Source organism: Bacillus cereus group sp. MYBK79-1 (assembly GCF_051915365.1).
Classification (GTDB): domain Bacteria; phylum Bacillota; class Bacilli; order Bacillales; family Bacillaceae_G; genus Bacillus_A.
This window is the reverse complement of sequence record NZ_JBQAEO010000016.1, coordinates 1-93,252: the sequence shown is the minus strand read 5'-3', so window position 1 is coordinate 93,252 and position 93,252 is coordinate 1. Positions and strand designations below refer to the sequence as shown.

Below are 93,252 nucleotides of genomic sequence, written 5' to 3'. Positions count from 1 at the left end.
TTTGGATTAAATCCTTGAACGAGCGTTAACTTTGAATCCTTCGTAAATTTTGTCATAAAAAAACTGCACCCCCAATTGTTAGACTGTGTCTAACAATTGGGGTGCAGTTCAAAAGGTTGGCTTTTTCTATTGTAACAAGTTGTCTTGACATGTGTACATAACCATGAGTTAATGGGAGTATAGAAAGATAAAATGAAACTTTAGTCAGTGGGATGTTATTACCTGCTGAATATCAGCCCTCACCAATCGGGGTGAAAAATTAGATAAAGGGGTTGCTCATATGTACTTGAATCCAAAGCTTTCGTATATGCAGTTCTTTATGGGATTTCTATTTGTTGTTACATTCATGTTGGCAACTTTTAATATATGTTCTTATCTTGTAGCACTTGTATGTATGGCATTACTCAATCTTACTTTTGTTATTGGGGCATTTCAGCAGAAACAATATACAAGCTTTATAATAGCACTTGTAATGTCATTTTCCTTTAGTATTGTAGCGGTTATGCTTTATATAAAATAAACCATCTCGATATCGAGATGGTTTATTTTGTTATATTATGTGTAAAACGTAAAAAAAGGACGAATACATCGTCCTTTTTACCAAAACATACTCGCGCCAGCAAGTAATGTTGTTACAAGCATAGAAATTAGCATTACATAAATCATAACTTTTTGAGCTTTTTTATGCATAGTTATACCTCCTTGCAAATCAGTACAATATCATTGTAACGAGAAATGATATTATGGACAAGGGGAGAGAAATGACAAAATTCGAGAAGTGTGTGTAAAGTATAACAGGAAATTCATATGTATGTAGAGAATATATAATAATGATAGATTATAAGTTTTTTGTTATGCAAGCTGAAGAATGGAGATACGATGATGAAAATATATGAAACAAATCGTTTACATTTAAGGGAAATCGATGAGTCGTATGCTGAAAAAGTTCTTCAATATTACGACAGAAATCGTGAATTTTTAAAAGCTTGGGAAGAGTATAGACCGGATGATTTTTTTACGTTAGATTATCAAAAGAAAAAGTTACAAAAGGATAGAAAAGAGTTTGCAGAAGGTAAAATCATCAGGCTTTGGATTTTTAAAAAGGGTGATGATACGAAAATAATTGGATGTATTTCATTTAATTTAATCGTTCGCGGCATTTATCAATCTTGTGTACTCGGTTATAAATTAGATAAGGCAGAGTTAAACAAAGGTTATACGACAGAAGCGCTTAGAAAAGCGATTCAAGTTGCTTTTGAGGAATTTCAATTACATCGTATAGAAGCACCGATTATGCCGCGAAATTTAGCATCTATACAAGTAGTGACGAAGATAGGCTTTCAATATGAGGGCGTGTCTAGGAAGATGTTAATGGTAAATGGAGTATGGGAAGATCATATGCGCTGGGTATTGTTAAATGAGTAATAGAAAGCAGATGGTTATCTAGACATATAAACCGTCTGTTTTTTGTCTTGTATTTCGAAACTTTTGCGAAATTCTGTTATAATTAATAGTGTTACATACATAATGGTAGTGCAGGAGGCGCAGTCTTATGATTAATCAAGAACGTTTAGTAAATGAATTTATGGAATTAGTACAAGTAGATTCTGAAACGAAATTTGAAGCAGAAATTTGCAAAGTATTAACAAAGAAATTTACAGATTTAGGTGTAGAAGTATTTGAAGATGACACAATGGCTGTTACTGGGCATGGTGCAGGTAACTTAATTTGTACATTACCAGCAACAAAAGATGGTGTTGATACAATTTACTTTACTTCTCATATGGATACAGTAGTTCCTGGTAATGGAATTAAGCCTTCTATTAAAGATGGATATATCGTATCAGATGGTACTACGATTTTAGGTGCGGATGATAAAGCAGGATTAGCATCAATGTTTGAAGCAATTCGTGTTTTAAAAGAAAAAAACATCCCTCATGGTACAATTGAATTTATTATTACAGTTGGAGAAGAATCTGGTCTTGTTGGTGCAAAAGCATTAGATCGTGAGCGCATTACAGCGAAATACGGTTACGCATTAGATAGCGATGGAAAAGTTGGTGAAATCGTTGTTGCAGCTCCAACACAAGCGAAAGTGAATGCAATTATTCGCGGGAAAACAGCTCACGCTGGTGTAGCACCAGAAAAAGGTGTATCCGCAATTACTATCGCAGCGAAAGCAATTGCGAAGATGCCACTTGGTCGTATTGATTCTGAAACTACTGCAAATATTGGACGTTTTGAAGGTGGTACACAAACGAATATCGTTTGCGATCATGTACAAATTTTTGCAGAAGCGCGTTCATTAATCAATGAAAAAATGGAAGTACAAGTTGCGAAAATGAAAGAAGCATTTGAAACAACTGCAAAAGAAATGGGCGGTCACGCAGACGTTGAAGTAAACGTTATGTACCCAGGATTTAAATTTGCTGATGGCGACCACGTTGTAGAGGTTGCAAAACGTGCAGCTGAAAAAATTGGTCGTACACCTTCTCTTCACCAAAGTGGTGGCGGAAGTGATGCAAACGTAATTGCAGGACACGGTATTCCAACAGTTAACTTAGCGGTTGGTTATGAAGAAATTCATACAACAAATGAAAAGATTCCTGTTGAAGAATTAGCGAAAACAGCAGAATTAGTTGTTTCAATTATTGAAGAAGTAGCGAAGTAATATAATAGAAAAAGCGTGTAAATCCATTGTGATTTACACGCTTTTTATTTTGATTCAATTGCTTTTACAAGACGGATAAGCCAATACAAGAAAATCCATGGCAGTATGTAAGTTGTTACTACATGGACTAGCCGAGGGAGGAAACCAGCTATGTTAATATCAAAAATAGGAAGAAGTAAATAATTGATTGCGACAATTAATATAATTACGAGAAACGTATAATTGAGTTTATCAGTTGAATTCATAATAATCACCCCTAATTACAAATATATCCACTTTATTTAAATTATAGCAATGAATATGATAGAAAAGAACAAGTAATTATTATAATTATTGTGCAAAATTTGATATAATAAAAGAACGAACGTTCTGATTAGGGAGTGAGTACTATGCGAGAAATGTATCCGAAAAATGGTCGTGTTATTTTACATGTAGATATGAATTGTTTCTTCGCATCTGTTGAAATTGCTCATGACCCATCATTACAAGGAAAGCCGTTAGCGGTTGCTGGAAATGAAAAAGAAAGAAAAGGAATCATCATAACATGTAGTTATGAGGCGAGGGAATTTGGAATACATACAACGATGCCTCTTTGGGAAGCAAAAAGGTTATGCCCGCAATTAGTTGTAAGGCGTCCTAATTTTACATTATATCGTGAAGCTTCATTTCAAATGTTTCAAATCCTTTCCCGTTTTACGGAAAAAATACAACCAGTCTCTATAGATGAGGGATATTTAGATATTACAGATTGCTACGCACTCGGTTCGCCTCTTGAAATAGCAAAGATGATTCAGCAGGCGTTATTAACAGAGTTACAGCTACCCTGTAGCATTGGAATTGCTCCAAACCTTTTCCTAGCAAAAACAGCTTCTGATATGAAAAAGCCCCTCGGGATTACTGTGCTTCGAAAACGAGATATTCCAGAAATGATTTGGCCACTTCCGGTTGGAGCGATGCATGGAATTGGAGAAAAAACAGCTGAAAAATTAAATGATATTCATATACAAACAATTGAGCAGTTAGCAAAAGGGAACGAACATATCATTCGCGCTAAAATTGGAAAGCATGGTGTTGATTTACAAAGGCGGGCAAAAGGTGTGGATGATAGGGAAGTTGATCCGAGTCAAATGGGACAACATAAAAGTGTCGGTAATTCGATGACTTTTTCAAAGGATATGGATGAAGAGAAAGAATTACTTGATATGTTAGAAAGGCTATCCAAGTCAGTGAGTAAAAGATTACAAAAGCGAACCCTTGTCAGCTATAATATTCAAATTATGATTAAATATCATGATAGGCGGACAGTAACGCGGAGTAAGCAATTGAAAAATGCCATTTGGGAAGAACGAGATATTTTTCAGGCAGCATCTCGTTTATGGAAGCAACATTGGGACGGTGATTCCGTCCGTTTACTAGGTGTTACAGCTACTGAAATAGAGTGGAAGACAGAATCGGTGAAACAATTAGATTTGTTTTCATTTGAAGAAGATGCGAAAGAAGAGCCGCTACTTGCTGTCATTGATCAAATTAATGATAAGTATGGAATGCCGATTTTACAACGAGGTAGTCAATTATTACGTAAGCAAGAAAAGTCTTTTCAGCAAAAATTAGAAAATAAGTTTATGTAGAAGGTGTCATGTAGCTATAAATATGATGACACCTTTTATTTTTAACTTGCTTCTAAATTGAATGAAGTTTTCCACCCAGCTGCAGTAACGCCAGATTCTAATAGCATTCTACTCACTATTTTTTCAATTAAGACTGCTGCATTTGTACTGCAATGTAATGTAGCTTGTATACACACTTTTTGCTTAGAATCTACGTCTTCACTATATAATTCTTTTAAACCGATCCCTTCAGAACTTACCATATGCATAAGTAAAAAACGAATGTGGGCTTCATTTTCTTCTGAGCAAGTAAGAGACAGTAAGTAGTTCGTTTGTTCAGGTGATTCTTCTTTTGATTTCTGATTCATAAAGAGAGCGATTGGGCGAAGTAGTATATTTGCTAGTAAAACGCCAGTTGCACCTAATATAGCTGCAATGAGGAAACCAGCGCCTGTAAGAGTACCAACGGCAGCTGCGCACCATAGAGTAGCTGCCGTATTAAGCCCTCTAATACTAAAACCATCGCGGATAATAACGCCGCCTCCTAAAAAACCAATCCCACTAACGACTTGAGCGGCAATACGTGAGGGGCTAGCATCGTGATCAAGCATGACGGATAATAAAACAAATATACAGGCACCAAGTGATACGAGAGCATTTGTCCGTAGTCCAGCCATCCTGTGTCTCCATTGCCGTTCCATTCCGATGCAAGCACCTACAATAATGGCGATAAATAATCTTAATACAATGTCATACCATACCATCATGGTCACCTCCATACATATAAGTCCATGTTATGTTTTTGAGAATGAGTGGGGACCCGCTCATTCTCATTTTTATCCCCCTATTTGCGGGCTGATGAAAGCTTCACTTTATAACCAGCTATGATATTTTTTAATATAAACTTTTTTTAGGGACTGTGTTAAGAAAGCATAGCCTAATAGTATTCCTATTAACCAAGGGAAGTAGCTAAGTGGTAATGCTTGTAATCCAACGGCTGCTCCGAGTGGTGAGAATGGAATATAAATTCCGATTGCCATAATACAAGCGGTTAATAAAAGAACCGGTATTGACGCAGTACTTTGAATGAACGGAATCTTCTGTGTTCTTATCATGTGAACAATTAAAGTTTGTGTTAGTAATCCAACGACAAACCAACCAGATTGGAATAATGATTGATTGCTAGTTGTATTCGCACCGAAGACGTTCCACATGACTACATATGTGATGATATCAAATATGGAACTAATAGGACCGATACAAATAATGAAGTTCCGTAAGTTCGCAGTATCCCATTTTCTTGGTTTTTCTAAAAACTCTTTATCCATTTTGTCCCATGGAATAGACAGTTGTGAAATATCATAAAGTAAGTTTTGAATTAAAAGGTGAATGGCAAGCATCGGCAAGAAGGGGATGAAAGCACTTGCTACTAACACACTAAATACATTTCCGAAGTTAGAGCTAGCTGTCATTTTAATATATTTTAAAATATTACCAAATGTAGTGCGTCCTTCTAAAATACCTGCTTCTAAAATCGTTAAACTTTTTTCAAGTAAAATAATGTCGGAAGACTCTTTTGCAATATCAGTTGCAGTATCAACACATATGCCAACGTCAGCTTCACGTAACGCTACCGCATCGTTAATGCCATCTCCCATATAACCTACAGTGTGTCCGTTTCCTTGTAATACTTGTATAATGCGAGATTTTTGCATTGGATTTAGTTTAGCAAATACAGTCGTTTCTTCGGCTAATTTTGCTAATGCTTTATCAGGTAAAGAATCAATTTCGTAACCAAGGACAGGCTCACCGATATTTAATCCAACTTCTTTGCAAACTTTTCTTGTCACGATTTCGTTATCACCAGTTAAAATTTTTACTTGTACACCATGTTTCTGTAATGCTTGAATGGCAGTAGCTGCAGATGGTTTCGGTGGATCTAAAAAGCCAATATATCCAGTGAGAATCATATCATTTTCATCTTGTACCGCGTACTCTGTATCATTTATTGGTCTATCTTTTTTATAAGCTACAGCAATAACACGCATACCTTCACTATTTAATGTTTCACTTAGTTGTTTTACATTTGAGCGCATGTCATCGGTAAGAGAAACAACTTTTCCATCTATTTCAGTGTAGTTACAAATAGATAAAATTTCTTCTACTGCCCCTTTACAAACCATTGTATATTCACCTGAAATATCTTTCACGATGACAGACATACGCCGGCGAGCAAAATCAAATGGAATTTCATCTAGTTTTTGAAAAATGGATGGATTAAACTTTTGGTTTTCTTCTGTATGTTTCATAACGGCTTTATCTATTAAATTTTTCAATCCTGTTTGATAGAAGCTATTTAAATAGGCGAAGTGTAATACACGATTACATGTATTACCGTTTGGATCTAAATGCCGGACAAGTACAACTTTATCTTCTGTTAAAGTACCCGTTTTATCGGTACAAAGAATGTTCATAGCACCTAAGTTTTGAATAGAATTCAGTTGTTTTACAATTACTTTCTGTTTAGACATGTTAACGGCACCTTTTGCTAAATTAGCAGTTACAATCATTGGTAACATTTCAGGTGTGAGACCAACAGCAATAGCGATAGCGAAGAAGAAAGCCTCTTGCCAATCCCCTTTTGTAAATCCGTTAATGAGAAGTACGATAGGTGCCATAATAAGCATGAATGTAATTAAGAGCCAGCTTACTTTGTTTACTCCTTTATCAAAACTTGTTTCTACGCGCTTACCAATTACCTTCTTTGCTAAAGAACCGAAATACGTATCGGTACTTGTGGAGATGACAACAGCTTTTGCGCTACCACTTACAATATTTGTACCCATAAAACAAAGGTTTTCCATATCGAGTGGATTGTAATTTTTTTTCGTGTTTTTCGGTAAGATATGTTGATTCTCTGTATGGTAACAGTTTTCGTACTTTTCTACAGGAAGTGCTTCCCCAGTTAAAGAAGACTGATTCACAAATAAATCTTTAGCTGATAAAATACGCACATCAGCCGGAACGATATCACCGGCTGAAAGTGAAATAATATCGCCAGGTACAAGTTCCTCAATTGGAATTTCCGTTGTATTATTTTGCTTTAAATTCATTACGTTTTTTATTTCGTGTACAAATCCATCTATTCTAAAGACGCTCGCCGTTGTTCGAACCATAGCTTTTAACTGATCCGCAGCTTTTTGAGAACGAAATTCTTGTAAAAAGCGAATCGTTGCACTAAGTATTACCATGACAGATACAACGAGGGTTCCTTGTATGTCATTTGTGAAAAAAGAGAGTGCGCCGAGAGCTAATAAAACAAAAATAAACGGATTTTTAAATGCTAATAGAAATTGAACGTACCACGGCAATATTTTATTATGAGCGATTTCATTGGGGCCATATAAAGTAAGTCTACGAGCCGCTTCTTGTTTAGAGAGTCCATCTTCTGTTGTTTCTAAAAGTTGTAACGCCTTTTTTGCACCTTGTGTTGCGACTTCCAGCAATAATTCGTTATTTGTGTTCATACGATCTTGATTGTAAGAATGTTTTGTTTCTTGTCTTTGTAAATTTAACATCGGTAGTTCCTCCTTTTTCATGAAGGAGGAAACAATCTGTTACTCGACTATTTAAAATTAGGAGGAACAGCTTCTTTCCTACCTACATGATGAAATATTAACGTAAAACATATGGGTATCTGGGCCGAATCATCAATTGCCAACTGTTCCTCACCTCCGTACAATTTAGTAGTTTCTGAATATGCTATGTTTGTTTCATAGTAAGGTGCATATAAAAAGACCTTTACTCAAAACGAGTAAAGGTCTGAATTCGCAGTTAAAAGAGTCCACAACAAATACTGTTAGTAAACATAGATAAAAACAGTTTTTGTTTATGACAAAATATACGCACCTCTCCCTCGTTGAGTTTTAGCACTGTATAGCATAGGTACTGAAACCAGCTACGTTAAAAAAGGCCTTCATTCCGACCTTTCCTGTTGACCCATTGGCGTCTCTCGACATTTTTGGGCAGCAGCGTTTCTCTATACAGGAGCCTCACCTAACAGAGACCATATTCTATTACAATTTGAATGTTAGCACTGTGAATTTATAGTGTCAATATCTTTTTTGTCTGTGTTTTTAAAATATTATATAGATTTATAATAGATATTCGAGATGACATACATTATGTCGTTTATAAATAATATGGAGAATAAATCTTTTTATAAGAGGGGAATTTTGTAATGGTACCACAAAAATTTATTATAAATATTGAGAATCAAAAGTGGTTGTTTAATGAGCAGGAAGATTTATGTTCTCACGGAGAAATTTATTTAAATGTGGATGGAACGATTATTACACAAACAGGTATGGATGAGGAATGGGGAATAAGTGAATCAGCTTTGGCTCTGTTACGAACTTTAGATAAAGAATATACTTGTGATATTGAAAATGAAGAGGGGCTTATTTTGCATGGATGTGGCACTATGTTAATGTTAGGATGCCCAATTTCAATTCACTGGACTGTAAATTATATAGGCGAAAACGTGCTTTTAAAAGATTTTGTTAAAGTGATTTCTACTTGTCAAAAAGCTACATACTATGAAGGAATTCATATAGAAGTGAAGGAAAGTGAATATAGAACACAAATTGTTTCTTTTGCACTACAAGCAAAAGAATTATTTAATCACTCAAGTGAAAAGATAATTTTAGATGAGTTCGATCAAAGTATGTATACAGATTTTTGGACGGAATATGATGATTTGCTAAATAAGTATAAATAAAAAAGCACTGATTACAGTGCTTTTTTATTATAGATTATGAGATTGTAGCATTTTCAAAAATAACAATTTCTGAACTGTTTGTTGTTGAAACGCGTTGTGCGTAATAGGTTAAAGCTGAAGAAATATATGTTGGTAACGAATCATTTGTATGTGTTGTTGTATATTCATGGATTAATTCTTTCAAAGTCGTCCATTCTAATTGTGCTGGGTGATCTGACACGAAAGAACTTACCCAGCGATCAAATGAAGATGAAAAATCAGTTTGTAAACGAAATGCTTCTTTCATAATAAAACGCTCCCTTAACATGTAGTATAATTATTTTAACACAAAATACGAACGATATCTAAGTTTTTTGAGTATAACGTTCGTGTTATATAGTTGTCTAGATGATTGGTTATGTAAATTCGATTTGCCATTTGAAATAACATTCCGTAAGATGAAAGGTAGATTATATAAAGAGCTGGAGGAAAGAAAGTGGAATTTGTATTTTTAGGAACTGGTGCAGGTGTTCCTTCGAAAGGAAGGAATGTTTCAGCAATTGCTTTGCAATTGTTAGAAGAACGAGGACAGACTTGGTTATTTGATTGTGGCGAGGCGACGCAACATCAAATATTACATACATCAGTACGCCCACGCCGCATTGAAAAAATATTTATTACGCATTTACATGGTGATCATATTTTTGGTTTGCCTGGTTTATTAGGAAGCCGTTCATTTCAAGGAGGGACTACACCTTTAACAGTGTATGGACCAAAAGGAATTAAACAATTTATTGAAGTGGCATTATCAGTAAGTACGACACATGTAAAATATCCACTTGAAATTGTTGAGATAACAGAAGAAGGTACTGTGTTTGAAGATAATGAATTTCATGTGGAAACGAAAAGATTGTCACATGGTATTGAATGTTTTGGGTATCGTATTATAGAAAAAGATATACAAGGTGCCCTTTTAGTCGATAAATTACTGGAGATGGATGTGAAACCAGGTCCACTCTTTAAACGTTTAAAAGATGGAGAAGTAGTTGAATTAGAAAATGGTACGATACTAAACGGAAAAGATTTTATCGGCCCACCTCAAAAGGGAAGAGTTATTACCATTTTAGGAGATACAAGATATTGTGAAGCGAGTAGAGAGCTAGCACAAGACGCTGACGTACTTGTTCATGAAGCAACTTTCGCGGCAGAAGATGAACAACAAGCGTATGATTATTTCCATTCCACATCTAAGCAAGCTGCGAGTATTGCACTTCAGGCAAATGCAAAACGTTTAATATTGACTCATATTAGTTCTCGTTATCAAGGAGATACATATAAGGAATTATTGAAAGAAGCAAGAGAGTTATTTTCTAATACAGAAATAGCTACGGATTTGAAATCATTTTCAGTTTAAAGGTAATAATGGTATAAAAAAATGGCGACAAGAGGTTGCCATTTTTTTATTTCTAAAAAAAAGGCGACAAGAGGTTGCCATTTTTTTATTTCTAAAAAAAAGGCGACAAGAGGTTGCCATTTTTTTATTTCTAAAAAAAATAAAAATAAAACTGTTATCATTTTATACTTATAGGGGATGAAACAGAAAGTTTTAATGATGTGAAGATATAGGGTGAAAATACATAGTAGCGATTATTTAGAAAAACTGTTATATAAGTCAGACGACATATGAGTGGTACAAATGGTAAAAACAGAGTGTTATTCAGAACTTTTAAAATTCAATAAAAGTAAGCGTTTTATTAAAAACAAGCTATAATGAGGGCAGATTATAATTTATCCCGCGTTAACGGACAGTAAAACTCCCACCTCAAAATTCAGTTGGAGCAAAGAAGTTAGGTGGGAGATCAACTGTCCGTAAACGTCCGATTGGTTCAACTAATAATCAGTGGGGGATGAACAAAACCCCCACTGATTAAAGTTTCACTTTATCCGCTATTTGCGGGCTAATAATCAGTGGGATGGACAAAATCTCTACTAATTAAAGTTTCACTTGTTTATGCTATCCTTGTAAGTGGTTCTGTGTTAAACTTTGGGTTGCTACCGGACTTTATTGTGGATTAGCTTATATTATTTTTAAATGAAGGTAATGCTAAGTTTCTTATTTATTATGGTCACTAGTATTATTTCAGGATATATTGTTTCACTGTTATTCAAAAACGATCCAATTCGTACAGCGGAATAAATTCGTAGTACAACTAGAAAAGCAACCGATTTGGTAGCTTAATAGAATAGTAAAAAATTTTTTCATAGAGGTTTAGGGGGAGTTATGATGAAGTATCGCTCAGTATTTGATATTATTGGTCCAGTTATGATTGGCCCATCAAGTTCACATACAGCAGGCGCAGCAAGAATGGGGCAAGTTGCTCGCCAGCTGTTTCGTCATGAACCAGAAAGAGTAAGCATTTCATTATATGGATCATTTGCAAAGACGTATCGTGGGCATGGTACAGATGTAGCACTGATCGGTGGGATATTAGGGTTTGAAACAGATGACTTACGTATTCCAGAGGCGCTAGACATAGCAAAAGAGCGCGAAATTGAAGTGGAATTCATTGAAGAAGATGCAAATGCACCCCACCCAAATACAGCGAGAATTCGTTTGTATAAAGGTGAAGAAGAAATTGAAGTTGTTGCTTGCTCAATTGGTGGCGGTAAAATTGAAGTTGTAGAATTAAACGGATTCGATCTTCAATTAACAGGCACGAGTCCAGCACTACTTATTGTAAATAACGATCGCTTCGGTGCTATTGCAGCAGTAGCTTCAATCCTTGCGAAACATGAAATTAACATTAGTACAATGAGTGTTTCTCGTAAAGAAAAAGGTAGAAGAGCGCTGATGGTTATTGAAACAGATGAATTATTAGCAGATGAAGTGATTGAAGAAATAAACGCGCAACAAAATATTTGTCAAGTAACTATTATGGAATAATTGCAGGGGGGACACACCATGTTTCGGAACGCAGCGGAACTAGTGGCGCAAGCTAAAGAACAAAATGTAAAAATCGCAGAAATTATGATTCAATGTGAAATGGAAACAAGAAGTATTTCACGTGAAGAAGTAATTGCTGGTATGGAAAAGAACTTAGTTGTGATGGAGCAAGCAGTAGAACGTGGTATTCGCGGTGTGAAATCACCAACTGGTTTAACTGGCGGAGATGCTGTAAAAGTTCAGACGTATATGAATAGCGGAAAAGGCTTATCTGGAGATACGATTTTGGACGCAGTGAGTAAAGCTGTTGCAACAAATGAAGTAAACGCAGCGATGGGAATTATTTGTGCAACACCAACAGCAGGTTCTGCTGGAACAGTGCCAGGTGTACTGTTTGCACTGCAAGAGAAATTACAGCCTACACGTGAAGAAATGATTGAATTCTTATTTACAGCAGGAGCTTTCGGTATGGTTGTTGCGAATAACGCTTGTATTTCTGGCGCGGCAGGAGGTTGCCAAGCTGAAGTAGGTTCAGCAAGTGGAATGGCAGCAGCAGCAGCAGTTGAGATGGCTGGTGGAACACAAGATCAAGCAGCTACAGCGATGGCAATTTCATTAAAGAATATGCTTGGTTTAGTATGTGATCCTGTTGCAGGGCTTGTAGAAGTACCTTGTGTAAAACGTAATGCAGCAGGAGCTGCGAATGCGATGATTTCAGCTGATTTAGCATTAGCTGGCGTAACGAGTACAATTCCATGTGATGAAGTAATTGAGGCGATGTTTAGAATCGGACAAACGATGCCAGTAGCACTTCGTGAAACAGCTGAAGGTGGACTTGCAGCAACACCGACTGGTCGCCGTCTGCAAGAAGAGATTTTTGGGAAGACTAATAACTAAACAATATATGTTTATAAAAAAACGGAGCTCAAGTAAGATTGAGCTCCGTTTTTTATTTTTCTTTTGTTAGTTGTTCTAATGTTTTCCCAAGATTATGTGATCGTTGTGTAGCCTGTGTAATACAAGAAATAAGCGCTTGTTGAAATTTATGTTCTTGTAATACTTCAATACCTGCTTCGGTCGTTCCACCAGGAGAAGTAATTTCCTTTCGCAAAATAGAAGGGTGTTTTTCACTTGCTTTTAGCATCTCAGCAGCACCAATCATCGTTTGAAGAATAAGTGACTTTGCAACATCTTCTTTTAAACCGATTTTTTTTGCAGCTTCTTCCATCGCTTCTACTACGTAATAAATATAAGCAGGCCCACTTCCAGATAATGCAGTGACAGCATGCATATCTTCTTCCTCTACAACAGAGACGAGACCGATCGTTTCAAATAAAGCTATGGCAGTTTGAATATGTTCCGCTGTTGCATGTTTTGAAGGTGAGATAGCAGTAGCTGATTTTAAAATAGCTGCAGATGTATTTGGCATTGCACGAATAATCGGAACGTCTTTTTGAAGTAGGTTTCTAATCGAGTGAGTAGAAACACCTGCTAATAACGAAATAATAAGCAGGTTATTATGTATGTCTTCTTTAAAAGGGGTAAGCGCTTCTGCAACATCCTTCGGTTTCATTGCTAGAAAAAGAATATTTGTATCAGTAAGTAGCTCTTTTTTATTATGCGTACCTTTGACACCGTATTTGTTATGTAGCTCCTGCAACCTTGTCTCGTTAGACCGATTACTTACAGTAATTTGTTCGCCTTTTACAACATTTGCATGTAACAAGCCACCAATAATAGCTTCAGCAATAGAGCCTGCACCGAGAAAGGAAATATTTTGAGTAGACATGATGTTCCTCCTTTAAATTTGGTTAGAAATGCTTATAAATGTACATACATTCGTTTTTTTATAGGAAACACCTCTTTTTATCTGAAAATAATGACAAATATATATAGAAGTTGTAAACTGAAGAAGTATTCATTTTTGAACCGGAAAGAGACAGGGGGGCTAAGCATGACGGCGATTCACCGAATGGAGATTCCTGTGCCATTTGCAGTTGAAACTGTGAATGTGTTTTTAGTTGAGGGGGAGACGTTAACATTAATTGATACAGGGACGAATACAGAAGAGGCAAGAGGTTCGTTAGAAAGGCAATTAGGTGCATTAGGATATGTGATAGAAGATATTGAAACAGTAGTCATTACGCATCATCATGCGGATCATTGTGGGCTTTTAAATATATTTTCTGAGAAAACGAACATTATTGGACACCCTTGGAATGAGCCTTGGATCACGCAAAATCCAGAATTTTTAAAGTGGTATCATGAGTTTTTTAGAGAGACAGCTTTGCAATTTGGTGTTCCAGCAGCATTTTTGAAAGACGAGGCGTTATTGACGACAAAGACACTGAAATATTCTTGTAATAGATCGTTAACGCATACTGTGAGAGAGGGAGATCGTATTGATTCAATGCCTGGATTTACAGTAATTGAAACACCAGGTCATGCTTCTACTCATATTTCATTATATAGAGAATCGGATGGAATACTAATTGGAGGGGATGCTCTCATTAGTCATATTTCTTCGAATCCCATATTAGAACCACCATATGAAGGGCAAACAGAAAGGGCACGCCCGTTATTACAATATAATCAAACGTTAAAGCGTTTAAGTGAAATGAATATTTCACGCATTTTATCAGGACATGGAGAAGACGTTCAAAATGTGAAACAACTTATTGAAACGAGATTACAAAAGCAAGAAACACGTGCGTTTAAAGTGCTTGAGTTATTGAAGGAAAAACCAATGACAGCATTTGAAGTATGTGTAAAACTATTTCCGGTATTATATAAGGAGCAATTGCCACTTACTATTTCAGAAACTGTTGGACAATTAGACTTTTTAGCATATAATCAACAAGTGATGATTGATGAATCTTCGCAACAATTGATTTATTATGCAAAGTAGGTGACAGCAATGACGGGACGTTTACAAAATAAAGTAATCGTCATTACAGGTGCTTCTAGTGGAATTGGAGAGCAAGTTGCAATGCAAGTTGCAGAGCAGGGGGCGACTCCAGTATTAATGGCTAGAACAGAAAAGAAATTAAAAGCGTTAGCAGACAAAATTAAAGAAACTTATAATACGCCTTGCTATTATTATGTATTAGATGTAAGTGAAGAGACGGAAGTACAATCTGTTTTTTCAAAGGTATTACAAGAAGTGGGACGTATTGATATATTAGTAAACAATGCGGGATTTGGTATTTTTAAAACATTTGAAGATGCTTCAATGGATGAAGTGAAAGATATGTTCCAAGTAAATGTATTTGGATTAGTAGCTTGTACGAAAGCGGTACTACCCTATATGGTGAAAAGGAACGAAGGACATATTATTAATATTGCTTCACTTGCTGGAAAAATTGCAACTCCGAAATCGAGTGCGTATGCAGCGACGAAACATGCAGTATTAGGATTTACGAATAGTTTACGCATGGAGTTGTCTAGTACAAATATTTTCGTAACAGCGATTAATCCAGGTCCGATAGATACGAACTTTTTTGAAATAGCTGATCAATCCGGTACATATGTGAAAAATATGGGACGGTATATGTTAAAACCAACATATGTAGCAGAGCAAATCGTAAAATCGATGCAAACGAAAAAGCGTGAAGTAAACTTACCGAAGTGGATGGGCATGGGTCCAAAACTTTATGCACTATTCCCAGGTTTATTTGAGCGTGTTGCAGGCAAATCATTAAGTAAAAAATAGGAGATTTCCATATGGAAATCTCCTATTTTTTTATTTTCCAGTCACATAATCGTAAACGATATCCTCAACTGCCTCGTATACATCAATTTCAGTATTTGAATGAATTATCGTTTGAATATGTTTAACAAGCATTTCCTGATCCTCATTTGACATAGGATTACATTGATATTGTTGAAAACTTTTTATAATCATTTTCTCAATTAATTTCTCATTCATGTTTTCCCCGCCTGTATGTATACATGTATTGTTTCATTGTACTTGAAGTGAAATAAAAAAACTACTATACACTATTTGTGTATAAAAATCCGGTTGTGAATATTGTTTTTCTAATAAAATTAAGTTTTTCAAGTTTAAAAAATTTATAAATATTTAATTGACTCTATAAATATACAATATTATAATCATACTTAATTTAAAGAATCGATATGAGGAGGGGCATATGAAAGTCGCGATTATTGGAGCAACTGGATATGGAGGTATTGAGTTAATTCGGTTATTAGAGCAACATCCATATTTTTCGATAGCATCTCTTCATTCTTTTTCGCAAGTTGGCGAGTGTATAACAAATGTATATCCGCATTTTCAACATGTTCTTGTTCATACGTTACAAGAAATTGATGCGGAGGAAATAGTGAAGGAAGCTGAAATTGTATTTTTGGCAACCCCGGCAGGAGTGTCGGCAGAGTTAACTCCAAAATTATTAGCAGTAGGTTTGAAAGTAATTGACCTATCTGGAGACTTTCGTATGAAAGATCCTTCGACATATGAACAGTGGTATAAAAGGACAGCTGCAAAAGAAGAAGTTCTTAGTGAAGCTGTGTATGGGTTAAGTGAGTGGAAAAGGTCTGAGATTCAAAATGCAAATGTAATTGCAAACCCAGGATGTTTTGCTACAGCCGCATTATTAGCGATATTGCCGTTAGTACGTAGCGGCATGATTGAAGAAGATTCCATTATTATTGATGCGAAATCAGGAGTATCTGGAGCGGGCAAAACGCCAACAACAATGACTCACTTTCCTGAGTTATACGATAACTTGCACATTTATAAAGTAAATGAGCATCAACACGTTCCTGAGATTGAGCAAATGCTTGCAGCGTGGAATAGGGAAACGAAGCCAATCACGTTTAGTACACATTTAATACCGATATCACGGGGGATTATGGTTACACTTTATGCAAAAGTAAAACGAAAAATGGAAATAGAACAACTTCAAAAATTATATGAAGAAACGTATGAACAATCGGCTTTTATTCGAATTCGCACGCAAGGAGAATTTCCAAGTCCGAAAGAAGTAAGGGGCTCAAATTATTGTGATATGGGGATAGCTTACGATGATAGAACAGGAAGGATAACAGTCGTTTCCGTTATTGACAATATGATGAAAGGTGCGGCTGGGCAAGCGATTCAAAATGCAAATATAGTAGCGGGACTAGAAGAAACAACAGGCTTACAACATATGCCGCTTTATCTATAAGGGGGACATGATGATTAAAGTAGATTCTATTACAAAATTAGAAAATGGTTCCATTGTAACGCCAAAAGGCTTTTCGGCAATCGGTACTGTAAATGGTTTGAAAAAAGAAAAAAAGGATTTAGGTGTAATCATTTGTGAAGTGCCAGCGTCATGTGCCGCCGTTTATACAACGAATCAAATACAAGCAGCCCCGTTGCAAGTAACGAAAGAAAGTATAGCGGCTGAGGGGAAATTACAAGCGATTCTCGTCAATAGTGGAAATGCAAATGCTTGTACAGGAATGAAAGGCTTACAAGATGCATACGAGATGCGTGCATTGGGGGCGGAACATTTTGGAGTAAAAGAACATTATGTTGCAGTAGCTTCAACAGGTGTAATTGGTGTTCCTTTACCGATGGATATAATCCGAAAAGGAATTGCAACTCTTATCCCGGCAAAGGAAGTAAGTGAAGCTCATTCTTTTTCTGAAGCGATTTTAACGACGGATCTTCTAACGAAAGAAACGTGCTATGAGATGATGATTGATGGGAAGAAAGTGACGCTTGCTGGTGTTGCGAAAGGTTCAGGGATGATTCATCCGAATATGGCAACGATGCTGAGTTTTATTACAACAGATGCTCATATAGAGCATGACGTATTGCAAACAGCATTATCACAAATAACGAATCATACATTTAATCAAATTACGGTGGATGGAGATACTTCTACGAATGATATGGTCATCGTTATGGCAAGTGGATTATCAGAAACGAAACCAATCAATATGGAACATGCAGATTGGGAAACCTTCGAATTTGCTTTACAGAAGGTATGTGAAGATTTAGCAAAAAAAATTGCACAAGATGGTGAAGGCGCTACGAAGTTAATAGAAGTAAATGTGTTAGGAGCTCGTACGAATGAAGAGGCAAAGAAAATTGCAAAGCAAATAGTCGGTTCGAGTCTTGTGAAAACAGCAATACATGGTGAAGACCCAAATTGGGGGCGAATTATTAGCAGTATGGGACAAAGTGAAGTAACGATTCATCCGAATAAAATTGACATTACTCTTCAATCTATCGCTGTGTTAAAAAATAGTGAACCCCAAATGTTTTCTGAAGAGGAAATGAAAAAGAAATTAAAAGAACATGAAATTATGATTGATGTGTATTTACATTTAGGAGAAGAGACGGGATCGGCTTGGGGCTGTGACTTAAGTTATGAATATGTGAAAATAAACGCTTGTTATCGTACATAAGGAGAGAGAAGATGAGCGATTATATTGTAGTGAAATGCGGCGGTAGTATGTTGGATCAATTAAATAATGTGTTTTTTGATTGTATAAAGAAATTGCAACAGAAGTATAAAGTAGTGATTGTCCATGGTGGCGGTCCAGAAATTGATGCGCAATTAAAAGATTGTAACATCAAAGTAGAAAAAAGAGATGGGTTACGAGTAACACCGAAAGAAGTTATGGATATTGTTCAAATGGTGCTATGTGGAAGTACGAATAAAAGATTTGTAATGAAGTTGCAAAGGCATAATTTACTTGCGGTAGGTTGTTCAGGGTGTGACGGCAATTTACTTCAAGTTCAACCTGTTAGCGAAGAAATAGGATATGTGGGAGAAGTAAGTTATGTCGAAACGGCCTTACTAAAAGGATTGATAAATTTGAATTATATTCCTGTTATTGCTCCAATCGGGATGAATGATAATGAGATTTATAACATAAATGCGGATACCGCTGCAGCTGGAATTGCGGCCGCGTTATCCGCAAAAGAACTCATTTTTATTACGGATGTAGATGGGATATTACATGAAGGAAAGTTAGTAAAGAAAACGGATGAATTTGAAATTGTTAATTTAATAGAAAAAGGAGTTATTACAGGCGGGATGATTCCGAAAGTACAGGCGGCACTAGCGTCATTAAAAATGGGAGTGCAAAAGATAAGTATTGTGAACGGTACAAAAGATTTTACTGAAGTTACGGGAGAGTGTATCGGAACGACGGTAACGAAAGGAGTAAGTATCGTATGACAAGTCATCTTTTTCAAACGTATGGGAGAAGAAATATTGAGCTTGTAAAGGGGAGTGGAACGAAAGTTATTGATAAAAATGGTAAGCAATATTTAGATTTTACATCAGGAATTGGCGTATGTAATTTAGGACATTGTCACCCTACGGTTATGAAAGCTGTCCAAGAGCAACTTCATCATATATGGCATATATCTAACTTGTTTACAAACAGCTTACAAGAAGAAGTAGCGTCATTATTAACAGAAAATACAGCGTTAGATTCTGTTTTTTTCTGTAATAGCGGGGCAGAGGCGAATGAAGCTGCTTTGAAGCTAGCTCGTAAGCATACTGGAAAATCTCTCGTCATAACATGTCAGCAGTCTTTTCACGGTAGAACATTCGGAACGATGAGTGCGACGGGGCAAAACAAAGTGAAAGAAGGATTTGGTCCGCTCCTTCCGTCTTTTTTACATACCCCGTTTAACGATATAAAGGCGTTAGAGGAAGTAATGAATGAAGAAGTAGCGGCGGTAATGGTAGAAGTTGTTCAAGGAGAGGGAGGAGTCATTCCTGCTGATCTATCTTTTTTGAAAGCAATTGAAACATTATGTAATAAGTTCGGTTCCTTATTTATTATAGACGAAGTACAAACAGGGATTGGAAGAACAGGGACATTATTTGCTTACGAACAAATGGGAATAGATCCTCATATCATTACTGCCGCTAAGGCGCTTGGAAATGGCATACCCATTGGAGCGATGATTGGCCGGAAAGAACTTGGAACATCGTTTACTGCAGGATCACACGGTTCAACGTTTGGTGGGAATTATATTGCAATGGCTGCAGCGAAAGAAGTATTGCAAGTAAGTAAGAAACCATCGTTTTTAAAAGAAGTAAAGGAAAAGGGCGAGTACGTATTAGAGAAGTTGCGAGAGGAATTACGACATGTCGACTGTATTCAAAATATACGTGGTAAGGGGCTTATGATTGGGATTGAGTGTAAGCATGAAGTTGCAAGTTTTATAGAACAACTAGAGAAAGAAGGACTTCTCATATTACAAGCAGGACCTAATGTGATAAGACTATTACCACCACTCATTGTAATGAATGAAGAGTTAGAACAGGCAGTATATATGATAAAAAAAGTAGTTTGTTTAAAAAACGTATCAATCATATAAGGGGGAAGTTTCATGTCAACTGTACAAGTACCAAAATTAAATACGAAAGATCTTTTAACACTAGAAGAACTGACGCAAGAAGAAATCATTTCTTTAATTGAGTTCGCTGTATATTTAAAAAAGAATAAGCAGGAGCCTTTATTACAGGGGAAAATATTAGGGCTTATCTTTGATAAACATTCAACTCGTACTCGCGTATCTTTTGAAGCAGGAATGGTACAGCTCGGGGGACATGGCATGTTTTTAAGTGGGAAAGAGATGCAAATTGGAAGAGGAGAAACCGTTTCAGATACTGCGAAAGTATTATCTCATTATATTGACGGGATCATGATACGTACATTCTCACATGCGGATGTAGAAGAGCTTGCAAAAGAATCGAGCATTCCTGTAATTAATGGATTAACGGATGATCATCATCCTTGTCAAGCGTTGGCAGATTTAATGACAATATATGAAGAAGTAAATACATTTAAAGGAATAAAATTGGCTTATGTAGGTGACGGAAATAACGTATGTCATTCATTGTTGTTAGCAAGTGCGAAAGTCGGAATGAATATGACTGTTGCAACGCCTGTAGGGTATGAACCAAATGAGGGAATTGTAAAAAAAGCGTTAGCGATTGCTGAAGAAACAGGAGCTGAAATTGAAATTTTGCATAACCCTGAATTAGCGGTGAGTGAAGCAGATTTCATTTATACTGACGTTTGGATGAGTATGGGGCAAGAGGGGGAAGAAGAGAAATATACTTTATTTCAACCTTACCAAATTAATAAAGAGCTTGTTATGCATGCGAAGAAAACATATCGTTTCTTACACTGTTTACCTGCACATCGTGAAGAAGAAGTGACAGGAGAAATTATAGATGGACCACAGTCTATCGTTTTTGAGCAAGCTGGTAATCGATTGCATGCGCAAAAAGCATTATTAGTAAGTTTATTTAAAAATGTAGAAGAGCTTTCTTAAATGATGTGCACCTCCAATTGTTACGTACAAATAACAATTGGAGGTGCACTTTTTTACATTGAAATGTCATATGTATATTTAGTTAACCATTTTGATATCATCTATAATAAAAGAAAATGAAATTTGTTTTTCGGAGTGTGTAAGGGCATACTAGGTATAAAAATATAGTTAAAGAGATGATGAGAGTGAAAAAAACTAAGAACGCATATTCGTTTTTTCAGCGGATGTGGAGAATATTAAAGTTTCAATATTATAAGTTGCTTCGATCACCAGAAGGAGCAAAGAAAGTATCATTAGGTTTTGCAATTGGTTTTGGTTTAGAGATGCTGGTCATATATACGGCATCGCTCGTATATGTAATATTTTATCCGGTTGTTCGATTAGCAAAAGGATCTTTTCCTGCTGCGGTTATTGGTAATATTATCGGGAAAATATCGTTTCTACCGGTATTGTTATTTCCGTTTGCTTATGCGCTAGGAAAAATGATTTATCCATTTCATGTGCAAAAAATACATCATGAACCATTTACGATATCTGATTTGTTTTCAAGTCATATTTTTACGATATTGAAGGGTTTATTACAGAGTGAAGTGTATGTATTAATCGGAATGACGATTTTAGGAGTTGTGTTTGGTGTAGTTTCATATTTCGTTGTGCATTATTTATATGAAAAAAATCGTAAGTTACGTTTGAAGAACAGAAAAAAACGAGTGACAGAACCGCTCGTGCAAATATAAAGAGTGTCACACTCATTTTCTCCTTTGAATATGTTTAAGAAAAAGGGGGAGAGAATGAATGTATTATTATTATGTACCTCAAGTATATCCATATGTAAATTATTATCCGGCTTATGATATGAATAGACAATACGAATTATATCGACAACAACAATTACAGCAAATACCGCAAATACCACAGCAACAGCCTGCGCAAGAACAAAAACCATATTTAACGACATGGCCGTATTCAAATGTATACTATGGTAATTATTACGAATCATAAAGCTGCTTCTATTTAGAAGCAGCTTTATGCGTTTGTTTTCAAAATTAAATTTTGAATGGTTTGAAGAGAGTGAATGAGTTTTTCACGTTCTTCCTCAGATAATGTTTGAAAATTTTCTTTTAATTTGTCTAAAATGAATTGTTGATACTGATTTACTAACAATTTCCCTTCAGCTGTTAGGGAAATTAAAATGACCCGTCGATCTTTTTCGCTATAATGACGCTCTATTAGTTCTTCTTGAATCAGTTTGTTTAATAGAGGTGTCATGTTAGGCCGTGAAATCGCTAGCCGCTTGCCGATTTCGGAAACTGCTAATGTGCCATTTTCATGCAGAAGTAGCAATACTTGTGTATGTGATGGCGGCATATGTCTTTGAGAAGAAAATTCTCCAGGAAGCATAAATTTGCGATAAAAAAGAGGCACTAGCGAAAGAAGATGATCAACAATACGTTCCCACTCGCGTGATTCCATATAAAGGCCCCCTTCCACTCTCATTGTAACAAAAAAGACATGTTATAAAAATAGAATTGTTTCATGGAAACTTTAATATTTGTAGGCCAACACTTTTTTTGTAAATGAATCGGCAATAATCGTATAGCCTTTATCATTAGGGTGTACCTGGTCAAATAATAAATCTTTTTTATCATTCGATATTAATTTACGAATTGGTAAAACGATAGATGGTTGATTTGCTTTTGCAATGGAATAAACGGATTCATTCCAGCCATCTAAAAACATATCTGCATAACTGGCGATGGAGTCATCGAGTTGTAACGGGTTATAGAGTTCAGAAAGAATGAGTAAAGCATCCGGATTTTGATCTCGAACTGTCTTTACAATATTTTTTACATCCGCTTCAAAATGAGCCTTTTCTTTATTTAACATTTTAATACCATCTATAACACCGACATCACGATTTAAACGAAATAAATTATTTCCCCCAATATTAATTGTAATGATATTTGCCGCTCTAATTTTTTGCTTTACATCTTCTGATTGAACTTTTTTAGCGAGACGATCAGTTGTAAGGCCGTTTATCCCAAGGTTTTCTACTGTAATTGGTTTATGAATTTGTGTTTCTATTTGTCTAGAAGCTAATTCAGCAAATCCCCCTTGCGTTGATCCATATCCTTTGGCGAGTGAATCACCTAATACGAGATGATAAAAGGAATCGTTTGTTTGCTTATCAATCCAACTTGGAGTAGATGTTTTTTCTCCGGGTTCATTTTGTTTTGTCTCATCGTTCTTTTCAAAGTAAGAATAAGAAATGATTAGAAGGAGGAGACAAACAATTGTTAAGATGACTTTTTTCATATATTCATCCTCCTTGTAATTGGTAATTGTATCATATTCAGCAGTATTAACAATGTAAGGGCATATTATATGTTTATGAAAAGTTTACAATAACTTTACAGAAAATTTGTAGAAGTATGTCAAAAAATATTGACGATATGAAAGTACATTATATATGATAATGTCAGATAAGGTGAAACTTTAATGAGTAGGGCTATATTTCCAGCTAATTAAAGTCTCACTAATCAAGCGTTTAAGGGGACTACTCATTAGCGCAGGATGAAATGAAAATCTTATCTCTAATAGAAGAAAAAAGGTATGTGGTTAGAGACAAAGAGAGATTCATCTCATTATTTTTGGTAATTGTATAAGGGGGATTTTTTGTGAAAAAGTCAAAAAAAATGCTAGCTGGAGCAACGCTTGCTATTGGTGTAATAGCACCGCAAGTATTGCCAACAACAGCTTATGCGGATGAGAAAACAGGGGAGAGTACAGTTAACTTACGAATTCTAGAAACATCAGATATTCACGTTAACTTAATGAATTACGATTATTATCAAACGAAAACCGATAATAAAGTAGGTCTCGTACAAACGGCAACACTTGTTAATAAAGCACGTGAAGAAGCGAAGAACTCTGTCCTATTTGATGATGGGGATGCATTACAAGGGACACCGCTTGGAGATTATGTAGCGAATAAAATAAATGATCCGAAGAAGCCTGTGGATCCTAGTTATACACATCCATTATATCGTTTAATGAATTTAATGAAGTATGACGTCATCTCTCTTGGGAATCATGAATTTAACTACGGTTTAGACTATTTAAACAAAGTAATTAGTAAAACAGAGTTCCCGGTTATTAACTCGAACGTCTATAAAGATGATAAAGATAATAATGAAGAGAACGACCAAAACTACTTTAAACCATATCATGTTTTTGAAAAAGAAGTAGAAGATGAATCAGGGCAAAAACAAAAAGTGAAAATTGGCGTAATGGGATTTGTTCCACCTCAAGTTATGAACTGGGATAAAGCAAATTTAGAAGGAAAAGTGAAAGCAAAAGATATAGTTGAAACAGCGAAGAAAATGGTGCCGAAAATGAAAGCTGAAGGTGCAGATGTTATCGTTGCACTAGCGCACTCTGGTGTTGATAAGAGTGGATACAACGTTGGCATGGAAAACGCGTCGTATTATTTAACAGAAGTTCCTGGTGTAGATGCAGTATTAATGGGACATTCACATACTGAAGTGAAGGATATATTTAATGGTGTTCCAGTTGTAATGCCTGGTGTCTTTGGAAGTAATTTAGGTATTATTGATATGCAATTGAAAAAGGTAAACGGAAAATGGGAAGTACAAAAAGAGCAATCGAAGCCGCAACTTCGTCCGATTGCTGATAGTAAAGGGAACCCATTAGTACAATCTGATGAAAAATTAGTTAATGAAATTAAAGATGATCATCAAGCGACAATCGATTATGTGAATACAGCTGTAGGGAAAACGACAGCGCCAATTAATAGTTATTTCTCATTAGTACAAGATGATCCTTCTGTACAACTTGTGACAAATGCACAAAAATGGTATGTAGAAAAGTTATTTGCTGAAAATGGACAGTATAGCAAATATAAAGGAATTCCAGTTTTATCTGCGGGCGCACCATTTAAAGCGGGTGGCCGAAACGGTGCTACATATTATACAGATATTCCAGCTGGAACGTTAGCAATTAAAAACGTTGCAGATTTATATGTATATCCAAATACGTTATATGCTGTAAAAGTAAATGGGGCACAAGTGAAAGAATGGCTTGAAATGTCTGCAGGTCAGTTTAATCAAATCGATCCAAAGAAAACAGAAGAACAGCCGTTAGTAAATATAGGCTATCCTACATATAACTTCGATATTTTAGATGGCTTAAAATACGAAATTGATGTAACACAACCGGCGAAATACGATAAAGATGGAAAAGTTGTAAATGCAAATACGAATCGTATTATAAATATGACGTATGAAGGTAAACCAGTAGCTGACAATCAAGAGTTCATCGTCGCTACAAATAACTATCGTGGAAGTAGCCAAACGTTCCCAGGTGTAAGTAAAGGGGAAGTTGTATACCAATCACAAGATGAAACACGTCAAATCATTGTGAAGTATATGCAAGAAACACCAGTGATTGATCCAGCAGCAGATAAAAATTGGACGTTTAAACCAATTGTTGCAGATAAATTAAATACAACATTCGATTCTTCACCAAATGCACAAAAGTATATAAAGAAAGATGGGAAAATATCATATGTTGGACCATCTGAAAATGAATTTGCTAAATATGCAATTGATATAACGAAGAAGAACGATGAGGGTAAAGAAACTGGTGGAGAGAATCCAACAACACCGCCAACAGGTGAAGGAAATAATGGAGAGAATCCAACAACACCGCCAACAGGTGAAGGAAATAATGGAGAAAATCCAACGACACCACCAACAGGTGAAGGTAGTAATGGAGAAAATCCAACGACACCACCAACAAATGAAGGTAATAATGGAAATAATGCAGGATCTGGACAAACTACAACGGATAATGAAAACTCAAAAGAAACAACAACTGCGAGTGGGAATAAAGAAGAACGAGATTTACCGAAAACAGGTACAAGTGTTGCTTCTACAATTGGAGCAGGCTTGGCGTTTGTTGGAGCGGGACTCCTTCTGTTATTCAGAAGAAAGAAAGCAAATAGATAGTCGAGAAATATAAAAAAGGATTACTGATTAAGGTAATCCTTTTTTATTATTATGAAATTGTTACTGTTTTTTCTTTCTTCCATGAAAGACCAAATCCAGTGAAACCAACGATAATTGTTAAGACTGGACACGCTAAACAGAAAATTGCGAATGGAAGGTAATCAAATGTCGGAACGCCAAGGACGTTCGATAAGAATACACCACTTACTCCCCATGGTACGAGCGGGTTAATAACTGTACCTGCATCTTCTAGTACGCGTGATAAATTTCTACGTTCTAAACCGACTTCATCGTATTTATTAGCAAATGCTTGTCCTGTTAAAACGATGGATAAGTATTGCTCCCCAAGTAAGAAATTTACACCAATTGCAGTTGAAGCAGTAGAAATAATTAAGCGTGTGCTATTTTTTACGAAGCTAGAGATGATATTCATCAGCTGCGTAATAATACCCATTCCTTGTAATAATCCTCCCATACAAAGAGCTAGGAAAATAAGGGCAATCGACATCATCATACTTTGTAGACCACCGCGAGATAGTAAGCTATCAATGTCTTTTATACCAGTTTTAGAAACGTAGCCGTCCTGCATAATTTTCATTAAATCAGCTAAAGAAGTGCTAGGTTTAAAAATAAAGAGAATAATAATTCCTACTACAATTCCAGCAAGCAATGTTGGAACTGCTGGAACTTTTTTAAATGCGAATAGGAACAGTAATAAAATTGGAATAAGTGTAACGATAGAAATTGTTGCATTTTTCTCTAATGTGCTAATAAAGTTTGTGAAGTCAACGTCTCCACTAGTACCGCTTCCTAAAATGAAAAATGCGATAAAAGCAATAATGAAAGCCGGAACTGTTGTCCAAAGCATGTTACGAATATGCTCAAATAAATCTACACCCGTTACAGCAGGAGCTAAGTTTGTTGTATCAGATAAAGGAGACATTTTATCTCCAAAGAATGCACCAGAAATAATTGCACCAGCGATTAGAGCTGGATCGTATCCGAGAGCACTACCCATACCCATAAAGGCAAGTCCTACAGTTGCGGCAGTTGTAAAGGCACTACCGATACTTGTTCCAACGATTGCACAGACAACAAAAACAGTTGGAACGAAAATTTTAGGAGATACAAGCTGGAAGCCGTATACCATTAAAGTTGGAATTGTTCCAGCAGCGATCCAAACACTAATTAATACGCCTACAAGTAAGAAAATAAAGATAGATGGAATACCAGCTGAAATACTACTAATCATCCCTTTTTCCATAGTAGACCAAGAGATTTTCTTCATAAATCCAAATGCTAATAAAAGCACGATACCAAATAAAATTGGGATGTGTGGTGAAACTTCTAATCGAATAACACTAAAGCCAATACAGAAAAAGATAAATAATGTTAAAAGAACAGATTCAATTTTTGAAACCATTGTTTTTCCCTCCTAGAGTAATCTAAAATAGCTCTTTTTTATATAAAATTCGCCAATATTGTTTATTTCCTTCTAAATTTTAGAATTTTGTGACAAATTACCGGTAATTGTTGATCTTTCAATATGATACGGAAATGATTGGATAAAAAAACGTCCCTGCATATAATTATGCAGGGACGAAGAAATCGCGGTACCACCCTAGCTTGTGAAATGAATGTATCACAAAATAAAGGGTCGTATGATATGCGCTAATAAAATAAAAAACGCCCCTGCAATATATGCAGGGACGAAAAATTCGCGGTACCACCCTAAATTGTGAAACAGTTTCATTTCACCACTCTTTAGATATAACGGTCTATAACCGTCTTTCACTACTCCTTACGTTTCGCAAAAGAAGCTCCAGGGGGTAATTCATAATTCGCTCTGTACTGGTTCGCACCGACCACCAGCTCTCTGAAATCAGAAATCGAAATACTACTAAATCCTATCAATGCCGATTCATATGATGTTAGTTAAATTTTTATCATATATTCATTATACATGTCAATAAAAATGTGTAATATTTTTTTAGGGAAATAAAGGAGATAGGTTTTAACGCCGAAAAATGTGCGTTATAATGAATTTGAAAGGGGAGGAAAGAGTGAAGAAAAAAATAATTCTTTTTACCACCTTACTAGTAATTGGCGGAAGTGCTGGAATTTACACGACTTTTGCAGCTGAATCAGAGCAGGCGAAGCAAAAGCAAATGCAGCAGTCAGAAGTGAAGAAAGCGAAAGAAACTGAAGAGAAGAAGTCGATGGAAAAAGCAGCTGAGAAACTAGGGGTTTCTACGGAAGGAAAAACAAAAGAAGAGGTTACGAAAGAAGTAAATACCGCGAGATTTGAGAAGCGCCATGATTTATTGATTGAACATGCAAAACAACTTGGAATTGATACAGAAGGAAAAAAAGATGAAGAGATTATTTTAGAAATTGGAAAGATACAACATGGAAAGTAGAACAACTTATCGTATGATAAGTTGTTCTTTTTTAAGAACTACTTGATTTAAAAATAATTGACAGTCATTTAGATTTAATGTTAACTATATTTATAAACTAGTTAACATTAGGGGTGACAATTGTGACTTTTAGTAAGAGTACGACTGACAAACCATCTTATACATATGAAGAATTATCGGAGAAAAACAAAGCCTATGTATGGCACCCATTTACACAAATGAAGGATTATTTAGAAGAAGATCCTGTCATTATTGAACGTGGAGAGGGCAGAAAGCTATACGATGTAAATGGAAATGAATATTGGGACGGTGTTTCGTCTATTTGGTTAAATGTTCATGGGCATCAAGTACCGGAACTAGATGAGGCAATTCGTAAACAATTAAATAAAATTGCCCATTCTACTATGCTAGGACTTGCTAACGTTCCATCTATTTTGTTAGCAGAAAAAATAATTGAAGTTGTACCAGAAGGATTGAAGAAAGTATTTTATTCAGACTCTGGTTCTAGCGCTGTTGAAATTGCAATTAAGATGGCCTTTCAATATTGGCAGCATAAAGGAAAACCGAAGAAACAAAGGTTTGTTACATTAAAAGAAGCGTATCACGGTGATACAATTGGAGCTGTTTCAGTAGGAGCAATAGACTTGTTTCACCAAGTGTATAGTTCACTTTTATTTGAAGCTATTAAAATGCCTTATCCATATACATATCGTTCTCCTTATGGAAATAATAAGGAGGAAATTGTAAAAAAACATTTAGAAGAAATGGAAGAGTTACTGAAAGACAAACATGAAGAAATTTCGGCGATTATTGTAGAGCCTTTAATGCAAGGTGCTGGCGGTATGATTACAATGCCAAAAGGATACTTAAAAGGGCTACGTAATTTATGTACAAAATATAACGTTTTATTTATTACAGATGAGGTAGCGACTGGATTTGGGCGTACCGGGAAAATGTTTGCATGTGAACATGAAAATGTAACGCCGGACATTTTAACAGCCGGAAAAGGTTTAACGGGCGGATATTTACCTGTTGCAATCACTGTAACGACAGATGAAATTTATAATGCCTTTTTAGGAGGCTATGAAGAACAAAAAACGTTTTTCCACGGTCATAGTTATACAGGGAATCCGTTAGGGTGTGCGGTAGCAATTGCGAATTTAGAACTATACGAGAAAACAAATTTAATAGAAGAAGTGGCACGTAAAACAGAATATGTGGCGACGCAATTAGAAGAACTTTTTGCATATAAACATGTAGGGGATATTCGTCAGTGCGGGTTAATGGTTGGAATTGAACTTGTGAAGAATAAGGAAACGAAAGAAGCGTTTGAATGGACAGAGAGAGTCGGTGTTCAAGTATGTAAACGCTCAAGAGAGCTAGGCATGATATTGCGACCGCTCGGTAATACGATTGTCTTTATGCCACCTCTTGCTTCTACAATTGATGAGATTGATGATATGTTACGTATTTTGTATAAAGCAATCTCGGATGTTACGGAGGGAGAATAATGAGCGGTTTTTTTATAACAGCAACGGATACTGAAGTGGGGAAAACTGTCGTTGCCGGTGCATTAGCAGGTGTATTTAGAGAATTGGGATATAACATCGGGGTATATAAACCGTTGCAAAGTGGACATGTTGCATCAAATCCAGAGGGAGATGCAGCAAGGTTAAAGGCATTATCAGGTGTACCGACAAAAGAAGATGAAATTTGCCCGTATTCTATTGAAGAGCCGCTTGCTCCGAGACTTGCCATGAAAAGAGCTGGAAGGACAGTAACGTTAAAAGACATTATTCATCATTATAATGAACGATTGACAGAGTTTAATAGTTTGCTTGTAGAAGGAGCAGGTGGATTAGCTGTTCCGTATACAGAGGACGCTTTAGTAATTGATTTCGCAAAAGAATTACAGCTTCCTCTTATTGTAGTAGCGCGTCCTACATTAGGAACAGTAAATCATACCGTTTTAACGGTTGCTTATGCAAAGGCACATGGTTTAACAGTAGCAGGTGTCATTTTATCTGGCTGCAAAGATTGTGAAATGGAAAGAGTACAAGAAAATAAAGAAATGATTGAAGAGTTAAGTGGGGTACCGGTTTTAGGTTTATTACCATTCTTTGAAGGTGAGTTTACAAAAGAAGAAGTCTTGGAATCTGCTAAAGAATATATAATGATTTCAAAATTAGAGGAGCTTATCCGAAATGAATCAAACGTGGCGCACACATCTTCAATCTAAATTGCAACAATTAAATAAGCAAGGGCAGTATCGTAATTTACATGTAACAGAACAAGCAGAAGAGACATGGCTTGTTCGAGATGAGAAAAGGATGTTAAATTTAGCATCAAATAATTATTTAGGGTTAGCTGGAGATGAAAGGTTAAAAGAAGCTGCTATTGCATGCACAAGAAAATATGGAACTGGGGCGACAGCATCAAGGCTCGTTGTAGGAAATTATTCACTGTATGAAGAGGCTGAGAGAAGTATATGCGATTGGAAAGGAACTGAAAAATCCTTAGTTGTAAATAGTGGATATACCGCAAATGTTGGAGTGATTTCTTCATTAGCCAGTCGTCACGATATTGTGTTTAGTGACAAATTAAATCATGCAAGCATCGTTGATGGAATTATATTAAGCGGGGCAGAACATAAAAGATATCGTCATAATGATTTAGATCATTTAGAGAAGTTGTTGCAAGTAGCGCCGCCGAAAAAGAAGAAATTAATCGTAACGGATACTGTTTTTAGTATGGACGGTGATACTGCACATTTAAGAGAACTAGTGCAAATGAAAGAGAAATACGGAGCGATGATTATAGTTGATGAAGCACATGCGAGTGGAATATATGGAATGGATGGAGCAGGATTGTCCCATATAGAAAAAGATATTGCTCAAAAAATTGATATACATATGGGGACGTTTAGCAAGGCTTTAGGGTGTTATGGTGCGTATTTGACAGGCGATGCAATTTATATAGAGTATTTACAAAATATGATGAGAAGCTTTATTTTTACTACTGCATTACCGCCAGGAACATTAGGGGCGGTACAAAAAGCAATTGAAATTGTGAAAGAAGATAATGAAAGAAGAGAGAGACTTGTAGAGAATGGAGCATATTTCAGAAACCATTTACGAGAAGCTGGTTTTGATATTGGGAATAGCTCAACTCATATTGTACCGATTGTAGTCGGTTTAAATGAAACAGCTTTACGGTTTAGTAAAAGGTTGCAAGAGGTAGGTATTGCAGCAATTGCAATTCGTCCACCAACGGTTCCAGTTAATAGTTCAAGGATCCGTTTTGCAGTTACGTCCGAACATACAATAGCTGATTTGAATTGGGCTATTCAGCATATTATACGCATTGGTAAAGAAGAGGGGTTTTTAGTATGAAAGAGCTAAAGATTATTTTTATTCCTGGGTGGGGAATGGAAGAAGATGTTTGGACTTTAGTTCTGCCGTATTTTAAAGGGTATTCTGTTCAATGTATCAATTGGCGTAATGTGAAAGAACAAAGTGAATTCGCGGGGCGAATAATAGAGGTAGCAAAGGATGAAAATGTAATTTTAGTTGGATGGTCACTAGGGGCGTTAGCGGCAGTTCAAGCTCATAAAAAGATTAAGGCAAAAGGTATCGTATTAATTGGTGGTACTGCCAAATTTACAAATACGAGCGACTATACGAGTGGATGGAATGCTTTGCATGTAGAACGGCTGAAAAAGAATTTGGCGAGAAAGAAAGAAGATACGCTCAAGCGTTTTTATGAAAATATGTTTACGAAAGATGAGCTGAAAGAGAATAAAAGGTTTGAAGATATAATAAAACACTTTAAAGGTGATTGTATTCAGTCTTTACAATTAGGTTTAGATTATTTAATAGAAACAGATATGAGAGAAGAACTGAAAGAAGTTAAAGTACCTATACTACTTATTCACGGAGAGCAGGATGTAATATGTCCATTGTCTGCAGCGCATAGTATGGCTGAGACTGCAACTGCAACGCTCAAGGTAGTAAAGGAGGCTGGACACGCATTATGCGTAACGAATTTTGAATATTGTGGAAGTGAGATAACTCAATTTGTAGAGGGGATACGACATGATCAACAAAACGTTACTACAAAAACGGTTTAACGTGGCAGCTGTATCCTACGATCAATATGCAAATGTACAAAAAAAGATGGCACAGTCATTACTTTCTACATTGAATCGGCGATATAGTGCAAATGCATCGATACGTATTTTAGAACTTGGATGCGGGACAGGATATGTTACAGAGCAATTATCAAACTTATTTCCGAAAGCACATATTACAGCTATTGATTTTGCTGAAAGTATGATTGCAGTTGCAAAAGCTAGAAAAAATGTGAACAATGTAACATTTTACTGTGAGGATATCGAACGATTACGATTAGAAAAAACGTATGATGTCATTATTTCAAATGCCACATTTCAATGGCTAAATGATTTAAAACAAGTGATAAGAAATTTATTTCATCATTTGTCTATAGATGGGATATTACTCTTTTCAACGTTTGGACAGGAAACATTTCAAGAGTTGCATGCTTCGTTCCAGCGGGCGAAAGAAGAAAAAAATATACAAAATGAAACATCGATTGGGCAACGGTTTTATTCGAAAAATCAGTTGCGCCATATTTGTGAAATAGAAACAGGGGATGTACATGTTTCTGAAACATGTTACATAGAAAGATTTACAGAAGTTAGGGAGTTTCTACATTCTATTCGAAAAGTAGGAGCAACCAATAGTAATGAAGAAACATATTGTCAAAGTCCCTCACTCTTTCGTGCGATGCTTCGCATATACGAAAGAGACTTCACGGAAAATGAAGGGATAATGGCAACGTATCACGCTTTATTTATGCATATAACAAAAGAGGGGAAGAGATGAAATGAAACAAGTACAAACAAAAAGGGATTGGAAAAAACTTGCATATGACGTAGTAGAAGAGAAAATGATTACGAAAGAGGATGCAATAGCTATATTAGAAGCTGATGATACAGAAGTGTTAGAAATTATGAATGCTGCTTACATCATTCGCCATCATCACTTTGGTAAGAAAGTAAAATTGAATATGATTATTAATACGAAATCTGGCTTATGTCCTGAAGATTGCGGATATTGTTCACAGTCTATTATTTCAGAAGCACCGATCGATAAATATGCATGGCTAACGCAGGAAAAGATTGTAGAAGGAGCGCATGAAGCAATTCGCCGTAAAGCGGGTACGTATTGTATTGTGGCATCTGGTCGTCGTCCGACGGATAAAGAGGTGAATCACGTAATTGGAGCAGTTAAGGAGATTCGTGAAACGACAGATTTAAAGATTTGTTGTTGTTTAGGTTTCTTAAACGAAGATCAAGCAGGACGTTTAGCAGAAGCAGGTGTACATCGTTATAACCACAACTTAAATACACATGCGAATAATTACGAAAGCATTTGCTCCACTCATACGTATGACGATCGTGTTGATACAGTTCAAAAAGCGAAACAAGCGGGTATTTCACCATGCTCTGGTGCAATTTTTGGAATGGGAGAAACAATAGAAGAGCGTGCTGAAATTGCATTCGAATTACAACGTATAGATGCAGATTCAATTCCATGTAATTTCCTTGTTGCTGTAAAGGGTACGCCGCTTGAAGGACAAAAAGTATTAACGCCGGTAGAATGTTTAAAAGTACTGGCGATGATGCGTTTTGTAAACCCAACGAAAGAAATTCGCATTTCAGGAGGACGTGAAATCAATTTACGTTCTGTACAGCCAATCGGTTTATTTGCAGCAAACTCTATCTTTGTCGGGGATTATTTAACAACAGCTGGGCAAGAGCCGACTGCAGACTGGGGTATGATTGAAGATTTAGGATTTGAGATTGAAGAATGTGCATTATAAGATAGATAAAAGCAAACTTGTAAAAGAGTTTGCTTTTTTTTGTAAATAAAATGTAATAAATAGTTGTAAACACTTGATACTATTGGTTTTTGAGCGAAAAAAAGAATTTTGGTGGACGAATTTTCCAAGCCCCAATTGTACATAGTAAATATGTAATTTATATTGGGTTGGAGGATTTTACATGCACAAATATATATTAGCGATAATGATTTGTCTCATTTTACTAAAAGCAATAAGTGCTGATCCAGTTAAGGCCGCCGAAAATCCTGAACAAAAAGAGATGCAACAACGAATTGAACAACATTTTCGAACGAAAGCTGAACATTTTGGATTGAAAACAGAAGGGAAAGATTTAAAGGAAGTACGAAAAGAAATTACTATTATAGAAGAAGCGAAGAAAAGAGAGAATGTATGGAGAACAGCACAAACGCTTCGTATACAAACAGAAGGAAAAACAATGGATGAATTAATAAAAGATGTACGGAAAAAAGTAAAGAAATAAAAAAAGAGGCCGCAGCCTCTTTTTTTATGCCCATTGTTTTGATAAGTGAGCCATTTCAATTGCAGCAACGGCGGATTCATAGCCTTTATTACCAGCTTTCGTGCCCGCGCGTTCAATCGCTTGCTCGATCGTTTCTGTCGTTAATACACCGAAAATAATTGGGATGTCTGTTTGTAGTGATAAAGATGCAACGCCTTTTGCCACTTCATTACAAACGTAATCGTAATGTGTTGTAGCACCGCGAATTACAGTGCCTAACGTAATAACAGCATCATACTTCCCGCTATTAGCCATCTTTTTAGCGATTAAAGGAATTTCGAATGCGCCAGGAACCCAAGCGACATCGATATCAGTTTCTTCTACACCGTGACGCTTTAATCCGTCTAAAGCTCCGCCGAGTAACTTACTTGTAATAAATTCATTAAAACGTCCAACAACAACCCCAACTTTTAATCCTGTACCAACTAAATGACCTTCGAATACCATAATGAATCTCTCCCTTTATTATAAGTTTAGTAAATGTCCTAATTTGTTTACTTTCGTTTGTAAATACGTTTTATTCTCTTCTTTTGTTGGCATTTGCAATGGGACACGCTCGGTTACTTCTAAATCATAACCTTGTAAGCCAGCAATTTTTCGCGGATTATTCGTTAATAATCGTAAATGTTGTAAACCTAAATCTTTTAAAATTTGAGCGCCGATACCATAATCACGCAAATCCGCTGGGAACCCAAGCTTTTCATTTGCTTCTACAGTATCGAAGCCTTCTTCTTGTAACTTATAAGCGCGAAGCTTATTCAGAAGGCCAATGCCTCGACCTTCTTGTCTCATATAAAGAAGAACGCCTTTTCCTTCACGCTCAATTTGAGCAAGTGCAGCATGGAGTTGTGGTCCGCAATCACAACGGTACGAGCCAAATACATCACCTGTTAAGCACTCTGAATGAACGCGTACAAGTACAGGATCTCCCGTTGAAATATCACCTTTTACGAGTGCGATATGCTCTTTCGAGTCTAATGAATTAGAATAGCCAATTGCATGGAAAGTACCGAAATCTGTAGGTAATGTAATTTCCACTTCTCGCATCACTAATGTTTCATGGTGGCGGCGATAAGCAATTAAATCTTCTATTGTAATCATTTTTATATCAAATTGTTTTGCACACTGCAGTAAATCAGGTACGCGAGCCATCGTACCGTCCTCATTAATAATTTCGCAAATGACGCCAGCTGGTTCTGCTCCGCAAAGCTGTGCTAAATCGACAGCAGCTTCTGTATGACCAGCACGGCGCAGAACACCGCCTTCTTTCGCAATTAATGGAAAGATATGTCCAGGACGATTGAAATCAGCACCTTTTGATGCAGGATTTAACAACTCTCGTATCGTAGTTGCACGTTCGTGAGCGCTAATCCCTGTTGTTGTAGAAACGTGATCAATGCTCACTGTAAATGCAGTATGATGCGAATCTGTATTATGAGCTACCATTGGTTCTAATTGTAGACGTTCTGCGTACTCTTCCGTAATTGGTACACAAACGAGGCCGCGCCCATGTGTAATCATAAAGTTAATTGTTTCTGGCGTAATATACTCTGCTAAAGCGATAAAATCGCCTTCATTTTCACGGTTTTCATCATCACATACGATTACGACTTTCCCTTGTTTTAAATCTTCTAGAGCTTCTTCAATACGATGAAACATCATGCTTCCCCCTTATAAAAATCCGTTTTCTTGTAAAAAGCTTTCGGTCATTGAACCTGTTCGTTTTACAGGTTTAGAAATAAAGCGTTCGATATATTTACCAATCATGTCACACTCAATATTTACGATGTCACCGGCATTTTTTTCTCCGATAACAGATTCACTTACTGTGTGCGGGATGAGTGAGATTGTAATGGAAGATTCGTCTATATCAAATATTGTTAAACTCGTTCCATCAACAGCAACGGATCCTTTATGCAAACAATAGCGCAATAACTCATCAGCAATAGCTATTTTGTAATAGACGGCATTATAGTGTTGTTTTTTGCTTACTATCGTTCCGATGCCATCAATATGTCCTGAAACGAAATGTCCACCGAATCGTCCGTTTGCAGCCATTGCACGTTCTAAATTTATTTTACAGTGCGGTTTAAGCATGCGAAGTGATGTTGATTGCATCGTTTCAGGCATTGCATCCACCGTGAATGAAGTTGTTGTGAAACTCGTTACAGTTAAGCAAATACCGTTAACTGCGATACTATCACCTAAGTGGATATCGGATAAAATTTTATTTGCATGGATCGTTAACTTCATTGCTTCTCCGCTTTGTTGCATGTTTGCAATCGTTCCTAATTCTTCTACAATTCCTGTAAACATTCCGTCACCTCACTTCGGGTATTCGCAACAATTTTTATATCATCGCCAATTTGTTTCATCTCTTGAATTTCCAAGGAAAGTGCATCTTGTAATGTTGAAAAACCATTTCCGCCAAATAAAGTAGGGGCATCTCTCCCACCAATTAATTTTGGACTTATATAAGTTACAATTTCATTGAAATACTTTGTTTGTAAGAAACTTGCATGAATCGATTGTCCTCCTTCAACGAATAGAGAAAGAATTTGCTTCTCTCCAAGCAAGAAAAGGAGGTCCTTAATTTCAATTTGCTTCGTTTTCATTTGGAATATCACTATATTTTCAGATTCATAAGAAGCTATATTCTCTTTATTTACATCCTTACCGACAAAAATCCAAGTCGGTGCTAAACCATCTGTTATGACATGAGAAGATGGTGGTGTTCGTAAATGGGTATCTAAAATAACGCGTATAGGATGTTTACCCCCGTTAGGAATTCTTGTTGTTAAATGTGGATTATCAGCTATAACTGTATTCACTCCAACGAGAATTGCATCATGTGTATGGCGATATTGGTGAACATCAGCTCGTGCTTCTTCTTCTGTAATCCACTTACTGTCACCAGTGACAGTCGCTGTTTTTCCGTCTAAGCTCATTGCTGTTTTTATTGTTACAAATGGACGTTTCGTTTTCATGTAATGAAAAAAGTAGCGATTTAATAAAACTGCTTCCGCTTCAAGAACACCAGTTGTTACGTCGATGCCAGCCTCTTCTAATCTCCTTTTTCCATTACCAGAAACGAGCGGATTACAATCAAGGGTAGCAATTACAACGCGCTTAACTTCCTTTTCGATGAGCAATTCACAGCAAGGTGGTGTTTTTCCAAAATGGTTACACGGTTCAAGTGTTACATACACGGTAGCTCCTTTTGCTTTTTCACCAGCCATATGAAGAGCATGAACTTCTGCGTGTTCTTCACCAGCACGTAAATGAGCTCCCATACCGACGATGTTTCCGTCTTTTACAACAACAGCACCAACCATAGGATTTGGACTTGTTTGTCCAGATGTTCCTTCTGCTAACTGCAGAGCAATCCTCATATATTCTTGATCTGTCATTCTCTTCACCTCTCCTGAAAAAATCAAAAAACCCCAAGGATTTTATATCCTTGGGGTTTGGGAGACGTGATTTCTAGAAATATAGTTCGAATACGAAAGTACAGGAAAGAAACCTAACGATGATTGATATTTTTGCATAAGGAAAAAACCTAGCAAAATATCGAATTTTTCAAACGCTAGTTGTCTCTTTTTATTTCAGTATAAAAAATAAGTATAGAAAACTAAACATATATAAAGAATCAAAATGAATCTTTAAAAATATGCATACTGAAATAAAAGTGTATTCACTATATAAAAAACTAGAAACATATCCTTCTCCCATCCAGACTATACTGTCGGCCCTAGAGTTTCACTAGATCCACCGTTTTCGAGTTGAAAACGGGTCACGGACTTAGAAGTTTGCACTTCATCACCGCCGGTTGGGAATTTCACCCGACCCCGAAGGATGTTGTTTGCTCAAATTATAGCACAAAAAAAATAAAAGGCTAGAAAAAAATGTTCGAATGTGAAGAATTATGTGAAAATATATGTAGGCTGGAATGGAGACAGAAGTATTAGAAATGTTGTAAGGAGAAGGGATATAACGGAGTTGATAAAAAGAAAAAACATGCACAAAAAATGTGCATGTCACATGTGAAATTATTCTGTCTCTGGTGCTCTAACAACAGATTCGAATTTCCCTTTATGCGAAGCATCGCAATAAGGCATATTTTTTGATAAACCACAACGGCATAAAGAAAATGCCGGTTTTGCTGGGAATACATTCCCTTGTGAATCGACTAATTCCACGTCCCCTGTAACGCGAAAAGAGCCATTATCATTTACTTTAATTTGTACTTTCGCCAACGTTATCCCTCCTTCCCAAACGCTTAATTTCATCATATAATCAAGGGAAGTGCTTGACAATATAAAAAGAGCACTTTGTTTGAGAAAGAAGAGAGTGTTATAATAGTTTTCATAACTGACTAGAGTAAGGTGACGAGAGATGGACAAACAATTACATACATTACGAAACATTGCAAATGAGCGCACGTGGGTATCATTTTTGAATGATAATCATCCATATAGTTTATTACATTGGTCCATTGCAGGTGTAGGACAAGAGGCAAAAGATGTTTGGTTACTTCAAGATGAAGTAACATTTCAAACGACAGAATTTCCAACGTTAGATGATGCAGTGCAATGGATTTCTGAAAATATGGAACAAGTTACAGACGTTTTAGCGCAATAAAAAAACAGGCTTATGCAAGCCTGTTTTTTGTTTCTTTTACATATGAATTTAAAAATTGATCAACGGCTGCTTCATATTCTTCTTTATTTTCGTTATAAGAGCAAGCGTGTGTGCCGTGTTCTGCAATATAAAGTTGTTTATTGTTTTCTTTTGCTTCATATAGTGCTTTCGTCATATCAGCTAAAATATAATCATCATCTTTACTATGAATAAAGAGGACGGGATTGTTAATATTTTTTATACAATCGATTGGTGAAACTTCGCGAATCGTATAACCGTCACGCACTTTTAAAAAAGCATTTGCTAAAGGTAATAAAGGCCATTTAGGTAAATGGAATTCAACCTTTAAACGGTGTTGTAATTGCCCGTAAAAATCAGAAAAAGGACAATCTGCAATATAGAAATCAGCACCATCTTCTACAAGTCCTGCGTATTGAAGAAGTGTTGCAGCTCCCATAGATTCACCGTGAATACCGAGTGTTATATTTGTTCCAAAACGAATTTTTAGCCAGTCAACGACAGATTTTAAATCATGTTTTTCATAGTATCCATAGCTTGTTGTTTTTCCGCCAGTTTTACCATGACGACGATGATCATAAATAACGACATTATACCCTCTGTTTAAAAATAACCTTGCATATTTTACAGAGTTCATTTTATTTACAGTTACGCCGTGACAAAAAATCATAAACTTATTGGAATGACCAGCAGGAATGTAATATCCGTGAAGATCATATCCGAATTGCGAAGGAATATGAATTTCTTCTTTATGAAGAGCATCAAAATCCTCTATACGAAAATGTTTTTTCGTTTCTCTTTCGAGTACTTCTTCCTCTGTTTTTTTCTTTAAGTACATCACTTTATTTGTAAAGAAAATCCCAAGGGCAGTTATCGCACCTAGTATAGTAAACAATGCTGCAAAAAAACGTTTCATACTTTACCTCATCCTCCAAATACCGTTACATGTGATACACTTACATTGTATCACAATGATAGAAAAGGGGAGAAATAGGAAATGGTGTATATACAAAAAATTACGCCAGCGATGAAAGAAACAATCCGAATGTTCATGTGTGAGAACTGGGGGAGTTCATTGATGGTTTCACGTGGTAAGGGGCATCAGTTAGAAGAGTTGCCAGGATTTGCTGCGCTCTCAGATGACAGAATAATTGGAATTATAACGTATGAAGTGACCGGAAATATGTGCCAAATTGTATCTTTAGATAGCTTTGAAGAAAGAAAAGGAATAGGGACGAAACTTGTAGATTATGTATTACAAGTTGCAGAAGAAGAATGGTGCGGGCGGGTTTGGCTTATTACAACAAATGATAATATGAATGCGTTACGTTTTTACCAAAAACGTAATTTTGTGATGACTAATTTATATGTGAATGCGGTGGAAGAGGCACGGAAAATAAAGAAAGAAATTCCACGTATCGGATATGATAACATCCCAATTTTACATGAAATCCAGTTGGAGTATCGTTTAATAAATTGATGTAACAATTTTCAGAAATATAAGTTATTAACCTTGACGAATATTGTAATTTAGGTTACCGTAAAATTGTAATCTATTACCATATTAAGGGGTGACGATGTGGCAACTATACGTGATGTTGCAAAATTGGCAGGTGTTTCAGTCGCAACCGTTTCACGAGTTATTAATGAAAAAGGATACGTTCATGAAGGCACAGTAAAACAAGTAAAGGAAGCAATTGAGGAATTACGTTATAGGCCAAATAGTACAGCAAAGCCATTGTTTAAACAGAATTCAACGATAATTGCGTTACTTGTAGATAATTTATATAACCCATCAAACATCACTTTGCTACATTGTATTGAGGAAATAGCATATAAAGAAGGATATCAAATTATTGTTTGTAATATAGAGAATAAAGATAGATATATACATATGTTGAAGGAAAATAACGTTGCAGGTGTTATTTTAACAAGATCAGTTTTTAAAAGTATTGGAGAAATTCCACTTCCGTTTGTTGTGATTGATGAAAAACAATCCGATGCAAATTATTATGAAAGTGGACAAAGAGCTGTTTCTTTATTAAAAGAGAAAGGTTGTCACTTTCTTGCTTATTTCGATGAGGGAGAAGGTAGTGAAGAAATGGAAGAGCACATATCAGGATTTTTAGACGCTACTTGGGAGGAAGGAATCTCTTATCGAGAAGTATGTGTACAAGGGTATACAAATAAACAGTTTATTACATTATTGCAAACTTACCCGTATATAGATGGAATTGTAACTTCAAGTGAAAAGGTTACTTTTGAGTTAATTCAAGCGGCGAAAAATTTAAATATCCGTATACCGGATAAGTTGAAAATTATTGGATCGAACGGGAGCATAGACAGTGAATGGATAGGCCCATCACTCATGAAAATTGAAAGTTGTGCCGAAGAAAATGGGAAAATAGCTTTGCAACAATTAAAACGGAAAATAAAAAAGTAAAAGGTGCGTATAAAACGCACCTTTTATAATGTAATAGCGGCAATAAAGCCGAATATAAGTAACGGTATATTATAATGCAGGAAAGTTGGTACACATGTATCCCATATATGATGGTGTTGACCATCAGCATTTAAACCAGATGTTGGTCCAAGTGTACTATCTGATGCTGGAGATCCTGCATCGCCTAGCGCTCCGGCTGTACCGATAATTGCAATTGTAGCCATTGGACTAAATCCAAGCTGCATGCAAAGAGGTACAAAAATTGTTGTTAAAATAGGGATGGTTGAAAAGGATGAACCAATTCCCATCGTAACGAGAAGTCCAATCACAAGCATAAGAAATGCAGCGAGCGGTTTATTATTTCCAATTATATGTGCACTCGTTTGCACAAGCGATTCAACATGTCCTGTTTTTCGAAGAACAGCGCCAAATCCAGCAGCTGCGATCATAACAAAACCAATAAAGGACATCATGCGCATTCCGCTTGTTAATATCGCATCTGCTTCTTTAAGAGGTAGACTACCACTTACTGATAAGACGATAATCCCTGCTAAAGCACCGAAAATCATTGATTCTGTTGCTAATTGAACAGTTAATGTAGCTATGATAGATAATAATCCGAAAGTAATGCTACGTTTTGTATAGGGAACGATTTCATTTGCGGTTGTATGAACTTGTTCTGTTTCATACGTACGAGGTTTCCGGTACGTAATGAATACTGCTATACATAATCCAATAATCATACCGATTGCTGGAATGGTCATTGCTTTTGGAATAAGTGCGACATCAAATGTAAGACCGCTTTGCGCAGCATTTGTTTGCAATACGTCATGATAAATTTTTCCGAACCCTGCTGGAATCCACATATAAGGAGTAATCAATCCGAATGTAATAATACATGTAACAAGTCTGCGATCCACTTTCAGCTCATTTAATACTTTTAAAAGTGCTGGAATTAAGATGGGGATGAAAGCGATATGAACAGGAATCACATTTTGTGAGAAACAAGCCATCGTTAAAATGATAAATAAAATAAGTATTTTAGAATAAACTTGTTTTTTCGTGTCTTGTTCATTGCCAATCCATTTTAATGCGGTGTGAATCATGGCATCTGGAAGTCCTGTTTTGGAAAGAGAAATAGCGAAACCACCAAGCATTGCATAACTTAAAGCAATAGGAGCACTGTTTCCAAGACCAGTTGTAAAAGTGTTAATAGTTTCTGAAATACCAAGTCCGCCGATAATTCCGCCTGTTAAAGCTCCAACAATGATGGCGACAATGACCTGGACACGTAACAAACTAAGCAATAGCATAACTGCTACTGCGACGAGTACAGCATTCATAATAAATGTAATCTCCCCAAAATTTTATTGTGTTAAGGCAAGTAAATATGAAGCACCTTGCTATATTTATACATAGTTGCGACATATTATTATAAATTGTTTTCTATGAAATGTAAAAGAGCCTTTTATTACTAATGCTGAAAAGCTAGCTCTTGTTTAATTGATTGTAAAGATTGAGCGAATAATTCTGGTTCTTCTAAATCGGGAGAATGTGCTGAATTCGGGAACCAAATCATCTTTTTTATAGGCGCTTCTATTACATCACAATATTCCTGAACGAGTGCATAAGGAGTTTGATAATCATAGCGACCAGAACAAAAATAAACCGGAATAGATAAACTTGAAATAGAAGAAAAGAAATCGATTGTTAGCATTTCTTCCCATAAAACGCCAGATTTTAAATTTCCTGCGAGAAACTTGAACCAATCTAATAGCGTATATTCGGGAGAAAAGAAGCCTTTTCGTATGAAAGAAAAGGAAGATCCGTTTTGTATTGCTCCTCCGAATGTGCCAAGCCACTTTCTTTGAATAATGAGACGTCTCGTATCTAAAAATGGTGGTTTTCCTAATTTTAAAAGAGACGCTAACGCTTTTTTATGATCATGTCTTTTGGCAGAAAGAATTAAATGCTGATATAGCAATTCTTCGTTTTGTTTCATATGTACAATTTGTCCAATACCGATGTAAGCCTCGATATATTGTGGATATTGATGTGCTATGTTAAGCCCAATAATGCTTCCCCAAGAATGACCAGCGAGAAATAGTTTCTGTTTATTGAACTTTTTAAGTACATATTGAATCACTTCTTTTGCATCGGACACGAATTGTTCGATTGTAAAATTTGCTCCGAAATCTTTCAGTGAAAAGGATTTACCGGCCCCGCGCTGATCCCAATTAATTACGATGAAGTGTTTTTCCAATTCTTTTTGAAAATGCCGAATAAATCCAATTTGTGCCATTCCCGGTCCACCATGACAGCATAATAAAATTGGCTGCTCTACGTTTTGCCCGCGCATAAGGAGAGTTTGTTTTCGATTATGAATCGTAACGCTTTCCATCGTAGCAATACTATTAGGAATGATTTGTTTATTTTCATTATAAAACTGTGGGGTATAGCTACGAAAAAGCATATTGAAAACCTCCTTTTCTGAAATCGTATGAATCGCACAGGCTATTCGTTTTGCATATACTGTTAGAAAATCATTGTAACATACCATACTAGTGTCATTTCAACACGGGAGGAGGGAAATTGTGACGATTGGAGAAATTATAGATTGTTTAAATAGACGTGAATCCATCGCTATTATAGCAAAACGTCTTGAAATAAGCCCGTATACATTATCAAAGAAATTAAGATTGATTGGATACGAATATGATGGAGAACAGAAGAAACGTATTTTTGTAGGGGATGGAGAAGAACCTCGTCACTTACAACTCCAAGAAGCGACAGCCCTTCAATATGCGACAACAGATTATCAATTATTAATTTATGAGCAATTACAAAGTATTTATGAGTTATTAAGAAAGAGAGAAGAAGTAATTGCGCCAATTATGAGTATAAGTACAGAAAAAAAGAAACGTACCTTTTCTATTAATAAAGAAATATTAGTAAAATTAGATGCTATATCAGAATCGAAAGGAATTCAAAAATCTAAACTTGTAGAAGAGGCGTTACAACAATTTTTACAACAATATGATTTTAACAAAACATCCCATTTTGATAACTAAAGAAAAGGATACTAAGTTCATTGTAAGAACGAGTATCCTTTTTAGGTTTTACTAATATTGTGAATCAAGTATAAGTGCGTATCCTTTATAATAAAAATTTGGATCGCATATTAAGGAAATACTTAATTTACCTTTTGAATTCTTCCATCAATAACTGGCTGAATTGGTTCTTTTAATTGTTTTACGTAATCGACTAGCGCTTCAAAGTCGTTTGGACCAGTTTCTGCATTTTTTCCATTTTTAAATGATACGAATCCATCACCGCCAGAAGCTAAGAAAGCATTTGCAACTACGCTATACGTTTGAGAGGGAGATAATTCTTCTCCGTTTGTCAAACGTATATTTGTAACTTTTTCACCATTTGGTTTATGGGAATCCCACGTATATTGAATACCTGAAATTTGAAGCATGCGCGTCGTACCTTTTTGCCACTGCTGATTTAAAATATCGCGAATATCTTGGCCTGTTAAATCTACTTTAATTAATTGGTTTCCGAAAGGTTGAATTCCGTATAATTCGCCCCATGTAATATCGCCAGCATCTAAGTCATTACGAATACCACCAGGATTCATAAGTGCGATTTGAGCTTGCATCGTTTGACGCTGTGCATCGGCAATTACATTCCCAAGAGTAGATTCACCAGCATCATTTTGTTTACGGTCAACAGCTGCTGTAGATTTTCCTACCACTTCATTTACAAGTGGTGCGATTTTTTCTTTATATTGATCTATTTTTTGTTTTACTTGTTTATCAGGTTCTACACCTTCATGATATGTTGTAATCACTTCAGCTTTTTTCTTTACAATATCTTTTGTTTTACGATCAATTGTTACATCTACGTCTGAGAAAGCTGTTCCATAAGAGTTCGCTTGGACGATTAGTTTATTATTTACAGTACCATTTACATACGTGTGACTATGTCCACCGAAAATAACATCAACTTCCGAGTCTGTTTCATTTGCAATGCGAGTAAGGTCTCCATTTGTCACGCCAGACTCATCAGTTGTTCCGCCGACATGGGCAAGGACGACGATGGATTTAATACCGAGACGCTTTAATTGTTGCGCTGATTTATTAATTGCTTCTACTTCGTCAGTGATCTGTACATTTTTAAGCATAGTAGGCATCACGACATTTGGCGTATCAGTTGTAACAACGCCAATGAATCCTACAGGAACACCATCTACCATTTTTACAGTAAATGGTGGTAAAAATAAGCGACCAGTTGATTTGTTATAGAAGTTAGCGGCGACATAAGGGAAGTTAGCACCTTTGAAATTCCCTGTTTTCTCGTGATATCCACCGTAAATGAGGCGTTTCATTTCATCGATACCTTCATCAAATTCATGGTTTCCGATTGTACCAACATCGAATTTTAAGTCATTTAAAAATTCAATCGTTGGTTCATCTTGTAACAACGCTGAAACTGGTGGACTAGCCCCGACAATATCGCCAGCATGTACAAGAAGTGTATTCGGGTTTTGCTTTTTACGTTCTTTTAAATAAGTAGCTAAGTAATCAGCGCCACCAGCTTCTTTGTTATTAATTTTTTTAACCGTATCTAGTTGTCCATGGAAATCATTAATACCAAGCATTTGTACGTCTACGTAACGGTTTTGTTCAGCTGGAGTCTGGGATGGAGGAGCGGCAAATACGCTTGAAAAAGTTATGGTGCTTAAAACGGCAACAGCAGGAATGATTTTTTTCCACATAATTCATTTCTCCTTTTTTTATAATCTGACATCATACGACATAATTTTAATAGATTCATAGGATTATATCTATATAAAAATTTAGTTTTTTCGAAAAATTAACACATTTACAGAAGGTGAATAATAGAGTAAAGAACCTTTTTTATTGTCGAGTTCATTGTGTATCTACTATAATGGAGAAAAAAGTAAAAGGTGAGTAGCATGAAGAAAAAGAAACAAAGACAAATGCAAAGACAATCGCAAGTGAATAAACCAGAGAAAGAGTCGCTTACATTAGGCGATCAATTAAATGATTCACTCATGCAGCAATTAAAGAATAAGAAGAAAGAATTGCAAGTGAGAGAAGAGAAAAAAGAGGCAGCTGAACTGGAAAGAAAGCGCCAAGAACAAAAAGAACGTGAAAAGAATAAATCATTTGAAGAACTGTTAAGTGAAAGTAGCCTTACTTGGAAAGACTTTAAATAATATAAAAAAATGATCAGTGTATATCGCTGATCATTTTTTTGACGAGCTTGTAAGAAAAGGGGAGTGTAAAATGAGAAAAATTGTAGTGGTTCCGCATGAAAATCATTGGAACGAAAAATTTCAAATAGAGGCCGAACGATTAAAATCGGCGATGCCCGAAATGGTGAAAGTCCATCATATTGGAAGTACGTCAGTGCCAGGACTGGCAGCTAAACCAATTATAGATATGATTATGGAAGTAGAGAGTATCGACAGAGTAGATCGTTGGAATGAACGTTTTATAGAGCTTGGTTATATCGTAAAAGGGGAAAATGGTATTTCAAGACGTCGTTATTTTATTCATGGAACGGAGGAAAAACGCTCGTATCATTTACACGTGTTTGAAAAAGGAAACCCTGAGATAGTAAGGCATTTAGCGTTTCGTGATTATATAATGGCTCATTGTGAAGAAGCAGAGGCATATGCAACCTTAAAGAAAGAATTAGCCGAAAAATATACATATGATGGCACGTTATATTCGGAAGGGAAAACTGAATTTGTACGTAGTGTTGATGAAAAAGCGAAAGAATGGAGAGAAGGCAATATGAATAATTGAGTTTACGTTTTAGTGTATAAAATTATTATGTAAACTGTACATATGTTTTGACTTTTTGGCTGAATCTTGTTGAAATAAAGTGGTGGCTTATAAAACATGTAAGAATGAAAGGGAGACGACTGTGCACATTCCAACAACTACACTTCATAATGGCGTAAAAATGCCGATGATTGGTCTAGGCGTTTATAAAGCGAAAGAAGGCGATGAAGTAAAACAAGCAGTAAAAACAGCGTTAGAAGTTGGATACCGTTCGATTGATACAGCAACTGTATATGAAAATGAAAGCGGTGTCGGAGAAGCGGTTCGTGAATCAGGGATTCCGAGAGAAGACATATTTATTACAACAAAAGTTTGGAACGACGATCAAGGATACGAGGAAACGCTTGAGGCGTTTGAGAAAAGCTTAAAGAAATTGCAAATGGACTATGTAGATTTATATTTAATACATTGGCCAATAAGAGGAAAGTATGTCGATACGTACCGAGCGTTAGAAAAACTGTATGAAGAAGGTAAAGTGCGCGCGATTGGTGTTTCTAATTTTCATAAACATCATTTAGAGCTATTATTACCAAATTGTAAGGTGAAACCGATGGTAAACCAAGTAGAACTTCATCCGATGTTAGCACAATTTGAATTGCGTAATTTCTGCCAAGGTGAGCAAATTCAAATGGAAGCATGGAGTCCATTAATGAGAGGCGGGGAAGTATTCGAGCACCCGATTATTCAGGCCATTGCTACCAAATATGATAAAACACCTGCGCAAGTTATATTAAGATGGGATATTCAAAGCGAGGTAGTGACGATTCCTAAATCTGTTACACCATCCCGTATTAAAGAGAATTTTACTATCTTTGATTTTTCACTAACGGAAGAAGAGATGACTCAAATTAATACGTTAAATCGTAATTTACATGTAGGAACGAATCCTGATAAATATGATACGCTATAAAAAGACGCTACCAGTATGGTAGCGTCTTTTTAACGGTGTAAAGTGTAAGTATCACATTTAGCAATTTGCTGAAGTTGTATATATTCTGCTGTTGTTAACTCTGTTTGTTTACTAGCTTGTACATTTTCCTGCAATTGTTGAATAGAGCTTGCACCAGGTATAACAGCTGCAACAGTTTCGTTATGTAAGCAATATTGAATAGCTGTTCCTGTTAAAGAGCTTTCTCGGATTATTTCTTTTACACTCGCGAGTGTCGCATATAATTCATCGTAAGAATAAGAAAGGTAATCTTTTTCTTTTACCCTTTCTATCTTTCTTGCATTATTGTCAGTTAAAATTCCTTTTGCAAGTGGTCCGCGAGCAATAATGCTAATTTGATGCTCACTGAAAAGTGGGAACCATTCTTCAGGGCGACGATTTAAAAGGCTATATTCCATTAGCACACTAACGATATTTGAACGTTTTGCATACTCACGGATGACATTTGGACGTATAGAAGAAATACCGTAATGGCGAATGATACCTTCTTTTTTTAATTCTTCAAAGGCTTCAATTGTTTCATCTATTGGATCTTCAGTGGTCCCGCCGTGAAGTTGATAAAGATCAATATAATCAGTTTGAAGTCTACGTAAACTTTCTTTCACTTCAGCCTTTATGTAATCTTTAGAAGGATCCCAAGACCAGCCGTTTTTTTCTTCTGTCCACCGATTTCCAACTTTCGTTGTAAGAACAATTTGATCTCGTTTTCCTTTTAAGGCTTTTCCAACAAATTCTTCGTTTAATCCGTAATCATATAAATCCGCTGTATCAAAAAAATTGATTCCTAAATCGATTGCTTCATCGATAATACGCATAGCTTCTGTTTCAGATGTACCGAGAGACATACAACCAAGGCCCATTTCTGTAACAAACAAATCTGAGTTTCCTAATTGACGTTTTTTCATAAGTCAACCTCCTTACTCTTATTGTACGAAAGGAAAAAGAGGTTGACAAACGTTTACTTTTTATTAGCTGTAATCCACTCTTGTACAGTTGTATACTCTTTGCCATATTGTTTTAGTTTATGGCGAATTTGCCATGCTTTTCCGACTAAAGTGACGCGATTTGGTAAAATATAAACTTTCATTTCTATCACGCTCCTTTCAATGTGGTAAAATGTATGAGGAAAGAATAGGAAATAGAACAGGGAGATGAAGTAGTATGAGTAATCTTGCAGAGAGAACAGTAAAAACTGAACCAATTTTTGATGGTAGAGTTATAAAAGTTCGTGTTGATGATGTAGTATTACCAAATGGAGCGATGAGTAAACGTGAAATTGTAAATCACCCTGGTGCAGTTGCTGTTATTGCTATTACTGATGAGGGGAAAATTGTGCTTGTTGAGCAGTATCGTAAAGCGCTTGAAAAGGCGATTATAGAAATTCCGGCCGGCAAATTAGAACCTGGTGAAAAACCTGAGGTGACAGCAGTTCGTGAATTAGAAGAGGAAACAGGATATGTATGTGAAAATATGGAGCTTATTACTTCTTTCTATACATCTCCAGGATTTGCAGATGAAATTTTATATGTATATAAAGCGACAGGTTTGACGAAAAAAGAAAATAAAGCCGAGTTAGATGAAGATGAATTTGTGGAATTAATGGAAGTATCGTTAGAAGAAGCGATTACTCTTATGAAAGATCTTCGTATTCATGATGCGAAGACGATGTTTGCAGTACAATATTTACAACTACAAAAATAAACACTCGCCAAAGGCGAGTGTTTTTTAATTGATTTTTGCGTATACGCGTGCATCACGTAAGCTACCATCTGGTGCTATGAAATCATTTTCCATTGTACCTTCTAGGATAAATTCTAAACGTTCTGCTAGGTTACATGCATTTGCATTTGTTGCATCAGTACGAATTTCAATTCTTCTAGCACTTAGCTTATCAAAGGCAAATTGAATGGCACCTTTAATGGCTTCAGTCATATAGCCTTGTTTTGTATAAGCGCTATGCAGCCAGAAGTGAAGTGAAAACTTTGGAATATCCCAGTTTTCAGGCTTGAGCGTTATAGCTCCGATGAATGTACCAGATACTTTATCGTATAAGTGAAAATCAAGTGTTTCACGAAGTAAAAACTGTCCGTGAGCGTTACGAACGATTTCTTCAGCACTTTCTTCTGTTTCAGCGTTAATTGGCATCCACGGTACTAAGTCTTCTAGAGAAGCTTGGATTGCTTCATACACTTCTGCACCATCACCTGGAAATGGCTTACGAACTTGTAAGCGTTCAGTTTGAAATAATGTTGGAAAATCTAATAATAATGGTTTCAAGAGAAATCCCTCCTATTCTCTACTTTTTAGTTTAGCAAAGTAGAGCGGAATTTCAATGTTAATTCGTCATACTTTTTTCTTTCTTTCATACATTTTTAGTAAGAGTGTGAACGGAGGGAAGAAAAATGTGGCGAAAAACTTGGCAAGACCGTGTAATGTCTCACATACAGGAAAACTCTTCATTATATATATTTAACGCTGTTTTATTATTGATGGGAGTAATATTTGGGGCCATTCTTGTAAATAGTTTACAATTAAATCAAAAACAAGATTTATCATTTTATTTACAACGTTTTTTTGGACAAGTTTCTAAAGGAGAATTTGCTATTGCAGGCGAAATGTTTCGAGAAAGTTACTTTTCGCAATTAAAATACATTGGGTTTATTTGGATTTTGGGAATTTCAATTATTGGATTGCCACTTATTTTTATTTTATTATTTGTAAAAGGAGTAGTTGTCGGATTTACAGTAGGTTTTTTAGTCAGTCAGCATGGATGGAATGGATTATTATTAGCATTCGTTTCTGTATTGCCACAAAATCTCATTATTATTCCAGTATTTCTCGTTATGACAACAATTGCCGCAAGCTTTTCCTTGCGCATGATTAGGCATCAATTTATCCGGAAAATAACCGAGCCGCTATTACCATTATTAATTCGTTATACATGCTTCTTTCTTGTAATCGGAGCGGTGTTAGCTCTTGCTTCTAGTGTAGAAGCTTATGCATCACCAATTTTAATGAAAGAAGTCGTTGAGGCTATTAATAAACAATAAATACTTTTTGAGAATAATTATCAATTTGTTTTTATTGTTTTTCTTTTGACAGAAGCCCTTCTTCTGATATAATGGTGTAAGAGTGGCGAGGAGGGAGTAGTACCGAATGGAAGAAAGAATTGAACGAATTAAGAAGCAATTACATGCAGCGAGCTACAAATTAACACCGCAACGTGAAGCAACAGTTCGTGTGCTGCTAGAAAATGAAGAAGATCATTTAAGCGCAGAAGATGTTTACCTCCTTGTAAAAGAAAAGTCGCCAGAGATCGGATTAGCAACCGTCTATCGAACTTTAGAACTATTATCTGAGTTAAAAGTTGTCGATAAGATCAACTTCGGAGACGGTGTTTCACGCTATGACTTACGCCAAGAAGGTGCGCAGCGTTTTCACCATCATTTGATTTGTACACAATGTGGTGCTGTACAAGAAATACAAGAAGATTTACTTGGTGAAGTGGAAAGGAAAGTAGAACGTGACTGGAGCTTTAAGGTGAAAGATCATCGTTTAACATTCCATGGGATTTGTAAAAATTGTCAAGAAAATGAAACGGATGAAAAATAACCTTTTCCTATTTATCTAGGAAGAGGTTTTTTATTTGAATAAGGTATAAATTGGTGAAAGCTTGGCATATGTTGTAATAACTTATACTTTGGAGGAATTTACAATGCGCCGAGCTTTAAAATTAACTTTTGATGGGATAAAAGTATTTTTATTATTTACAAGTTGTACGATTTTGTTTTATTTCGCTATACTATGGATAAATGAAGAATATGAAAGCTATCATCGTTATGAAAAACCAAAAGAAGAGACTGTAGAAAAAGTATCAGGGAATGAAGAGCCGGCAAAAGATGCTTTCGTAAATAGAATGATGTTTTTCTATGAAAATGGGGAGTAGTGTAGATTGGAAGATCAATTAAAAGATTTTATTCATTATATGGTTGTCGAAAAAGGGCTAGCGAAAAATACAGTAGTATCTTATGAACGTGATTTAAAAAGTTATGTAAAGTATTTGCAAAATGTAGAACAAGCGAAAAGCTTTCATGAAGTAACACGCTTGCATATTGTTAATTTTCTGCAGCACTTAAAAGAAAACGGAAAATCTTCGAAAACATTAGCACGTCATATTGCATCGATTCGTTCTTTTCACCAGTTTTTACTTCGTGAACGAGCGGTAGAACACGATCCATCCGTACATATTGAAACGCCGCAAGGAGAACGGAAATTACCGAAAGTATTATCAATCGATGAAGTAGAGGCGTTACTTCAGACACCAAAAATGACAAGTGCTTTTGGGGTTCGTGACAAAGCGATGCTAGAGTTACTGTATGCAACGGGACTTCGTGTTTCTGAGTTAATTGCCTTAAATTTAGAAGATGTACATTTAACGATGGGATTTGTTCGTTGTATAGGGAAAGGGAATAAAGAAAGAATTATTCCACTAGGAAGTTTAGCGACGGAAGCGATTCAAAAGTATATTGAAAAGGGAAGAAGAGAATTGATGGGTAAAAAAGTAGTAGATGCACTCTTTTTAAACCATCACGGGAATCGATTATCAAGACAAGGTTTTTGGAAAATTTTAAAACGATTGGCGAAAGAAGCAAATATTGAAAAAGAGCTTACACCTCATACGTTGCGCCATTCTTTTGCTACGCATTTATTAGAAAATGGAGCAGACTTGCGTGCTGTGCAAGAAATGCTAGGACATGCAGATATTTCAACGACGCAAATTTATACGCATGTTTCAAAAGCTAGATTAAAAGATGTATATAAACAATTTCATCCGAGAGCATAGTCACTATGCTCTTTTTTTCATAGATTCAAAAGGCTATAGTACTTCACAAAAACTTCACAAACATTTCGTACATTGTTTTCAGCAGAAGACTAGAATATTACAATGTATTTCCTCTATACTAAATAAGGTATGAAGGAGGAAATGATGATGAAAAAACTTATTATGACTTTATTTATCGCGATGCTAGCATTGGCTGGCTGTAATACAAACAAAGAAGAACCGAAAAAAGAACAGAAACTAGAAGCTGTAAAAGTAGCAGTGCAAACAAATCCGAAAGAAATTAAACTTGGTGAAAAAACAGAAGTGCAAGCACTTGTTACGCAAGGAAAAGAAAAAGTAACAGATGCTGATGATGTAAAGTTTGAAATTTGGAAAGCTGGCGACGAAAAGCACGAAATGTTAGATGGTAAGCATAAAGGTAAAGGTGTTTATGCTGTAGAGAAAACGTTCGAGACGGATGGAGTGTACCATATTATTGCTCACACAAATGCGCGTGAAATGCATGTTATGCCAGAAGTAAAAGTGGCTGTAGGAAATGCGAAAGTAGAAGATGCGAAAAAAGAAAATAGTGATCACGGTGCAGGGCATGGCGATCATAAAAGCGATACAATGATCCACCTTATGGCTGGTGACATAAAAGCAAACGCTGAATCAACAATGAAAGTTCATTTGAAACAAAAAGAAGAAGCGTTAACTGGTGCTGAAGTACAACTTGAGATTTGGAAAGATGGTGTTGAAAAACACGAATTTATTCCAGCGAAAGAAGGAAATAAAGGAGAGTATGAAACGAAACATACTTTCAAAGAAAACGGTTCTTACAAAGTGAAAGTTCATGTTAAAAAAGGTGATCTGCATGAACATAAAGAGGAAACAGTAGAAGTAAAATAAAAAGTAGCTCTTTAGAGCTGCTTTTTATTTTTATCCCGCTATTTGTTAGCTAATTATTTTTTTATATTTATACGAATAAATAAATAATGAAATAATTAGCACTTCTTTGCATAATGGATTACAATAGAAGTGTGAAGAAAATGAGAAATTCTACGAAAATGTATTAAAAAGAAAGCGTAAACATGTTATGATATCAGTATCAGATGTCTGACATCTGACTTAGAAAAAACTAGAAATGTTTTTGAGTCGTTTCAAAGTAAACGAAATAGGTTAGAAAATCATTTAAAGAAGTACTGTTTGACAATGAGAACGAAAGATAATTCTTATGGAGAACAGTTTCACTTTATAGCGTTTTGAACATACTACAAGAAGTAGAACTGAACTTATAGGAGGTCGCAGTTATGAATAAATATAAACGTATATTCCTAGTCGTAATGGATTCTGTTGGAATCGGTGAAGCACCAGATGCTGAGCAATTTGGTGATTTAGGATCTGACACAATTGGTCACATTGCTGAACATATGAATGGGTTACAAATGCCTAACATGGTGAAGTTAGGTCTTGGTAACATTCGTGAAATGAAAGGTATCTCTAAAGTAGAAAAACCACTTGGATATTATACAAAAATGGAAGAGAAATCTACTGGTAAAGATACAATGACAGGACACTGGGAAATTATGGGTCTTTACATTGATACACCATTCCAAGTGTTCCCAGAAGGATTCCCGAAAGAATTACTTGATGAATTAGAAGAAAAAACAGGTCGTAAAATCATCGGTAATAAACCAGCTTCTGGAACTGAGATTCTTGATGAGCTTGGTCAAGAGCAAATGGAAACAGGATCTTTAATCGTTTACACTTCTGCTGATAGTGTATTACAAATCGCAGCACACGAAGAAGTAGTGCCGCTTGATGAGTTATATAAAATTTGTAAAATTGCACGTGAATTAACTTTAGATGAGAAGTACATGGTAGGTCGCGTTATCGCTCGTCCATTCGTTGGTGAGCCTGGAAACTTTACACGTACACCAAACCGTCATGATTATGCATTAAAACCATTCGGCCGTACGGTAATGAATGAATTAAAAGATAGTGACTACGATGTTATTGCTATCGGTAAAATCTCTGACATATATGATGGTGAAGGGGTAACTGAATCACTTCGTACGAAGTCTAATATGGATGGAATGGATAAGCTTGTAGATACATTAAATATGGACTTTACAGGTCTTAGCTTCTTGAACTTAGTTGACTTTGATGCATTATTTGGACACCGCCGTGATCCACAAGGATACGGAGAAGCTCTGCAAGAGTATGATGCTCGTCTTCCAGAAGTATTCGAAAAACTAAAAGAAGATGATTTATTATTAATTACAGCAGACCACGGTAATGATCCAGTTCACCACGGTACTGATCATACACGTGAATATGTACCGTTATTAGCATATAGCCCAAGCATGAAAGATGGCGGACAAGAATTATCAATTCGCCAAACATTTGCTGATATTGGTGCAACGGTAGCAGAAAACTTCGGTGTGAAAATGCCAGAACACGGAACAAGCTTCTTAAACGAGCTAAAGAAATAGGAGGATAAACAAATGAATCGTGAACTTATTACAAAATCAGCTTCATACTTAAAAGAGAAATTTCAAGAAACGCCACAAGTAGGACTAATCCTTGGATCTGGACTAGGTGTATTAGCAGATGAAATCGAGAACGCAGTAACAGTACCTTACAGTGAAATCCCTGAATTCCCAGTATCAACTGTAGAAGGTCATGCAGGTCAACTAGTATTCGGTACACTTCAAGGTGTAACAGTAGTAGCAATGCAAGGACGTTTCCACTTCTATGAAGGATACGACATGCAAAAAGTAACATTCCCAGTTCGTGTTATGAAAGAACTAGGTGTAGAAACAGTTGTTGTAACAAATGCAGCTGGTGGTGTAAATACATCATTTGAGCCAGGCGATCTTATGCTAATTTCAGACCACATTAACTTCATGGGTACAAATCCATTAATCGGACCGAATGATTCTGAAATGGGTGCACGTTTCCCTGATATGTCTACATCATATACACCAGAACTTCGCGAAATGGCGAAACAAGTTGCAGCGGACTTAAATATTAAAGTACAAGAAGGTGTATACGTTGGAATGACAGGTCCTGTATATGAAACACCTGCTGAAATTCGTATGCTTCGTACACTTGGCGGAGATGCAGTTGGTATGTCAACAGTACCTGAAGTAATTGTAGCGCGTCACGCTGGTATGAAAGTACTTGGTATTTCTTGTATTTCAAATATGGCAGCTGGTATTTTAGATCAGCCGCTTCACCACGATGAAGTAATCGAAACGACAGAACGTGTTAAAGCTAACTTCTTAGCATTAGTAAAAGCAATCGTAAAACAAATGAAGGGGTGACCTCACAATGAGAATGGTGGACCTAATTGCAAAAAAACGTGACGGACATGCATTAACGACAGAAGAAATTAACTTTATTGTTGAAGGATATACGAATGGTGATATTCCTGATTACCAAGTAAGTTCACTTGCAATGGCAATTTTCTTCCAAGATATGAACGATCAAGAACGTGCTGATTTAACGATGGCAATGGTAAATAGCGGTGATACAATCGACTTATCAGCTATTGAAGGGGTAAAAGTAGATAAGCACTCAACAGGTGGTGTTGGTGATACAACAACACTTGTATTAGGTCCATTAGTAGCCGCTTTAGGTGTACCGGTTGCAAAAATGTCTGGACGTGGTCTAGGACATACTGGTGGTACAATCGATAAATTAGAAGCAGTTCCAGGATTCCATGTTGAAATCGAAAATGATGAATTTATGCGTCTTGTGAATGAAAACAAAATCGCAGTTATTGGTCAAAGTGGAAACTTAACACCTGCGGATAAAAAATTGTATGCACTTCGTGATGTAACAGCAACAGTAAACTCAATTCCGCTTATTGCAAGCTCGATTATGAGTAAAAAAATTGCTGCTGGTGCAGATGCAATTGTTCTTGATGTAAAAACTGGAGCAGGTGCATTTATGAAAACAGATGAAGATGCAAAACGTTTAGCAGAAGCAATGGTGCGCATTGGTAATAACGTTGGTCGTAATACGATGGCTGTTATTTCTGACATGAGTCAACCGCTTGGTGAGGCTATTGGTAACGCACTTGAAGTACAAGAAGCAATCGATACATTACAAGGTAAAGGACCGAAAGATTTAGAAGAGTTGTGTTTAACACTTGGAAGTCAAATGGTATACCTTGCTGGACAAGCTTCATCTTTAGAAGATGCACGTGAGAAATTAATTGAAGTCATGAACAACGGTAAAGCGCTAGAATCATTTAAAACGTTCTTATCAGCACAAGGCGGCGATGCATCTGTTGTTGATGATCCTTCTAAATTACCACAAGCACAGTTTAAAATTGAAGTAGAAGCGAAGGAAGACGGTTATGTATCAGAAATCGTTGCAGATGAAATTGGAACAGCAGCAATGCTTTTAGGAGCAGGACGCGCGACGAAAGAATCTGAAATTGATTTAGCAGTTGGCTTAATGCTTCGCAAAAAAGTAGGGGACAGCGTGAAAAAAGGTGAATCCCTTGTTACAATTTACGCAAACCGTGAAAATGTGGAAGATGTAAAAGCAAAAATTTATGAGAACATGAAGATTGCTAACGAACATGTAGATGCACCAACATTAGTGCACGGCATCGTTACTGAATAATAAAAAAGGGCCAGGGAGTATTTCTCCTTGGCTTTTTTTGCTATTTTTTGTTTATAATAATAATGGGTGAAATTATGATTAGAATTTGTGCAATAACAAAAACAGATGAAGTATTATATGATATTTCGCTAGAAGAAACAACGAAAGACCATATTGTATGGTATTGGCTAGATTTATATAAGCCAACGAAAGAAGAGTATACATACATTTTGCAAGATCATTTTAAGTTCCATCCCCTTGCAATTGAAGACTGTATAGAATATGTACAGAGGCCAAAAGTTGATTTTTATGATGGATATAACTTTTTAGTTCTTCATGCATTTGGTGAGGATGGATTAGAACCGCACGAGATCGATTTATTTATTAGTGATCGTTTCATTGTTTCTTTCCACTTTTCTCATAACAATGCAATCGAAAGAGTATGGAAAACACTTGGAGAAAAGAAGCGTATTAAAAATAGTCCCCTGCACGTAGCGCATACAATTATCGACCAAATTGTGGATGACTATTTTGCGCCTGTATATTACATTGAGGATCATTTAAATGCAATTGATGATAATTTAACGGGTGAGACAGCAGGAAGTGTACTAGAAGAAGTATTTGATATACGTGCAGATTTATCGAAGCTAAGGCGTACAATCATTCCGATGCGTGATTTATTGTATCGTATTTTAAATTCGACTCGTTTTTACGGTATAAGTGATCATGAAATTTACTTTAAAGATATACATGATCATTTGCTGAAACTGACAGAAATGATTGAGGCAAGCCGGGAGTTAACGGCAGATATTCGAGATAGTTATTTTTCATTAAACTCACATCATATGAATAACATTATGAAAACATTAACAGTATTCTCGACTATTTTCATGCCATTAACATTTATTGCGGGAGTATACGGAATGAACTTTACGCATATGCCAGAGCTTGGTGGACAATATAGTTATTTTATTTGTCTACTTCTAATGGCACTAATTGGCGGTGGCATGATGGCCTGGTTTTATAAAAAAGGATGGTTTAAGTAAAAAAACACCGAGGGAAATTCCTCGGTGTTTTTACTTAACCAATAGCATGTAATACGAACATGGCTAAGAATAAGCATGTAACGATATACATAGACGGTGCGACTTCTTTACGCTTTCCAAGAGCAACTTTTAAGATAGGATAAGCAATAAATCCGAACGCAATGCCATCAGCGATACTATATGTGAGCGGGATCATGACGATAATTAAGAACGCTGGAAATCCTTCTGAAAAATCGTTCAGAGGAATTTGCTGAATGCTTGTAATCATCAGGCCGCCAATAATAATTAAGATTGGTGCAATGGCACTATCAGGAATTAGTTTGACAAACGGAAGTGCAAACAGTGATGCAAAGAATAACAATCCTGTAACGATAGACGTCAGACCTGTCTTTCCGCCTGCAGTAATACCTGCGGCACTCTCTACTGTTGATACGGTAGGGCTTGTGCCAAATAGACCACATGTCATTGCTGAAATTGCATTGGCTTGGTAAGCACGTGGGAATTTACGGTCATCTTCTAATAAACCGTGCAGAAGTCCCATGTTCTCAAAAATAAGCACCATGCTTAAGGAGAATGTTGCAATCCAAAACGGTAAGGAAGAAAGTTTGCCAAATGACATAGCTCCAAACACATCGCCGTAACTCGCGAATGAGAATGAACTATTACCGATTTGACTTGTATCAACAAGACCAAATAGCCATGCAATACCAGTTCCTATTGCAATCGTCCATAAAAAGCTTCCACGTACGTTACGAATAAATAGTACAAGTGCAACGATAAGAGTAAGTAGTGTCGCAAGAACGACAGGGCTACTTAATTTACCCATTGCAACAGCAGTATTTGGATTCGAAACGACTAAACCACCTTTTTGCAATCCGATAAATGCTAAAAATAATCCGATGCCGACAGTAATAGCTTCCTTTAATGACTTTGGAATCGATACTGAAAGCACGCGAGCGATTGGTGTAAACGCAGCAATTGCAAAAATAATACCAGAGATGAAGACAGCTGCTAATGCTTCCTGCCAAGTTAATCCGAGCGTATGCACAGCAGTGTACGTGAAGAATGCATTTACACCCATACCAGGGACAAGAATAGCAGGTGCATTTGCCCAAAATGCCATGAGCAGACATCCGACAAATGAACTGAAAACAGTTGCTAAAATTCCAGCTTCAAGAGGAATGCCAGCATCGGATAAAATGGATGCATTTACAATCATAATATATACGATCGTGAAAAATGACGTAACTCCAGCTAAAATTTCTTGTTTTGGTGATGTTTCGTGTAAACCTAATTTAAATGTTCTTTCAAGTATTCCTTTCATGTTAAACCTTCTTTTTCATATCCCTCTCCCACCCGTGATATCTCTTTTGTAAGAGCTCACCGTCCTTTATTATATCAGAACATCATGTTTTTACAACAAGGAAAATGATAACGTTTACTTATAAATAAGATTATTTATAAGTACGTAAAAATTGCTCGTATTGTTGAAATGATTTCTAATTCTCCAGATTGAATGGGCGGAGCTGCTTGTGCATGTAAAGTAGCATAGGACGTCACTTCCCGCGGTAATTGGGCAGATTCTTCAACGAATGAGAGTGGAACAGGATTAATGTTTAAATTATATGTACTCGCAATAGCACGAGCTTTTTCTACCGCTTGTTGCAGAGCTTGAATGAGAGCTTGCTCATAATATTTATTTGGATGAGATATTCGAAAACGTAATCCTTTCGCTAAGTTTGCTCCATTTGAAACGGCTATATCATATACTTCCCCTGCTTTTTGTACATTTAAAACGGTAATTTCATACAAATGTTCCACACGATATCCTTGTAGTAATGCTTTATCATTTACATATTCGTACTGGGGCGTAATCGTATATGAAATGGTTTCTATATTTTTGTCGGCAATACCTAGTTGTTTTAGTGCATCTAATAATTGTTTTGATTGCACTGCATTCTCTTCTTGCGCCTGTTTTACATTTTTATGATCTGTACGAATACCAATTGTTAGTATAACAACATTTGGTTTTGCTTTTACAACGCCTTCACCTTGCACCGTAATGGTAGCTTCTTTACCAGTATTAGCTGTACGTACGTTGTGTAAATAGGGATTCATTCCACCTTGCATTTTCCATCACCATCCTTATTCATATGTATATGTGTGAACAAAAAAGAAATTTGTATGAAAAAGTTACATAAATGAGAATGTTAAAGAAAGAAAGCATATACAACGAGGGTATTTATAGATTATAATATGTGTAAATATGATAAAAAAGGGACGAGGCTAGTGAACGAAAAAAGAGAAACACTGATTTTAGAGTTATCCGGATCATTTCGAAAGATGATACGTTTATTACAAAATGATATTAATACACGTTTTGCAGAACATATGCCATATAATGAATTTTCTGTATTACGCGCGTTATTTTTAAAAAGTCCACAGATGGCTTCGCAAATTGCGAGTGAAGTAAACGTAACCTCTAGTCATATTACAGCTGTTACTGATCGTCTCGTACGAAAAGGGTTTGTAGAAAGAAAGCGTTCAAATTCAGACCGTCGTATCGTGTACTTAGAAATTACAGAACACGGAAGAGAAGTAACTGAAAAACTTGAAGCTGTGCGTAAAGAATATTATAAAGAGAGATTTAAAGGTTGGAGCGACCAAGAAATAGAAATGGTTTTAGATCTGTTTGGCCGCGTATTATAATAAATGAGGATAGGAAGCCAAAGCTTTCCTATCCTTTTTCTTTTGAATAAAAACATTTTGAAACTCCAATACTTTAATTAAAAAGAATCGGAGTGAAAAATTATGAAACGTATTTGCACGCTTTTCATTATGATGGGAAGTTTTTTCTGCTTTAATCAATTGGCGGATGCTGCTACGCCTCTTCAAGTCGTTCAAAAAGAATTACAACATATTTCGAATAAGCAACCTGTTTTATATTCAAAACTATGGATTCGTTCAATGCAGAATGCTATTTTATTTCATCACAGTGATAACATTCGGCATGAAGATACGATAAGTAATGTAACAAAGTCTTCTCTTGTAAAAGTAAAACAGCTTCCACTTCAGAAAGCATCACAGTACATTCCGAGATTATCACAATATATTTCTAAGTTTGAGGCTGAGAATGTGCAAGTGTATTATGTTGCAGCTCGATATGAAGTGAAAAAAGAAAATTCGTATCAGTTAAATGGCATGAATTATTTTATGCAAGTGTTTATTCAACAAGGGGGAGAATGGAGAATTGCTGAAAGCATAGTTGCTCCAACAGATCAAATCGTCGCAAATGGTGACGGGTTTGGAACGAAGCAAGAAAAAGAGTATGGGAAAAGACGAGAGAATGTGAAATAACCTCCTCATGAAGAGGAGGTTATTTTATTTGAAATTCCAAGAGACCTTCCATTTTAATATTTTAGGTAAGAAGAAATACGTAATTAAACTAGTTACCAAAAATCCGATGTAAAAGCTGGACAATGAGTGATTACTGCTTAATGTTAAACCTCCAACGATTCCAATCAGTAAAATAGCACATAGGATAACTGCTTTTTGTAGTCTCGGATATAATATGAAGTTACCATTACGCTCATTGATGGAACGAACATATAAATATATACCAAGTGGTAATAAAAGAATAATATGTGCAATAGGTCCAATCAATGTTTTGGCTGAAGGAATGTATGAAAAATTTGGTTCATCATGACGAACTCCTTCAGGATCGGTGTAAGCATTTTGTGGATTGTAATCAAATATAATATTAAATTCTTCTGCTGAGCTAGAAATACGTAAATTTTCCGTTATATTGTTTATTTTAGTATAAATTTTTTCCCCATCTGCGTTAGAATGAACACTAATTACCCCTACCATAAGAGATGGAAGTAAGAATGGAAAAACGATTATTATAGCAGAAATAATACCTTGGGATACGATATTTCCAGCAACTGTTCCTATACATAATGCAAGTGTATAAATAGCAATTAGCACAATTAACATATATAGAAAGTACGTATGGAATGGGGAAAAGATTTGATATTTATTATGAAAAGTTGTTTTTTTCATAATGGCAAATAATCCCCAGTTTAAAACGACAATTGCAACAATATTACAGATTCCAAACAACCACTTTGTTATATAGAGGTGTGAACGTTTAAAGGGCATAGACCATAACAAGTCGCTAGAGTTATTTTGCCTTTCCCATCCAATTAAAGTACAGGCTAGAACGATCAGTATGCTACCTAACAACAAGACAGGATTTAAAAGTGTTAAATTAAAGTGGTAATGATATATATAGTTCCAAGCTTTGTTCATCTTTAAATATTGTTGTTGTTCAATAGAAGTCATATAGTACGTATATGATAAAGTATAGAAACTGCTGAGCCACAATAGCCATACAACATATTTACTTTGTTGATACGTTCTTAGCCATAATGCTTTTTGAAACATAGGATCTCTCCTTTAAAAAACTTTATAATTTGTTAGTCGCGATAATATAACATAAGTAATGATTCCAGTGAGGAACAAACTGATATAGTAGCTAGGTAAGAAATGAAATTGATTCATTTTATAGCCACCTAATAGTGCAAAGTAAATGGTTGTCCCCCATATCCATATTTTTAAATGCTTTTGGAAAATAAATATCTTTTGACTGTTTTCATTTGGTGATCGTGTGTATAAATATGTGCCAAGTAATAGGTTAACTATTGTGTAAAAAATAGGGACTAACATCGATTTAGCCGAATAATAGCGATAAGATGCTGGGTCTCTTAAAGTCGTTGGATCTTTTTCTTTCTTGCGTGATGCTGGATCATAGTCGTAAGTGATAGAAAACTGATATATTGGTGCAACTATATTTGTTTTTTGATTGATTTCATAAAGTTGTTGATATAAGTCATTATTTTTAGGAGCTATAGCATCTAAATGTTGTATTGTAAGGTTGTAAGCTAATGATATGAATGTAAGCCCCATTAGAAGCCACGGAATACAAAATACGAATTGTGAAACGATGCTTCCAGTAAAAGTACCGATACATAATGCAGTTGTATATACTGCAACATAAGAAACAGTGGCATAAAGAAAGTATCGATGAAACGGACTGAATGATTGGTACTCAAAATGAATGGTTGTTCTGTAAATAAGGTACATAAGGATCCAATTTACAAGGAGAGACCCTATAATCCAGAATGAACCGAAAGCCCATTTAGAAAAGAAAATATCTTTTCTTGTAAATGGCATTGCTAGTAGGGCGTTAGACTGGTTATTACGTTCCCATCCTATAAATAGACAAGCTAAGCAAATAATAAGAAAAGTTAGCCAAACACTATTACCTGTCTTTGACCAAAATTCATAATAGTAATAAAACGTTCCCTTTTCTTGCAACCTATCATAATTAGCAAGTTGTCTCTGAGCACTTCTATAGTAGCCAAAAGGTAACAAGTAAAGCGAACTAAAGAAGAATAGTAACACAGCATATTTCCCGCGTTTCCAATTCCACATCCACAACGCCTTATGAAACATACCCATCCTCCTCCAGTGTCGTAACGAAGACATCTTCAAGCGACATTGTTAATTCTTCAATGAGTATAGGTTGTTCTTTATAAAACTTCTCCAGTGTTGTAGCCACATTTCCCTCAATTAAGATTGTATACACTTTTCCTGTTTGATTTAATATTTTAATATTGCTTAAGTTTTCTAGTTTTTGAGGTAATGAACGTTCGTAAGCAACTTGGATTTTAGCAAATCGTGATTTTGCATCGTCTAGTGATGTAATAGAAGAGATAGTATGGCCTTTTAATATAATGATTGTATCTGCAATTTGTTCCACTTCATCTAAGTGGTGAGTTGAGATGAAAATGGTAAGCTCTTTTTCCGCAACTTCTCCAACAAGAAACTGTAAAATCTGCCTTTTAACGATAGGATCAAGTCCGTTTGTCGGTTCATCTAAAATGATATATTCTGCTTTTGTCGAAACAGCTAAAATGATAGCAAGCAGTGCTTTCATTCCTTTTGAATAGCTACGAATTCGTTTGTTTGGTAAGTTAAAACGTTCTAACAGTTCATAGAAATATGCTTCATCAAATGCGGTATAAACTTCTTTATAAAACTTTACAATTTCTTTTACCGTATATCCGTTCAGTATGTTAGTAGAATCAGGGACATATACAATTTTTTGCTTTATTTCAGGACACTGATGAATGTTTGTATCTTCATATGTAACAGTCCCCTCATCTGGGTCTAAAATGCCAACTATCGTTCGTAATAAAGTTGTTTTCCCCGCACCGTTCCTTCCGAGTAACCCAACGATACTACCTTTTTGTAATGTGAAAGAAACATCATCTAAAATCGTTTGATTATCAATTGTTTTCTTCAAGCTTGTCACTTTCAGCATCCGCATTTCCTCCAATCTCTTTGTAGTATGAATCTATCCAATCATGAATTTTATCTTTCGTAACACCAAGATAAGAGGCTTCTAATAGTAATTGATGAAATTGCTTTTCAACCATAGCGATTTTCCTTTCGTCTAATGTTGGGGTAATCGATTGGGATACAAATGTTCCTTTTCCTCGTAATGTTTCAATAATCCCTTGTCGCTCTAACTCTTGGTACGCTTTACTCACTGTGTTTGGATTTATAACGAGTAAAGAAGCGAGTTCGCGTACAGAAGGTAGTTTGTCACTTGGAGCTAACATGTTCTTCAATACGAGTTCTTTTATATTTTGAACAATTTGTTCCCATATCGGAGTGTTGCTTCTTGGATCAAGTTGAATATGCAAGAGCAATGTCTCCTTTCTGGCGTGTATTAAGTGTACTACTTCGTGTAATACACTTAATACAATATAGGTGATGAATGTATTTGTCAACTGAAAATATTAGAAAAATATGGTATTAAAAAATAAGAAATTGGAAAAAATAGGTCTGATATAGAATGGAGGGTTAGTCATGAAGCGAGTTTTTGGAATACTTGTTTGTTTCATGTTATTGCTTTCTGGTACTTCAGTTAGTTTCGCACAATCTGAGAAGACGAAGCAGGAGAAAACAGAAGAAACAGCACCGAAGTTAGCGGAACAAGCGTCGTCAGCAATTGTAATTGAACAAGATACAGGTAAAGTTTTGTTTGATAAAAATCCAAATGAGAAGTTACCACCTGCTAGTATGACGAAGATTATGACAATGCTATTAATTATGGAACAAGTTGAAAAAGGAAAACTAAAACTGACCGATAAGGTTAGAGCAAGTGAGCATGCAGCTTCAATGGGTGGATCACAAATCTTTTTAGAGCCTGGAGAAGAGATGACTGTAAATGAAATGCTAAAGGGTATTGCAATTGCATCTGGAAATGATGCGTCTGTTGCAGTAGCGGAGCATATCGCTGGTTCAGAAGAAGGTTTTGTAAATATGATGAACAAAAAAGCGAAAGACTTAGGACTGAAAAATACTCATTTTCAAAATCCAACAGGTCTTCCGGCTAAAGACCATTATTCCACAGCAAATGATATGGCTATAATGGCGAAAGAATTGATGAAGTACCCACTGATTCGCAAATACACTGGTAAATATGAAGACTATTTACGTGAAGATACGGACAAGAAGTTTTGGCTCGTTAATACGAATAAGTTAGTACGTTTTTATCCTGGAGTAGATGGTGTGAAAACGGGCTTTACGACAGAAGCAAAGTATTGTTTAACAGCTTCAGCTGAAAAGAATGGGATGCGTGTTATTTCAGTTGTTATGGGAGCACCTACATCGAAAGAACGGAACAATCAAGTAACAAAGCTTCTTGACTACGCATTTGGGCAATATATGACAAAGAAATTGTATACACGAGGCGAAAAAATTAAGACTGTCCAAGTAGGAAAAGGGAAAAAAGAAAAAGTAGATTTAGTTGCGTCAGACAATGTGTCTCTTCTTATGAAGAAGGGCGAAAATATGGATAAAGTTAAACAAGAAGTAATTGCTGAAAAGAAAGTGAAAGCGCCAATTAAAAAAGGGGATGCACTTGGTACACTTGTTATAAAAAAAGATAAAGATGTTTTATTGAAACAAACAATTGTAGCAAAAGAAGATGTTGCTGCAGCGAGCTGGTGGGAGTTATTTAAAAGAAGTTTTGGGATGTTTTCAACATCAAAATAGCGGCAAACATTTTGTCGCTTTTCTATTCGTATGAAAGTAAATAATTGCTGAATGGTTTCACTTTATGGCGAAATAGTTCTTCTTTTGTCAGTAGGAAGGATTCTTATGTTGTATCACGAAAATCTTTATGTATGTAAATGAGTAAAGTTTGAGCATAAGGAGGAAATCGTGTGAGTCTTTCCATGCAATTAGAAGTAAAACGTGACGTCCTATGTGTGAGACTAGCGGGTGAATTAGATCATCATACTGCTGAAGAGTTGCGAACGAAAGTAACAGATATGATTGAGACACGTGGTGTTCATCATATTGTTTTGAGCCTAGAGAACTTATCGTTTATGGATAGTTCTGGTTTAGGTGTTATATTAGGCCGATATAAGCATGTAAAGGGATTAGGTGGAGAAATGGTTGTTTGTGCAATTTCACCGCCTGTTAAGCGTTTATTTGAAATGTCGGGCTTATTTAAAATTGTTCGCTTAGAAGAAAGTGAAGCGCATGCGCTCGCGACGTTGGGGGTGGCATAAATGAGAAATGAAATGAACCTTCAATTTTCAGCATTAAGTCAAAATGAATCGTTCGCTCGCGTTACAGTAGCTGCTTTCATTGCGCAACTAGATCCAACGATGGAAGAACTTACGGAGATTAAAACAGTTGTGTCAGAAGCAGTTACGAATGCAATTATTCATGGGTATGAAGGAAATGCAGAAGGTGTTGTTTATATTTCTGTAATTTTGGAAGATGCAATGGTGAAACTCACGATTCGAGATGAAGGGATTGGCATCTTTGATTTAGATGAAGCAAGACAACCCCTTTTTACAACTAAACCTGAATTAGAGCGTTCCGGAATGGGATTTACTATCATGGAAAATTTTATGGATGAAGTAGAAGTTATTTCAAACGAATCTTTCGGGACAACAATCCATTTGACAAAATACTTATCAAATAGTAACGCTCTATGCAATTAAGGAGAATAGCCTATGGACATAGAGGTCAAAAATGAGAAGAAGAAACCTCAGTTAAAGGACCACGAGCTAAAAGCGTTAATTCAACAAAGTCAAGATGGAGATCAACAAGCGAGAGATACAATCGTTCAAAGTAATATGCGTCTCGTATGGTCGGTTGTGCAGCGTTTTCTTAATCGAGGATACGAACCAGACGATTTATTTCAAATTGGATGTATTGGACTCTTAAAATCGGTAGATAAATTTGATTTATCTTTCGACGTGAAATTTTCAACATATGCAGTTCCAATGATTATTGGCGAAATACAGCGATTTTTACGTGATGATGGATCAGTGAAAGTGAGTAGATCTTTAAAAGAAACAGGAAATAAAATACGAAAGATGAGAGACGAGCTTTCGAAAGAATTTGGAAGAGCCCCAACGATTAATGAAGTAGCCGAAGCGTTAGAACTGACGCCAGAGGAAGTGGTTCTGGCGCAAGAAGCGAGTCGTGCTCCTTCATCCATACATGAAACGGTGTATGAAAACGACGGAGATCCGATCACTATTTTAGATCAAATTGCCGATCAATCTGAAACGAAATGGTTTGATAAAATTGCTTTAAAAGAAGCAATTAGAGAATTAGATGATCGAGAACGTTTAATTGTGTATTTACGCTACTATAAAGACCAAACCCAATCAGAAGTAGCAGAGCGCATAGGTATTTCGCAAGTACAAGTTTCAAGACTTGAAAAGAAAATATTAAAACAGATGAAAGATCGAATAGATGAATAACTGTCTATTCGATCTTTTTTGTTATTGAGAATGGAAAAATTATAATTTTCACAAAAGTTAACAGAATTTATTGATAATTTAGTAAATTTAAAATATAATCCAATTATGAACTTGTCACAAAGGGGGAAGGAAATATGGAAACGAGGCAACAATGGGGAACGCGGGCTGGATTTATTTTCGCAGCGGTCGGCTCTGCCGTTGGATTAGGAAACATATGGCGTTTTCCTTATACAGCGTATGAAAATGGAGGAGGCGCATTCTTTTTACCGTACTTATTCGCATTATTAACGACTGGTATTTCATTATTGGCGTTTGAATTTGCTCTTGGGCATCGTCACCGTGGTTCAGCACCACTTACATTCTTCCGTATTAGTCCGCGTGCTGAATTCATCGGATGGTGGCAAATGTGCGTGACGTTTATCGTTTCAACATATTATGCAGTAATTATTGCTTGGTCTATTTCGTATACGTATTTTGCAATTACTGGAGCATGGGGGAAAGACACGCAATCATTTTTATTTAAAGAATATTTGCATGTTGCAGATAAGCCAGGGCAGTTTGGAGGGCTCGTACCTGAAGTATTAATTCCATTAGCTCTCGTTTGGATTATTGTGCTTGGTGTAGCATTTAAAGGAGTTAAAAAAGGAATCGAAGTCGTTAACCGTATTTTCATTCCTTTACTAGTTGTTATGTTCCTTATTATCGTAGTTCGTGCAGTGACGATGGAAGGTGCGATGCAAGGATTGGATGCATTCTTTAAACCAGATTGGAGTCGTATTTTTGATGGAAAGGTATGGCTTGCTGCTTATGGCCAAATTTTCTTTAGCTTATCTTTAGCATTTGGAATTATGATTACGTATTCTAGTTATTTACCGAAAAACTCAGATACAACAAATAATGCCTTTATTACTGGCTTTGCAAACTCAGGATTTGAATTATTAGCAGGGATTGGGGTCTTTGCAGCTCTTGGGTTTATGGCAAACAATATGGGAGTACCGGTTGATAAAGTAGCAAGTGCTGGTGTAGGGCTTGCGTTCGTAGTATTCCCGCAAATTATTAATGAATTACCGATGTCATCGTTATTCGGCGTATTATTTTTCTTATCATTAACGGTTGCTGGAATTACATCCCTCATTTCGCTTGCGGAAGTATGTTTTGCGGCCGTATCTGAAAAGTTCAGCTTAAGCCGCCAAAAAACAATTGGAATTATGGGGACGCTTCTCGTACTAGTTTCTCTTGTTTTTGCAACACGTGGGGGGCTTATGTTCCTAGATGTTGTTGATTATTTTGCTAATAACTTCGGATTAATTTCAATTGCATTAGTGGAAGTAGTTACGATAGGGCTCATTCTACGCCGTTTACCAGTTTATCAAAATCACGCAAACTTCGTATCTGATATTAAGTTAGGGACGTTTTGGAGAGTGAGTTTACTCGTTATTACCCCGCTTATGTTAGGATACATGCTAATTGATGGTACAATCCAAAATATTAAAAAGAACTACGGAGATTATCCAACGGAGTTTGTCGTAACATATGGTTGGTCAATTGCAGCAGCGTTCCTTATCGTTGCACTAATCATTAGTCTAAAGAAATGGAATGCACAAATACATTCAGATTCTGCTAAGCTTGAAAAAGAATGGAAAGATCGGGGTGTTTCATAATGAGCGGATCAGCGATTATGATGATGGTTATTGGTATGGTAGTCATTTGGGGAGGACTCGCATTAAGTATTGCAAATTTATTTAAGAAAAAGGCATAAACTAAAAAAACATCTGTACCGAAACGGTACAGATGTTTTTTTTATGAAAAAATTGTATTAGAAAAAAATTCAATAACCATACTACAACTACGAGGAAGAGTGAAGAGGTGAATGGAAATTGGAACAAACAATTTATATTAAAATGCGTAATCGATTAAAAGTTTCTCCTACGTATGAAGTGAAACTGGGTGATGTTGCTCAACTTGCCGGAGATGCTCTCGTAGTTCAGTCGTTACAGGATGAGGTAGTTTACAAAATAACAGCGCATGATAAGACGCATGTTGTAATTGATGTTATGAAAATAATTGAGATTATTAGGCAAAAAGCGGCTCATATACAAATTAATTTACTCGGTTCTGGACAAACTCTTGTTGAAATTATATATGAAAAAAAGAAAGTACATCCAATTTTCTTCGGACTTGTATGGTTGTTACTTTTTATTGGAGCGGCCCTTGCGATTATTTATTTTCATGAAGATGTAAGCATGCAACAAGTGCACCAGCGATTATATTACATGATTACAGGAGAATTTAAGGCGCAGCCACTTTTATTTCAAATTCCGTATTCAGTAGGTCTCGGGTTAGGTATGGTTTTATTTTTTAATCATGTATTTCAAAAGCGAATTAATGAAGAGCCGAGTCCGTTAGAAGTAGAGATGTTCCAATACCAGCAATCACTTGACCAATATGTAATTGTTCATGAAAACAAGGACAATATGAAACAACTTGCCGATGATTGAATCTGGGTTTGTTATTGTAATTGGTTTGGCGGGAGGAATTGCAGTAGGTAGCGGATATGTCGCGTTTTTAGCTGTACTTGGTATAATCCCCCGGCTAGCTCAATTAACGAGAAGTGGAAAGCACATTCAATATTTTGAGTGGGCCGTTATTGCAGGTACGTTAACAGGAGCTTGGTGTAGTTTAAAAAACATTACGTTTCAAACGTCGCAATATTGGCTTGTTATATTAGGTATATTTTGTGGTACATTCATTGGAATGCTCGCAGCCGCATTAACAGAGGTGTTAAATGTTCTACCTATTTTAGCGAAACGAGTAGGGGTAGAGGGGAAAATTGTTGTTTTACTCGTTGCTCTTGTACTTGGGAAAGTAATAGGCTCGTTGTTTCACTGGATTTATTTCGTAAAGTAGGAGGCAATATATAAATGACAGGGCGAAAACTAAAGGATGATTACGTAAATAAAGTGAAGGAGTACCATCCGAAACCAAATTATTTCATAAATTGTGTTAAAGCATTTCTTGTAGGTGGACTCATTTGTACAATCGGGGAAGTATTGATGAAATTTTATATACATTATTTTCATTTCAGTGAACAAGAGGCAGGAAATCCGACAGTTGCCACTCTTGTATTATTATCGGCGATTTTAACAGGTTGTGGTGTATATGATAAAATCGGTCAATTTGCTGGAGCAGGATCGGCCGTACCTGTTACTGGATTTGCGAATTCTATGGCGAGCGCTGCGTTAGAACATAAGAGTGAAGGAATTGTGCTTGGTGTTGCTACAAATATGTTTAAGCTGGCGGGAAGTGTTATCGTTTTTGGGGTCGTTGGTGCATACGTTATTGGGTTAATAAGGTATACTTTTAACATTTTTATGTCTTAAAGGAGGGGCTAGTATGAGGTTGACTGGAAAACAAACGTGGGTATTTCAAAATGATATTTATGTGAATGCAACCGGTACTGCTGTCGGTCCAAAAGAAGCTGAAGGCCCTCTCGGAAAGGATTTTGATATTTCATACGATGATTTACATTGCGGAGAGGAAAATTGGGAACTTGCTGAACGAAGATTAATGTCAGATTCAATTCAGCAAGTCGTGCAAAAAGGAAATATAGAAACATCACAAATCGATTTCTTTTTGGCGGGTGATTTATTAAATCAAACAGTGACAGCAAATTATGTTGCGCGTAAGTGGGGGATTCCCTTTTTAGGGATGTTTAGCGCTTGTGCGACCTCGATGGAGACTTTAGCGGTCGGATCCGCCTTTATAGATGGTGGGTTCGCAAATCGTGTTTTAGCGACGGTAAGTAGTCATAATGCAACGGCTGAAAGACAGTTTCGTTATCCAACCGAGTATGGGGGACAAAAGCCAGGAACAGCAAATTCCACTGTTACAGGTGCGGGATCCATATTAATTAGTAAAGAAAAAAGTGCCATTAAAATTACGGCAGCTACGATTGGAAAAGTGCAAGATTTAGGAATTGCGAATCCTTTAGATATGGGATCGGCCATGGCACCTGCTGCTGCTCATACAATTCAGCAACACTTTGAAGATTTGAAGAGAAGTGCCGATGACTATGATTTGATTGTTACCGGTGATTTATCAGCTATTGGGACACCAATCGCGAAACAGCTGTTACTGGAAGAAGGTTATGATCTTGGACATATATATAATGATTGCGGATTAATGATTTATGATTCCGGTCAAGAAGAAGTATTTGCTGGTGGTAGCGGTTGTGCTTGTTCAGCAGTTGTCACATATGGTCATTTATTAAGCGAGATGCAAAAAGGGAATTTACAACGAATTTTTGTCGTTGCTACTGGCGCGTTATTAAGTCCGATGATGATGCAGCAGAAAGAAACAATTCCAACCATTGCACATGGTGTCGTATTTGAGAGAGTGAAGGGAGAGTGAATTGTGGATTTTATATATGCTTTTCTTGTAGGAGGTGCTATTTGTGTAATTGGACAAGTATTGTTAGATTTCGCAAAGTTAACACCAGCCCATTTAATGGCGACCTTTGTAGTCATAGGAGCAGTGTTAGATGGATTCGGATTATACGATAAGCTCATAAAGTTTGCTGGTGCTGGTGCGACAGTTCCTATTACAAGTTTTGGACATTCCCTATTACACGGGGCAATGCATGCGGCAGAAAAACACGGATATATAGGGATTGGTATGGGTATGTTTAGTTTAACGTCTGCAGGCATTTCCGCAGCGATATTATTTTCATTTTTTGTAGCACTTATATGTAAACCGAAAGGATAAATCAAATGAGACGAAGGGTTGTTTTGGTCACAGATGGAGATGAATATGCAAAGCGAACAATTGAGCTTTTAACGAAGGAATTTGGGGGAAGGTGTATTTCGGCATCACAAAGTAATCCAACCAAATTGACAGGGAAGAAAGTTGTTGAGCTTATTATGCAAACGCCATATGACCCTGTATTTGTCATGTTTGATGACAGTGGATTTATTGGAGAAGGATCTGGTGAAAAGGCTTTAAAATATGTAGCCACACATAAACAAATTGATGTACTGGGGATTTTGGCAGTAGCGTCTAATACACATCATTGGGAATGGGCACGCGTAGATGTAAATGTAGATCGGAACGGGAACTTAACCGAATATGGTGTTGATAAATTTGGACTTCCAGATGGAGAAATTGGCAGAATTAGCGGAGATACAATTTATTGTTTAGATGATCTGAATGTTCCTGTCATTGTGGGAGTTGGTGATATTGGTAAGATGTGTGGGAACGATGAATGGGAGAGGGGATCACCTATTACTAGAAAAGCGATTCAATTAATTTTGGAAAGGAGTGGTTTTTATGACGAAGCCTAAAAAAGTGGAAATCCCAATTTCATCTTTCATAAGTGATAATGAAAATTACTTAAAGCAAACAGCTGGACTGGGTGTTACATACGATGTTGGTATTCGTAAATTTCAAATTTTAAATAAAGAAATTGGTGTGTTATTTGTAAACGGACTTTGTGATACAAATTATATTATCCCTATTTTAGAAGAAGCGGTGGATACAAATGAAATAAGGGATGTAGAAGAAGATACAGTGAAGCTTTTAGAGAATCGTTTAATCCATCAACAAGTAAGTAAAGTGAAAACGATGGATGAGGTAATGCTCCAAGTATTATCAGGACTCATCGTTATATTTGTGGAAGGTGAAACGGAAGCGTTCGCAATAGATGTTCGTAGCTATCCAGGACGAACACCAACAGAACCTGATACTGAAAAAGTAGTACGCGGTGCGAGGGATGGATTTGTTGAAAATATCGTTGTAAATACAGCGTTAATTCGTAGGAGAATTCGAGATCCACGTCTTCGAAATGAAATGATTCGAGTAGGAGATAGATCGCAAACGGATATTTGTATTACATATGTACAAGATGTTGCAAATCCAGATTTAGTGAAGATAATAAAACAAGAATTAAGTAACATTGAAATAGATGGAATTACGATGGCGGATAAAACGGTAGAGGAATTTGTAGTTAAACAAGGTTATAATCCCTTCCCACTTATTCGATACACAGAAAGACCAGATGTAGCAGCAAATCATCTACTAGAAGGACATGTGTTAGTACTTGTTGACACATCACCGAGTGCTATGATTACTCCAACAACATATTTCCACCATTTACAGCATGCAGAAGAGTTTAGACAAAATCCAGCTGTAGGTACATTTTTACGTTGGGTACGTTTTTTAGGTGTTATATTTTCGCTGTTTTTACTGCCATTTTGGTTGGTGTTTGTTTTTGATCCAACTCTTTTACCGGAAAGTCTCGCTTTCATTGGACCGAACAAGATGACGCATTTACCAATTTTATTACAAATTTTGATGGCCGAAATCGGACTAGAATTTTTAAGGATGGCTGCCATTCATACACCGACATCATTGTCGTCTGCAGCAGGATTAATTTCTGCCATATTAATTGGTCAAATTGCTATTGATGTAGGTTTGTTTGTACCAGAAGTAATTTTATACGTAGCAGTTTCTATGATTGGAGCATATGCAACACCGAGTTATGAACTAGGGCTTGGGAATAAAATCGGAAAGCTATTTGTCATTATTTTGACAGGTATATTTCATGAAATGGGATTTGTAATTGGTATGACGATATTGATTTTATTTTTAACGTCTATAAAAAGTTTACAAACACCTTATTTATGGCCGTTTTTACCATTTGATTGGGGCGCATTAACAAAAATTCTACTCCGTCCAACGATGTCTAGTTTAAAAGTACGCCCAAGTATTGTAAAACCTCAAAATGTAAAAAGACAAAAATAAACGGGATTATACACCCGTTTATTTTTTTAGCAAAAATTTATTGTTTTTTAACAAAAATCAAACATTTTTTGTGTACACTTAGAGTAGATATTGTGTATGTATGGAAGGGGAAGAGGACATGATTAAATTATTTGTAAGTGATTTAGATGATACGCTCGTTTACAATGTGAATCATATGCAAAAAGAAGATGAACGTGCACTTTGTTGGTTAGCTGAAAAAGGGACAAATATTTGTTTTGCCTCTGGCCGCTTTACTCATCGAATCGATGAAGTCGTAAATAGGTTTTCATTCCCGTATTACACAACTAGTTTAAATGGAGCGACGATGTTACTGCCGGATGGAAAAATATTTCATGAATCAAGTTTTGAAGATGGGATTGCCCAGGAAATATATCGATATATCCATAAAAAGGGACTAGCAGATATTGTTTGTGCAAATGAGCAACGGTATACAAAAAGAAAGAATGAACATCATCATACTTTTGAGACGTATATGGGCGTGCATATTGCTGAGATAGAAGCATTAGAAGCGGAATTTGGTAAGACTGTACATCCTGCAAAATTGTTTGTTTTTGGGGAAGAAGAGACAATTGCAGCATTAGATGAAGAGTTACGAGATACATTTCAGAGCGAAGCGGAAGTTTTTATGTCTGGTAAACGCTATGTTGACATTATGCCAAGGGGAGTAAGTAAAGGGAGTGCTTTAAGGCGACTAATGGAACATTTGCAAATTGAAGCAAATGAAGTTGCATGCATTGGAGATTCTTTCAATGATATTTCTATGTTTGAAGTAACCCCGCATTCATTTACTCTTCATCATGCTCATCCATATGTGAAGGAGAAGGCAAATCATATTGTTCGTTCGGTTGAAGAAGCTGTTATGAAATTGCCGTTACTTGTATAAAAAAGAAGCTCGTCAGTGACGAGCTTCTTTTTACTTGAATAACGATTTAACAAAATCAATGATACTTGAGAAAAAATCTTTAACTTTATCTAGGAAACCTTGCCCTTCTTCAGATCCTAAAAAGGCAGAAACGTGTTCTTTTGCTTTATTTAACTGACTGCCAACTTGATTCCAATCGATATTAAGATTTTTCATTTTATCAAATAGCGCAACTAAGTTATCTAACTGTTCATCCGTTAATGTAATACCAAGTTGATCCGCAATTTTTTGAATTAATGAACGTAAATCTTCAGTCGTTTTTGGCTGTTCTTTGGCAATTTCTTCTTTAATTTTTGCAACAAGTTGAACTGCTTTTTCTTCACCAATTTTATCGCCGAGCTGGGCTGTTTGCACCATTTCTTCGTTGGCTACTTTTTTTACTTCTTCAGGAATTGCTTTGTTCGATGTTGTTTCATAGGCTTTCATTAAACCGGTTAAAGCAGCGGTTCCTGAGACTTTAAATGGTGCAGTAATTTGAATTTCTGCATCTTTCACACCTGCTGTAATAAGTGCGTTTGTGTACATTGCATCTGTTATCGAATTAATGTTTTTTGAACGTACAATGAGACCAGACCCTGGCTTTGTGTATGTAATCATAGAAGAGGAAATTGCTCTCGTACCAATTTGGGCTTTTGGAACAATCCCTTCTAGAAATTTATGTTCTTCCGCATTAGACACAGTAATGATTGTAGCATCTTTTGGTGCTTTCATTTCTTGTAACAGATCTTGTTTTTGTTGTTCAGACAAGTTTTCTCCTAGTGTAACAATTGATTCTCCTTCGATGATGTCTGCAAACGAAGCTGTTGGCATTATAAATACCGTTACAGCTAATAGCAGAGCTAGTAATTTCGTTTTCACGAAAAATCGCTCCCTTTCTCTTTCTAAAATTTTCGGGCAACACAGTTATTATAGTATATATTTCTTATTTGTCACCTAGCTTTTTCCACATTTCAAAAAAGAAGTATGTAGATTGTCGGATTCTTTTTGTTTCTAGTCATGAATGTGGTAATATAGTGCTGAGATAGTTGAAAGGAGACATATACGTATGAAAACTTTAGGATACATATTAATGGAAAATGGCGAAAAAATCGATTTAGAATTTTTCCCAGAAGAGGCACCAAAAACAGTAGAAAACTTTAAAAAACTAGCAGAGCAAGGATTTTATGATGGTGTGACATTCCACCGCGTTATTCCTGGCTTCGTAAGCCAAGGTGGAGATCCAACAGGAACAGGTGCAGGTGGCCCAGGTTACTCTATCCCATGTGAAACTGATGGAAATCCTCATAGACACCTTGTTGGATCACTTTCTATGGCTCATGCTGGCCGTAATACAGGCGGTAGCCAATTCTTTGTTGTTCATGAGCCACAACCACATTTAGATGGTGTACATACTGTATTCGGTAAAGCAACAAGCGGTATTGAAACAGTATTAAACATGCGTCAAGGTGATGTAATGAAAGAAGTTAAAGTTTGGGAAGAATAAGTTAATGGAAAAAGAGAGCGATTGCTCTCTTTTTTGCTTTTTTAATAGGAATGTGTATGTCGTTTACAGTACATGATACAAGTAGTACTGTTATTGCAGTGAAAATATGTCGCTTATGAGAACAAAAATTTAACAAATTACATAGAATACATTAGATTACATGTTTCAATAAATATTTTTTATTACATTTATTTTGCTAGAATTCATTTGCACTCAGATGATGAATAGTGAAATGATAATGAGCGGTGGATGTTTCTTTTCACTTTCATATAACAGTATTTTTCTTTCATCTACTTAGGAAAAATAGTACTGAAACATATATTTGACTTTCTTCTTTTTGCTTTGTATGATTATCAAGTTGTTTTAAGCCCTTCTCACTCTGTTGAAAATATTGTAAAATGAATGTGATATGAAAAGAGTGGTTGAGGGGATTAATAGTTTGTAACTTTTGTAAGAAGGGATAAGGGTTATGTTAATTCGTTTTAAAAAAAGTTATGAAAAGATTGCAATGGGGCTTCTTTCATTTATGCCAACAGAAAAAGATGTGAAAACATTACAATTGACTATGAAAGATTATGAAGCAAAGGATGATTGGCAATTGTATTTGTGGAAACAAAACGAAGATTTTGTTGGGATAATGGGGATTGTAAAAAAAGAGAATCAAGTTTTGGAAATTCAGCATTTGAGTGTGAACCCATCTCATCGTCATATGGGTATTGGGACGAAGATGGTACAAGAGTTAAAGAGTAAATTTCTTGAGTTTACAATTTGCGGAAATGAGCAAACAGCAAGTTTTTGCAAAAAGTGTAAAGGGCTAGAACAAAATATACATTCGTGAAAGCAGAGATAAGTAGTTTATTATCTCTGCTTTCTTTTTTGTAATTGTTCGTTGCGTTCAGTAATGACTTCTGTTCGATCACGTAATGTATGCTTATGTATGATATATTCACTAGAAGTAGCATTCACGTCTTTCCAAGGGAGGTTTTGTTCCTGGCATAATTCCATGCAGTGCTTTTCTAATGCTCTATCTGATAATGGTAAAAATAACGGTGTGAAATCTGCTTCTTTCTGTATAGATTGCAATCTATCCTTGAGTAAGAATAGAAGTTGTGTGGTATTTATTCCTAAACGTAGTAAAGGTGCACTGTTTTTTTCTAAAATCGTTATGGCGCTTTTCATCATCTTTTCTGCGCCATTCCAGTTAGAGCGTCTTTGGTGGTATAAAGAAACTGCAATTTGAATGAGACCGACTAAATAATGATCACGATCTCCTCTTGGTTTTTCCTTCCAATATTCTTCCAGTATTTCGTGACATTCAAAATAATCATAATCTCCGTGAAAATGAATTAAAAATTGTATGTATTCGGTAGGATACATGTTTTTCACCCCTGTTTAACGGTTATAAATACAAGTGTATCATAGAAATATGAACAATAAACGACTAGGGAGTATTCCCTAGCCGTTATTGTTCATATTAGCAGAAGCAAGCTGCCCCTACAATAATTAGTAAAATAAACAATACAACAAGTAATGCGAACCCACCACTAAAACCGCAATCAACGTGACCCATAGTTTTTTGACCTCCTACATTGTTCTTACTACACTGTTATCATATGAAGTGGTGGGCATGATGACATAGGCATCGGTCTATTTTTAATTAAATTTCTTAAAAAGGTTGGATAGAACATGAGTATGCTCTATACTTATGTTGTTATAGAAAAAATGTGGTGGGATGCTTTGTGCAGTATAATTTTAAAGTAGAGGCTTTTGAAGGGCCTTTAGATTTATTGTTACATTTAATACATCGTTATGAAATTGATATATATAATATTCCTGTAGCGGAAATTACAGAGCAATATTTATCTTATGTTCACACGATGAAAGAACTACAATTAGATGTTGCAAGTGAGTATTTAGTAATGGCTGCGACTTTATTACAAATTAAAAGTAAAATGTTGTTGCCGAAACATGAAGAAGATGTACTTGATAACGGTGATGACTTTATAGATGATCCTCGTCAAGAATTGATGGAGAGGTTAATTGAATATAAGAAATATAAGCAAGTTGCTACTGAGCTAAAAGAAAGAGAACAAGAAAGAGCACAGCTATATACACGTCCGCCAATTGATTTTACATCATTGCAACAAGAAGAGGAGACAAACTTGCCTCTTGATGTTACGTTATATGATATGCTAGCGGCATTTCAAAAATTAATGCGCCGTAAAAAAGCAAAGAAACCTGTAACAACACGTATTACTCGTCAAGAAATACCAATTGAGAAGCGCATGATTGATATTTTAAAGCAGTTAGAAATACAAGGTGGTCGTCAAAGTTTTTATGATTTGTTTGTTGATGATGAACGGGAAATAATGGTTGTAACATTTTTAGCGGTTCTTGAGCTTATGAAAAATCAACAAATCATAATTGAACAAGAACATAATTTTGATGAAATTTTCGTATCAAGCTCTACTAAATCTGCATAGAGTTAGTATGGAAAATGGGATGGAAATATTATATCTCATGCTAGGTTTGAATGTATCGTTTGGAACAAGAGAAAAAATATTGAACCGAACGCATTGATTGTGATTCGGTTTTTTGATGTGTATTTTTATGGAGAAAATTGGAGGAAGGAGCTCGTAAAATGGATAGAAAAGAACAGAAATCAATCATTGAAGGGCTTTTATTTGTTTCTGGTGATGAAGGGATTTATCCAGAACAAATAGCGAAAGTGCTTGAAATTGAAGGAAATGAAGTAATCGATATTTTAGAAGAAATGCAAGAAGAATGTGAAGGTGCACACCGCGGTTTGCAAATTGTACAGTATGCAAAAGTATATCGTTTTGCTACAAAGAAAGAACATGCTTCGTACTATCAAAAATTAATAGATATCCCAACAGCGGCTTCACTTTCTCAGGCTGCTTTAGAAACGTTAGCGATTGTGGCATATCGTCAACCGATTACAAGGACTGAAATGGAAGAGATTAGAGGGGTAAAAACCGATAAGGCGTTACAAACGTTAGTTTCACACTTACTTATAAAAGAAATGGGACGAGCAGAAGGGCCAGGGCGTCCTATTTTATATGGAACAACGAAAGAATTTTTGGATACATTTGGATTGAAAACATTAGATGATTTACCAGCACTTTCTGAAGAGAATGAACAAATGAATGAAGCAGATTTATTCTTTGGTTCTTTACAGGAGATATCGAAATAAAAGCTTAGCATTTTGCTAAGCTTTTTTTGTATATCAATTATATACCGTGCCATACTAATTGAAAAAAGGAGACGAGTTATGAGAAGTATGCGAAGTATTTTATTGTTAGTTTCTGTTTTGTTATGCTTTTCTTTAAATAGTACATCGGCCAAAAGATACATGATGTCTATTCATACCGCGTCTCCTTTACATATGCAGCGGCAACATTTTGGGAAAATGAAAGTGAGTTTTTTAAAAGTTGGGCAAGGTGATGCGACACTTATTATATTGCCAAATGGACAAACGATGTTAATTGATGGGGGACCTTATGAAGCTGGAGAGGTTATCATTCAAAAACTAATCGAAAAAGGGATTAACCATTTAGATGCTATCGTCAGTACGCATCCTGATATGGATCACATTGGAGGACTCATTCCGATTGTAGAGCAAATGCCGGTATCACTTATATTAGATAGTGGAAAAACATATAGTTCTTTTACTTATCACACATACCGGAATCATATTAAAAAAAGAGGGATTCCTTTCGTTTCAGTAAAAGAGGGACAATACATACCGCTAGATCCGCATGTTTCCATACAAGTATTAAACAATGGGAAATCAAAAGATGAAAATAATGAATCTTCAATTGTGTTAAAGGTACGATACGGAAAAGCGGATTTTTTACTAATGGGTGATGCTGATGTGCGGACGGAAACTGAAATATTAAAGCAATTCGATGTACATGCAGATGTGTTAAAGGTAGGACATCATGGCTCCTATACCTCAACAAGTGAAATGTTTATAAAGAAAGTAGAACCACAGTTTGCGATTCTTTCATATGGGAGCAGAAATCCGTATGGACATCCTCATCAAAGTGTAGTGAGACGATTAAAACAGCGTGGTATAATGATGTATGGAACAAATAAACGTACAGTAGAAATGGAAACAGACGGCGAGCATATTACAATAGGCTCTAGTGGATTAATGCCATTACTTAAGTGAGTAATATGATAGGGGATACTCTCCCTTTTTGGAAAACTGAATAACATATATTATAATTGCAAGAGACGTACTAAGTTTCCTTTTTGTTAAACAAAGAGGAAATTTCATTCGAATGTCTAGACAACTACTCGTGCATATATTAAGATGGAATTAGGCGAATAAGGTAATAATAACAAGTAGGTATTTCATGGGAAAGGATCGATGAAAATGAAAACGCAAGCTGTCATCAATGCCAAAATTTATACAGGTCAAGAAGTAGTGGAAAACGGATTTATTCGTTACGCAGAAACAATTAAAGAAATTGGTTTGATGGCTCAATATGTATCACAAGAAAATGAAGCGGTTTTAGATGCGGCAGGGAAAATTGTGATTCCAGGTATGATTGATGTTCATATTCATGGTGGATACGATATTGATGCGATGGATGCAAATAGCGATGGGTTAGTAACTCTAGGTAAAGAAATGTTAAAAGAAGGAGTTACAACTTACTTCCCAACAACAATGACACAAGCTCCAGAAGCAATCGAAGCAGCATTACATGCTGCGAAAGAAGCGAAAGAAAAAGGAGCACATTTCGAATATATTCACTTAGAAGGACCGTATGTTTCAAAAAAACGTGCAGGTGCACAACCACTTGAACATATTGTTCCTGCGAATATTGAACAATTTAAACAATGGCAGGAAGCAAGCGGGAATCTAATTAAATTAGTAACATATGCACCTGAAGAAGAAGGTGCGTTAGAGTTTGAGCAGTATCTTGCTGAAACTGGTGTTGTTGGCACAATGGGGCATACAGATGCAATTGATGAGCAACTAAAAAATAGAAACATTACACATGCAACGCATTTATACAATCAAATGCGTGGATTACATCACCGTGAACCAGGAGTTGTTGGTCATGTGTTATTAAATCCAGATGTAATGGTTGAAGTAATTACAGATGGTATTCACATTCACCCTGATATGGTGAAATTAGCATATAAATTAAAAGGACCGAAAAAAGTAAGTATTATTACTGACGCAATGCGTGCAAAGGGTCTTGAAGATGGATTATATGAGCTTGGCGGACAGCCAGTACATGTAAAAGATGGTAGTGCTCGATTAGAAGATGGAACGTTAGCGGGTAGTATTCTAAAAATGGATCAAGCTTTCCGAAATGTAATTGAATTTACAGGTTGTTCAATCGAAGATGCAGTACTGATGACATCAGTTAACCAAGCAGAAGAGTTTGGATTAAATCATAAAGGTGCATTAGCGGTAGGAAAAGATGCAGACTTTGTTGTGATGAGTGAAGATTTACATGTATATGATACGGTTCGTTTAGGAATTCATATGAAGGAAGGGAAGTAATTAAATGAATATTCTTGTTGTAAAAAATCCAGAAGAACTAGCAGAAGCAGGTTATAAATTAATTGAAGAAGTTGTAAAAACAAAAGAAAATCCAACATTAGGAATGGCTACAGGAAGCTCTCCATTAGGTATTTATGCAGAAATGCGAAAAAATAAACTTGATACAAGCCGTGTAACCACTGTAAACTTAGATGAGTACGTAAATTTACCACATGAAGATAAAAACAGCTATCACTATTTCATGCAAGAACAGTTGTTTGATCATCTTCCATTTAAACAAACTTATGTACCAAACGGGATGGCAAGTGATTTAGAGGAAGAGTGCAAACGTTACGAGGGCATTCTAGCTGCTAACCCAGTTGACCTACAGATTCTTGGAATCGGTGAAAACGGTCACATCGGATTTAACGAACCAGGAACGCTGTTTAATTCTCCAACAAACATTGTTGAATTAACAGAATCTACACGCCAAGCAAACCTTCGCTTCTTCGAAAAAGAAGAAGATGTGCCAACTCATGCGATTACAATGGGAATCGGAAGCATTATGAAAGCGAAACAAATTCTACTTGTTGCTATGGGTGCTAAAAAGGCAGAAGCTGTTAAAGAATTATTGCAAGGTGAATATAGTGAAGCGTGTCCTGCTACAGTTTTACAACGTCATCCGAATGTAACCGTAATCGCTGATCAAGAAGCTCTATCTTTATGCAGTGAGGCGATTGCTGATGAACATCGACAAGTATTCACCATTTCCGATCTATTATCAGATTCAAGAGTGGGTGAAACAGCTAATTGAGGACGGCGAATGGAAGCCGGGAGATAAAATCCCATCTGAGAATGAACTTTGCGATAAGTTCGAAGTGAGTCGTATGACAATCAGACAGGCGATTAATAATTTAGTGGAACAAGGTTATTTATATCGGAAACGTGGAATCGGTACGTTTGTCCAACTTCCGAAAGTGGAACAAAAATTGCAAGGAATGACGGGATTCACAGAAGATATGATTTCTCGTGGGATGAACCCAAGTAGTCAATTACTTAGTTTCCGCCTCGTTCCAGCTACTGCGAAAATAGCAGACCGGTTGAGAATACAGGAGGGGGAGTCGGTTTATGAAGTGAGGCGTATTCGCTTAGCTGATGATGAACCGATTGCTTTTGAGACGACATATTTGTCGCCAGCTCTTGTAAAAGATATTAACGAAGAAATATTGCAACAATCTTTATATGAACATTTAGAGAAAAAACTGGGCTTTAAACTTGTTAGCGCTACTCAATCAATTGAAGCTTCAATTGCAACGGATAATGAAGCTGAACATCTGCATATTCCTAAAAAGGCGCCAGTGCTTGTAATGCGTCAATGGTCATATTCAGAAGGTGAAGTACCGTTAGAGTATGTGAAATGTATTTATCGTGGGGATCGTTATAAGTTTATTACAAATATCGCACGTAACAAATAATATATTTCAGTTTGTGAAGTACAGTTAATGTCAAATTGTTTAACATGTAAAGAAAAAATACGACTCATCCTTACAAGGAGTGAGTCGTATTTTTATTATGAGCAATTACGTGGTTAACAGCATCTTTAACTGTATTTACTACATAGTGAGCATGTTCTTTTACTGCGTCATCAGCTTGAGACATAGCAAAACTGTGAGGAGTTAAAGAAAACATTGGAATATCATTATAAGAATCCCCTATGCAAGCAATTTCCTCTGGTTGTATTTGAAATTCTTGTAATAAAACAGAAATAGCAGAACCTTTACTAATATTAGGTGGCATTACATCTAAACATTGTTCTGCTGAAATGAAGGTACTAACTTTTCCATGGAATTTTTCATCAAGTTTTTTCTGAAGGAGTTGTAAACTTTCCTTTGTTCCGCCGACAGAGATTTTATTTGGGAAAATAGTATCATCAATTTTTTCTAATAGATGCGGTTCTTCAACGGAAGTCATTGTTACTTGTTGTTCAAGTTCATGAATAAACGGTGTTTTCTCTTCAATGTAATAATTATGTTCATCACTTACATAACGAAAATAAGGATCTTCATTTGTCATCGCTAGCAAATCAGGAAGAATACTGGAATCAAAAGTTGCAGATAATAGTTGCTTATTTTCGTGTGTGTATACAAAAACACCATTGACACTAATACGGTGGAAATTTGTATTTACAGTTTGCATTAAATTTGCAATTTCATTATCAAGTCGGCCAGAAGCGAAACAAAGAATAACATTTTGCTCAGCGAGACTGCGAAGTGCTGCAATATCTTGTTCGTCAATTAATCCTCCGTGTTGCATCATTGTACCATCGATATCACTTACAAACATTTTAATCATGTTGTTATCTCCTTTCTATGTACAGTTGCTCTTACATTATACGCATCATATATAAACATGTCTAAAAAATGAATTTTTATGAAATGGTAGATGTTTTACATTGACGACAAAGAAGGATGTTCTGTAACATAAAAGCAGGCTATTTAAGTACGAGGGTGGTGTTATATGAGTAGTTATCTAGAAATTAAAAAAGTTTTAAACAATAATGTCATCATTGCTAGCCATCCTGAACACGAGGAAGTAGTAGTGATTGGTAAAGGAATTGGTTTTGGAAAAAAAGCGAAAGATGTATTGGAGCAAGAACAAATTGAAAAAATGTTTGTTTTAAAAAATGAACGTGATCGTGAACAATACAAACTGTTAGTGCCACATGTGAGTGAAAAATTAATTGAATTAATGAATGATATTATGTTCTATATTCAAGAAAAAGCAAAATCACCATTAAATGAACATATTCATATCGCTTTAACAGATCATATTTCTTTTGCAATTAAGCGATTAAAGCAAGGGCTTACAATTGATAATCCTTTTTTAGTTGAAACGAAAATGCTCTATCCAGAGGAGTATGAAATTGCTGAAGGTGTTGTAGATCTTTTAAATTCTCGTTTGCAAATTACATTGCCAGAAGGAGAAATTGGGTTTATTGCACTCCATATTTACAGTTCACTTACAAATTCAGATTTATCTTCAGTTAATCAAAACTCCCGTCTCATTGCACAGCTTGTATCTTTAATTGAGACAAACTTACAAATTACATTAGACCAAGAAAGTATTCACTATTTACGCCTTATCCGTCATTTGCAATATGCGATTGAACGGGTGAAAAAAGGAGAAAAAGTAGAGGAATCACAAAGTTTTGCTGATTTATTAAAGGCGGAATATCCCGTTTGTTATAATTTAGCTTGGAAGCTAGTTAAGGTCATGCAAAAAGAATTGCAACTTCCTGTGTATGAAGCAGAGAGCATATATTTAACCATGCATTTGCAACGCTTAGTGAAAGCAGAACGTGTGTAAAAAGACATATATTTTTGTCTAAAATGAAAACGTTAAAAAAAATCATTGAATCGCTTACAATAGTTATGTATAATAACTATTGCAAAGTTATACAAATTTCGACAAACAAATTAAGGCAAGTAACGAAAACGTTTGCCTTAATTATAGTGAACTTATACGTAAACCTATTTTTGACACGTGTTACTGATTCGATCAGGCATGAGTGGAGAAAAGTAAGGAATGTAAGCTAGAGAAAGGGATATACTACCCTTTGTATAGCTATCGTTCTATCTTTTTTTCCTCATGTCTTTTTGGCGTTTGTCGGAAGGTATCAATATAGATAAGAGAGGAAGGGTTTCCATGTTTAAGAAGATCTTTGGTGTTCTTCAAAAAGTCGGAAAAGCGCTTATGCTTCCAGTAGCGATTTTACCGGCAGCAGGTATTTTACTTGGATTTGGTAATGCATTTCAAAATCCACAGTTAACAAATGTTATTCCTGCTTTAAAAGCAGATTGGTTCGTAATGGTAGCAAAAATTATGGAACAATCTGGTGATATTATTTTCGCTAACCTTGCATTATTATTCGCAGTTGGGGTAGCAATTGGTTTAGCTGGTGGAGACGGAGTAGCTGGTTTAGCAGCATTTGTCGGCTACTTAATTATGAACAAAACGATGAGTGTGTTCTTAGAAGTAGATAAGCTAGTAAAAGTAACAAGTTCTGGAGCAGATCCAGTAAAAATCGGATTTGCAGATCCAGCATATGCAAACGTATTAGGAATTCCAACGCTACAAACGGGAGTGTTTGGTGGTATTATCGTCGGTATAGTAGCCGCATATTGCTACAATAAATACTTCAACATTGAATTACCATCATACTTAGGTTTCTTCGCAGGTAAGCGTTTCGTACCGATCGCAACTGCAACATTTTCTTTAGTAGTAGGTATTATCATGTGTTTCGTTTGGCCATACATTCAAGGTGGCTTAAATACGTTCTCACATCAAATGATTGATGCAAATAGAACAATAGCCGCATTTATATTCGGTTTAATTGAACGTTCATTAATTCCATTTGGATTACATCACATTTTCTATTCACCGTTCTGGTTCGAATTCGGGCAGTATACAAATGCAGCTGGCGAATTAATCCGTGGTGACCAAAAAATCTTTATGGCACAGTTAAAAGACGGTGTAGAATTAACAGCAGGTACATTTACAACTGGTAAATATCCGTTCATGATGTTCGGTCTTCCAGCAGCAGCATTAGCAATGTACCATGAAGCACGTCCAGAAAATAAAAAATTAGCAGCTGGTATTTTAGGTTCTGCTGCATTAACATCTTTCTTAACAGGTATTACAGAACCACTTGAATTTTCATTCTTATTCGTAGCACCAGTATTATTCGGAATTCACGCAGTATTCGCTGGTCTATCATTTATGACAATGCAAATTTTAGGTGTTAAAATTGGTATGACATTCTCTGGTGGTTTAATCGACTTTATGTTATTCGGTGTACTACCAGGCCGTACAGCATGGTGGTGGGTAATTATTGTTGGTCTTGTACTAGCAGTTATTTACTACTTCGGATTCCGCTTTGCAATCCGTAAATGGAATTTAAAAACACCTGGTCGTGAAGTAGCTAATGCTAATGACGGTGCAGGGAAAACTGAAGCGGGTGAACTTCCTCGTGAAGTATTAGTAGCACTTGGTGGTAAAGAAAACATTGCTTCTCTAGATGCTTGTATTACTCGTTTACGTGTGCAAGTTAACGAACAAAAGAATGTAAACAAAGACCGCTTAAAAGAGCTTGGAGCAGCTGGTGTACTTGAAGTTGGAAATAACATTCAAGCTATTTTTGGACCAAAATCTGACACATTAAAATCACAAATTCATGATATTATGTCAGGTCGTACACCTCATGTTGAAAAAGAAGAGGCTGTAAAAGTAGAAGAAGCTCCTCAAAAAGTTGATGAAAACGAAACAATCGTTTCACCAATTGAAGGGAAAATCTTACCGATTACAGAAGTACCTGATCAAGTATTCTCAGGAAAAATGATGGGAGATGGATTTGCAATCGAGCCAACAGAAGGAACAGTAGTTTCTCCAGTTAATGGTGAGATCGTCAACGTATTCCCTACAAAGCATGCGATTGGCATTCAATCTGAAGGAGGAAAAGAAATTTTAATCCACTTCGGTATTGATACTGTAAAATTAAATGGTGAAGGTTTTGAAGCACTTGTAGCACAAGGCGACCAAGTGAAACAAGGACAACCATTATTAAAAGTAGATCTTGCATTTGTAAAAGAAAATGCACCATCTATCATTACACCAATTGTCTTTACGAATTTACAACAAGGACAACAAGTCGAATTGAAAAAAGATGGAAATGTTAAGAAGGGCGAAAACGCTATTATTGACATCCAGTAGGAATTTGACGCAAAATGTTTATAATTATAATAGGCGATGTGGTTGACCGAACATCGCCTATTATATACAATAGATGATGTAGTACTCACGTCTATACAACTAAAAAATACTGTAATTTAAAGGAGATAAATTATCATGGAAAAAATCTTTAAAGTAACTAGCGACTCAGGAATTCATGCTCGTCCAGCAACTCTACTTGTAAACACTGCAAGCAAATTTGGTTCTGACATTAACTTAGAGTATAACGGAAAAAACGTTAACTTAAAATCAATCATGGGCGTTATGTCTTTAGGCATTCAACAAAACGCAGAAATTAAAATCACTGCAAATGGTGATGATGCAGCTCAAGCACTAGCAGCTATCGAAGAAACTATGAAAAACGAAGGATTAGGAGAATAATGACTCTTAACATTCAAGGGATCGCTGCATCAAGTGGGATTGCTATTGCAAAGGCTTTCAGACTTGAGAATCCTGAATTTAACATCGAAAAGAAATCAATTACAAACGAAGCTGCAGAAATTGCACGCTTAGACGCTGCGCTTGAGAAAGCAAAAACTGAATTAGAAGCTATTAAGGACCACGCTTTTGCTGAGCTAGGTGCTGATAAAGCTGCGATCTTTGAAGCACATTTATTAGTGTTAAATGATCCAGAATTAGTAAACCCAGTAAAAGATAAAGTAAATAGCGAAAAAGTAAATGCTGAATTTGCAATGGATGAAGTTGCATCAATGTTTATTTCTATGTTTGAAAACATGGATAACGAATATATGAAAGAACGCGCTGCGGACATTCGTGACGTAACAAAACGTGTTCTTGCACATTTACTAGGCATTAACTTCTCAAATCCTGGTACAATTTCTGAAGAAGTAATCATCATTGCTGAAGATTTAACACCATCTGATACAGCTCAGTTAAACCGTAAGTATGCAAAAGGTTTTACAACTGATATCGGTGGCCGTACATCTCACTCTGCAATTATGGCTCGCTCTATGGAAATTCCAGCTGTTGTTGGTACGAAAGTTGTTATGGAGAAAATCCAAAACGGCGATATCGTAATCATCGACGGTTTAGATGGAGAAGTAATTGTAAATCCATCAGAAGAAACTCTTCGTTCTTTTGAAGAAAAGAAAGCGAAATTTGAAGAGCAAAAAACTGAATGGGCAAAATTAAAAGACCAAGCTACTGTAACAAGTGATGGACATCATGTTGAGCTTGTTGCAAATATCGGAACACCAAATGATGTACAAGGTATTATTGATAATGGCGGAGAAGGCGTTGGTTTATACCGTACAGAATTCTTATACATGGGCCGTGACAATCTTCCAACAGAAGAAGAGCAGTTCGAAGCGTATAAAGCAGTTCTTGAAGGTGTAAAAGAAGGTCAGCCTGTTGTTGTTCGTACACTTGATATCGGTGGAGATAAAGAGCTTCCATACTTACATTTACCAAAAGAAATGAACCCATTCTTAGGATACCGTGCAATTCGCTTATGTCTTGATGAGCAAGATGTGTTCCGTACACAACTTCGTGCATTACTTCGTGCTAGCGTATACGGTAACTTAAAAATTATGTTCCCAATGATTGCAACTCTTGATGAGTTCCGTCAAGCGAAAGCAATCTTATTAGAAGAGAAAGCGAAACTTGTAGAAGCGGGTACAACTGTTTCTGATTCTATTGAGGTTGGTATGATGGTTGAAATCCCAGCTTCAGCAGTATTAGCAGATCAATTCGCGAAAGAAGTTGATTTCTTCTCTATTGGAACAAATGATTTAATCCAATACACAATGGCTGCAGACCGTATGAACGAACAAGTATCTTACTTATACCAACCATATAACCCATCTATTTTACGTCTTGTAAAAATGGTTATCGATGCTGCTCATAAAGAAGGCAAATGGGCTGGTATGTGCGGTGAGATGGCGGGAGATTCACTTGCTATCCCATTATTATTAGGATTAGGTTTAGATGAGTTCAGTATGAGTGCAACATCTATTCTTCCTGCAAGAACACAACTAAGCAAGTTGTCAAAAGTAGAAATGGAAACATTAGCAGAAAAAGCATTAATGATGTCAACTGCTGAAGAAGTTGTTGAACTAGTTAAAAGCATATAATCAATAAAAAACCTGAGTCGATTTGAAATCGGTCTCAGGTTTTTTCTATAGAAAAAATAAAAGTTAATTTGTTACGATAATAAAGTACAGGACTAGATAACGATTGCAACAATATCAGTTGGGCATACACGTAAAAGACCCTCACCAGTTGAGAAAAGAGCAACACCATTTGCAAAACCTTCAAATACTACCGCAGCAAATGGGTCGGCGATATCTCTAACAATTAAACTGGTAATTTCTGTTCCTACAGATATGTTAGCAAGCAAGTTACATACCGCAGGGCGTTGTGGTCTAACTACCTCTTTCTCTTTCTCACGATGGTCACAATCTCTTTCACGATGATGACAGTCTCTAAAGTTATCACAGCATCCAAATGATCCAAACATAATCCTCATCACCCCCTTCACACTTATAATCTATGTAAGTTCGGTAGTTGGTGATTGGACAGAGCGTGGAATTTTTTCTAGGGGATTTTCTCATTTTAAAAGACTAGGCCGGTATTTAGTAGGGAATGATGTTTAAGATAGGGGAAGTATCACAAAAAATGTAAAGACCACCGAAATGAATGAAATAGGTAGCCTTTACACTTTTTTACTTTTATATAAAACGATGATATATACAGGAAGAGCTAAGAGTAGTGGTACAATGGATCGTGCAGTATGTTTTTCTGATTCTAATTGGAACGCTTCTTCTTTGGGAAATTGTAATACCGAAATGTTTGCAGCATCGCCAATAAAATATAGAAGCAGTACAGTTACTATGTAACATAAAAGTGCAATAAAGCTTCCGTATGAACTCAATGAAAATCCCTCTCTTGTTATCTATTTGTTATCATTGTATCATAATTGTAACAAAAACACACGGTTATATTTCGGTGATTTAACAAGATTCGACACGAAACGCCATTTATATTTAGAGAAATAGCATAAAATTTACTATTTCTCTATGCGTAGATGTCGAATAATACATTGTAATATTACGGATGTGTAACAGAAAAAAAGAAACGAAGGTAATGAAATTACCTTCGTTTCTCAGAGTGTTGGGAAACCCTTTAGGGTTCCCAACACTCTGATATCTTTTTTGATTTTAATGAAAGCAAACAACATGAAATAATAGAATTTAGAAAAATAGCCCTCCACTAA

105 protein-coding genes, 1 pseudogene, 2 riboswitches and 1 other annotated feature are annotated in these 93,252 nt (G+C 36.1%); of the genes and pseudogenes, 72 read left to right on the top strand and 34 right to left on the bottom strand.

From position 1 onward, the window contains the following. The first annotated feature begins 280 nt into the window (after positions 1–280). Positions 281–520 (top strand): DUF3894 domain-containing protein, encoded by a 240-nt coding sequence (locus tag ACTFOB_RS21515; protein WP_440028854.1) that lies wholly within the window; start codon positions 281–283, stop codon positions 518–520. Positions 521–597: 77 nt separating this feature from the next. On the opposite strand, the gene prli42 is transcribed toward ACTFOB_RS21515, so the two are convergent. After that, the gene (gene prli42 / locus ACTFOB_RS21510; RefSeq protein ID WP_000549038.1) at positions 598–690 is read right to left on the bottom strand and encodes a stressosome-associated protein Prli42; all 93 of its coding nucleotides are present in this window, start codon (positions 688–690) and stop codon (positions 598–600) included. Between the two features lie 189 nt (positions 691–879). On the opposite strand from prli42, the gene ACTFOB_RS21505 reads away from it, so the two are divergent. Both ACTFOB_RS21505 and ACTFOB_RS21500 read left to right on the top strand, forming a co-directional pair. Continuing rightward, a complete protein-coding gene (locus ACTFOB_RS21505; protein WP_002008488.1) occupies positions 880–1,425 on the top strand; it encodes a GNAT family N-acetyltransferase in 546 nt (181 codons plus the stop codon). 127 nt (positions 1,426–1,552) lie between these two features. After that, the gene (locus ACTFOB_RS21500) at positions 1,553–2,671 is read left to right on the top strand and encodes a tripeptidase T (RefSeq protein WP_048531011.1); all 1,119 of its coding nucleotides are present in this window, start codon (positions 1,553–1,555) and stop codon (positions 2,669–2,671) included. Between the two features lie 44 nt (positions 2,672–2,715). On the opposite strand, the gene ACTFOB_RS21495 is transcribed toward ACTFOB_RS21500, so the two are convergent. After that, positions 2,716–2,916 carry a hypothetical protein gene (locus tag ACTFOB_RS21495; protein WP_440028848.1) on the bottom strand — a complete coding sequence of 67 codons (201 nt, stop codon included), beginning with the start codon at positions 2,914–2,916 and terminating at the stop codon, positions 2,716–2,718. A 144-nt stretch (positions 2,917–3,060) separates the two neighbouring features. Here ACTFOB_RS21495 and ACTFOB_RS21490 point away from each other — a divergent pair, with 144 nt between their 5' ends. Continuing rightward, positions 3,061–4,299 (top strand): DNA polymerase IV, encoded by a 1,239-nt coding sequence (locus ACTFOB_RS21490; protein ID WP_440028845.1) that lies wholly within the window; start codon positions 3,061–3,063, stop codon positions 4,297–4,299. Positions 4,300–4,340: 41 nt separating this feature from the next. Here ACTFOB_RS21490 and ACTFOB_RS21485 read toward each other — a convergent pair whose 3' ends face one another. After that, entirely contained in the window at positions 4,341–5,042 is a 702-nt protein-coding gene (locus ACTFOB_RS21485; RefSeq protein WP_440028842.1) for an MgtC/SapB family protein, read from the bottom strand. Positions 5,043–5,150: 108 nt separating this feature from the next. After that, positions 5,151–7,856 (bottom strand): magnesium-translocating P-type ATPase, encoded by a 2,706-nt coding sequence (gene mgtA / locus ACTFOB_RS21480; RefSeq protein ID WP_440028839.1) that lies wholly within the window; start codon positions 7,854–7,856, stop codon positions 5,151–5,153. Between the two features lie 325 nt (positions 7,857–8,181). Further along, a riboswitch (M-box (ykoK) riboswitch) is annotated at positions 8,182–8,349 on the bottom strand. 169 nt (positions 8,350–8,518) lie between these two features. On the opposite strand from mgtA, the gene ACTFOB_RS21475 reads away from it, so the two are divergent. Then, positions 8,519–9,058, top strand: a complete 540-nt coding sequence (locus tag ACTFOB_RS21475) for a hypothetical protein (protein WP_151633036.1) — start codon at positions 8,519–8,521, stop codon at positions 9,056–9,058. A gap of 34 nt (positions 9,059–9,092) precedes the next feature. Here the strand turns inward: ACTFOB_RS21475 and ACTFOB_RS21470 are convergent, their stop codons facing one another. Beyond that, positions 9,093–9,344, bottom strand: a complete 252-nt coding sequence (locus ACTFOB_RS21470; RefSeq protein WP_000656495.1) for a DUF3932 family protein — start codon at positions 9,342–9,344, stop codon at positions 9,093–9,095. Positions 9,345–9,533: 189 nt separating this feature from the next. Here ACTFOB_RS21470 and rnz point away from each other — a divergent pair, with 189 nt between their 5' ends. The 3 genes from rnz to sdaAA all read left to right on the top strand — a co-directional run bounded on the left by rnz (position 9,534) and on the right by sdaAA (position 12,878). Continuing rightward, positions 9,534–10,451: a ribonuclease Z gene (gene rnz / locus ACTFOB_RS21465; RefSeq protein WP_440028836.1), complete on the top strand. Its 918-nt coding sequence runs from the start codon at positions 9,534–9,536 to the stop codon at positions 10,449–10,451. 870 nt (positions 10,452–11,321) lie between these two features. Next, positions 11,322–11,981, top strand: a complete 660-nt coding sequence (gene sdaAB / locus ACTFOB_RS21460) for an L-serine ammonia-lyase, iron-sulfur-dependent subunit beta (protein ID WP_048531003.1) — start codon at positions 11,322–11,324, stop codon at positions 11,979–11,981. Positions 11,982–11,999: 18 nt separating this feature from the next. Next, positions 12,000–12,878, top strand: a complete 879-nt coding sequence (sdaAA, locus tag ACTFOB_RS21455) for an L-serine ammonia-lyase, iron-sulfur-dependent, subunit alpha (protein WP_242255199.1) — start codon at positions 12,000–12,002, stop codon at positions 12,876–12,878. Between the two features lie 52 nt (positions 12,879–12,930). Here sdaAA and proI read toward each other — a convergent pair whose 3' ends face one another. After that, positions 12,931–13,770, bottom strand: a complete 840-nt coding sequence (gene proI, locus ACTFOB_RS21450) for a pyrroline-5-carboxylate reductase ProI (RefSeq protein WP_440028830.1) — start codon at positions 13,768–13,770, stop codon at positions 12,931–12,933. 165 nt (positions 13,771–13,935) lie between these two features. Between proI and ACTFOB_RS21445 the strand changes: the two genes are divergently transcribed. Together ACTFOB_RS21445 and ACTFOB_RS21440 are read left to right on the top strand one after the other, a co-directional pair. Next, the gene (locus ACTFOB_RS21445; RefSeq protein WP_440028827.1) at positions 13,936–14,889 is read left to right on the top strand and encodes an MBL fold metallo-hydrolase; all 954 of its coding nucleotides are present in this window, start codon (positions 13,936–13,938) and stop codon (positions 14,887–14,889) included. Between the two features lie 9 nt (positions 14,890–14,898). Further along, positions 14,899–15,693: an SDR family oxidoreductase gene (locus ACTFOB_RS21440; RefSeq protein ID WP_440028825.1), complete on the top strand. Its 795-nt coding sequence runs from the start codon at positions 14,899–14,901 to the stop codon at positions 15,691–15,693. 30 nt (positions 15,694–15,723) lie between these two features. Here ACTFOB_RS21440 and ACTFOB_RS21435 read toward each other — a convergent pair whose 3' ends face one another. Continuing rightward, entirely contained in the window at positions 15,724–15,909 is a 186-nt protein-coding gene (locus ACTFOB_RS21435; protein WP_001003211.1) for a YqzH family protein, read from the bottom strand. A 223-nt stretch (positions 15,910–16,132) separates the two neighbouring features. Here ACTFOB_RS21435 and argC point away from each other — a divergent pair, with 223 nt between their 5' ends. From argC to ACTFOB_RS21400, 7 genes are all read left to right on the top strand, one after another. After that, complete coding sequence (gene argC, locus ACTFOB_RS21430) at positions 16,133–17,170, top strand: N-acetyl-gamma-glutamyl-phosphate reductase (RefSeq protein WP_440028822.1); 1,038 nt, start codon at positions 16,133–16,135, stop codon at positions 17,168–17,170. 10 nt (positions 17,171–17,180) lie between these two features. Next, positions 17,181–18,404: a bifunctional glutamate N-acetyltransferase/amino-acid acetyltransferase ArgJ gene (gene argJ / locus ACTFOB_RS21425; protein ID WP_440028819.1), complete on the top strand. Its 1,224-nt coding sequence runs from the start codon at positions 17,181–17,183 to the stop codon at positions 18,402–18,404. 11 nt (positions 18,405–18,415) lie between these two features. Then, entirely contained in the window at positions 18,416–19,183 is a 768-nt protein-coding gene (argB, locus tag ACTFOB_RS21420; protein WP_440028816.1) for an acetylglutamate kinase, read from the top strand. Next, positions 19,180–20,340 (top strand): acetylornithine transaminase, encoded by a 1,161-nt coding sequence (locus ACTFOB_RS21415; RefSeq protein ID WP_440028813.1) that lies wholly within the window; start codon positions 19,180–19,182, stop codon positions 20,338–20,340. Before argB ends, ACTFOB_RS21415 begins: the two co-directional genes overlap by 4 nt. A 12-nt stretch (positions 20,341–20,352) precedes the next feature. Beyond that, on the top strand, positions 20,353–21,303 hold the full coding sequence (gene argF, locus ACTFOB_RS21410) for an ornithine carbamoyltransferase (RefSeq protein ID WP_440028810.1): 951 nt from the start codon (positions 20,353–20,355) through the stop codon (positions 21,301–21,303). Between the two features lie 176 nt (positions 21,304–21,479). Further along, entirely contained in the window at positions 21,480–22,040 is a 561-nt protein-coding gene (locus tag ACTFOB_RS21405) for a DUF2062 domain-containing protein (protein ID WP_440028808.1), read from the top strand. 58 nt (positions 22,041–22,098) lie between these two features. Beyond that, positions 22,099–22,305 carry a hypothetical protein gene (locus ACTFOB_RS21400; protein WP_440028806.1) on the top strand — a complete coding sequence of 69 codons (207 nt, stop codon included), beginning with the start codon at positions 22,099–22,101 and terminating at the stop codon, positions 22,303–22,305. 24 nt (positions 22,306–22,329) lie between these two features. Here the strand turns inward: ACTFOB_RS21400 and ACTFOB_RS21395 are convergent, their stop codons facing one another. Together ACTFOB_RS21395 and ACTFOB_RS21390 are read right to left on the bottom strand one after the other, a co-directional pair. After that, on the bottom strand, positions 22,330–22,776 hold the full coding sequence (locus ACTFOB_RS21395) for a MarR family winged helix-turn-helix transcriptional regulator (RefSeq protein WP_000445817.1): 447 nt from the start codon (positions 22,774–22,776) through the stop codon (positions 22,330–22,332). A gap of 72 nt (positions 22,777–22,848) precedes the next feature. Beyond that, the gene (locus ACTFOB_RS21390; RefSeq protein WP_440028803.1) at positions 22,849–23,619 is read right to left on the bottom strand and encodes a GDSL-type esterase/lipase family protein; all 771 of its coding nucleotides are present in this window, start codon (positions 23,617–23,619) and stop codon (positions 22,849–22,851) included. Between the two features lie 362 nt (positions 23,620–23,981). Here ACTFOB_RS21390 and cpdB point away from each other — a divergent pair, with 362 nt between their 5' ends. Continuing rightward, a complete protein-coding gene (gene cpdB, locus ACTFOB_RS21385; protein WP_440028800.1) occupies positions 23,982–26,333 on the top strand; it encodes a bifunctional 2',3'-cyclic-nucleotide 2'-phosphodiesterase/3'-nucleotidase in 2,352 nt (783 codons plus the stop codon). Between the two features lie 49 nt (positions 26,334–26,382). On the opposite strand, the gene nhaC is transcribed toward cpdB, so the two are convergent. Further along, entirely contained in the window at positions 26,383–27,756 is a 1,374-nt protein-coding gene (nhaC, locus tag ACTFOB_RS21380) for a Na+/H+ antiporter NhaC (protein ID WP_440028797.1), read from the bottom strand. 279 nt (positions 27,757–28,035) lie between these two features. Further along, positions 28,036–28,256 (bottom strand) — a binding site (T-box leader). A gap of 140 nt (positions 28,257–28,396) precedes the next feature. On the opposite strand from nhaC, the gene ACTFOB_RS21375 reads away from it, so the two are divergent. From ACTFOB_RS21375 to ACTFOB_RS21340, 8 genes are all read left to right on the top strand, one after another. Continuing rightward, positions 28,397–28,753: a hypothetical protein gene (locus ACTFOB_RS21375; RefSeq protein WP_440028794.1), complete on the top strand. Its 357-nt coding sequence runs from the start codon at positions 28,397–28,399 to the stop codon at positions 28,751–28,753. A gap of 122 nt (positions 28,754–28,875) precedes the next feature. Beyond that, positions 28,876–30,264: an adenosylmethionine--8-amino-7-oxononanoate transaminase gene (gene bioA, locus ACTFOB_RS21370; protein WP_440028791.1), complete on the top strand. Its 1,389-nt coding sequence runs from the start codon at positions 28,876–28,878 to the stop codon at positions 30,262–30,264. Further along, positions 30,264–30,992 (top strand): ATP-dependent dethiobiotin synthetase BioD, encoded by a 729-nt coding sequence (gene bioD / locus ACTFOB_RS21365; RefSeq protein WP_440028788.1) that lies wholly within the window; start codon positions 30,264–30,266, stop codon positions 30,990–30,992. The genes bioA and bioD overlap by 1 nt, the downstream gene beginning before the upstream one ends. Further along, positions 30,958–32,145, top strand: coding sequence for an 8-amino-7-oxononanoate synthase (bioF, locus tag ACTFOB_RS21360; RefSeq protein WP_440028785.1), 1,188 nt, complete (start codon positions 30,958–30,960; stop codon positions 32,143–32,145). The genes bioD and bioF overlap by 35 nt, the downstream gene beginning before the upstream one ends. Next, entirely contained in the window at positions 32,142–32,882 is a 741-nt protein-coding gene (locus tag ACTFOB_RS21355) for an alpha/beta fold hydrolase (RefSeq protein WP_440028782.1), read from the top strand. The genes bioF and ACTFOB_RS21355 overlap by 4 nt, the downstream gene beginning before the upstream one ends. Beyond that, on the top strand, positions 32,848–33,657 hold the full coding sequence (gene bioC / locus ACTFOB_RS21350) for a malonyl-ACP O-methyltransferase BioC (protein WP_440028781.1): 810 nt from the start codon (positions 32,848–32,850) through the stop codon (positions 33,655–33,657). Before ACTFOB_RS21355 ends, bioC begins: the two co-directional genes overlap by 35 nt. Position 33,658: 1 nt before the next feature. Then, complete coding sequence (gene bioB, locus ACTFOB_RS21345; protein WP_440028779.1) at positions 33,659–34,657, top strand: biotin synthase; 999 nt, start codon at positions 33,659–33,661, stop codon at positions 34,655–34,657. A gap of 181 nt (positions 34,658–34,838) precedes the next feature. Beyond that, a complete protein-coding gene (locus ACTFOB_RS21340; RefSeq protein WP_277481444.1) occupies positions 34,839–35,159 on the top strand; it encodes a hypothetical protein in 321 nt (106 codons plus the stop codon). A gap of 24 nt (positions 35,160–35,183) precedes the next feature. On the opposite strand, the gene ribH is transcribed toward ACTFOB_RS21340, so the two are convergent. The 5 genes from ribH to ACTFOB_RS21315 form a co-directional block, all read right to left on the bottom strand. Continuing rightward, the gene (ribH, locus tag ACTFOB_RS21335) at positions 35,184–35,645 is read right to left on the bottom strand and encodes a 6,7-dimethyl-8-ribityllumazine synthase (protein WP_440028777.1); all 462 of its coding nucleotides are present in this window, start codon (positions 35,643–35,645) and stop codon (positions 35,184–35,186) included. 18 nt (positions 35,646–35,663) lie between these two features. Continuing rightward, entirely contained in the window at positions 35,664–36,857 is a 1,194-nt protein-coding gene (ribBA, locus tag ACTFOB_RS21330) for a bifunctional 3,4-dihydroxy-2-butanone 4-phosphate synthase/GTP cyclohydrolase II (RefSeq protein ID WP_440028776.1), read from the bottom strand. A gap of 12 nt (positions 36,858–36,869) precedes the next feature. Then, a complete protein-coding gene (gene ribE / locus ACTFOB_RS21325; RefSeq protein ID WP_440028774.1) occupies positions 36,870–37,514 on the bottom strand; it encodes a riboflavin synthase in 645 nt (214 codons plus the stop codon). Next, positions 37,496–38,608 (bottom strand): bifunctional diaminohydroxyphosphoribosylaminopyrimidine deaminase/5-amino-6-(5-phosphoribosylamino)uracil reductase RibD, encoded by a 1,113-nt coding sequence (gene ribD, locus ACTFOB_RS21320; protein WP_440028772.1) that lies wholly within the window; start codon positions 38,606–38,608, stop codon positions 37,496–37,498. The genes ribE and ribD overlap by 19 nt, the downstream gene beginning before the upstream one ends. A 306-nt stretch (positions 38,609–38,914) precedes the next feature. Further along, positions 38,915–39,058, bottom strand: a riboswitch (FMN riboswitch). 189 nt (positions 39,059–39,247) lie between these two features. Beyond that, on the bottom strand, positions 39,248–39,490 hold the full coding sequence (locus ACTFOB_RS21315; RefSeq protein WP_151633857.1) for a CDGSH iron-sulfur domain-containing protein: 243 nt from the start codon (positions 39,488–39,490) through the stop codon (positions 39,248–39,250). Between the two features lie 103 nt (positions 39,491–39,593). On the opposite strand from ACTFOB_RS21315, the gene ACTFOB_RS21310 reads away from it, so the two are divergent. Further along, positions 39,594–39,839, top strand: coding sequence for a DUF2552 family protein (locus ACTFOB_RS21310; protein WP_440028771.1), 246 nt, complete (start codon positions 39,594–39,596; stop codon positions 39,837–39,839). 10 nt (positions 39,840–39,849) lie between these two features. Here the strand turns inward: ACTFOB_RS21310 and ACTFOB_RS21305 are convergent, their stop codons facing one another. Beyond that, entirely contained in the window at positions 39,850–40,773 is a 924-nt protein-coding gene (locus ACTFOB_RS21305; RefSeq protein WP_440028769.1) for an alpha/beta hydrolase, read from the bottom strand. A gap of 81 nt (positions 40,774–40,854) precedes the next feature. Here ACTFOB_RS21305 and ACTFOB_RS21300 point away from each other — a divergent pair, with 81 nt between their 5' ends. Further along, positions 40,855–41,337, top strand: coding sequence for a GNAT family N-acetyltransferase (locus ACTFOB_RS21300; protein ID WP_440028767.1), 483 nt, complete (start codon positions 40,855–40,857; stop codon positions 41,335–41,337). A gap of 99 nt (positions 41,338–41,436) precedes the next feature. After that, entirely contained in the window at positions 41,437–42,300 is an 864-nt protein-coding gene (locus tag ACTFOB_RS21295) for a LacI family DNA-binding transcriptional regulator (protein ID WP_440028765.1), read from the top strand. Between the two features lie 23 nt (positions 42,301–42,323). On the opposite strand, the gene ACTFOB_RS21290 is transcribed toward ACTFOB_RS21295, so the two are convergent. After that, positions 42,324–43,643, bottom strand: a complete 1,320-nt coding sequence (locus ACTFOB_RS21290) for a Na+/H+ antiporter family protein (protein ID WP_151632980.1) — start codon at positions 43,641–43,643, stop codon at positions 42,324–42,326. 131 nt (positions 43,644–43,774) lie between these two features. Continuing rightward, positions 43,775–44,773, bottom strand: coding sequence for an alpha/beta fold hydrolase (locus ACTFOB_RS21285; protein ID WP_151632978.1), 999 nt, complete (start codon positions 44,771–44,773; stop codon positions 43,775–43,777). 121 nt (positions 44,774–44,894) lie between these two features. Between ACTFOB_RS21285 and ACTFOB_RS21280 the strand changes: the two genes are divergently transcribed. Beyond that, positions 44,895–45,371 carry a ribbon-helix-helix domain-containing protein gene (locus tag ACTFOB_RS21280; protein WP_440028763.1) on the top strand — a complete coding sequence of 159 codons (477 nt, stop codon included), beginning with the start codon at positions 44,895–44,897 and terminating at the stop codon, positions 45,369–45,371. A 122-nt stretch (positions 45,372–45,493) separates the two neighbouring features. Here ACTFOB_RS21280 and ACTFOB_RS21275 read toward each other — a convergent pair whose 3' ends face one another. Then, positions 45,494–47,083 carry a bifunctional metallophosphatase/5'-nucleotidase gene (locus ACTFOB_RS21275; protein ID WP_440028761.1) on the bottom strand — a complete coding sequence of 530 codons (1,590 nt, stop codon included), beginning with the start codon at positions 47,081–47,083 and terminating at the stop codon, positions 45,494–45,496. A gap of 201 nt (positions 47,084–47,284) precedes the next feature. On the opposite strand from ACTFOB_RS21275, the gene ACTFOB_RS21270 reads away from it, so the two are divergent. The 3 genes from ACTFOB_RS21270 (at position 47,285) to ACTFOB_RS21260 (ending at position 49,092) form a co-directional block, all read left to right on the top strand. Beyond that, positions 47,285–47,548, top strand: a complete 264-nt coding sequence (locus tag ACTFOB_RS21270; protein WP_000727552.1) for a YqkE family protein — start codon at positions 47,285–47,287, stop codon at positions 47,546–47,548. Between the two features lie 70 nt (positions 47,549–47,618). Then, positions 47,619–48,143 carry a GrpB family protein gene (locus ACTFOB_RS21265; RefSeq protein WP_440028758.1) on the top strand — a complete coding sequence of 175 codons (525 nt, stop codon included), beginning with the start codon at positions 47,619–47,621 and terminating at the stop codon, positions 48,141–48,143. Between the two features lie 121 nt (positions 48,144–48,264). Next, complete coding sequence (locus ACTFOB_RS21260; RefSeq protein ID WP_440028755.1) at positions 48,265–49,092, top strand: aldo/keto reductase; 828 nt, start codon at positions 48,265–48,267, stop codon at positions 49,090–49,092. Between the two features lie 29 nt (positions 49,093–49,121). Here the strand turns inward: ACTFOB_RS21260 and lolS are convergent, their stop codons facing one another. Together lolS and mciZ are read right to left on the bottom strand one after the other, a co-directional pair. Then, on the bottom strand, positions 49,122–50,036 hold the full coding sequence (gene lolS, locus ACTFOB_RS21255) for an aldo/keto reductase (RefSeq protein WP_440028753.1): 915 nt from the start codon (positions 50,034–50,036) through the stop codon (positions 49,122–49,124). 53 nt (positions 50,037–50,089) lie between these two features. Beyond that, positions 50,090–50,218 carry a Z-ring formation inhibitor MciZ gene (gene mciZ / locus ACTFOB_RS21250; protein WP_000870295.1) on the bottom strand — a complete coding sequence of 43 codons (129 nt, stop codon included), beginning with the start codon at positions 50,216–50,218 and terminating at the stop codon, positions 50,090–50,092. Positions 50,219–50,292: 74 nt separating this feature from the next. Here mciZ and ACTFOB_RS21245 point away from each other — a divergent pair, with 74 nt between their 5' ends. Further along, the gene (locus ACTFOB_RS21245) at positions 50,293–50,832 is read left to right on the top strand and encodes an NUDIX hydrolase (RefSeq protein WP_151632965.1); all 540 of its coding nucleotides are present in this window, start codon (positions 50,293–50,295) and stop codon (positions 50,830–50,832) included. 24 nt (positions 50,833–50,856) lie between these two features. Here ACTFOB_RS21245 and ACTFOB_RS21240 read toward each other — a convergent pair whose 3' ends face one another. Beyond that, positions 50,857–51,408 carry a GNAT family N-acetyltransferase gene (locus tag ACTFOB_RS21240; RefSeq protein ID WP_000803489.1) on the bottom strand — a complete coding sequence of 184 codons (552 nt, stop codon included), beginning with the start codon at positions 51,406–51,408 and terminating at the stop codon, positions 50,857–50,859. Between the two features lie 155 nt (positions 51,409–51,563). On the opposite strand from ACTFOB_RS21240, the gene spoIIM reads away from it, so the two are divergent. The 9 genes from spoIIM to corA all read left to right on the top strand — a co-directional run bounded on the left by spoIIM (position 51,564) and on the right by corA (position 59,619). Further along, positions 51,564–52,181: a stage II sporulation protein M gene (gene spoIIM, locus ACTFOB_RS21235; RefSeq protein ID WP_225990154.1), complete on the top strand. Its 618-nt coding sequence runs from the start codon at positions 51,564–51,566 to the stop codon at positions 52,179–52,181. Positions 52,182–52,287: 106 nt separating this feature from the next. Then, positions 52,288–52,743 carry a ferric iron uptake transcriptional regulator gene (gene fur, locus ACTFOB_RS21230; RefSeq protein ID WP_000392657.1) on the top strand — a complete coding sequence of 152 codons (456 nt, stop codon included), beginning with the start codon at positions 52,288–52,290 and terminating at the stop codon, positions 52,741–52,743. Positions 52,744–52,846: 103 nt separating this feature from the next. Further along, positions 52,847–53,077, top strand: coding sequence for a YqzK family protein (locus ACTFOB_RS21225; protein ID WP_001250432.1), 231 nt, complete (start codon positions 52,847–52,849; stop codon positions 53,075–53,077). Positions 53,078–53,083: 6 nt separating this feature from the next. Continuing rightward, positions 53,084–53,974 (top strand): site-specific tyrosine recombinase XerD, encoded by an 891-nt coding sequence (gene xerD, locus ACTFOB_RS21220; RefSeq protein WP_000390083.1) that lies wholly within the window; start codon positions 53,084–53,086, stop codon positions 53,972–53,974. Positions 53,975–54,118: 144 nt separating this feature from the next. After that, positions 54,119–54,862, top strand: coding sequence for a FixH family protein (locus tag ACTFOB_RS21215; RefSeq protein ID WP_440028749.1), 744 nt, complete (start codon positions 54,119–54,121; stop codon positions 54,860–54,862). A gap of 401 nt (positions 54,863–55,263) precedes the next feature. Then, entirely contained in the window at positions 55,264–56,448 is a 1,185-nt protein-coding gene (deoB, locus tag ACTFOB_RS21210) for a phosphopentomutase (protein ID WP_048546267.1), read from the top strand. A gap of 12 nt (positions 56,449–56,460) precedes the next feature. Beyond that, the gene (locus ACTFOB_RS21205; RefSeq protein WP_078177774.1) at positions 56,461–57,282 is read left to right on the top strand and encodes a purine-nucleoside phosphorylase; all 822 of its coding nucleotides are present in this window, start codon (positions 56,461–56,463) and stop codon (positions 57,280–57,282) included. 7 nt (positions 57,283–57,289) lie between these two features. After that, positions 57,290–58,594 carry a pyrimidine-nucleoside phosphorylase gene (locus tag ACTFOB_RS21200; protein WP_001243077.1) on the top strand — a complete coding sequence of 435 codons (1,305 nt, stop codon included), beginning with the start codon at positions 57,290–57,292 and terminating at the stop codon, positions 58,592–58,594. A gap of 62 nt (positions 58,595–58,656) precedes the next feature. Continuing rightward, positions 58,657–59,619: a magnesium/cobalt transporter CorA gene (gene corA / locus ACTFOB_RS21195; RefSeq protein WP_440028859.1), complete on the top strand. Its 963-nt coding sequence runs from the start codon at positions 58,657–58,659 to the stop codon at positions 59,617–59,619. 34 nt (positions 59,620–59,653) lie between these two features. Here corA and ACTFOB_RS21190 read toward each other — a convergent pair whose 3' ends face one another. Beyond that, positions 59,654–60,943 carry an NCS2 family permease gene (locus ACTFOB_RS21190; protein ID WP_440028747.1) on the bottom strand — a complete coding sequence of 430 codons (1,290 nt, stop codon included), beginning with the start codon at positions 60,941–60,943 and terminating at the stop codon, positions 59,654–59,656. A 134-nt stretch (positions 60,944–61,077) separates the two neighbouring features. After that, positions 61,078–61,749, bottom strand: coding sequence for an SIMPL domain-containing protein (locus ACTFOB_RS21185; RefSeq protein WP_001161444.1), 672 nt, complete (start codon positions 61,747–61,749; stop codon positions 61,078–61,080). Positions 61,750–61,908: 159 nt separating this feature from the next. On the opposite strand from ACTFOB_RS21185, the gene ACTFOB_RS21180 reads away from it, so the two are divergent. After that, the gene (locus tag ACTFOB_RS21180; protein ID WP_262740637.1) at positions 61,909–62,328 is read left to right on the top strand and encodes a MarR family winged helix-turn-helix transcriptional regulator; all 420 of its coding nucleotides are present in this window, start codon (positions 61,909–61,911) and stop codon (positions 62,326–62,328) included. 102 nt (positions 62,329–62,430) lie between these two features. After that, on the top strand, positions 62,431–62,976 hold the full coding sequence (locus tag ACTFOB_RS21175; RefSeq protein ID WP_440028744.1) for a hypothetical protein: 546 nt from the start codon (positions 62,431–62,433) through the stop codon (positions 62,974–62,976). A gap of 24 nt (positions 62,977–63,000) precedes the next feature. Here the strand turns inward: ACTFOB_RS21175 and ACTFOB_RS21170 are convergent, their stop codons facing one another. Genes ACTFOB_RS21170 through ACTFOB_RS21155 form a run of 4 tightly spaced genes read right to left on the bottom strand, consistent with a single transcriptional unit; the run spans position 63,001 to position 66,392 of the window. Continuing rightward, a complete protein-coding gene (locus ACTFOB_RS21170) occupies positions 63,001–64,065 on the bottom strand; it encodes an ABC transporter permease subunit (protein WP_440028743.1) in 1,065 nt (354 codons plus the stop codon). A gap of 12 nt (positions 64,066–64,077) precedes the next feature. After that, a complete protein-coding gene (locus ACTFOB_RS21165) occupies positions 64,078–65,136 on the bottom strand; it encodes an ABC transporter permease subunit (protein WP_440028741.1) in 1,059 nt (352 codons plus the stop codon). Then, positions 65,126–66,007 carry an ABC transporter ATP-binding protein gene (locus tag ACTFOB_RS21160; RefSeq protein ID WP_440028739.1) on the bottom strand — a complete coding sequence of 294 codons (882 nt, stop codon included), beginning with the start codon at positions 66,005–66,007 and terminating at the stop codon, positions 65,126–65,128. The genes ACTFOB_RS21165 and ACTFOB_RS21160 overlap by 11 nt, the downstream gene beginning before the upstream one ends. Beyond that, positions 65,973–66,392, bottom strand: coding sequence for a GntR family transcriptional regulator (locus tag ACTFOB_RS21155; RefSeq protein ID WP_000548033.1), 420 nt, complete (start codon positions 66,390–66,392; stop codon positions 65,973–65,975). Before ACTFOB_RS21155 ends, ACTFOB_RS21160 begins: the two co-directional genes overlap by 35 nt. A 166-nt stretch (positions 66,393–66,558) precedes the next feature. Here ACTFOB_RS21155 and dacF point away from each other — a divergent pair, with 166 nt between their 5' ends. From dacF to ACTFOB_RS21085, 14 genes are all read left to right on the top strand, one after another. Then, on the top strand, positions 66,559–67,749 hold the full coding sequence (dacF, locus tag ACTFOB_RS21150) for a serine-type D-Ala-D-Ala carboxypeptidase DacF (protein WP_048562388.1): 1,191 nt from the start codon (positions 66,559–66,561) through the stop codon (positions 67,747–67,749). Between the two features lie 170 nt (positions 67,750–67,919). Beyond that, positions 67,920–68,270 carry an anti-sigma F factor antagonist gene (spoIIAA, locus tag ACTFOB_RS21145; protein ID WP_048530890.1) on the top strand — a complete coding sequence of 117 codons (351 nt, stop codon included), beginning with the start codon at positions 67,920–67,922 and terminating at the stop codon, positions 68,268–68,270. Continuing rightward, complete coding sequence (gene spoIIAB / locus ACTFOB_RS21140) at positions 68,271–68,711, top strand: anti-sigma F factor (RefSeq protein WP_440028737.1); 441 nt, start codon at positions 68,271–68,273, stop codon at positions 68,709–68,711. Between the two features lie 12 nt (positions 68,712–68,723). Further along, entirely contained in the window at positions 68,724–69,482 is a 759-nt protein-coding gene (gene sigF, locus ACTFOB_RS21135) for an RNA polymerase sporulation sigma factor SigF (protein ID WP_000350733.1), read from the top strand. A 134-nt stretch (positions 69,483–69,616) separates the two neighbouring features. Next, positions 69,617–71,143 (top strand): sodium-dependent transporter, encoded by a 1,527-nt coding sequence (locus tag ACTFOB_RS21130; protein WP_440028735.1) that lies wholly within the window; start codon positions 69,617–69,619, stop codon positions 71,141–71,143. After that, positions 71,143–71,241, top strand: coding sequence for a methionine/alanine import family NSS transporter small subunit (locus ACTFOB_RS21125; protein WP_000016829.1), 99 nt, complete (start codon positions 71,143–71,145; stop codon positions 71,239–71,241). The genes ACTFOB_RS21130 and ACTFOB_RS21125 overlap by 1 nt, the downstream gene beginning before the upstream one ends. Before the next feature lie 118 nt (positions 71,242–71,359). Further along, positions 71,360–71,980 carry a stage V sporulation protein SpoVAA gene (gene spoVAA / locus ACTFOB_RS21120; protein ID WP_440028733.1) on the top strand — a complete coding sequence of 207 codons (621 nt, stop codon included), beginning with the start codon at positions 71,360–71,362 and terminating at the stop codon, positions 71,978–71,980. Then, positions 71,973–72,389, top strand: a complete 417-nt coding sequence (spoVAB, locus tag ACTFOB_RS21115; protein WP_440028731.1) for a stage V sporulation protein SpoVAB — start codon at positions 71,973–71,975, stop codon at positions 72,387–72,389. Before spoVAA ends, spoVAB begins: the two co-directional genes overlap by 8 nt. A 14-nt stretch (positions 72,390–72,403) precedes the next feature. Then, a complete protein-coding gene (gene spoVAC / locus ACTFOB_RS21110) occupies positions 72,404–72,862 on the top strand; it encodes a stage V sporulation protein AC (RefSeq protein ID WP_440028730.1) in 459 nt (152 codons plus the stop codon). 13 nt (positions 72,863–72,875) lie between these two features. Then, positions 72,876–73,892, top strand: coding sequence for a stage V sporulation protein AD (spoVAD, locus tag ACTFOB_RS21105; protein WP_440028728.1), 1,017 nt, complete (start codon positions 72,876–72,878; stop codon positions 73,890–73,892). Between the two features lie 3 nt (positions 73,893–73,895). Beyond that, positions 73,896–74,246: a stage V sporulation protein AE gene (spoVAE, locus tag ACTFOB_RS21100; RefSeq protein ID WP_000345909.1), complete on the top strand. Its 351-nt coding sequence runs from the start codon at positions 73,896–73,898 to the stop codon at positions 74,244–74,246. A 5-nt stretch (positions 74,247–74,251) separates the two neighbouring features. Continuing rightward, a complete protein-coding gene (locus ACTFOB_RS21095) occupies positions 74,252–74,821 on the top strand; it encodes a stage V sporulation protein AE (protein WP_440028725.1) in 570 nt (189 codons plus the stop codon). Next, positions 74,808–76,280, top strand: coding sequence for a spore germination protein SpoVAF (gene spoVAF / locus ACTFOB_RS21090; RefSeq protein ID WP_151632930.1), 1,473 nt, complete (start codon positions 74,808–74,810; stop codon positions 76,278–76,280). The genes ACTFOB_RS21095 and spoVAF overlap by 14 nt, the downstream gene beginning before the upstream one ends. A gap of 100 nt (positions 76,281–76,380) precedes the next feature. After that, entirely contained in the window at positions 76,381–77,184 is an 804-nt protein-coding gene (locus ACTFOB_RS21085; protein WP_440028722.1) for a Cof-type HAD-IIB family hydrolase, read from the top strand. A 30-nt stretch (positions 77,185–77,214) separates the two neighbouring features. Here ACTFOB_RS21085 and ACTFOB_RS21080 read toward each other — a convergent pair whose 3' ends face one another. Continuing rightward, positions 77,215–78,081 carry a DUF1002 domain-containing protein gene (locus tag ACTFOB_RS21080; RefSeq protein WP_151632926.1) on the bottom strand — a complete coding sequence of 289 codons (867 nt, stop codon included), beginning with the start codon at positions 78,079–78,081 and terminating at the stop codon, positions 77,215–77,217. A gap of 187 nt (positions 78,082–78,268) precedes the next feature. Between ACTFOB_RS21080 and ACTFOB_RS21075 the strand changes: the two genes are divergently transcribed. From ACTFOB_RS21075 to ribT, 3 genes and pseudogenes are all read left to right on the top strand, one after another. Next, on the top strand, positions 78,269–78,706 hold the full coding sequence (locus ACTFOB_RS21075; protein ID WP_000853785.1) for a peptidylprolyl isomerase: 438 nt from the start codon (positions 78,269–78,271) through the stop codon (positions 78,704–78,706). 220 nt (positions 78,707–78,926) lie between these two features. Then, positions 78,927–79,108 (top strand): annotated as a pseudogene (locus ACTFOB_RS21070) (hypothetical protein). A 67-nt stretch (positions 79,109–79,175) separates the two neighbouring features. Continuing rightward, the gene (ribT, locus tag ACTFOB_RS21065; RefSeq protein WP_000908397.1) at positions 79,176–79,544 is read left to right on the top strand and encodes a GNAT family N-acetyltransferase RibT; all 369 of its coding nucleotides are present in this window, start codon (positions 79,176–79,178) and stop codon (positions 79,542–79,544) included. 20 nt (positions 79,545–79,564) lie between these two features. Here ribT and ACTFOB_RS21060 read toward each other — a convergent pair whose 3' ends face one another. After that, positions 79,565–80,083 (bottom strand): DUF309 domain-containing protein, encoded by a 519-nt coding sequence (locus ACTFOB_RS21060; protein WP_440028720.1) that lies wholly within the window; start codon positions 80,081–80,083, stop codon positions 79,565–79,567. Positions 80,084–80,180: 97 nt separating this feature from the next. Further along, positions 80,181–80,276, bottom strand: a complete 96-nt coding sequence (locus ACTFOB_RS21055) for a YjcZ family sporulation protein (protein WP_000510194.1) — start codon at positions 80,274–80,276, stop codon at positions 80,181–80,183. Positions 80,277–80,445: 169 nt separating this feature from the next. Between ACTFOB_RS21055 and scpA the strand changes: the two genes are divergently transcribed. From scpA to phnF, 6 genes are all read left to right on the top strand, one after another. Beyond that, a complete protein-coding gene (gene scpA / locus ACTFOB_RS21050; protein ID WP_001199757.1) occupies positions 80,446–81,189 on the top strand; it encodes a segregation/condensation protein A in 744 nt (247 codons plus the stop codon). A 158-nt stretch (positions 81,190–81,347) separates the two neighbouring features. Continuing rightward, positions 81,348–81,920, top strand: coding sequence for a segregation/condensation protein ScpB (scpB, locus tag ACTFOB_RS21045; RefSeq protein WP_151632921.1), 573 nt, complete (start codon positions 81,348–81,350; stop codon positions 81,918–81,920). A 78-nt stretch (positions 81,921–81,998) separates the two neighbouring features. After that, positions 81,999–82,901 (top strand): ComEC/Rec2 family competence protein, encoded by a 903-nt coding sequence (locus tag ACTFOB_RS21040; RefSeq protein WP_440028719.1) that lies wholly within the window; start codon positions 81,999–82,001, stop codon positions 82,899–82,901. Between the two features lie 207 nt (positions 82,902–83,108). Further along, the gene (nagA, locus tag ACTFOB_RS21035; protein ID WP_440028857.1) at positions 83,109–84,251 is read left to right on the top strand and encodes an N-acetylglucosamine-6-phosphate deacetylase; all 1,143 of its coding nucleotides are present in this window, start codon (positions 83,109–83,111) and stop codon (positions 84,249–84,251) included. Positions 84,252–84,255: 4 nt separating this feature from the next. Beyond that, a complete protein-coding gene (nagB, locus tag ACTFOB_RS21030) occupies positions 84,256–85,044 on the top strand; it encodes a glucosamine-6-phosphate deaminase (protein ID WP_440028718.1) in 789 nt (262 codons plus the stop codon). Further along, entirely contained in the window at positions 84,974–85,705 is a 732-nt protein-coding gene (gene phnF, locus ACTFOB_RS21025) for a phosphonate metabolism transcriptional regulator PhnF (protein ID WP_002194085.1), read from the top strand. Before nagB ends, phnF begins: the two co-directional genes overlap by 71 nt. Positions 85,706–85,775: 70 nt before the next feature. On the opposite strand, the gene ACTFOB_RS21020 is transcribed toward phnF, so the two are convergent. Further along, entirely contained in the window at positions 85,776–86,582 is an 807-nt protein-coding gene (locus ACTFOB_RS21020; protein WP_440028717.1) for an HAD family hydrolase, read from the bottom strand. 165 nt (positions 86,583–86,747) lie between these two features. On the opposite strand from ACTFOB_RS21020, the gene glcT reads away from it, so the two are divergent. The 4 genes from glcT (at position 86,748) to ptsP (ending at position 92,110) form a co-directional block, all read left to right on the top strand. Next, positions 86,748–87,596 (top strand): glucose PTS transporter transcription antiterminator GlcT, encoded by an 849-nt coding sequence (gene glcT / locus ACTFOB_RS21015; RefSeq protein ID WP_440028716.1) that lies wholly within the window; start codon positions 86,748–86,750, stop codon positions 87,594–87,596. Between the two features lie 339 nt (positions 87,597–87,935). After that, positions 87,936–89,999, top strand: coding sequence for a PTS glucose transporter subunit IIABC (gene ptsG, locus ACTFOB_RS21010; RefSeq protein ID WP_440028715.1), 2,064 nt, complete (start codon positions 87,936–87,938; stop codon positions 89,997–89,999). Between the two features lie 135 nt (positions 90,000–90,134). Continuing rightward, entirely contained in the window at positions 90,135–90,398 is a 264-nt protein-coding gene (gene ptsH / locus ACTFOB_RS21005; protein WP_000411080.1) for a phosphocarrier protein HPr, read from the top strand. Beyond that, positions 90,398–92,110, top strand: coding sequence for a phosphoenolpyruvate--protein phosphotransferase (gene ptsP, locus ACTFOB_RS21000; RefSeq protein WP_440028713.1), 1,713 nt, complete (start codon positions 90,398–90,400; stop codon positions 92,108–92,110). Before ptsH ends, ptsP begins: the two co-directional genes overlap by 1 nt. Before the next feature lie 92 nt (positions 92,111–92,202). Here ptsP and ACTFOB_RS20995 read toward each other — a convergent pair whose 3' ends face one another. Beyond that, positions 92,203–92,496, bottom strand: coding sequence for a DUF3915 family protein (locus tag ACTFOB_RS20995; protein WP_440028712.1), 294 nt, complete (start codon positions 92,494–92,496; stop codon positions 92,203–92,205). A gap of 195 nt (positions 92,497–92,691) precedes the next feature. Then, positions 92,692–92,910, bottom strand: coding sequence for a hypothetical protein (locus ACTFOB_RS20990; RefSeq protein ID WP_000100487.1), 219 nt, complete (start codon positions 92,908–92,910; stop codon positions 92,692–92,694). Positions 92,911–93,252 lie beyond the last annotated feature (342 nt).

Excerpts from the sequence above, each read along its gene's own strand:
- ACTFOB_RS21515 (WP_440028854.1), top strand. The coding sequence starts at position 281 with ATGTACTTGAATCCAAAGCTTTCGTATATGCAGTTCTTTATGGGATTT.
- prli42 (WP_000549038.1), bottom strand. The coding sequence starts at position 690 with ATGCATAAAAAAGCTCAAAAAGTTATGATTTATGTAATGCTAATTTCT.
- ACTFOB_RS21505 (WP_002008488.1), top strand. The coding sequence starts at position 880 with ATGATGAAAATATATGAAACAAATCGTTTACATTTAAGGGAAATCGAT.
- ACTFOB_RS21500 (WP_048531011.1), top strand. The coding sequence starts at position 1,553 with ATGATTAATCAAGAACGTTTAGTAAATGAATTTATGGAATTAGTACAA.
- ACTFOB_RS21495 (WP_440028848.1), bottom strand. The coding sequence starts at position 2,916 with ATGAATTCAACTGATAAACTCAATTATACGTTTCTCGTAATTATATTA.
- ACTFOB_RS21490 (WP_440028845.1), top strand. The coding sequence starts at position 3,061 with ATGCGAGAAATGTATCCGAAAAATGGTCGTGTTATTTTACATGTAGAT.
- ACTFOB_RS21485 (WP_440028842.1), bottom strand. The coding sequence starts at position 5,042 with ATGGTATGGTATGACATTGTATTAAGATTATTTATCGCCATTATTGTA.
- mgtA (WP_440028839.1), bottom strand. The coding sequence starts at position 7,856 with ATGTTAAATTTACAAAGACAAGAAACAAAACATTCTTACAATCAAGAT.
- ACTFOB_RS21475 (WP_151633036.1), top strand. The coding sequence starts at position 8,519 with ATGGTACCACAAAAATTTATTATAAATATTGAGAATCAAAAGTGGTTG.
- ACTFOB_RS21470 (WP_000656495.1), bottom strand. The coding sequence starts at position 9,344 with ATGAAAGAAGCATTTCGTTTACAAACTGATTTTTCATCTTCATTTGAT.
- sdaAB (WP_048531003.1), top strand. The coding sequence starts at position 11,322 with ATGAAGTATCGCTCAGTATTTGATATTATTGGTCCAGTTATGATTGGC.
- sdaAA (WP_242255199.1), top strand. The coding sequence starts at position 12,000 with ATGTTTCGGAACGCAGCGGAACTAGTGGCGCAAGCTAAAGAACAAAAT.
- proI (WP_440028830.1), bottom strand. The coding sequence starts at position 13,770 with ATGTCTACTCAAAATATTTCCTTTCTCGGTGCAGGCTCTATTGCTGAA.
- ACTFOB_RS21445 (WP_440028827.1), top strand. The coding sequence starts at position 13,936 with ATGACGGCGATTCACCGAATGGAGATTCCTGTGCCATTTGCAGTTGAA.
- ACTFOB_RS21440 (WP_440028825.1), top strand. The coding sequence starts at position 14,899 with ATGACGGGACGTTTACAAAATAAAGTAATCGTCATTACAGGTGCTTCT.
- ACTFOB_RS21435 (WP_001003211.1), bottom strand. The coding sequence starts at position 15,909 with ATGAATGAGAAATTAATTGAGAAAATGATTATAAAAAGTTTTCAACAA.
- argC (WP_440028822.1), top strand. The coding sequence starts at position 16,133 with ATGAAAGTCGCGATTATTGGAGCAACTGGATATGGAGGTATTGAGTTA.
- argJ (WP_440028819.1), top strand. The coding sequence starts at position 17,181 with ATGATTAAAGTAGATTCTATTACAAAATTAGAAAATGGTTCCATTGTA.
- argB (WP_440028816.1), top strand. The coding sequence starts at position 18,416 with ATGAGCGATTATATTGTAGTGAAATGCGGCGGTAGTATGTTGGATCAA.
- ACTFOB_RS21415 (WP_440028813.1), top strand. The coding sequence starts at position 19,180 with ATGACAAGTCATCTTTTTCAAACGTATGGGAGAAGAAATATTGAGCTT.
- argF (WP_440028810.1), top strand. The coding sequence starts at position 20,353 with ATGTCAACTGTACAAGTACCAAAATTAAATACGAAAGATCTTTTAACA.
- ACTFOB_RS21405 (WP_440028808.1), top strand. The coding sequence starts at position 21,480 with ATGATGAGAGTGAAAAAAACTAAGAACGCATATTCGTTTTTTCAGCGG.
- ACTFOB_RS21400 (WP_440028806.1), top strand. The coding sequence starts at position 22,099 with ATGTATTATTATTATGTACCTCAAGTATATCCATATGTAAATTATTAT.
- ACTFOB_RS21395 (WP_000445817.1), bottom strand. The coding sequence starts at position 22,776 with ATGGAATCACGCGAGTGGGAACGTATTGTTGATCATCTTCTTTCGCTA.
- ACTFOB_RS21390 (WP_440028803.1), bottom strand. The coding sequence starts at position 23,619 with ATGAAAAAAGTCATCTTAACAATTGTTTGTCTCCTCCTTCTAATCATT.
- nhaC (WP_440028797.1), bottom strand. The coding sequence starts at position 27,756 with ATGGTTTCAAAAATTGAATCTGTTCTTTTAACATTATTTATCTTTTTC.
- bioD (WP_440028788.1), top strand. The coding sequence starts at position 30,264 with ATGAGCGGTTTTTTTATAACAGCAACGGATACTGAAGTGGGGAAAACT.
- bioF (WP_440028785.1), top strand. The coding sequence starts at position 30,958 with ATGAATCAAACGTGGCGCACACATCTTCAATCTAAATTGCAACAATTA.
- ACTFOB_RS21355 (WP_440028782.1), top strand. The coding sequence starts at position 32,142 with ATGAAAGAGCTAAAGATTATTTTTATTCCTGGGTGGGGAATGGAAGAA.
- bioC (WP_440028781.1), top strand. The coding sequence starts at position 32,848 with ATGATCAACAAAACGTTACTACAAAAACGGTTTAACGTGGCAGCTGTA.
- bioB (WP_440028779.1), top strand. The coding sequence starts at position 33,659 with ATGAAACAAGTACAAACAAAAAGGGATTGGAAAAAACTTGCATATGAC.
- ACTFOB_RS21340 (WP_277481444.1), top strand. The coding sequence starts at position 34,839 with ATGCACAAATATATATTAGCGATAATGATTTGTCTCATTTTACTAAAA.
- ribH (WP_440028777.1), bottom strand. The coding sequence starts at position 35,645 with ATGGTATTCGAAGGTCATTTAGTTGGTACAGGATTAAAAGTTGGGGTT.
- ribBA (WP_440028776.1), bottom strand. The coding sequence starts at position 36,857 with ATGTTTCATCGTATTGAAGAAGCTCTAGAAGATTTAAAACAAGGGAAA.
- ribE (WP_440028774.1), bottom strand. The coding sequence starts at position 37,514 with ATGTTTACAGGAATTGTAGAAGAATTAGGAACGATTGCAAACATGCAA.
- ribD (WP_440028772.1), bottom strand. The coding sequence starts at position 38,608 with ATGACAGATCAAGAATATATGAGGATTGCTCTGCAGTTAGCAGAAGGA.
- ACTFOB_RS21315 (WP_151633857.1), bottom strand. The coding sequence starts at position 39,490 with ATGATGAAATTAAGCGTTTGGGAAGGAGGGATAACGTTGGCGAAAGTA.
- ACTFOB_RS21310 (WP_440028771.1), top strand. The coding sequence starts at position 39,594 with ATGGACAAACAATTACATACATTACGAAACATTGCAAATGAGCGCACG.
- ACTFOB_RS21305 (WP_440028769.1), bottom strand. The coding sequence starts at position 40,773 with ATGAAACGTTTTTTTGCAGCATTGTTTACTATACTAGGTGCGATAACT.
- ACTFOB_RS21300 (WP_440028767.1), top strand. The coding sequence starts at position 40,855 with ATGGTGTATATACAAAAAATTACGCCAGCGATGAAAGAAACAATCCGA.
- ACTFOB_RS21290 (WP_151632980.1), bottom strand. The coding sequence starts at position 43,643 with ATGAATGCTGTACTCGTCGCAGTAGCAGTTATGCTATTGCTTAGTTTG.
- ACTFOB_RS21285 (WP_151632978.1), bottom strand. The coding sequence starts at position 44,773 with ATGCTTTTTCGTAGCTATACCCCACAGTTTTATAATGAAAATAAACAA.
- ACTFOB_RS21275 (WP_440028761.1), bottom strand. The coding sequence starts at position 47,083 with ATGTGGAAAAAAATCATTCCTGCTGTTGCCGTTTTAAGCACCATAACT.
- ACTFOB_RS21270 (WP_000727552.1), top strand. The coding sequence starts at position 47,285 with ATGAAGAAAAAGAAACAAAGACAAATGCAAAGACAATCGCAAGTGAAT.
- ACTFOB_RS21265 (WP_440028758.1), top strand. The coding sequence starts at position 47,619 with ATGAGAAAAATTGTAGTGGTTCCGCATGAAAATCATTGGAACGAAAAA.
- lolS (WP_440028753.1), bottom strand. The coding sequence starts at position 50,036 with ATGAAAAAACGTCAATTAGGAAACTCAGATTTGTTTGTTACAGAAATG.
- mciZ (WP_000870295.1), bottom strand. The coding sequence starts at position 50,218 with ATGAAAGTTTATATTTTACCAAATCGCGTCACTTTAGTCGGAAAAGCA.
- ACTFOB_RS21245 (WP_151632965.1), top strand. The coding sequence starts at position 50,293 with ATGAGTAATCTTGCAGAGAGAACAGTAAAAACTGAACCAATTTTTGAT.
- spoIIM (WP_225990154.1), top strand. The coding sequence starts at position 51,564 with ATGTCTCACATACAGGAAAACTCTTCATTATATATATTTAACGCTGTT.
- fur (WP_000392657.1), top strand. The coding sequence starts at position 52,288 with ATGGAAGAAAGAATTGAACGAATTAAGAAGCAATTACATGCAGCGAGC.
- ACTFOB_RS21225 (WP_001250432.1), top strand. The coding sequence starts at position 52,847 with ATGCGCCGAGCTTTAAAATTAACTTTTGATGGGATAAAAGTATTTTTA.
- ACTFOB_RS21215 (WP_440028749.1), top strand. The coding sequence starts at position 54,119 with ATGATGAAAAAACTTATTATGACTTTATTTATCGCGATGCTAGCATTG.
- deoB (WP_048546267.1), top strand. The coding sequence starts at position 55,264 with ATGAATAAATATAAACGTATATTCCTAGTCGTAATGGATTCTGTTGGA.
- ACTFOB_RS21205 (WP_078177774.1), top strand. The coding sequence starts at position 56,461 with ATGAATCGTGAACTTATTACAAAATCAGCTTCATACTTAAAAGAGAAA.
- ACTFOB_RS21200 (WP_001243077.1), top strand. The coding sequence starts at position 57,290 with ATGAGAATGGTGGACCTAATTGCAAAAAAACGTGACGGACATGCATTA.
- corA (WP_440028859.1), top strand. The coding sequence starts at position 58,657 with ATGGGTGAAATTATGATTAGAATTTGTGCAATAACAAAAACAGATGAA.
- ACTFOB_RS21190 (WP_440028747.1), bottom strand. The coding sequence starts at position 60,943 with ATGAAAGGAATACTTGAAAGAACATTTAAATTAGGTTTACACGAAACA.
- ACTFOB_RS21185 (WP_001161444.1), bottom strand. The coding sequence starts at position 61,749 with ATGCAAGGTGGAATGAATCCCTATTTACACAACGTACGTACAGCTAAT.
- ACTFOB_RS21175 (WP_440028744.1), top strand. The coding sequence starts at position 62,431 with ATGAAACGTATTTGCACGCTTTTCATTATGATGGGAAGTTTTTTCTGC.
- ACTFOB_RS21170 (WP_440028743.1), bottom strand. The coding sequence starts at position 64,065 with ATGTTTCAAAAAGCATTATGGCTAAGAACGTATCAACAAAGTAAATAT.
- ACTFOB_RS21165 (WP_440028741.1), bottom strand. The coding sequence starts at position 65,136 with ATGTTTCATAAGGCGTTGTGGATGTGGAATTGGAAACGCGGGAAATAT.
- ACTFOB_RS21160 (WP_440028739.1), bottom strand. The coding sequence starts at position 66,007 with ATGCTGAAAGTGACAAGCTTGAAGAAAACAATTGATAATCAAACGATT.
- dacF (WP_048562388.1), top strand. The coding sequence starts at position 66,559 with ATGAAGCGAGTTTTTGGAATACTTGTTTGTTTCATGTTATTGCTTTCT.
- spoIIAB (WP_440028737.1), top strand. The coding sequence starts at position 68,271 with ATGAGAAATGAAATGAACCTTCAATTTTCAGCATTAAGTCAAAATGAA.
- sigF (WP_000350733.1), top strand. The coding sequence starts at position 68,724 with ATGGACATAGAGGTCAAAAATGAGAAGAAGAAACCTCAGTTAAAGGAC.
- ACTFOB_RS21130 (WP_440028735.1), top strand. The coding sequence starts at position 69,617 with ATGGAAACGAGGCAACAATGGGGAACGCGGGCTGGATTTATTTTCGCA.
- ACTFOB_RS21125 (WP_000016829.1), top strand. The coding sequence starts at position 71,143 with ATGAGCGGATCAGCGATTATGATGATGGTTATTGGTATGGTAGTCATT.
- spoVAB (WP_440028731.1), top strand. The coding sequence starts at position 71,973 with ATGATTGAATCTGGGTTTGTTATTGTAATTGGTTTGGCGGGAGGAATT.
- spoVAC (WP_440028730.1), top strand. The coding sequence starts at position 72,404 with ATGACAGGGCGAAAACTAAAGGATGATTACGTAAATAAAGTGAAGGAG.
- spoVAD (WP_440028728.1), top strand. The coding sequence starts at position 72,876 with ATGAGGTTGACTGGAAAACAAACGTGGGTATTTCAAAATGATATTTAT.
- ACTFOB_RS21095 (WP_440028725.1), top strand. The coding sequence starts at position 74,252 with ATGAGACGAAGGGTTGTTTTGGTCACAGATGGAGATGAATATGCAAAG.
- spoVAF (WP_151632930.1), top strand. The coding sequence starts at position 74,808 with ATGACGAAGCCTAAAAAAGTGGAAATCCCAATTTCATCTTTCATAAGT.
- ACTFOB_RS21085 (WP_440028722.1), top strand. The coding sequence starts at position 76,381 with ATGGAAGGGGAAGAGGACATGATTAAATTATTTGTAAGTGATTTAGAT.
- ACTFOB_RS21075 (WP_000853785.1), top strand. The coding sequence starts at position 78,269 with ATGAAAACTTTAGGATACATATTAATGGAAAATGGCGAAAAAATCGAT.
- ribT (WP_000908397.1), top strand. The coding sequence starts at position 79,176 with ATGTTAATTCGTTTTAAAAAAAGTTATGAAAAGATTGCAATGGGGCTT.
- ACTFOB_RS21060 (WP_440028720.1), bottom strand. The coding sequence starts at position 80,083 with ATGTATCCTACCGAATACATACAATTTTTAATTCATTTTCACGGAGAT.
- ACTFOB_RS21055 (WP_000510194.1), bottom strand. The coding sequence starts at position 80,276 with ATGGGTCACGTTGATTGCGGTTTTAGTGGTGGGTTCGCATTACTTGTT.
- scpB (WP_151632921.1), top strand. The coding sequence starts at position 81,348 with ATGGATAGAAAAGAACAGAAATCAATCATTGAAGGGCTTTTATTTGTT.
- ACTFOB_RS21040 (WP_440028719.1), top strand. The coding sequence starts at position 81,999 with ATGAGAAGTATGCGAAGTATTTTATTGTTAGTTTCTGTTTTGTTATGC.
- nagA (WP_440028857.1), top strand. The coding sequence starts at position 83,109 with ATGAAAACGCAAGCTGTCATCAATGCCAAAATTTATACAGGTCAAGAA.
- nagB (WP_440028718.1), top strand. The coding sequence starts at position 84,256 with ATGAATATTCTTGTTGTAAAAAATCCAGAAGAACTAGCAGAAGCAGGT.
- phnF (WP_002194085.1), top strand. The coding sequence starts at position 84,974 with ATGAACATCGACAAGTATTCACCATTTCCGATCTATTATCAGATTCAA.
- ACTFOB_RS21020 (WP_440028717.1), bottom strand. The coding sequence starts at position 86,582 with ATGATTAAAATGTTTGTAAGTGATATCGATGGTACAATGATGCAACAC.
- glcT (WP_440028716.1), top strand. The coding sequence starts at position 86,748 with ATGAGTAGTTATCTAGAAATTAAAAAAGTTTTAAACAATAATGTCATC.
- ptsG (WP_440028715.1), top strand. The coding sequence starts at position 87,936 with ATGTTTAAGAAGATCTTTGGTGTTCTTCAAAAAGTCGGAAAAGCGCTT.
- ptsH (WP_000411080.1), top strand. The coding sequence starts at position 90,135 with ATGGAAAAAATCTTTAAAGTAACTAGCGACTCAGGAATTCATGCTCGT.
- ptsP (WP_440028713.1), top strand. The coding sequence starts at position 90,398 with ATGACTCTTAACATTCAAGGGATCGCTGCATCAAGTGGGATTGCTATT.
- ACTFOB_RS20995 (WP_440028712.1), bottom strand. The coding sequence starts at position 92,496 with ATGTTTGGATCATTTGGATGCTGTGATAACTTTAGAGACTGTCATCAT.